This window comes from Heyndrickxia vini (assembly GCF_016772275.1).
Taxonomy (GTDB): Bacteria; Bacillota; Bacilli; order Bacillales; family Bacillaceae_C; genus Heyndrickxia; species Heyndrickxia vini.
Map to the genome: position 1 here is coordinate 3,923,185 of NZ_CP065425.1, position 115,343 is coordinate 4,038,527.

The 115,343-nt window shown below is 37.0% G+C and carries 113 protein-coding genes, 11 tRNA genes, 3 rRNA genes and 3 riboswitches (2 of these 130 only partly in view); of the genes, 16 read left to right on the forward strand and 111 right to left on the reverse strand.

Translation table 11 applies throughout. The features are described 5' to 3' along the window. The 12 genes from I5776_RS19445 to I5776_RS19505 form a co-directional block, all read right to left on the reverse strand. Positions 1 to 599 carry the start of an NCS2 family permease gene (locus tag I5776_RS19445; RefSeq protein WP_202778154.1) on the reverse strand. Its footprint begins 736 nt before the window's first position, so the window shows 599 of its 1,335 coding nt (coding positions 1-599); the start codon lies at positions 597 to 599; the stop codon falls past the left edge of the window. Positions 600 to 714: 115 nt separating this feature from the next. After that, a riboswitch (purine riboswitch) is annotated at positions 715 to 817 on the reverse strand. A gap of 124 nt (positions 818 to 941) precedes the next feature. Beyond that, positions 942 to 2,483, reverse strand: coding sequence for a glutamine-hydrolyzing GMP synthase (guaA, locus tag I5776_RS19450; RefSeq protein ID WP_202778155.1), 1,542 nt, complete (start codon positions 2,481 to 2,483; stop codon positions 942 to 944). Between the two features lie 178 nt (positions 2,484 to 2,661). Beyond that, a riboswitch (purine riboswitch) is annotated at positions 2,662 to 2,763 on the reverse strand. A 29-nt stretch (positions 2,764 to 2,792) separates the two neighbouring features. Then, positions 2,793 to 5,054, reverse strand: coding sequence for a transglutaminase TgpA family protein (locus I5776_RS19455; RefSeq protein ID WP_202778156.1), 2,262 nt, complete (start codon positions 5,052 to 5,054; stop codon positions 2,793 to 2,795). Further along, the gene (locus I5776_RS19460; protein ID WP_202778157.1) at positions 5,051 to 6,244 is read right to left on the reverse strand and encodes a DUF58 domain-containing protein; all 1,194 of its coding nucleotides are present in this window, start codon (positions 6,242 to 6,244) and stop codon (positions 5,051 to 5,053) included. Before I5776_RS19460 ends, I5776_RS19455 begins: the two co-directional genes overlap by 4 nt. Further along, on the reverse strand, positions 6,244 to 7,200 hold the full coding sequence (locus tag I5776_RS19465) for an AAA family ATPase (protein ID WP_202778158.1): 957 nt from the start codon (positions 7,198 to 7,200) through the stop codon (positions 6,244 to 6,246). Before I5776_RS19465 ends, I5776_RS19460 begins: the two co-directional genes overlap by 1 nt. Before the next feature lie 370 nt (positions 7,201 to 7,570). Beyond that, the gene (gene nadE / locus I5776_RS19475; protein ID WP_246484024.1) at positions 7,571 to 8,365 is read right to left on the reverse strand and encodes an NAD(+) synthase; all 795 of its coding nucleotides are present in this window, start codon (positions 8,363 to 8,365) and stop codon (positions 7,571 to 7,573) included. 58 nt (positions 8,366 to 8,423) lie between these two features. After that, the gene (locus I5776_RS19480; RefSeq protein WP_202778161.1) at positions 8,424 to 9,890 is read right to left on the reverse strand and encodes a nicotinate phosphoribosyltransferase; all 1,467 of its coding nucleotides are present in this window, start codon (positions 9,888 to 9,890) and stop codon (positions 8,424 to 8,426) included. 22 nt (positions 9,891 to 9,912) lie between these two features. After that, positions 9,913 to 10,467: a cysteine hydrolase family protein gene (locus tag I5776_RS19485; protein WP_202778162.1), complete on the reverse strand. Its 555-nt coding sequence runs from the start codon at positions 10,465 to 10,467 to the stop codon at positions 9,913 to 9,915. A 129-nt stretch (positions 10,468 to 10,596) separates the two neighbouring features. Beyond that, entirely contained in the window at positions 10,597 to 11,361 is a 765-nt protein-coding gene (locus tag I5776_RS19490; protein WP_425490300.1) for an energy-coupling factor transporter transmembrane component T family protein, read from the reverse strand. Then, positions 11,336 to 13,003, reverse strand: coding sequence for an ABC transporter ATP-binding protein (locus I5776_RS19495; RefSeq protein WP_202778164.1), 1,668 nt, complete (start codon positions 13,001 to 13,003; stop codon positions 11,336 to 11,338). Before I5776_RS19495 ends, I5776_RS19490 begins: the two co-directional genes overlap by 26 nt. Further along, complete coding sequence (locus I5776_RS19500; protein WP_202778165.1) at positions 13,000 to 13,578, reverse strand: ECF transporter S component; 579 nt, start codon at positions 13,576 to 13,578, stop codon at positions 13,000 to 13,002. Before I5776_RS19500 ends, I5776_RS19495 begins: the two co-directional genes overlap by 4 nt. A gap of 14 nt (positions 13,579 to 13,592) precedes the next feature. Continuing rightward, positions 13,593 to 14,186, reverse strand: coding sequence for a YkoF family thiamine/hydroxymethylpyrimidine-binding protein (locus tag I5776_RS19505; protein ID WP_202778166.1), 594 nt, complete (start codon positions 14,184 to 14,186; stop codon positions 13,593 to 13,595). Between the two features lie 95 nt (positions 14,187 to 14,281). Beyond that, a riboswitch (TPP riboswitch) is annotated at positions 14,282 to 14,392 on the reverse strand. A gap of 455 nt (positions 14,393 to 14,847) precedes the next feature. Between I5776_RS19505 and I5776_RS19510 the strand changes: the two genes are divergently transcribed. Further along, a complete protein-coding gene (locus tag I5776_RS19510; RefSeq protein ID WP_202778167.1) occupies positions 14,848 to 16,290 on the forward strand; it encodes an amino acid permease in 1,443 nt (480 codons plus the stop codon). Positions 16,291 to 16,443: 153 nt separating this feature from the next. On the opposite strand, the gene groL is transcribed toward I5776_RS19510, so the two are convergent. After that, positions 16,444 to 18,072, reverse strand: coding sequence for a chaperonin GroEL (groL, locus tag I5776_RS19515; protein ID WP_202778168.1), 1,629 nt, complete (start codon positions 18,070 to 18,072; stop codon positions 16,444 to 16,446). A gap of 59 nt (positions 18,073 to 18,131) precedes the next feature. Then, positions 18,132 to 18,416: a co-chaperone GroES gene (groES, locus tag I5776_RS19520; protein ID WP_202778169.1), complete on the reverse strand. Its 285-nt coding sequence runs from the start codon at positions 18,414 to 18,416 to the stop codon at positions 18,132 to 18,134. 340 nt (positions 18,417 to 18,756) lie between these two features. Between groES and I5776_RS19525 the strand changes: the two genes are divergently transcribed. Together I5776_RS19525 and I5776_RS19530 are read left to right on the forward strand one after the other, a co-directional pair. Continuing rightward, positions 18,757 to 19,488 (forward strand): CPBP family intramembrane glutamic endopeptidase, encoded by a 732-nt coding sequence (locus tag I5776_RS19525; RefSeq protein WP_202778170.1) that lies wholly within the window; start codon positions 18,757 to 18,759, stop codon positions 19,486 to 19,488. Continuing rightward, the gene (locus I5776_RS19530; RefSeq protein WP_202778171.1) at positions 19,485 to 19,679 is read left to right on the forward strand and encodes a YdiK family protein; all 195 of its coding nucleotides are present in this window, start codon (positions 19,485 to 19,487) and stop codon (positions 19,677 to 19,679) included. The genes I5776_RS19525 and I5776_RS19530 overlap by 4 nt, the downstream gene beginning before the upstream one ends. Positions 19,680 to 19,834: 155 nt before the next feature. On the opposite strand, the gene tatC is transcribed toward I5776_RS19530, so the two are convergent. The 4 genes from tatC to moaC all read right to left on the reverse strand — a co-directional run bounded on the left by tatC (position 19,835) and on the right by moaC (position 22,060). Further along, entirely contained in the window at positions 19,835 to 20,590 is a 756-nt protein-coding gene (tatC, locus tag I5776_RS19535; protein WP_202778172.1) for a twin-arginine translocase subunit TatC, read from the reverse strand. Positions 20,591 to 20,608: 18 nt separating this feature from the next. Continuing rightward, entirely contained in the window at positions 20,609 to 20,794 is a 186-nt protein-coding gene (locus I5776_RS19540) for a twin-arginine translocase TatA/TatE family subunit (RefSeq protein WP_107921211.1), read from the reverse strand. Between the two features lie 65 nt (positions 20,795 to 20,859). Further along, positions 20,860 to 21,522 (reverse strand): redox-sensing transcriptional repressor Rex, encoded by a 663-nt coding sequence (locus I5776_RS19545; RefSeq protein ID WP_202778173.1) that lies wholly within the window; start codon positions 21,520 to 21,522, stop codon positions 20,860 to 20,862. A 49-nt stretch (positions 21,523 to 21,571) separates the two neighbouring features. Further along, positions 21,572 to 22,060 carry a cyclic pyranopterin monophosphate synthase MoaC gene (gene moaC / locus I5776_RS19550; RefSeq protein ID WP_202778174.1) on the reverse strand — a complete coding sequence of 163 codons (489 nt, stop codon included), beginning with the start codon at positions 22,058 to 22,060 and terminating at the stop codon, positions 21,572 to 21,574. 123 nt (positions 22,061 to 22,183) lie between these two features. Here moaC and I5776_RS19555 point away from each other — a divergent pair, with 123 nt between their 5' ends. Then, positions 22,184 to 24,112 (forward strand): ABC-F family ATP-binding cassette domain-containing protein, encoded by a 1,929-nt coding sequence (locus I5776_RS19555; RefSeq protein WP_202778175.1) that lies wholly within the window; start codon positions 22,184 to 22,186, stop codon positions 24,110 to 24,112. A gap of 310 nt (positions 24,113 to 24,422) precedes the next feature. Here I5776_RS19555 and tsaD read toward each other — a convergent pair whose 3' ends face one another. The 19 genes from tsaD to I5776_RS19650 all read right to left on the reverse strand — a co-directional run bounded on the left by tsaD (position 24,423) and on the right by I5776_RS19650 (position 34,351). Continuing rightward, the gene (tsaD, locus tag I5776_RS19560) at positions 24,423 to 25,442 is read right to left on the reverse strand and encodes a tRNA (adenosine(37)-N6)-threonylcarbamoyltransferase complex transferase subunit TsaD (protein WP_202778176.1); all 1,020 of its coding nucleotides are present in this window, start codon (positions 25,440 to 25,442) and stop codon (positions 24,423 to 24,425) included. After that, positions 25,442 to 25,885 carry a ribosomal protein S18-alanine N-acetyltransferase gene (rimI, locus tag I5776_RS19565; protein WP_425490393.1) on the reverse strand — a complete coding sequence of 148 codons (444 nt, stop codon included), beginning with the start codon at positions 25,883 to 25,885 and terminating at the stop codon, positions 25,442 to 25,444. Before rimI ends, tsaD begins: the two co-directional genes overlap by 1 nt. Next, positions 25,885 to 26,595, reverse strand: a complete 711-nt coding sequence (gene tsaB / locus I5776_RS19570) for a tRNA (adenosine(37)-N6)-threonylcarbamoyltransferase complex dimerization subunit type 1 TsaB (protein ID WP_202778178.1) — start codon at positions 26,593 to 26,595, stop codon at positions 25,885 to 25,887. The genes rimI and tsaB overlap by 1 nt, the downstream gene beginning before the upstream one ends. Beyond that, on the reverse strand, positions 26,592 to 27,047 hold the full coding sequence (gene tsaE / locus I5776_RS19575) for a tRNA (adenosine(37)-N6)-threonylcarbamoyltransferase complex ATPase subunit type 1 TsaE (RefSeq protein WP_202778179.1): 456 nt from the start codon (positions 27,045 to 27,047) through the stop codon (positions 26,592 to 26,594). Before tsaE ends, tsaB begins: the two co-directional genes overlap by 4 nt. 231 nt (positions 27,048 to 27,278) lie before the next feature. After that, a tRNA-Met gene (locus tag I5776_RS19580) sits at positions 27,279 to 27,352 on the reverse strand. Between the two features lie 162 nt (positions 27,353 to 27,514). Next, a 5S ribosomal RNA gene (gene rrf / locus I5776_RS19585) occupies positions 27,515 to 27,631 on the reverse strand. Positions 27,632 to 27,706: 75 nt separating this feature from the next. Further along, positions 27,707 to 30,658 (reverse strand): 23S ribosomal RNA (locus I5776_RS19590). A 190-nt stretch (positions 30,659 to 30,848) separates the two neighbouring features. Continuing rightward, positions 30,849 to 32,400 (reverse strand): 16S ribosomal RNA (locus I5776_RS19595). The 16S, 23S and 5S rRNA genes sit together here with 11 tRNA genes alongside, the layout of an rRNA operon. 216 nt (positions 32,401 to 32,616) lie before the next feature. Next, positions 32,617 to 32,690 (reverse strand) — tRNA-Gly (locus tag I5776_RS19600). A 16-nt stretch (positions 32,691 to 32,706) separates the two neighbouring features. After that, positions 32,707 to 32,783, reverse strand: a tRNA-Arg gene (locus tag I5776_RS19605). Between the two features lie 31 nt (positions 32,784 to 32,814). Continuing rightward, positions 32,815 to 32,900, reverse strand: a tRNA-Leu gene (locus I5776_RS19610). Between the two features lie 60 nt (positions 32,901 to 32,960). Next, positions 32,961 to 33,045 (reverse strand) — tRNA-Leu (locus I5776_RS19615). Positions 33,046 to 33,106: 61 nt separating this feature from the next. Beyond that, positions 33,107 to 33,182 (reverse strand) — tRNA-Lys (locus I5776_RS19620). Positions 33,183 to 33,356: 174 nt separating this feature from the next. Continuing rightward, positions 33,357 to 33,431: transfer RNA gene (locus tag I5776_RS19625), tRNA-Gln, on the reverse strand. An 18-nt stretch (positions 33,432 to 33,449) separates the two neighbouring features. Beyond that, a tRNA-Asp gene (locus tag I5776_RS19630) sits at positions 33,450 to 33,526 on the reverse strand. 20 nt (positions 33,527 to 33,546) lie between these two features. Beyond that, a tRNA-Glu gene (locus I5776_RS19635) sits at positions 33,547 to 33,618 on the reverse strand. 16 nt (positions 33,619 to 33,634) lie between these two features. Next, positions 33,635 to 33,725, reverse strand: a tRNA-Ser gene (locus I5776_RS19640). A gap of 3 nt (positions 33,726 to 33,728) precedes the next feature. Further along, a tRNA-Asn gene (locus I5776_RS19645) sits at positions 33,729 to 33,803 on the reverse strand. A gap of 95 nt (positions 33,804 to 33,898) precedes the next feature. After that, entirely contained in the window at positions 33,899 to 34,351 is a 453-nt protein-coding gene (locus I5776_RS19650) for a SprT family protein (RefSeq protein WP_202778180.1), read from the reverse strand. An 85-nt stretch (positions 34,352 to 34,436) separates the two neighbouring features. Between I5776_RS19650 and cmpA the strand changes: the two genes are divergently transcribed. Next, positions 34,437 to 34,544 (forward strand): cortex morphogenetic protein CmpA, encoded by a 108-nt coding sequence (gene cmpA, locus I5776_RS19655; protein WP_202778181.1) that lies wholly within the window; start codon positions 34,437 to 34,439, stop codon positions 34,542 to 34,544. A gap of 67 nt (positions 34,545 to 34,611) precedes the next feature. Here the strand turns inward: cmpA and I5776_RS19660 are convergent, their stop codons facing one another. The 14 genes from I5776_RS19660 to acpS all read right to left on the reverse strand — a co-directional run bounded on the left by I5776_RS19660 (position 34,612) and on the right by acpS (position 45,631). Next, on the reverse strand, positions 34,612 to 36,789 hold the full coding sequence (locus tag I5776_RS19660) for a Tex family protein (protein ID WP_202778182.1): 2,178 nt from the start codon (positions 36,787 to 36,789) through the stop codon (positions 34,612 to 34,614). An 87-nt stretch (positions 36,790 to 36,876) separates the two neighbouring features. After that, positions 36,877 to 37,473 carry a PP2C family serine/threonine-protein phosphatase gene (locus tag I5776_RS19665; protein ID WP_202778183.1) on the reverse strand — a complete coding sequence of 199 codons (597 nt, stop codon included), beginning with the start codon at positions 37,471 to 37,473 and terminating at the stop codon, positions 36,877 to 36,879. Beyond that, a complete protein-coding gene (gene sigB / locus I5776_RS19670; protein WP_202778184.1) occupies positions 37,470 to 38,267 on the reverse strand; it encodes an RNA polymerase sigma factor SigB in 798 nt (265 codons plus the stop codon). The genes I5776_RS19665 and sigB overlap by 4 nt, the downstream gene beginning before the upstream one ends. Next, a complete protein-coding gene (gene rsbW, locus I5776_RS19675; protein WP_202778185.1) occupies positions 38,245 to 38,718 on the reverse strand; it encodes an anti-sigma B factor RsbW in 474 nt (157 codons plus the stop codon). The genes sigB and rsbW overlap by 23 nt, the downstream gene beginning before the upstream one ends. After that, positions 38,718 to 39,047 carry an anti-sigma factor antagonist gene (locus tag I5776_RS19680; RefSeq protein WP_202778186.1) on the reverse strand — a complete coding sequence of 110 codons (330 nt, stop codon included), beginning with the start codon at positions 39,045 to 39,047 and terminating at the stop codon, positions 38,718 to 38,720. Before I5776_RS19680 ends, rsbW begins: the two co-directional genes overlap by 1 nt. A 66-nt stretch (positions 39,048 to 39,113) precedes the next feature. Continuing rightward, the gene (locus I5776_RS19685; protein WP_202778187.1) at positions 39,114 to 40,121 is read right to left on the reverse strand and encodes a PP2C family protein-serine/threonine phosphatase; all 1,008 of its coding nucleotides are present in this window, start codon (positions 40,119 to 40,121) and stop codon (positions 39,114 to 39,116) included. 12 nt (positions 40,122 to 40,133) lie between these two features. Further along, positions 40,134 to 40,535: an anti-sigma regulatory factor gene (locus I5776_RS19690; protein ID WP_202778188.1), complete on the reverse strand. Its 402-nt coding sequence runs from the start codon at positions 40,533 to 40,535 to the stop codon at positions 40,134 to 40,136. Positions 40,536 to 40,539: 4 nt separating this feature from the next. Further along, positions 40,540 to 40,896 carry an STAS domain-containing protein gene (locus I5776_RS19695; protein ID WP_202778189.1) on the reverse strand — a complete coding sequence of 119 codons (357 nt, stop codon included), beginning with the start codon at positions 40,894 to 40,896 and terminating at the stop codon, positions 40,540 to 40,542. Then, a complete protein-coding gene (locus I5776_RS19700; RefSeq protein WP_246484025.1) occupies positions 40,893 to 41,666 on the reverse strand; it encodes an STAS domain-containing protein in 774 nt (257 codons plus the stop codon). The genes I5776_RS19695 and I5776_RS19700 overlap by 4 nt, the downstream gene beginning before the upstream one ends. A 269-nt stretch (positions 41,667 to 41,935) precedes the next feature. Next, entirely contained in the window at positions 41,936 to 42,286 is a 351-nt protein-coding gene (ndoA, locus tag I5776_RS19705; protein WP_055741345.1) for a type II toxin-antitoxin system endoribonuclease NdoA, read from the reverse strand. Between the two features lie 4 nt (positions 42,287 to 42,290). Beyond that, entirely contained in the window at positions 42,291 to 42,572 is a 282-nt protein-coding gene (locus I5776_RS19710) for a CopG family ribbon-helix-helix protein (RefSeq protein ID WP_202778191.1), read from the reverse strand. Between the two features lie 173 nt (positions 42,573 to 42,745). Next, positions 42,746 to 43,903 (reverse strand): alanine racemase, encoded by a 1,158-nt coding sequence (gene alr / locus I5776_RS19715; RefSeq protein WP_202778192.1) that lies wholly within the window; start codon positions 43,901 to 43,903, stop codon positions 42,746 to 42,748. Positions 43,904 to 44,046: 143 nt separating this feature from the next. Then, positions 44,047 to 45,069 (reverse strand): LolA family protein, encoded by a 1,023-nt coding sequence (locus I5776_RS19720; RefSeq protein WP_202778193.1) that lies wholly within the window; start codon positions 45,067 to 45,069, stop codon positions 44,047 to 44,049. A 208-nt stretch (positions 45,070 to 45,277) separates the two neighbouring features. After that, positions 45,278 to 45,631, reverse strand: coding sequence for a holo-ACP synthase (acpS, locus tag I5776_RS19725; protein WP_202778194.1), 354 nt, complete (start codon positions 45,629 to 45,631; stop codon positions 45,278 to 45,280). Positions 45,632 to 45,705: 74 nt separating this feature from the next. On the opposite strand from acpS, the gene I5776_RS19730 reads away from it, so the two are divergent. Then, entirely contained in the window at positions 45,706 to 46,308 is a 603-nt protein-coding gene (locus I5776_RS19730) for a rhomboid family intramembrane serine protease (RefSeq protein ID WP_202778195.1), read from the forward strand. 28 nt (positions 46,309 to 46,336) lie between these two features. Here the strand turns inward: I5776_RS19730 and I5776_RS19735 are convergent, their stop codons facing one another. The 6 genes from I5776_RS19735 to I5776_RS19760 form a co-directional block, all read right to left on the reverse strand. Next, positions 46,337 to 47,782 (reverse strand): PH domain-containing protein, encoded by a 1,446-nt coding sequence (locus I5776_RS19735; protein WP_202778196.1) that lies wholly within the window; start codon positions 47,780 to 47,782, stop codon positions 46,337 to 46,339. Further along, positions 47,775 to 48,257: a PH domain-containing protein gene (locus tag I5776_RS19740; protein WP_202778197.1), complete on the reverse strand. Its 483-nt coding sequence runs from the start codon at positions 48,255 to 48,257 to the stop codon at positions 47,775 to 47,777. The genes I5776_RS19735 and I5776_RS19740 overlap by 8 nt, the downstream gene beginning before the upstream one ends. Before the next feature lie 192 nt (positions 48,258 to 48,449). Beyond that, positions 48,450 to 49,934, reverse strand: coding sequence for a degradosome RNA helicase CshA (cshA, locus tag I5776_RS19745; protein WP_202778198.1), 1,485 nt, complete (start codon positions 49,932 to 49,934; stop codon positions 48,450 to 48,452). A gap of 276 nt (positions 49,935 to 50,210) precedes the next feature. Then, positions 50,211 to 51,590, reverse strand: a complete 1,380-nt coding sequence (locus I5776_RS19750; RefSeq protein ID WP_202778199.1) for a UDP-N-acetylmuramoyl-tripeptide--D-alanyl-D-alanine ligase — start codon at positions 51,588 to 51,590, stop codon at positions 50,211 to 50,213. Between the two features lie 81 nt (positions 51,591 to 51,671). Beyond that, complete coding sequence (locus I5776_RS19755; protein ID WP_202778200.1) at positions 51,672 to 52,757, reverse strand: D-alanine--D-alanine ligase; 1,086 nt, start codon at positions 52,755 to 52,757, stop codon at positions 51,672 to 51,674. A 113-nt stretch (positions 52,758 to 52,870) separates the two neighbouring features. Then, positions 52,871 to 53,638: a hypothetical protein gene (locus tag I5776_RS19760; RefSeq protein WP_202778201.1), complete on the reverse strand. Its 768-nt coding sequence runs from the start codon at positions 53,636 to 53,638 to the stop codon at positions 52,871 to 52,873. Between the two features lie 254 nt (positions 53,639 to 53,892). Between I5776_RS19760 and I5776_RS19765 the strand changes: the two genes are divergently transcribed. From I5776_RS19765 to I5776_RS19780, 4 genes are all read left to right on the forward strand, one after another. Beyond that, positions 53,893 to 55,188: a hemolysin family protein gene (locus I5776_RS19765; protein ID WP_202778202.1), complete on the forward strand. Its 1,296-nt coding sequence runs from the start codon at positions 53,893 to 53,895 to the stop codon at positions 55,186 to 55,188. A gap of 168 nt (positions 55,189 to 55,356) precedes the next feature. Further along, positions 55,357 to 56,541, forward strand: a complete 1,185-nt coding sequence (locus I5776_RS19770) for an FtsW/RodA/SpoVE family cell cycle protein (protein ID WP_202778203.1) — start codon at positions 55,357 to 55,359, stop codon at positions 56,539 to 56,541. A gap of 243 nt (positions 56,542 to 56,784) precedes the next feature. Beyond that, positions 56,785 to 57,168 (forward strand): MerR family transcriptional regulator, encoded by a 384-nt coding sequence (locus I5776_RS19775; protein ID WP_246483850.1) that lies wholly within the window; start codon positions 56,785 to 56,787, stop codon positions 57,166 to 57,168. 65 nt (positions 57,169 to 57,233) lie between these two features. Beyond that, the gene (locus tag I5776_RS19780) at positions 57,234 to 58,568 is read left to right on the forward strand and encodes a hemolysin family protein (protein WP_246483851.1); all 1,335 of its coding nucleotides are present in this window, start codon (positions 57,234 to 57,236) and stop codon (positions 58,566 to 58,568) included. Positions 58,569 to 58,621: 53 nt separating this feature from the next. Here the strand turns inward: I5776_RS19780 and I5776_RS19785 are convergent, their stop codons facing one another. From I5776_RS19785 to I5776_RS19820, 8 genes are all read right to left on the reverse strand, one after another. Beyond that, positions 58,622 to 59,395, reverse strand: a complete 774-nt coding sequence (locus I5776_RS19785) for an ABC transporter permease (RefSeq protein ID WP_202778206.1) — start codon at positions 59,393 to 59,395, stop codon at positions 58,622 to 58,624. After that, entirely contained in the window at positions 59,373 to 60,359 is a 987-nt protein-coding gene (locus tag I5776_RS19790; RefSeq protein ID WP_202778207.1) for an ABC transporter ATP-binding protein, read from the reverse strand. Before I5776_RS19790 ends, I5776_RS19785 begins: the two co-directional genes overlap by 23 nt. A 232-nt stretch (positions 60,360 to 60,591) precedes the next feature. Further along, positions 60,592 to 60,741, reverse strand: coding sequence for an Lmo0850 family protein (locus I5776_RS19795; protein ID WP_165797707.1), 150 nt, complete (start codon positions 60,739 to 60,741; stop codon positions 60,592 to 60,594). Between the two features lie 109 nt (positions 60,742 to 60,850). Further along, on the reverse strand, positions 60,851 to 62,371 hold the full coding sequence (locus I5776_RS19800) for an MDR family MFS transporter (RefSeq protein ID WP_202778208.1): 1,521 nt from the start codon (positions 62,369 to 62,371) through the stop codon (positions 60,851 to 60,853). Between the two features lie 16 nt (positions 62,372 to 62,387). Next, on the reverse strand, positions 62,388 to 63,092 hold the full coding sequence (locus tag I5776_RS19805; RefSeq protein WP_202778209.1) for a polymer-forming cytoskeletal protein: 705 nt from the start codon (positions 63,090 to 63,092) through the stop codon (positions 62,388 to 62,390). Positions 63,093 to 63,119: 27 nt separating this feature from the next. Then, the gene (locus tag I5776_RS19810; RefSeq protein ID WP_202778210.1) at positions 63,120 to 63,839 is read right to left on the reverse strand and encodes a bactofilin family protein; all 720 of its coding nucleotides are present in this window, start codon (positions 63,837 to 63,839) and stop codon (positions 63,120 to 63,122) included. Between the two features lie 14 nt (positions 63,840 to 63,853). Then, a complete protein-coding gene (locus tag I5776_RS19815) occupies positions 63,854 to 64,477 on the reverse strand; it encodes a YhbD family protein (protein WP_202778211.1) in 624 nt (207 codons plus the stop codon). 240 nt (positions 64,478 to 64,717) lie between these two features. Beyond that, positions 64,718 to 65,782, reverse strand: coding sequence for an NAD(P)H-dependent flavin oxidoreductase (locus I5776_RS19820; protein WP_202778212.1), 1,065 nt, complete (start codon positions 65,780 to 65,782; stop codon positions 64,718 to 64,720). A gap of 196 nt (positions 65,783 to 65,978) precedes the next feature. Here I5776_RS19820 and I5776_RS19825 point away from each other — a divergent pair, with 196 nt between their 5' ends. From I5776_RS19825 to I5776_RS19845, 5 genes are all read left to right on the forward strand, one after another. Beyond that, positions 65,979 to 66,638, forward strand: coding sequence for a hypothetical protein (locus I5776_RS19825; RefSeq protein WP_202778213.1), 660 nt, complete (start codon positions 65,979 to 65,981; stop codon positions 66,636 to 66,638). A gap of 16 nt (positions 66,639 to 66,654) precedes the next feature. Then, on the forward strand, positions 66,655 to 67,881 hold the full coding sequence (locus tag I5776_RS19830) for an efflux RND transporter periplasmic adaptor subunit (RefSeq protein ID WP_202778214.1): 1,227 nt from the start codon (positions 66,655 to 66,657) through the stop codon (positions 67,879 to 67,881). Positions 67,882 to 67,977: 96 nt separating this feature from the next. Next, a complete protein-coding gene (locus I5776_RS19835) occupies positions 67,978 to 69,591 on the forward strand; it encodes an alkaline phosphatase (RefSeq protein ID WP_202778215.1) in 1,614 nt (537 codons plus the stop codon). A 17-nt stretch (positions 69,592 to 69,608) separates the two neighbouring features. Next, positions 69,609 to 71,174, forward strand: a complete 1,566-nt coding sequence (locus I5776_RS19840) for an SWIM zinc finger family protein (RefSeq protein WP_202778216.1) — start codon at positions 69,609 to 69,611, stop codon at positions 71,172 to 71,174. Beyond that, positions 71,167 to 73,959 carry a DEAD/DEAH box helicase gene (locus I5776_RS19845; RefSeq protein WP_202778217.1) on the forward strand — a complete coding sequence of 931 codons (2,793 nt, stop codon included), beginning with the start codon at positions 71,167 to 71,169 and terminating at the stop codon, positions 73,957 to 73,959. Before I5776_RS19840 ends, I5776_RS19845 begins: the two co-directional genes overlap by 8 nt. 143 nt (positions 73,960 to 74,102) lie before the next feature. Here the strand turns inward: I5776_RS19845 and I5776_RS19850 are convergent, their stop codons facing one another. Then, the gene (locus I5776_RS19850; RefSeq protein ID WP_202778218.1) at positions 74,103 to 74,282 is read right to left on the reverse strand and encodes a hypothetical protein; all 180 of its coding nucleotides are present in this window, start codon (positions 74,280 to 74,282) and stop codon (positions 74,103 to 74,105) included. A gap of 18 nt (positions 74,283 to 74,300) precedes the next feature. Next, entirely contained in the window at positions 74,301 to 74,654 is a 354-nt protein-coding gene (locus tag I5776_RS19855) for a single-stranded DNA-binding protein (protein ID WP_202778219.1), read from the reverse strand. A gap of 259 nt (positions 74,655 to 74,913) precedes the next feature. On the opposite strand from I5776_RS19855, the gene I5776_RS19860 reads away from it, so the two are divergent. Continuing rightward, positions 74,914 to 75,351, forward strand: coding sequence for a YwpF-like family protein (locus tag I5776_RS19860; RefSeq protein ID WP_202778220.1), 438 nt, complete (start codon positions 74,914 to 74,916; stop codon positions 75,349 to 75,351). A gap of 76 nt (positions 75,352 to 75,427) precedes the next feature. On the opposite strand, the gene I5776_RS19865 is transcribed toward I5776_RS19860, so the two are convergent. From I5776_RS19865 to fsa, 44 genes are all read right to left on the reverse strand, one after another. Then, the gene (locus I5776_RS19865; protein ID WP_202778221.1) at positions 75,428 to 75,778 is read right to left on the reverse strand and encodes a hypothetical protein; all 351 of its coding nucleotides are present in this window, start codon (positions 75,776 to 75,778) and stop codon (positions 75,428 to 75,430) included. Between the two features lie 84 nt (positions 75,779 to 75,862). Continuing rightward, entirely contained in the window at positions 75,863 to 76,288 is a 426-nt protein-coding gene (gene fabZ, locus I5776_RS19870; RefSeq protein ID WP_066231207.1) for a 3-hydroxyacyl-ACP dehydratase FabZ, read from the reverse strand. A 50-nt stretch (positions 76,289 to 76,338) separates the two neighbouring features. After that, positions 76,339 to 76,605: a DNA-directed RNA polymerase subunit beta gene (locus I5776_RS19875; protein ID WP_202778222.1), complete on the reverse strand. Its 267-nt coding sequence runs from the start codon at positions 76,603 to 76,605 to the stop codon at positions 76,339 to 76,341. A 14-nt stretch (positions 76,606 to 76,619) separates the two neighbouring features. After that, positions 76,620 to 77,453 (reverse strand): flagellar hook-basal body protein, encoded by an 834-nt coding sequence (locus I5776_RS19880; protein WP_202778223.1) that lies wholly within the window; start codon positions 77,451 to 77,453, stop codon positions 76,620 to 76,622. A 28-nt stretch (positions 77,454 to 77,481) separates the two neighbouring features. Beyond that, positions 77,482 to 78,291, reverse strand: coding sequence for a flagellar hook-basal body protein (locus tag I5776_RS19885; RefSeq protein ID WP_202778224.1), 810 nt, complete (start codon positions 78,289 to 78,291; stop codon positions 77,482 to 77,484). 42 nt (positions 78,292 to 78,333) lie between these two features. Next, positions 78,334 to 79,332, reverse strand: a complete 999-nt coding sequence (gene mreB / locus I5776_RS19890; protein ID WP_202778225.1) for a rod shape-determining protein — start codon at positions 79,330 to 79,332, stop codon at positions 78,334 to 78,336. A gap of 359 nt (positions 79,333 to 79,691) precedes the next feature. Next, positions 79,692 to 79,955 (reverse strand): sporulation transcriptional regulator SpoIIID, encoded by a 264-nt coding sequence (gene spoIIID / locus I5776_RS19895; protein WP_066231193.1) that lies wholly within the window; start codon positions 79,953 to 79,955, stop codon positions 79,692 to 79,694. 411 nt (positions 79,956 to 80,366) lie between these two features. Beyond that, a complete protein-coding gene (gene spoIIQ / locus I5776_RS19900) occupies positions 80,367 to 81,218 on the reverse strand; it encodes a stage II sporulation protein SpoIIQ (RefSeq protein WP_246483853.1) in 852 nt (283 codons plus the stop codon). A 94-nt stretch (positions 81,219 to 81,312) separates the two neighbouring features. Beyond that, positions 81,313 to 82,323 (reverse strand): stage II sporulation protein D, encoded by a 1,011-nt coding sequence (gene spoIID, locus I5776_RS19905; RefSeq protein ID WP_202778226.1) that lies wholly within the window; start codon positions 82,321 to 82,323, stop codon positions 81,313 to 81,315. A gap of 167 nt (positions 82,324 to 82,490) precedes the next feature. Next, positions 82,491 to 83,252, reverse strand: coding sequence for a TPM domain-containing protein (locus I5776_RS19910; RefSeq protein WP_202778227.1), 762 nt, complete (start codon positions 83,250 to 83,252; stop codon positions 82,491 to 82,493). Continuing rightward, a complete protein-coding gene (locus I5776_RS19915; RefSeq protein WP_202778228.1) occupies positions 83,249 to 83,827 on the reverse strand; it encodes a LemA family protein in 579 nt (192 codons plus the stop codon). Before I5776_RS19915 ends, I5776_RS19910 begins: the two co-directional genes overlap by 4 nt. Positions 83,828 to 83,979: 152 nt before the next feature. Further along, positions 83,980 to 85,287 carry a UDP-N-acetylglucosamine 1-carboxyvinyltransferase gene (murA, locus tag I5776_RS19920; RefSeq protein WP_202778229.1) on the reverse strand — a complete coding sequence of 436 codons (1,308 nt, stop codon included), beginning with the start codon at positions 85,285 to 85,287 and terminating at the stop codon, positions 83,980 to 83,982. 32 nt (positions 85,288 to 85,319) lie between these two features. Continuing rightward, on the reverse strand, positions 85,320 to 86,063 hold the full coding sequence (locus tag I5776_RS19925; protein ID WP_202778230.1) for a YwmB family TATA-box binding protein: 744 nt from the start codon (positions 86,061 to 86,063) through the stop codon (positions 85,320 to 85,322). 234 nt (positions 86,064 to 86,297) lie between these two features. After that, the gene (locus I5776_RS19930; RefSeq protein ID WP_202778231.1) at positions 86,298 to 86,531 is read right to left on the reverse strand and encodes a DUF1146 family protein; all 234 of its coding nucleotides are present in this window, start codon (positions 86,529 to 86,531) and stop codon (positions 86,298 to 86,300) included. Positions 86,532 to 86,614: 83 nt separating this feature from the next. Further along, on the reverse strand, positions 86,615 to 87,019 hold the full coding sequence (locus tag I5776_RS19935) for a F0F1 ATP synthase subunit epsilon (protein WP_202778232.1): 405 nt from the start codon (positions 87,017 to 87,019) through the stop codon (positions 86,615 to 86,617). A gap of 23 nt (positions 87,020 to 87,042) precedes the next feature. After that, on the reverse strand, positions 87,043 to 88,464 hold the full coding sequence (atpD, locus tag I5776_RS19940) for a F0F1 ATP synthase subunit beta (protein WP_202778233.1): 1,422 nt from the start codon (positions 88,462 to 88,464) through the stop codon (positions 87,043 to 87,045). A 91-nt stretch (positions 88,465 to 88,555) separates the two neighbouring features. Beyond that, a complete protein-coding gene (locus I5776_RS19945) occupies positions 88,556 to 89,413 on the reverse strand; it encodes a F0F1 ATP synthase subunit gamma (protein WP_202778234.1) in 858 nt (285 codons plus the stop codon). Between the two features lie 99 nt (positions 89,414 to 89,512). Further along, positions 89,513 to 91,021: a F0F1 ATP synthase subunit alpha gene (gene atpA / locus I5776_RS19950; RefSeq protein WP_202778235.1), complete on the reverse strand. Its 1,509-nt coding sequence runs from the start codon at positions 91,019 to 91,021 to the stop codon at positions 89,513 to 89,515. 23 nt (positions 91,022 to 91,044) lie between these two features. Beyond that, a complete protein-coding gene (locus tag I5776_RS19955; RefSeq protein ID WP_202778236.1) occupies positions 91,045 to 91,581 on the reverse strand; it encodes a F0F1 ATP synthase subunit delta in 537 nt (178 codons plus the stop codon). Beyond that, entirely contained in the window at positions 91,578 to 92,108 is a 531-nt protein-coding gene (gene atpF, locus I5776_RS19960; RefSeq protein WP_202778237.1) for a F0F1 ATP synthase subunit B, read from the reverse strand. The genes I5776_RS19955 and atpF overlap by 4 nt, the downstream gene beginning before the upstream one ends. Before the next feature lie 232 nt (positions 92,109 to 92,340). Beyond that, complete coding sequence (atpE, locus tag I5776_RS19965) at positions 92,341 to 92,559, reverse strand: F0F1 ATP synthase subunit C (protein ID WP_058005271.1); 219 nt, start codon at positions 92,557 to 92,559, stop codon at positions 92,341 to 92,343. Between the two features lie 78 nt (positions 92,560 to 92,637). After that, positions 92,638 to 93,351, reverse strand: a complete 714-nt coding sequence (atpB, locus tag I5776_RS19970) for a F0F1 ATP synthase subunit A (RefSeq protein WP_202778238.1) — start codon at positions 93,349 to 93,351, stop codon at positions 92,638 to 92,640. 21 nt (positions 93,352 to 93,372) lie between these two features. Then, positions 93,373 to 93,750 (reverse strand): ATP synthase subunit I, encoded by a 378-nt coding sequence (locus tag I5776_RS19975; protein ID WP_202778239.1) that lies wholly within the window; start codon positions 93,748 to 93,750, stop codon positions 93,373 to 93,375. Positions 93,751 to 94,245: 495 nt separating this feature from the next. Then, positions 94,246 to 96,492 (reverse strand): S8 family serine peptidase, encoded by a 2,247-nt coding sequence (locus I5776_RS19980; protein WP_202778240.1) that lies wholly within the window; start codon positions 96,490 to 96,492, stop codon positions 94,246 to 94,248. Positions 96,493 to 96,588: 96 nt separating this feature from the next. Then, positions 96,589 to 97,737 (reverse strand): non-hydrolyzing UDP-N-acetylglucosamine 2-epimerase, encoded by a 1,149-nt coding sequence (gene wecB, locus I5776_RS19985; protein WP_202778241.1) that lies wholly within the window; start codon positions 97,735 to 97,737, stop codon positions 96,589 to 96,591. A gap of 25 nt (positions 97,738 to 97,762) precedes the next feature. Further along, positions 97,763 to 98,392: a uracil phosphoribosyltransferase gene (upp, locus tag I5776_RS19990; protein WP_202778242.1), complete on the reverse strand. Its 630-nt coding sequence runs from the start codon at positions 98,390 to 98,392 to the stop codon at positions 97,763 to 97,765. A 119-nt stretch (positions 98,393 to 98,511) separates the two neighbouring features. Further along, positions 98,512 to 99,753: a serine hydroxymethyltransferase gene (gene glyA, locus I5776_RS19995; RefSeq protein ID WP_202778243.1), complete on the reverse strand. Its 1,242-nt coding sequence runs from the start codon at positions 99,751 to 99,753 to the stop codon at positions 98,512 to 98,514. A 160-nt stretch (positions 99,754 to 99,913) separates the two neighbouring features. Next, the gene (locus tag I5776_RS20000; RefSeq protein ID WP_202778244.1) at positions 99,914 to 100,492 is read right to left on the reverse strand and encodes a TIGR01440 family protein; all 579 of its coding nucleotides are present in this window, start codon (positions 100,490 to 100,492) and stop codon (positions 99,914 to 99,916) included. Positions 100,493 to 100,527: 35 nt separating this feature from the next. Continuing rightward, complete coding sequence (gene rpiB / locus I5776_RS20005) at positions 100,528 to 100,974, reverse strand: ribose 5-phosphate isomerase B (RefSeq protein ID WP_202778245.1); 447 nt, start codon at positions 100,972 to 100,974, stop codon at positions 100,528 to 100,530. 335 nt (positions 100,975 to 101,309) lie between these two features. Further along, the gene (locus I5776_RS20010) at positions 101,310 to 102,593 is read right to left on the reverse strand and encodes a methyl-accepting chemotaxis protein (protein ID WP_202778246.1); all 1,284 of its coding nucleotides are present in this window, start codon (positions 102,591 to 102,593) and stop codon (positions 101,310 to 101,312) included. Positions 102,594 to 102,620: 27 nt separating this feature from the next. Continuing rightward, positions 102,621 to 103,064, reverse strand: coding sequence for a low molecular weight protein arginine phosphatase (locus tag I5776_RS20015; protein WP_202780874.1), 444 nt, complete (start codon positions 103,062 to 103,064; stop codon positions 102,621 to 102,623). A gap of 156 nt (positions 103,065 to 103,220) precedes the next feature. Next, the gene (locus tag I5776_RS20020) at positions 103,221 to 103,772 is read right to left on the reverse strand and encodes a manganese efflux pump MntP (RefSeq protein ID WP_202780875.1); all 552 of its coding nucleotides are present in this window, start codon (positions 103,770 to 103,772) and stop codon (positions 103,221 to 103,223) included. Between the two features lie 109 nt (positions 103,773 to 103,881). Next, entirely contained in the window at positions 103,882 to 104,928 is a 1,047-nt protein-coding gene (locus I5776_RS20025) for an L-threonylcarbamoyladenylate synthase (RefSeq protein WP_202778247.1), read from the reverse strand. A 221-nt stretch (positions 104,929 to 105,149) separates the two neighbouring features. Further along, positions 105,150 to 105,650 (reverse strand): GNAT family N-acetyltransferase, encoded by a 501-nt coding sequence (locus I5776_RS20030; protein WP_202778248.1) that lies wholly within the window; start codon positions 105,648 to 105,650, stop codon positions 105,150 to 105,152. A 52-nt stretch (positions 105,651 to 105,702) separates the two neighbouring features. Continuing rightward, positions 105,703 to 106,416, reverse strand: a complete 714-nt coding sequence (spoIIR, locus tag I5776_RS20035; protein WP_202778249.1) for a stage II sporulation protein R — start codon at positions 106,414 to 106,416, stop codon at positions 105,703 to 105,705. 370 nt (positions 106,417 to 106,786) lie between these two features. Then, complete coding sequence (gene prmC, locus I5776_RS20040; protein ID WP_202778250.1) at positions 106,787 to 107,656, reverse strand: peptide chain release factor N(5)-glutamine methyltransferase; 870 nt, start codon at positions 107,654 to 107,656, stop codon at positions 106,787 to 106,789. After that, complete coding sequence (gene prfA / locus I5776_RS20045) at positions 107,656 to 108,726, reverse strand: peptide chain release factor 1 (RefSeq protein WP_202778251.1); 1,071 nt, start codon at positions 108,724 to 108,726, stop codon at positions 107,656 to 107,658. The genes prmC and prfA overlap by 1 nt, the downstream gene beginning before the upstream one ends. Before the next feature lie 155 nt (positions 108,727 to 108,881). Continuing rightward, on the reverse strand, positions 108,882 to 109,283 hold the full coding sequence (locus tag I5776_RS20050) for a hypothetical protein (protein WP_202778252.1): 402 nt from the start codon (positions 109,281 to 109,283) through the stop codon (positions 108,882 to 108,884). Positions 109,284 to 109,380: 97 nt separating this feature from the next. Beyond that, positions 109,381 to 109,986 (reverse strand): thymidine kinase, encoded by a 606-nt coding sequence (locus I5776_RS20055; protein WP_202778253.1) that lies wholly within the window; start codon positions 109,984 to 109,986, stop codon positions 109,381 to 109,383. Between the two features lie 99 nt (positions 109,987 to 110,085). Continuing rightward, on the reverse strand, positions 110,086 to 110,292 hold the full coding sequence (rpmE, locus tag I5776_RS20060) for a 50S ribosomal protein L31 (protein WP_066235110.1): 207 nt from the start codon (positions 110,290 to 110,292) through the stop codon (positions 110,086 to 110,088). Between the two features lie 182 nt (positions 110,293 to 110,474). Continuing rightward, positions 110,475 to 111,758 (reverse strand): transcription termination factor Rho, encoded by a 1,284-nt coding sequence (gene rho, locus I5776_RS20065; protein WP_202780876.1) that lies wholly within the window; start codon positions 111,756 to 111,758, stop codon positions 110,475 to 110,477. Between the two features lie 431 nt (positions 111,759 to 112,189). Further along, positions 112,190 to 113,155 (reverse strand): class II fructose-bisphosphatase, encoded by a 966-nt coding sequence (glpX, locus tag I5776_RS20070; RefSeq protein WP_202778254.1) that lies wholly within the window; start codon positions 113,153 to 113,155, stop codon positions 112,190 to 112,192. Between the two features lie 267 nt (positions 113,156 to 113,422). After that, positions 113,423 to 114,709 (reverse strand): UDP-N-acetylglucosamine 1-carboxyvinyltransferase, encoded by a 1,287-nt coding sequence (locus tag I5776_RS20075; protein ID WP_202778255.1) that lies wholly within the window; start codon positions 114,707 to 114,709, stop codon positions 113,423 to 113,425. A 311-nt stretch (positions 114,710 to 115,020) separates the two neighbouring features. After that, positions 115,021 to 115,343, reverse strand: partial view of a fructose-6-phosphate aldolase gene (gene fsa, locus I5776_RS20080; protein WP_202778256.1) — the 3' end only. Its footprint extends 328 nt past the window's final position; only the last 323 of its 651 coding nucleotides appear in the window; its start codon lies off the right edge, out of view; its stop codon occupies positions 115,021 to 115,023.

Below are 115,343 nucleotides of genomic sequence, written 5' to 3' on the forward strand. Positions count from 1 at the left end.
CCTTTCCATCCTCTTGTCATCATGATAATCGTGATAACAATTCCGAAAATAGCTAAAAGCGTATTTCCATTCGTTAAATCCCCAAGTCCAACTAATGTAGCATCATTATCAACAATAATTTCTGCATTACGAAGCCCAATAAAAGTAATGAACAAGCCAATTCCCGCACCCACTGCTAATTTTAATTCAACAGGAATGGCATTAATGATTTTTTCACGAAACCCGAATAAAGTTAAAATGACAAAAATAATTCCTGAAAACAAAACACCAGTCAATGCTTGTTGCCAAGACATACCAAGTGTCAATATGACTGTATAAGCAAAAAACGCATTTAATCCAACGCCTGGTGCAAGTGCGATTGGATATTTCGCTAAAAACGCCATGATTAATGTACCTACAGCAGCTGCAAGTGCTGTTGCCACAAATACAGCTCCAGAATCCATACGCAAAGCATCGGGAAAATCTTTTACAGAAGATAATGACAATGTTAACGGATTTAAGATAAGAATATATGCCATTGATAAAAATGTTGTAATTCCACCAATGATCTCACGTCGATAATTCGTCCCTAGTTCATCAAATTGAAAATATTTTTTCATTGTCTCTCCCCCCATCGATAGATAACGGAAATAAAAAACGCTCCGAACCAATTTGTTCGGAGCGTTGACCTTAAGGTTGTGAAAAAATTATAGGCAGAAAGCGTTGAGATTCCACACCTATATCTTACAACCTCGTAGTCAAGCTATTTACGGCAGCTTGGTAGAAACTTATCAGGCCATATCCCCGAAATTATACGATGTTACTATTTAATTTATATTTATAGTTTAAATAGTTTTAAAGCACTAGTCAACACAAAAACGAATATTTTTAAATATTTCCATCCGAATGTTCGTGTTTTCTCACAACTAGACTTGGAAGGCTAAATAAGGCACTTGTTCTTACTATTCCCACTCAATAGTTGCAGGTGGCTTAGATGTAATATCATACACTACACGATTTATATGGTTAACTTCATTGACGATACGTGTTGAAATTAGTTCTAGCACATCCCATGGAATGCGTGCCCAATCGGATGTCATTCCATCGATTGAAGTAACTGCGCGAATACCAATTGTGTAATCATACGTTCTTGTGTCCCCCATAACTCCTACACTGCGAATGTCAGGAAGCACGGTGAAATATTGCCATACTTCTCGATCAAGACCCGCCTTTTTAATTTCTTCCCGTAAAATATAATCGGATTCACGAACAATTTCTAACTTTTCTTCAGAAATCGCTCCAAGAACACGAATACCTAAACCAGGACCTGGGAATGGTTGTCTCCAGACGATTTCATCAGGAATTCCTAATTCTGTACCAAGTGCGCGTACCTCGTCTTTAAATAATGTATTTAACGGTTCAATCAACGTAAATTGCATATCTTCAGGAAGTCCGCCGACATTATGATGTGACTTGATTGTTTGTGCAGTAGCTGTCCCACTTTCGATAATATCTGTATACAAAGTACCTTGAGCTAAGAAATCAATACCTTCCAGTTTCGTCGCTTCATCATCAAATACATATATAAATTCATTACCGATAATTTTGCGTTTTTTCTCTGGGTCAGAAACTCCTTCGAGCTTGCTCATGAAACGGTCTTTCGCATCGACTTTAATAACATTCATATGGAATCCATCTGCGAAAGTTTTCATAACACCTTCTGCTTCACCTTTACGCAATAAGCCATGATCAACAAAAATACATGTTAATTGATCACCTATTGCTTTATGGATAAGAACGGCCACTACAGAAGAATCAACTCCGCCGCTCAGTGCGCAAAGAACTTTCTTATCTCCTACTGTTTCACGGATTTTTTCTATTTCGATTTCAATAAAGTTTTCCATGGACCAATCCGCCGAACAATCACATACATCAAATACAAAGTTCTTTAATATATCATTTCCGTATTGTGAATGTTGAACTTCCGGATGAAATTGCACAGCATATAGAGAACGACTCTTATTACTCATAGCTGCAATTGGACATGATGGGCTGACTGCATCAACAACAAAATCTTTAGGTGTTTCCGTTACTAAATCCCCGTGGCTCATCCATACAACTTGTTCGTTTGGAAGATCTTTAAATAGTCCAGCAGATGGTTGAACATTGATTTTTGCTTTACCATATTCTCTATGGCTAGCAGGCTCTACTTTTCCACCAAAATGTTTGGTCATTAGCTGCATACCGTAGCAAATGCCAAATACCGGGATTCCTAAATCGAAAATTGCTTCATCACATCGGAAGGAATTTTCATCATATACACTATTAGGCCCACCCGAGAAAATAATGCCTTTTGGGTTCATCTTTTTGATTTCTTCTACTGTGATTGTATGTGGGTGTAGTTCACTATACACACCAAATTCACGGATTCTTCTTGTAATTAATTGATTGTATTGACTACCAAAATCAAGTACAACAATCATTTCTTGTGTTACTTCAGGCATATTTATTCCCCCAATTGAGTTTTTTCTTAGTCATACTTTCCCCTATGATTAAGGAAACTATATCAACAATTCGATTGAAAAAAAAACTAGAACTCCACCTCAAATAAATTAAGAAGGCAGAATTCTAGTTTAAAAGCACTGTTAATTACACCATTATACTAAATAATGATGACAATCAATAGAATCACACTGCCTTCATAGTTAAATCATTCACGGTGATTTAGTAGAGACTTTTGGACCTTATTACCAAAATTATATGAAGCACTATTTTTTTAATTGTCATCATTTTATACCTGATTAAACATACGGTCAACCCGTTGTCTTTTTGATTAAATTTTCCCACAATTCTCGTGTCTGTTCCCAATCAGCAGTGATATTTTCTCCTCGATAAATATTTCTCTCATATTGCTCGGTCAATTGATGCATGGTCTGTGTTCCAAAATAATCATCCACATTTCTTGCGTATTCCCTCAAGGTTTGACCTGTTTCTTTTTGCAACCCAAATCTCTCTAGCTGTTTTAAAAGTGATAAATAAGCTTTTGAGAACGTTTCGGTGTCATTTCTTGCGCGGTATTTCCAAATAAGAATATAAGGTAACCATTTACTACGCTTTATAAAGATCAAACCGGAAATTAGCGAAGTTATGATAATACTGAAAACAATGAACAACCAATGGTCATGTAAAAACTGGGTTGTTTTTTTCCACAAATTCGCGAATGAAAACCCGTCTGAGCTTGCTTTTTCACTATCTGAATCTAGCTCTTTCTGTGGTTTCTTTGTAACTTTTTCTTCCTCTTTTGGTGTAGTAGATGCAGCCTGTGACTTAGTAGTCAGATCGTTATTAAATACGGAATTATTAATAAAGCCCATCGTTGGCTCAAAAGGCACCCAGCCAACTTTCGGAAAAAAGACTTCGACCCATGAATGTGCATTATTATTCGTTACTTTATATATATTTCGTGAAACACCTTCCGACCCCTGATAGTCACCTGATGAGTATCCCTTTACCCATCTTGATGGTATTCCAATAGATCGAAGCATTGTAACCATAGAAGTAGAGAAATTATCGCAGTATCCTCGTAATGTTTCAAATAGAAATTGATCTACATAATCTTGATTCTCTTTTGGAATGCCCACTTTTTTCTGATCATATTTATATTTGCCGGATTGTAAATATCCTTCAATTGCTTTTGTTTTATCGTACCAATTCTTTTTATCTTTTGTTAATTTTATCGCAAGATCCGTTATTCGTTTTGGAAACTTTTCTGGTAACTGAATATAACGTGGATCAAATTGAACATTCTCGCCAGTTACTTGACTCATTTTTTTTATGCTATATCTTTGTAGTTGATAAATAATATTGTATTCTCTTACAAAGAATGGTTCATTATATTGAATGGCCGTGATTTTCTCAGTTGTATCATTTACCAAAAATGCATCATCATTATCCGATTTTTCGCTGCTGGATGGTCGTTCGAATAGTATATTTGTAAAGCCATACGTATGAACAAAATTCGGGCTTCGTTGTTCCATTGTAATATAGGCCGATTTAAATTTCTTTTCGTCTTCTGCCGTACTATTTTTAATAGAAAGAGAGTCAATTCCCTCATTTAGAGAGATTGGAAGCTTATCATATTGTTGATAGGATGACGTTGTATCCGGTTTAGATGTTTTCCATCCTTTCCCTGTGTATAAGTCTTTTGTTTCCATCCTCCAATATTGACGCGATTCTGTTACAACATTAAAAACAACCGTATCATCACCTTCAAATGGTCCTCCCAACTCAGAATCATCCTCACGATAGCCGACTTTTTTAACTCCCGATCCGATTCCTTCTTTGTTTCCATTATTGTCCGCTCCTGCATAGGATTTTAAATAAGGAACGGGATCTGGCCATATCGGAGAGGCTTTAGGTGCAATAAGAGCGATGAATATACTGCCAATAATCATTACTGATAAAGGGATCATCCATTTTGTCATTAACTTACGGGTAGACTGTACATTCTCTCTTTCGACAAAACGTTGAAAAAATAACATACCTAATAGAACAAATCCAAAAACAACCGTTCTTACAATCGCAAACTCACTATTATATGGAGTAAATGTATCAAGGACCGTTATGTAAACAATGGTCATTACAAAAAATAGAAACACATTTCTCCTTACGATCACCCAATATCTTAACAGATACATAATTAACCATAATAAAATAAAAAACAGCAGGGTCCTAAACTCATTAGTGAGTTCTCCCCAATTTCTGGCGAATAAAAGACCGATATTTTTCACGATATCAGCTAACAAAATACTTACCCACTCAATCCCAAAAATCGGTTTGTCAAAGAAAATATGGTGTAACGAAAAGGATATAAAAATGATTTTTAGAACGATCACTGGGAAGAATGGAGCGTTAAATAAATACAAAATAAATGAAAGGATTATAAATATAATAAACAAAGATGTATTTCCCGTATTTGCAACTTCCTTTAAAGGATAGATCCATTCCAGTAAAAGAAAAAAACTAAAAAGATATAGAATAAATGAAAGGCTCTTATTGTTTTCCTTTAATTTCATCTTTGTTTCACCCCTGTTAAAGCCGAACGGAAGTCCTTTTCATGCAGAAAGTTTACAAACACTCCGTAACGTGCAGCGATAGAACTTAATTGGTACTCGTCATCAAGAAATGGTTCAATATCATTTTTTACTACAAAAATAATCACGGTTCCAGTTCTCTGCACATGCTTCTTTACCATTTCAACTAACGCCTGTGTTAAGTTAGAAGTGATAATTAATAAAGACGCTGATCGTTGATAGAATGCTGATTCCCCATCCAAAATAGCAGAAATATGAACATTACTATCCGCCTTGACTTTGGCTAAATGATGGAATAGTTGCTGTCTATACTCCTCCCCTCCCCTGATTGGGAAAATGGTGCGCTCCTGTCCAATAGAGTAAAATCCTATTTGACCACCATGATGAATAATCGTGCGAATGATTGATGCGGAAAATTTCACACATTCCTCAAACGATGAAGAGGGAGAACGATCTAAAATGATGGATACATCATTCGATTGGCGTTCTTCAAATTCTTTTGTTTTCATCTCATTCATTCTTGCAGTCGCCTTCCAATCAATCCATGTGAAACGATCTCCCGGTTCATAATTTCGTATTCCTGCAACCATTGTTGTATCATTTTGAATTTTAATTTGGGACGCTGTAGCTCCTTGCTCGTATCGACTTTCTAAAGAGCGATAAATCATATCTACATAGGATGGATAAACAAGAATGATTTTTTCCGATGAATAATCTTTTTCCTTCTCAAATAACCCAATAGGATCACCAATTTTAATCAATATTTTATCGAAATGGTGTTCACCTCTCGGTAAGTTTGGCATGCTATACTCAAGTTGAATATGCTTTTTGAAACCAGGGAATATAATGTGTTTCCCGTTCTCTTTAGAAAGACTTGAAGTATTTTTGATGATAAGAAAAAAGAGCGGGAATGAATATTTTCTATCTATTTTAATGATTATATTAAGATTCTCTCCATCCAAATAGGTATCTTTGTTAAACGTTCTTTCTATAACTAAATCACTTAAAGGATAAAAAGCAATGCATAGAGCATACAGAGCGAATGGTACAAAGCTAAAAAATAAAAACCAGCTAACAAATCCACCTTGAAACATGGCATATGAAAAAGTTAATAAAAGAAAAATAATGAGAAGAATTAACTTTCCCCATGTTTTTATTTTTGTTTTCATCATTATCTCACTGCCCTTTGAACGGGAACCTGTACAAATTTAATAACTTCCTTTACGATATCTTCCGCTGTTTTACCGCCATATTTGACTTCGGATTTTATAATAATTCGATGCGAAAATACGAATGGAGCCAAATATTGAACGTCATCAGGGATAATAAAATCCCTTCCATGTAATAACGCATATGCTTGTGATGCTTTCATTAATGCAATTGATCCACGAGGACTTACACCTAGGTAAACATTCGTATGATTTCTCGTGTAATGCGCTAATTCTACAATATATTGTTTGAGTGTTTGATCAACATACACTTCTTTCACCTGATCTTGTAGCTCTACCAATTCGGAAAGGGTAATTACCGAATCTAAACGATCGATTGGAGCTTGTTTTTGCGTTCGATTTAGTATTTCTATTTCTTCATTTATATTTGGATATCCCATTTTCATCTTTAACAGAAACCTGTCTAGTTGAGCCTCCGGAAGAGGGTATGTACCTTCATATTCAATCGGGTTTTGTGTTGCCATAACGAAAAAAGGTCGGTCCAATTGTCTGGTATTTCCGTCTACTGTAACACTACTTTCCTCCATTCCCTCAAGTAATGCGGATTGTGTTTTCGGAGATGTACGATTTATTTCATCAGCTAGGATAATATTCCCCATAATTGGTCCCGGTCTATATTGGAATTCTAGTTCTTTCGGATTATATATCGATACTCCAATTACATCGGATGGTAATAAGTCTGGTGTAAATTGGATTCTCTTAAATTTGGCATTAACCGATTTTGCCAATGCTCTTACCATCATCGTTTTCCCGACTCCTGGTACATCTTCTAATAAAACATGTCCCTCAGCTAACAGTGCAACAAGGCTTAGTTCCGCTATATCTGATTTGCCGATCATTACTTTTTCGATATTATTTAAAACTTGCTTTAATTGTGGATGAAAAATGGTGTCTTTCATTCGAATCCCCCTAGTATCTCTATTAAAGTAGTCTGGAAAATTTTAAAATTTCTTATTATTTTTAGCATACTATGAATTGGGACGAAGAAAAAGGGTTGAAAGAAAAAATTCCTAGATTTTTTCCTTTTTTTATAAGATTGTTTTTGAGAATAAACAATGTCCGTTCCTTTCCGCTGCAGGTACTCGCTTTCCGCGGGGCTGGCGATGAGCCTCCTCGTCGCTTCGCTTCCTGCGGGGTCTCATCTGTCCAGCTGATCCCGCAGGAGTCTCGCACCTTCCGCTCCAATCCACTCTGTGCTCTTAACACTGTTAAAAAAACATTTTTTTAAAAGAGCCTATTATAATAAAAAGAGCCCCCTTAGGACTCTTTTTACTTCCAGAAATCATCAAAGATGGTGATTGGCATGTGTCGTTTATGTTCGGATTTTTGATAGAGTTTTTCAATGGTTTGTTGGGCTTGCTCTGAAACTTTTTTTCCTTCTAAGTAATCATCAATTTCGTCATAGGTGACGCCTAGTGCACTTTCATCTGACAATTGTGGTCGTTCATCTTCAAGGTCAGCTGTTGGTGTTTTTAAGTATAAATGCTCTGGGCATCCTAATTCTTTGAGCAGCATTCTACCTTGTCGCTTATTTAAACGAAAGATAGGTACGAGGTCCGCTCCACCGTCTCCATATTTTGTATAAAATCCTGTAAGATTTTCAGCTGAATGATCGGTACCAAGAACAACACAATTCTCCATAGCAGCAATACTATACTGCGCCTTCATCCGCTCTCTTGCCTTTTCATTTCCTTTTGCAAAGTCTGATAATGTAATACCTGCTTCTTTCAATGAAGCTTCACTTGCATCGACAGCAGCTTTTATGTTTACTGTTAATGCGTGGGTTGGATCGATAAATGCAATGGCATCATCCACATCCGCTGCATCCTTTTGGACACCATACGGAAGGCGGACAGCAATAAATTTATACTCATTATTGCCAGTTTCTTCTCTCATTTCGTTGATAGCTAATTGTGCAAGTTTCCCTGTTAAAGTAGAATCTTGCCCTCCTGATATTCCCAGGACAAATCCTTTAAAAAAGGGATACTTCGCTAAATAACTTTTAAGGAAATCTACACTCTTTCGGATTTCCTCACGGGCATCTATCGTAGGACTCACTTTCATATTTTCAACAATTCTTCTTTGTAGTCCATCCACTTTCGCATTACCTCCATCTCCGTTTTTATTTTTTCATATGAGCAATCTTTTCTCGAACGTCTTCAATATTTTTAATTTTGTTATCCCAACACTTTTGGCTAAGATCAACCGGATATTCATGTGGATTAAGTGAGCGTTTATATTCCTCCCAGAGTAATCCTAAGCTTTCTTTCGTATATCCTTGGATTTCTTTTAAATCCGGTAATCGATAGACTAATTCTCCATTTACGAAAATATCATGTTGTAAATCTTTCGCTTCAAAATCGGTCACGGTTTTACTTATATAAGTGTGCACAGGATGGAACATTTTTAACTTTTCTTGGGATTGTGGATCCTCATCCTGCATGGCAATATAGTCACCTTCTGATTTATACGTCTTTGTATTAATAATTCGATAAACCTTTTTTAATCCGGGTGTCGTTACTTTTTGCGCATTTGAAGATATTTTAATAGTATCTTGCATTACTCCATTTTCGTCTTCAATTGAAACCATTTTATAAACCGCTCCTAATGCTGGCTGCTCAAAAGCAGTGATTAACTTTGTCCCTACTCCCCACATATCAATTTTTGCACCTTGGGACTTCATATGGAGTATCGTATACTCGTCTAAATCGCTTGATGCAACAATCTTCGCATTTGGGAATCCTGCTTGATCTAACATTTTTCGTGCGGCTTTTGATAAGAACGCCATGTCTCCACTATCTAATCGAATGCCAATAAAATTAATTTTATTTCCTAATTCTTTTGCAACTTGTATTGCTGCCGGGACACCGGATTTCAACGTATCATATGTATCCACAAGGAATACACAATCCCGATGGCTTTCTGCATATTTATGAAAGGCGGTATAATCATCACGATATGCTTGTACCATCGCATGGGCATGGGTACCGGACACAGGGATTCCAAATCGTTTACCTGCTCGAACATTACTTGTTGAATCAAACCCGCCGATGAAGGCAGCTCTTGTTCCCCACACCGCAGCATCCATTTCGTGTGCTCTACGTGTACCAAATTCCATTAATATTTGGTCACCGACTACATTTTTAATTCTCGCTGCTTTGGTCGCAATCAATGTTTGGTAATTCACAATATTAAGCAAGGCCGTTTCAATTATTTGCGCTTGAGCTAAAGGTGCTTCGACATGAATTAATGGTTCATTATCAAAAACAATTTCTCCTTCTTTCATCGACCGAACGGTTCCTGTAAAACGCATTTCGCTTAAATATTGTAAAAATTCTTCATCATAGTTCAACTCTTCACGTAAATATTGAATATCAGTCTCGGAAAAATGAAAGTCACGTAAGTATTCAACAATTCGTTCTAAACCGGCATATACTGCATACCCATTATCAAAAGGAAGCTTCCTGAAAAAAACTTCAAACACCGCTTTTCGTTCATGAATTCCGTCATCCCAATATGTTTTTGCCATATTGATTTGATAAAGATCGGTATGAAGTGCAAACCCATCGTCCTTATATTGCTTTACCATTTAACCCCACTCCTTATTTACCCTAAAAGAGTACCTTCGCACCCAATGTATTTTTAAAATGTTCTAATGCCCATTGATGGCCTGTTTCATTAAAGCTCGCTACAGCGTTCCCATGAACAACTATTTTGTATCCTTTATTATAAGCATCTACAGCTGTATGCAATACACATATATCCGTACAAACTCCACAAAGATGTATTTCTTCAATTCCACGCTCTCTTAACTTTATATCCAAATCCGTTCCTGCAAACGCGCTATAACGTGTTTTATCCATATAATGTACATTTTCGTCATTTTTATGTTGTTCATACAAACTCTGCAAAGCTCCGAATAATTGACGTCCTGGCGTTCCTACTATATTATGCGGTGGAAATAATTTTGCCTCTGGATGGAGTGTGTCTTCTTCTTGATGACAATCGATCGCAAAAACAACATAATCACCCGATAGAATAAAATCGCTAGTTAGCTGTATAATCGTATTTTCAATTTCCTGACCAGGTTTCCCACATGTTAACTTACCAGCATCTGCAATAAAATCATATGTATAGTCGATATTAATTAATGCTTTTTTAGTCATCACAAAACTCCCCCTCTTGGCAATCTCGACACTATTGTACTATAAATTCTTAAAATAAGTGAAAATAAAAACACCCATTTAATTATTGTGATCATTTTTACACAGTAATTAATGGATGTTTTTTTTAGTTTACAGGAAAAATAATGCTTCAGAAACGTATTTAGAAATGATGAATAGACCTACCATGACAAAGAAAAATAACACGTCTTTTCCGTTTATTTTCAACTCGTGATAGAATGTACGATCCCTGCTTCCCGTAAATCCCTTAGATTCCATTGCAATGGCTGTTCTCTCAGCCTTGCGAATCGCACTTGCTAAAAGAGGTATGGTGTATTTTTTTAAAAGCTGGATTCTCCCTTTTATCCCTTTCTCCCTATGAACACCTCGAATTCGATGCGCATTTCTAATGATCGTAAACTCCTCCTTTAATAAAGGTAAAAATCGGTAGCCTGCCAAAATTCCGTAGGCAAGCTTAGGTGGAAGTTTACACTGTTGAATCAGACTTAACATAAATTTAGTAGTGTCTGTTGTTAAAATAAACAGTAAAGATAACGCAGCGAAACAAAGGACCCTTAAACCAAGTGATAATCCTGTTCTAAGTCCGTAATCGGTAATTTCAATAGGACCGACATTGACATAAGTTACAAAACTAGTATTACTTGGTGGATGAGAAAAAACCGTTGTTGTCCACACATAACCAAAGGCAATGATAAAAAAAGGAATAAATCGTATACACCATTTTTTAATTCCTACTTCACCAAAAATGAATGTGATTAAAACCGTAAAAAACAAGTAAAGCAATGGAGTTAACGGGTCAAATACAAAAGCTAAAAGCACAACAGAAACCAAAACGGCAATTGCTTTTATACTAGGATTTAATAACTGAAGCCGCAATAGGTTCACCTCTTCTTCCATATGTATGCCAAATTGAATAGAGTAATGGAATGTCAAGGTTTGCTCTCTGCACAATCTCACTATTTTCTATAAATAGTTCATGCGGTGTTCCCTGAAACATTACTTTACCTTCGACAAGAACGATAACTTGATGAGCAAATTTCGCCACTAATTCCATATCGTGCGTCACCATTAACGCCGACATTCCCAAATTAACTCGAGACTGAATCATTTTCATCATCTCATTCGTCGCTTTTTCATCCTGTCCAAAGGTAGGCTCATCTAAAATAAGGAATTCTCTTTCATCAACTAGCATCGTTGCAACACTTAATCTCCGCTTTTGCCCTTGACTTAATGTGAAGGGATTATGATCCTTTAACCCAAGTAAACGAAAATCTGAAAGAATATTAGAAACGATTAAGTCTATTTCTTCTATATTTTTCATTCTTGGTCCAAATGCGATTTCTTCGAAAACTGTATCCGCAATAAATTGATGCTCTGGGTTTTGAAAAACGTAACCTATTGAATTTAGCTTTACCTTTTCATCTAAATCCTTAAACGCTTTGTTCTTATAGTAAATCTCTCCTTGTTTTTCCTTAAGAAGTCCCGCCAACAACAAGGTTAATGTAGATTTACCTGCACCATTTGGTCCTACTATCGCTGTCCACTCACCCTTATTTAATGATAAATGAATATGGTTTGAAATTTTCTTCTCTCCCCGGGAAAAAGATACGTTTTCCATTCGGATTAACGGCGATGATGAGATATCATTCATTGCCTGTAATGGAAAAAAACCATTTATCTCATCTAACTCTTCCATTAATTCATCCACTGTTATGGGATAAAAGTTTTCTTTCACCTGTTGACCGAATACTGTCACCTTCGGAAGACATATGCCAAAGTCTTTCATATCATCAAAATGAAGAACCAATCCTTTTTTCAATGAACCATCATACAACAGTTGCCCCGATTGTGTAAAAACAAGGGTACGGTCAATAAAAGGAACCCAATAATCAAGTTTATGCTCAATAACGATAAGGGAAAAATCTAATTCTCTTTGCAGTCTATCAATCGTTACGACAAATTCTTTTGTCGCCATTGGATCTAGCAAGGCAGTGGGTTCATCAAGAATCATCAATTCCGGTTCCATCGCCATCACACATGCAAGTGCCAGCTTTTGCTTCATTCCGCCTGATAAAGTAGAAATATAAGCTTTTTTATACTCTTCTAAACCAACTAATGAAAGCGACCATTCTATTTTTTGTTTCATTTCTTCTTTAGGTATTTTTATATTTTCTAAGCCAAATGCGATTTCATCCTCTACAGTGAGCATACAAAATTGGGAATCCGGATCTTGAAATACTACGCCAATTCGGCTGCTTAATTGCCCCGGTTCATAAGATTGAATCTCTTTCCCTACATATTTAATACTTCCCGTTCTGTCCCCTTCAATTGAATTTGGAATCAGCCCGTTTAAACAAAGTGCTAACGAACTTTTCCCGGAGCCACTTGGTCCTAATAATAGAAGTTTTTCACCTTTATTTATGGAAAAGGAGATATTGTTTATAATCGATTGCTCCTCATAAGATACTGAAAGATTCCTAACTTCTAATAAGGGTTCCCGTATCTCCATTTCAATCATGCCACTTTTCTCTTTTTTATCTCTTTGCCTAATGGCATTCCATTAAGCACTCCTGTTTGTGCCAATCCTTCACTTATATATTTACCTAATAATCCTGCAAGGAGCGCACCAGAAACCATTCGTATCGCCAGCATGGATAAAACATATGATGTGGATAGCGTTGCGAATCCCGAGATAAAATATCCCCATGCAAAACTAAATAGAGCCGAGCCAACTCCAGCAAGCATTAACACCCATGTTGAATAACGCTTCCAGCCAGTTGCGGCAAACACTACCTCAGCACCTAAACCTTGGATCATTCCAGAGATTAATAGTCTTGGACCAACCGCATTTCCTATTAAGATTTCCACAAATGCTGCAATCGTTTCCGACAAAATAGCTGCACCCGGCTTGCGAATAATATTGGCAACAATGATAGAAACGATGAACCATATCCCAAATATCGGTTCATACCCGATCGGTCCAACTAACCCAAAAAAAATATTCCCTACTTGGGTAAATAATAAATATACGATGGCAAAGACAATCCCTAACACTGACATCACAACAATTTCACGCAGACTCCATTTAGACATCATTTTTCCCTCCCCTATTTCTTCTTAGTCGAAGGACTATTCGCCGAAATATTCACTGTCATTGTTACATGCTTAACTTTTTCCTGTGAGTAATGAAAGGCCCGCTCAAGTGTTGTAAACACATCGTGCGCATCCCCGTCCAATCTGCTGGCATAGTGAATTCCAGCAGTAAATGTGTTTTGTTGTTTGGCAATTTCCACAACATCTGCAATGATTTGCATATAGTTTTCATTATTCATTGGATATAACGCAAACTGTGTAGGTGCTTCAATATGAATATTTTTTACTCTGTCTTCATTCATCCGAACATCGTCCTCAGACATATACACATCTCCATCTGAATCTCCCGGGCATCCTATTGAAAATGTTCCATTCAATACAACATGTTTTTTAGTATTTGCCGCAATTAAATAGATCGTTTTTGCTACGTCAAAAACATGATCCATTTTTCCGCGAATCACTGTACTAATATCATCTGTTTTTACCCATACTTTAGAGGTGTCAACTTGTTGAAGCGTAGATAAAATTATATCTACAAAATTATCCGCCATCGGATAAAGGGAAAAACGAAAACCTACAATTCTACTTGTTCCACATACTTCTGTCATAACCATTCTCCTCTCTTTTTTGGAGAATAAAAAAACTGCATCTCTAGGAAGATGCAGTAGTATACGAAAAGATGCAAATCAATGAATGATCTTACACCAATACTACTACACTTCCCCACGCTAGTATTATCTAGATCGGGTAATAAGGGATCGGAACGCACTTCCACGTTCACATCTCAGCTTTTTCAGCACCCCTAGTGTAGATAGGTCATATGCAGTTTTATTATTCGCCCTAATCATACATGAGAGATAATCGTATGTAAAGATACTTTGTAATCATTTATTCAATAACTATTCTAAAAAAATATTGTACATGCAATTTAATTCATCCACATGGTAAAATATACAGCTTTCTATTTTCAATCTTTTCGGTTTATGATATCTTTATATAGTTATTAATATAACTTTTTATTTATAAATATCCATTGGTTTTATTCGATGTTGATTTCCGCTGCAGGTGCTCGCTTTCCGCGGGCGGTTCGGGAGCCTCCTCGACGCTTATCGCGCTGCGGGGTCTCCCGTATACCGTTTTTCCCGCAGGAGTCTCGCACCTTCCGCTCCAATCAACAAGGCGCCATAATTAACATTGAACTTTAACAAAGCCATTTGTTTAAATATGGTTAATTTAAGGGTATGAATGGAATACGGAGGGTTTATATAGATGGAAAATCAAAATGGTGGCTTACAACGGAGTTTAAAAGCACGGCATTTAACGATGATTTCATTAGGTGGTTCAATTGGAACCGGGCTATTTCTTGGAAGTGGATCTGCTATTTATCAAGCAGGACCTGGCGGCGCATTGCTTGCCTATTTGATAATTGGTGTCATGGTGTATTTTATTATGACGAGCCTTGGTGAACTTGCTTCTTTCATGCCAACAAGTGGGGCATTTAGCACCTATGCTACCCGCTTTATCGATCCCGCACTTGGATTTGCATTAGGGTGGAACTATTGGTACAGCTGGGCAATCACACTTGCGGCGGAACTTTCCGCATCAACATTAGTCATGAAATTTTGGTTCCCAGATAGCCCATCTTGGTTATGGAGTGGCCTTTTTATCCTGATTATTTTCGGATTGAATATTCTTTCTGTTAAAGGATACGGAGAAGGCGAATATTGGTTCTCTTTCATTAAAGTAGCTACCATCATTATTTTCATTATTGTAGGTATTTTAATGATATTAGGTATAATGAAAGGTGACGCCATTGGCTTTAAAAACTTCACAATTGGTGACGCACCCTTTCATGGTGGTTTACTTGCAGTTATCGGAGTGTTTCTTACCGCAGGATTTTCTTTTCAAGGAACAGAAATTGTCGGTGTAGCTGCAGGCGAAAGTGAAAATCCGAGAGAAAATGTACCAAAAGCCATCAAAAGTGTATTTTGGAGAATTCTTTTATTTTATGTACTTGCAATTCTAGTTATAGGCTTAATTATTCCTTATACAACTGAAAGCCTACAAAGTGAAGACATCATGGTCAGTCCATTTACGTTAGTGTTCAAAAAGGCTGGGCTCGCATTCGCCGCATCGTTAATGAATGCAGTCATCTTAACGGCAGTATTGTCTGCCGGAAACTCAAGTCTTTATGCATCTACAAGAATTTTATTTGCTATGGCAAAAGAAGGACAAGCTCCTAAGTTTTTTGGAAAGTTAAATAAGCGTGGAGTTCCAGTCGCCGCACTTATTGCAACAACTTTGGTGGGGATGCTCGCATTTTTGGCATCCGCTTTCGGCGATGGGGCGATTTATATGTGGCTGTTAAATGCAGCAGGAATAACGGGATTTATCTTTTGGCTCGGTATTGCTGCCAGTCATTATCGATTTAGGAAGGCTTATATCGCTCAAGGACATTCACTTGAAAAGCTTCCTTACCGAGCAAAACTTTATCCGTTTGGCCCGATTCTCGCATTTGTCGTTGGATTAGTTGTCATATTAGCTCAAGACTATCAAGCCTTTCTCGGAGATAAAATAAATTGGATGGACCTGATCGCCGCTTATCTCGGTATCCCATTATTTATCATCATGTGGCTAGGATATAAATTTATTAAGAAAACAAAAGTGGTTCCATTGAAGGAATGTAAGATTGATATAGATGAGTTTAATTAATGATAAAAATGTATAGTAAGCAGCAGATGCTTTACTATACATTTTTTATTGATATTGTAAAACATGAAACAATTAAAAAAACGTAGGTAATCCACAAAAAAAAATCCTCTAAGATAAAATCTTAGAGGATTTTTTTACTATTGGGCAGATGAATTACATCATGCCGCCCATGCCCATGCCGCCCATATCAGGCATTGCAGGACCTGCATTTTCTTCAGGTTTATCTGCTACAACTGCTTCAGTTGTTAGTAACATAGCCGCTACAGAAGCTGCATTTTGAAGTGCATAACGAGTAACTTTAGTTGGATCAACAATGCCCGCTTCGAACATGTTTACCCATTCACCGTTAGCTGCATTGAAGCCAATACCTACTTGTTCTTTTTTCAAACGATCCACAATTACAGATCCTTCAAGACCAGCATTGTGAGCAATTTGGCGTACTGGTTCTTCCAATGCACGTAGAACGATGTTGATACCTGTTGCAACATCACCTTCAGCGTCAACAGAAGAAACTTTATTGTATACATTTACAAGTGCCGTACCACCACCGGATACGATACCTTCTTCAACAGCCGCACGAGTAGAGTTAAGTGCATCTTCAATACGAAGTTTGCGTTCTTTTAACTCAGTTTCAGTTGCGGCACCAACTTTGATTACTGCTACTCCGCCCGCAAGCTTAGCTAGGCGCTCTTGTAATTTTTCACGGTCAAATTCAGAAGTCGTTTCTTCTAATTGAACACGAATTTGATTTACGCGAGCTGAAATGCTTGCAGAATCGCCTGAACCTTCAACGATTGTTGTGTTTTCTTTTGTAACAACAACTTTAGCAGCGCGTCCAAGAGAATCAATTGTAGCTGTCTTAAGATCAAGTCCTAAATCTTCAGTGATAACTTGACCACCTGTTAGAACAGCGATATCTTCTAACATTGCTTTACGACGGTCACCGAATCCAGGTGCTTTAACAGCAACTGCATTAAATGTTCCACGAAGTTTGTTTACGATAAGTGTTGCTTGTGCTTCACCTTCAACATCCTCAGCAATGATAAGAAGCGGTTTGCCTTGTTGTACCACTTGTTCAAGAACTGGTAAAACTTCTTGAATATTTGTAATCTTTTTATCTGTGATTAAAATATATGGATTTTCAAGAACTGCTTCTAATTTATCTGTATCTGTAACCATGTATGGTGAAACATAGCCACGATCAAATTGCATACCTTCTACAACATCTAATTCAGTTGTGAAGCCTTTTGATTCTTCGATTGTGATAACACCATCGTTTCCAACACGTTCCATTGCTTCAGCAATCAATTGGCCCACTTCTTCATCAGCAGCAGAGATTGCAGCAACTTGTGCAATCGACTCTTTACCTTCGATTGGTTTAGAAATCGCATTAAGTTCTTCAACAGCTGTTTGAACAGCTTTTTCAATTCCTTTACGGATACCCACAGGGTTTGCACCAGCTGTTACGTTTTTCAAGCCTTCACGAATCATGGCTTGAGCAAGTACAGTTGCAGTCGTTGTACCGTCACCAGCAACATCATTTGTTTTGCTTGCAACTTCTGATACAAGTTTAGCACCCATGTTTTCGAATGCATCTTCAAGTTCGATTTCTTTAGCAATCGTTACACCATCATTAGTAATAAGTGGAGAACCAAACTTTTTCTCAAGAACCACGTTACGTCCTTTAGGTCCAAGTGTTACTTTTACAGCATCTGCTAATTTATCAACTCCGCGAAGCATAGCACGGCGTGCATCTTCACTGAATTTAATTTCTTTTGCCATTTGAAATTACCTCCTCGATCTTCTTTAATGATGTATTTATTTTCGAAAATGGTAAATAACTATTGTACAATAGCTAGAATGTCTGAATCACGAAGAATTAAATATTCGTTACCTTGGTATTTCACTTCTGTACCAGCATATTTAGAGAAGATGATGCGATCGCCTTCAGATACTTCAAGAGCAACGCGCTCACCGCTATCTAAAACACGTCCAGTACCTACAGCTACTACCTTACCTTCTTGCGGTTTTTCCTTTGCAGAATCAGGAAGAACGATACCGCTTGCAGTTTTTTCCTCTGTTTCTACTAGTTCAATTACGACGCGATCTCCAAGTGGTTTTAACAAGTGAAACAACCTCCTCAATAATTTTATGTAAATTTTTAATTATTAGCACTCGTTACTCTTGAGTGCTAACACAATTATTATAATAAATAATTCAATTCCATTTTGCAAGTCTCACAGTTAACTTTTTTGAAAAAACTCTTCTATTAGTTTGGAAACCCTTCAAATAGAACTTTGCGCAATATTCAAGTTTATGTCCTAATATAATTTCTATTCATAATTGGAGGAGATTTCCACATATAATAGTTTGAAGGTTAAAAAAGTGCTGCACTTCTTAATATTTGAACCTCTATTTATTCAATAGTAGAATGAGATTATGAGCTAATAGGAAAGGAAAAATATTGTGAAAAAAGAATATGCATATATTTTAATTACGTATATTGCCATGCAATTATCTGGCTATGTCGGTTATCCCATTGTTTATCTTATTGGCGTGAAAGGATTTCATACTTCAGAAAGTTATATGAAAATGATGACGCCTGTTTATTGGATCGTAATCAGCTTTATTTCCGCTTTGATTATTGTTTTGCTGATTTTACGAAAATCTGAACGTAAATATCAATTAGAGAGAAGTACACCGCTTTCTGCCGGAAAATCAATCTCATGGGCAGTCGGAGGGATTTTTCTAGCATTTATTGCTCAAACACTTGCATCTATCATTGAACAAATGATTGGCATTAAACCTGGATCGGAAAACACTCAGCGTATCGTAAACCTAATCGAAACTTTTCCGATTGTTGTTGTTGTAAGTTCAATAATTGGCCCAATTTTGGAGGAAATTGTCTTTAGGAAAATTATTTTTGGAACACTTAATAAATATTTATCTTTTTTTTCTTCGGCACTTATTAGTTCCGTCATTTTTGGTCTTGCACATATGGAGTTTGTGCACTTATTACTTTATTCTGCTATGGGATTCACTTTTGCCTTTTTGTATAAAAAAACAAATCGAATTTTAGTCCCAATAAGCGCACACGTAATAATGAATACAATAGTCGTTATTGCTCAGCTATTGAACCGCGAAGAAATTCAAAAAATAATTGAGAAACAAAGCTTTATTGGAGGACTTTTCTCATGAGACCACTACAATCAGGAGTGATCTATTGCCTTCTTGGCACCCTGTTTACTTATTTTGCCGTAAAACAAGTTAATCTTCATGGATGGTCTTTTTTTGCTTACATGCTTATCTTTTTAGCAACGATTGATTATGGATCAGGATTTCGATTAATCACATTGCATTTTCGGTTAAAAAACCATCAAAAAAAATAAAAACCTTCCAGCTGGAAGGTTTTTATTCATGCTGTCCAGCTCCAGCGCCTAGCCCATCGAGGTCAAATAACCTTCGGCAATAAAAGTCAAAGAGCAGACTTTTTTTGCCAAAGGTTATTTGCTTGTCGGGGCTGAACAAGGCGCCTCCGCTTTTCTTATTCATTATCATTTTGCAGTGCATATTGTAATTCCGCTGCTTTCGCTTTTCGATAACCAACTTTCGAAACCAATATACTAATTTCGTATAGAACCATTAGCGGTACACCGACAACAATTTGTGACATTACATCTGGTGGTGTGATAAAGGCAGCAAGAACAAGAAGAAAGAAATAGGCATACTTTCTAATTTTCGCTAAAAACATTGGTGTGATAATCCCTAATCTCGTTAAAAACATGATAACGATTGGTAATTCAAACAGAATCCCAAACGGGAGGGTAATCTGAAACAAAAACGAAAAATATTCATTAATACCAATGACCGGATTAATATCCATTTGTGTTGATAGCTTCATCATGAACCGTAAGATTAACGGAAACAATATAAAATAAGCGAATGCTAGTCCAGCTAAAAAGAGAATAAGTGCGATTGGAATATAACTCAATGTAACTTTCCGCTCTTTTTCATATAAACCGGGACTAATAAATGCCCAAAGTTGATAAAGAATGACTGGCAAAATAATCACTACGGCCAAATACAGAGTAACTTCCATAAAAACTTTAAAAGGGTCTGTCAGCCGAAACGCATTCATTGTCATTTCTTGTGCAAAATCAGAATGTTGGAGATATCGAATAATTGGTTGTGAAAGAAAAAAACTTACAATTACAGCCAAGATAAAGAAAACGACTATCACAAACAGTCGCTTTCTTAACTCGGATAAATGTTCAAAAATCGTCATGTCTTTTTGACTCATATGAATTCATCCTAACATTTACTTAACGTTGTCTTTATCTGTTTTTGGCTTATCGTCTTCTTCATCCGCCAAGCCCTTAGTTGCATTTTTAAATTCTTTTAATGTATCCCCGGCAGCTCTGCCCAATTGGGGTAATTTCTTTGGTCCGAAAACTAGTAAGGCAACAATCACAATGAGAATAATACTTCCAATTCCTGGTCCCATCTGTGCCCACCTCCTCATATGTACATGATAATACAAATTAAACGTTTAATCCATTATCTTATTAATTAGTCTTGTGAAATTTCCGTGTCATTTGGATAGTGCTTTAGAAAATAAACTAATGATTGCAACTCTACTGCTAAATCAATATGATGAACACGTATAGATGACGGTACATTTAGTCTAGCCGGTGTAAAATTTAATATACCTTTTACGTTTGTTTTCGTTGTCACCTGATCAGTAACCCGTTGTGCAACTTCCGCTGGTATAGTAAGAATAATAACACTGATATCTTCACTAATTAACCTTGTTTCAAGCTCTTCCAAACTATAAATAGATACATCTCCAATTTTTTTACCTACCTTATTTGGATCTATATCAAATGCGATTTCTATTTTTGTATTATTATTTTTCATAAAATTATAATTTAGAAATGCTGTTCCTAAATTTCCCACACCAATCAGAGCTACTTTCGTTAATTCATCTTGGTCTAAAGTTTTTCGAAAAAAAGTTAAAAGATAATTAACATTGTACCCGTATCCCTTTTTTCCTAATGCCCCGAAGTATGAAAAATCCCTGCGAATCGTGGCGGAATCGACTTTCACAGCTTCGCTTAACTCTGCCGAAGATACACGTTGCTTGCCAGAGTTATGTAAATTCCTCAAAAATCGATAATATAATGGTAATCGTTTTGCTGTGGCTTGAGGTATTTTAATTATTTCTTCATTCATACGATAGGTCCCCCATATAAATCTAACTAAAAAAGCGTTTGCCTAAAAACTATCCCCTCAGATAATCAGTGCTTGAAACACCGCCTGTTTTTTCTATCAAAAACGTTGGTCCAATAACCATACCTTTGTCAATGGCTTTGCACATATCATACACAGTTAAAGCGGTTACAGATGCAGCAGTTAATGCTTCCATCTCAACACCAGTGTTTCCCTTTGTTTTTACACTTGAAATGATCTTTAATATATAAACATTTTCGTCTTTTTGTTCCCAACTAAATTCAATATTTACCCCATTAATTAAAATAGGATGACACATCGGAATGAGATCCCAGGCTTTTTTTGCAGCCATTACACCTGCAACCTGTGCAACTGCAAGAACATCGCCTTTTTTTATTTTATTATTATGGATTAATTGATAAATTTCATTACTTAATTCAACACTCGATTGCGCAATCGCCGTGCGGACAGTATCTGGTTTTGTACTCACATCAACCATTTTCGCTCTTCCCTGCTCATTAAAATGAGTAAGCTTTGACATCGAAAACACCTCTCAACTTATCATACACTATTTTTCTTTCCTTGTCCTTTTTAGAAGTGGTGAATCATTGCTCAAACCCTCATGAATACGGTACACTACCAATATAGATGAGGTGAAATAAATATGATTTTATTACAAGTTCAACAACTAACAAAACATTTTGGTGCTGAACTTATTTTATCAAATATTAAATTAGAAATTCAGACGAGAGATCGTATTGCATTAGTTGGAAGAAATGGTGCAGGAAAGTCTACATTATTAAAAATTATTTCTGGCCAAATGTCATTAGATTCCGGGGATATTGTCAAACCAAAGGATGTTTCTATCGGGTATCTAGCACAAAATACTGGCCTGAAATCTAGTTTATCCATATGGGATGAAATGTTAACTGTATTCCAAGAATTGCGGCAAATGGAGATTGAAATAAGAAATGTAGAACAAAAAATAGCAGATCCATATTACTATGATAACCCCGATCTCTATTCCAAAATATTGACAGAATATGATCAATTACAGATTCGCTTTAAAGATTTAGGTGGTTATCAATATGAATCAGATATCCGTTCAGTCCTTCATGGCCTGCGATTTAATGATTTTGATTATGGAACAATGATTGAAACATTAAGCGGCGGCCAGAAAACGCGCTTAGCATTAGCTAAATTACTTTTAACTAAACCAGATATTTTAATTTTGGACGAACCAACAAACCATTTAGATATTGATACTCTTTCTTGGCTGGAACAATATTTACAAAGCTATAATGGTGCCATTCTCATCGTCTCACATGACCGATATTTCTTAGACAAAGTAGTTAATCAAGTTTATGAATTATCGAGACACGCTATTCAGAAATATTATGGGAATTACAGCCAATATTTGACTCAGAAGGCAGAACAATACGAACGTGATTTCAAACAATACGAGAAACAACAAGAGGAAGTTGCCAAACTACAAGATTTCATCCAACGCAATTTAGCAAGAGCATCCACAACAAAACGAGCGCAAAGTCGAAGAAAACAGCTTGAAAAAATGACAATAATGGACAGGCCATTAGGTGACGAAAAATCGGCTACTTTCACATTTCAAATTGAGAAGCAAAGTGGTAATGAAGTCTTAAATCTTGTGGATGGTTCAATTGGGTATAATCATCGTATTATCGCAAAAAATATCTTTTTATCAATTAAAAAAGGTGACAGTATTGCACTTGTAGGACCAAATGGAGTAGGTAAATCAACCCTACTAAAAACAATTATTAAAAAGTTGGAACTTCATAATGGAAACATACATTACGGTTCAAACGTGATGATTGGATATTATGATCAAGAACAAGCTAATCTCTCATCGAACAAAACAGTTTTAAATGAACTATGGGATGATTATCCTTTAAAAGATGAAAAAGAAATACGAACAGTATTAGGAAACTTTTTATTTTCAGGGGACGATGTTCTTAAAATTGTCTCAAGTTTAAGTGGTGGAGAAAAAGCAAGACTTGCTTTATCCAAGCTTTTACTGCAAAAAGCAAATTTTCTTATTTTAGATGAACCGACAAACCATTTGGACCTCGATAGTAAAGAGGTATTGGAAAATGCCTTAATCGATTACCCCGGCACGATACTATTTGTCTCCCATGATCGCTACTTTATTAACAGGCTGGCAACAAAGGTGATCGAGCTTGGGAAAGATGGAACAAAGGAATTTCTTGGAGATTACGACTACTATGTTGAAAAGCAACAAGAATTGCTGGAATTAAAAAAACTGGAACATTCAAAACTTGAAACTACAACGGATACACAGAATCCTGCTAAACAATCCTATCAACAAGACAAAGAGGCAAAAAAATTGGAACGGCAGCGTAAACGTCGTATTGAGGAAATCGAAGGACTCATTGACAGTTTAGAGAGCAAATTAGACGACAATGAGGAATTATTATGTAAGCCTGAAATCTATCAAGACCATGAAAAAGTCCTTGAATTAAATAAAGAAATTAGTAGTTATAAACAACAGCTTGAAAAATTGATGGAAGAATGGACAGAGCTTGCATCAGATGAGTAGAGCATAAATATGAATACGTTAGGACAAAAATACCAGATTCTCTGGTATTTTTTTAGTCCACAAAAGTATCCACATTATTTTTTCAGCACATATAGTATAAAAGTATTATTATTTGTGCATTTCTAGCCTTATCAACAGACTTATGCACATTATCCACAGAAATCATAATTTTTCAACAATATTTTATACACACCAACATAGTTTTATTAACATTTTATCCACAAGCTGTGCACAACAACAGTTGTTCGTATTTTTTATTCACATGTGGATAGTTTTATGGAAAAAAAAGAAGCATGTCACCCACATGCTTCTAAAAATGCTCTATATCTAAACTGGGATTCGCGTTTAAAGAATATTCACTTCGCTTCCCTTTTTCAAACAAAATACTTCCGGCCGCTGCAATCATCGCCGCATTGTCAGTACATAAATGTAATGGCGGAATAAGTAACTCTATCCCATCAATCTCTGCAAATTCCTTTTCAAGTCTGTCTCTAAGCCCTTTATTAGCCGCAACTCCGCCTGATAATAATACTTGTTTTACATGAAACTCTTTAGCAGCCTTTATCGTCTTAGTTACTAATACATCAATGACGCTCTCTTGAAAACTTGCAGCCATATTTTTCGGATCAATTGACATACCTTTTTGTTCTGCGTTATGCAATGTGTTAATAACGGCCGACTTTAACCCGCTAAAACTAAAATCAAAGGAATCCTCTTCTAACCACGCCCGTGGTAAATCAATCGTTGGTATGCCCTCATGTGCAAGTCGATCAATATGTGGACCTCCTGGATAAGGGAGATTAAGTGTTCTTGCCACCTTATCATATGCTTCTCCAGCTGCATCATCTCTTGTTTCGCCGATTACCTCGAATTCCCCGTGCTCTTTCATCAAAACTAATTCCGTATGTCCTCCAGAGACAACCAATGATAATAACGGAAATGCCATTTCCTTCATTAATCGATTAGCATATATATGTCCGGCTATATGATGCACACCTACTAAAGGAATATTTCTCGCAAAGGAAATTGCCTTTGCTGCATTCACTCCTACTAATAAAGCTCCTACTAAACCGGGACCTTCCGTCACCGCAATGGCATCAATATCTTCAAACGTGACCTCAGCCTTAATTAGGGCCTCTTCGATAACGACTGTAATCTGTTCCACATGATGTCTAGATGCTAACTCAGGTACAACTCCCCCAAATCTTTTATGGCTATCGATTTGTGAAGCAACGATATTAGAGAGTATTTCCGTCCCATTTTTAATAATAGCTGCCGCTGTTTCATCACAGCTTGTTTCAATTCCTAAAACAATTAAATCCTTCTTCATTATAAATTCACCCACATAACTAAGGCATCCTCTTGGTTGTCAGTGTAGTAACTTTTCCTGATTCCACCCTCAAAGAAACCTAATTTCTTATATAACGATTGAGCAATTACATTGCTTACTCGGACTTCTAAAGTCATTGATTTTGCACCTTGTTGAATTGAATAATCCATGATACTGCTTAATAATAACTCACCTAGTTTTTGTCCACGATATTCAGGTAATATAGCAATATTTGTTATATGTGCCTCATCCACTACAAGCCATACCCCACAATAACCGATAATTTTTTCTTGATCTACTATGACAAAATACCTTGCAAAATGGTTTTTTACAAATTCATTATAAAATGCCTCCCGAGACCAAGGTAATGAAAATGATTGTACTTCAACATCCATAATTCCATCCAAATCGGCTATGTTTGCTTCTCTTAATTGATAATTCATCATCCTTCTTTACTTCCATTAGCCTTTTGAGATTCTAACCATTTTGCTTCAGCTTCAACTAAACGAATATAATTAGGCACAAATGTATGAATATCTTCACCAGATAAATCTTTTCCTAAAAATGCAAGTTCACTAGGTCGTGGATTAATTTCTGATGGACTAGCAAAAATTGCTTTATCACCTAGTGTATTAATGATTGTATCTTTATGTAAATCAATATCATTACCTACAAAAATAACAGATTCATCAAGTAGCTTTAACTTTTCTACCCATTCAACCGTTAAAATATTGCAATCGTTTAACTCCGTTATTAATCTTTCATCTTCAAAACGATATAATCCTGTATAAATCTGTCCCCTTCTTGCATCGAAAAAAGGGCAAATAAACCCGTGAAAATGCCTCCCAACTCCAGCCATTATAGCCAAACTAGATATTCCCACTAGTGGAATGTTTAAACTCCAAGCCATTGTTTTTGCTATACTTACGCCAATTCGGACCCCAGTATAGGAGCCTGGGCCCTTAGCTACAACAATTTTTTCAAGATCCATTGGGGAGAGGTCACAATCCTTCATCAATTGCTGAATTGCAGGCATAACCCGAATACTATGGTTTTTCTTTAAATTAGTAATATATTCACCGATTACCTTGTCATTATCTAATAATGCAATTCCTAATGCATAATTAGATGTATCTATTGCAAGCACTTTCATGAAAATAACTCCTCACACAATAATTCGTAGCGTTTTCCTACTGGTTTTAATTCGAATCTCCGTTCTACATCACCTAATCGATAAAGCGAAATCGATAAGTATTCGTTTGGTAACTGATCCTCAATTATATGGGCCCACTCAACAATCGTTACACCAGTGCCTTCAAAATATTCATCAAAACCTAAATCCTCATTGGAATCTTGTAAACGGTAAACATCCATATGATATAATGGTAAATTTCCTTGATATTCTTTAATAATTGTAAAGGTGGGACTGCTTACATTTCGTCGAATTCCTAATCCTAATGCAATCCCTTTAGTAAATGTTGTTTTCCCTGCTCCCAAATCGCCTTCTAATAATAAGACATCTTTTGCTTTTAACTTTCCTGCTAACTTTTGAGCAAAAGAAGAAGTGTCATCCGGCCCTTTAGAAAGCCACTCATATACTTTCATAATAATCTCCTCTGACAATACTTATGTAAATGTTATTTACTTATAGTCTGTTAATAATTATCTAAAAAACAGCTTATTTTAAAAAGCTTATATAAAAAATCCTTAGGATAATTCAGTCCTAAGGCAAAACTTGTCTATTGGTAGTTTACATCATTTCCACTAAATGAGCAAAATAACTATTACTTTAAATGAAAAAAAACGAAACTAAGTTTCGTTTTTCATTGGCACTTATTGCGGAGGCAGGATTTGAACCTGCGACCTTCGGGTTATGAGCCCGACGAGCTACCAGACTGCTCCACCCCGCGACGATAATAATTTAGTATATATTATGCACTAAGTGCATCATTTGACTGTCCCGATTTCAGCAAGCTGATTCAAGATGCTGCTCAATCGGTACAACTCGCAGCTTTTTCAATGAAGCAATGCTCGTTGCTCCACCCCGCGACGATAATATATATTTATATACAGCCTGGCAACGTCCTACTCTTGCAGGGGGAGAGCCCCCAACTACCATCGGCGCTGAGAAGCTTAACTTCCGTGTTCGGGATGGGAACGGGTGTGACCTTCTCGCCATAATTACCAGACTATATACAATTAAGGGATTGTTCCCTCAAAACTAGATAGATGAGAAATACTTCGTAATAACTTTGAATCTATTATTGGTTAAGTCTTCGACCGATTAGTATTCGTCAGCTCCATGTGTCGCCACACTTCCACCTCGAACCTATCAACCTGATCATCTTTCAGGGGTCTTATTTAGATAAACTAAGGGAAATCTCATCTTGAGGGGGGCTTCATGCTTAGATGCTTTCAGCACTTATCCCTTCCGCACATAGCTACCCAGCGATGCCTTTGGCAAGACAACTGGTACACCAGCGGTGCGTCCATCCCGGTCCTCTCGTACTAAGGACAGCTCCTCTCAAATTTCCTACGCCCACGACGGATAGGGACCGAACTGTCTCACGACGTTCTGAACCCAGCTCGCGTACCGCTTTAATGGGCGAACAGCCCAACCCTTGGGACCGACTACAGCCCCAGGATGCGATGAGCCGACATCGAGGTGCCAAACCTCCCCGTCGATGTGGACTCTTGGGGGAGATAAGCCTGTTATCCCCGGGGTAGCTTTTATCCGTTGAGCGATGGCCCTTCCATGCGGAACCACCGGATCACTAAGCCCGACTTTCGTCCCTGCTCGACTTGTAGGTCTCGCAGTCAAGCTCCCTTGTGCCTTTACACTCTGCGAATGATTTCCAACCATTCTGAGGGAACCTTTGGGCGCCTCCGTTACCTTTTAGGAGGCGACCGCCCCAGTCAAACTGCCCGCCTGACACTGTCTCCCACCCCGATCAGGGGTGCGGGTTAGAATTTCAATACAGCCAGGGTAGTATCCCACCGACGCCTCCACCGAAGCTGGCGCTCCGGCTTCAAAGGCTCCTACCTATCCTGTACAAGCTGTACCAAAATTCAATATCAGGCTGCAGTAAAGCTCCACGGGGTCTTTCCGTCCTGTCGCGGGTAACCTGCATCTTCACAGGTACTATAATTTCACCGAGTCTCTCGTTGAGACAGTGCCCAGATCGTTGCGCCTTTCGTGCGGGTCAGAACTTACCTGACAAGGAATTTCGCTACCTTAGGACCGTTATAGTTAGGTACCGCCGTTTACTGGGGCTTCAATTCAAAGCTTCGCTTGCGCTAACCTCTCCTCTTAACCTTCCAGCACCGGGCAGGCGTCAGCCCCTATACTTCGCCTTGCGGCTTCGCAGAGACCTGTGTTTTTGCTAAACAGTCGCCTGGTATATTCACTGCGGCTCTCTCGGGCTTGCACCCTAACAGAGCACCCCTTCTCCCGAAGTTACGGGGTCATTTTGCCGAGTTCCTTAACGAGAGTTCTCTCGCTCACCTTAGGATTCTCTCCTCGCCTACCTGTGTCGGTTTGCGGTACGGGCACCTTTCACCTCACTAGAGGATTTTCTAGGCAGTGTGGAATCAGGAACTTCGGTACTATATTTCCCTCGCCATCACAGCTCAAGGTACATGGTGACGGGATTTGCCTCGTCACCCCTCTAACTGCTTGGACGCGCTATTCCAGCAGCGCGCTTACCCTATCCTCCTGCGTCCCCCATCGTTCAAACGGTGAAGAGGTGGTACAGGAATATCAACCTGTTGTCCATCGCCTACGCCTTTCGGCCTCGGCTTAGGTCCCGACTAACCCTGAGCGGACGAGCCTTCCTCAGGAAACCTTAGGCATTCGGTGGAAGGGATTCTCACCCTTCTTTCGCTACTCATACCGGCATTCTCACTTCTAAGCGCTCCACCAGTCCTTACGGTCTAGCTTCTCAGCCCTTAGAACGCTCTCCTACCACGGACACCAGACGGTGTCCATCCACAGCTTCGGTGATACGTTTAGCCCCGGTACATTTTCGGCGCAGAGTCACTCGACCAGTGAGCTATTACGCACTCTTTAAATGGTGGCTGCTTCTAAGCCAACATCCTGGTTGTCTAAGCAACTCCACATCCTTTTCCACTTAACGTATACTTTGGGACCTTAGCTGGTGGTCTGGGCTGTTTCCCTTTTGACTACGGATCTTATCACTCGCAGTCTGACTCCTAAGGATAAGTCATTGGCATTCGGAGTTTGTCTGAATTCGGTAACCCGATGAGGGCCCCTAGTCCAAACAGTGCTCTACCTCCAAGACTCTTACCTTAAGGCTAGCCCTAAAGCTATTTCGGAGAGAACCAGCTATCTCCAAGTTCGATTGGAATTTCTCCGCTACCCACACCTCATCCCCGCACTTTTCAACGTGCGTGGGTTCGGGCCTCCAGTAAGTGTTACCTTACCTTCACCCTGGACATGGGTAGATCACCTGGTTTCGGGTCTACGACCTCAAACTCATTCGCCCTATTAAGACTCGCTTTCGCTGCGGCTCCGCCTCTTCAGCTTAACCTCGCTTGAAATCGTAACTCGCCGGTTCATTCTACAAAGGCACGCTATCACCCGGCGTCTTTCCGAAGGAAATACGCACAGGGCTCTAACTACTTGTAGGCACACGGTTTCAGGTTCTCTTTCACTCCCCTCCCGGGGTGCTTTTCACCTTTCCCTCACGGTACTGGTTCACTATCGGTCACTAGGGAGTATTTAGCCTTGGGAGATGGTCCTCCCTGCTTCCGACGGGATTTCACGTGTCCCGCCGTACTCAGGATCCACTCTGGAGGAACGAAGTTTCAACTACAGGGTTGTTACCTTCTTTGACGGTACTTTTCCAGACCTCTTCATTTACTCCGTTCCTTTGTAACTCCGTATAGAGTGTCCTACAACCCCAAGAGGCAAGCCTCTTGGTTTGGGCTTCTTCCGTTTCGCTCGCCGCTACTCAGGAAATCGCGTTTGCTTTCTCTTCCTCCGGGTACTTAGATGTTTCAGTTCCCCGGGTCTGCCTTCCATACTCTATGTATTCAAGTAAGGATACTACCCCATTACGGGCAGTGGGTTCCCCCATTCGGAAATCTCCGGATCAAAGCTTGCTTACAGCTCCCCGAAGCATATCGGTGTTAGTCCCGTCCTTCATCGGCTCCTAGTGCCAAGGCATTCACCGTGCGCCCTTACTAACTTAACCTAAAAAGGTTGTTTATAACTTACTTAATGGATTCATCCATAAAGTGGCGATTCTCGGTTATTACTTGGTTATATCTCATTTTATCTAGTTTTCAAGGAACAATTAGTTTGAAAGGAATTAACCTCTCAAAACTGAACAAAACGAAAGCGTCTTTTTTGTAACCACGTCAGTGGTCTTCCATATTCCTTAGAAAGGAGGTGATCCAGCCGCACCTTCCGATACGGCTACCTTGTTACGACTTCACCCCAATCATCTGTCCCACCTTCGGCGGCTGGCTCCAAAAGGTTACCTCACCGACTTCGGGTGTTACAAACTCTCGTGGTGTGACGGGCGGTGTGTACAAAGCCGGGAACGTATTCACCGCGGCATGCTGATCCGCGATTACTAGCGATTCCGGCTTCATGTAGGCGAGTTGCAGCCTACAATCCGAACTGAGAATGGTTTTATGGGATTGGCGTAACCTCGCGGTCTAGCAACCCTTTGTACCATCCATTGTAGCACGTGTGTAGCCCAGGTCATAAGGGGCATGATGATTTGACGTCATCCCCACCTTCCTCCGGTTTGTCACCGGCAGTCACCTTAGAGTGCCCAACTAAATGCTGGCAACTAAGGTCAAGGGTTGCGCTCGTTGCGGGACTTAACCCAACATCTCACGACACGAGCTGACGACAACCATGCACCACCTGTCACTCTTGTCCCCGAAGGGAAATCCCTATCTCTAGGGAGGGCAAGAGGATGTCAAGACCTGGTAAGGTTCTTCGCGTTGCTTCGAATTAAACCACATGCTCCACCGCTTGTGCGTACCCCGTCAATTCCTTTGAGTTTCAGCCTTGCGGTACTGTACTCCCCAGGCGGAGTGCTTAATGCGTTAGCTGCAGCACTAAAGGGCGGAAACCCTCTAACACTTAGCACTCATCGTTTACGGCGTGGACTACCAGGGTATCTAATCCTGTTCGCTCCCCACGCTTTCGCGCCTCAGCGTCAGTTACAGACCAAAGAGCCGCCTTCGCCACTGGTGTTCCTCCACATCTCTACGCATTTCACCGCTACACGTGGAATTCCGCTCTTCTCTTCTGCACTCAAGTCTCCCAGTTTCAATGACCCTCCACGGTTGAGCCGTGGGCTTTCACATCAGACTTAAGAAACCGCCTGCGCGCGCTTTACGCCCAATAATTCCGGACAACGCTTGCCACCTACGTATTACCGCGGCTGCTGGCACGTAGTTAGCCGTGGCTTTCTGGTTAGGTACCGTCAAGGTACCGCCCTATTCGAACGATACTTGTTCTTCCCTAACAACAGAGTTTTACGATCCGAAAACCTTCATCACTCACGCGGCGTTGCTCCGTCAGACTTTCGTCCATTGCGGAAGATTCCCTACTGCTGCCTCCCGTAGGAGTCTGGGCCGTGTCTCAGTCCCAGTGTGGCCGATCACCCTCTCAAGTCGGCTACGCATCGTCGCCTTGGTGAGCCGTTACCTCACCAACTAGCTAATGCGCCGCGGGTCCATCTGTAAGTGATAGCCAAAGCCATCTTTCAATTCTCCTTCATGCGAAGGAAAAAGTTATCCGGTATTAGCCCCGGTTTCCCGGAGTTATCCCAGTCTTACAGGCAGGTTACCCACGTGTTACTCACCCGTCCGCCGCTAATCTTCAGGGAGCAAGCTCCCATCAGATTCGCTCGACTTGCATGTATTAGGCACGCCGCCAGCGTTCGTCCTGAGCCAGGATCAAACTCTCCAAAAAGATGTTTGATATAGCTCTAGTTTAAAAATAAATTAATTGACGTTTCGTTTTGTTCAGTTTTCAAAGATCAATCATTACTTCTTTTTTTAGAAACAACTTTCTTACTATATCATTTCTAGTGTTTGTTGTCAACAACTTTTTTGAGAATGTTTTTTCTCTTCCAGAAGCGACTTTTAAATCTTATCATCTTTATAAAATGATGTCAATACTTTTTTTTGGAGCGGGTGATGGGAATCGAACCCACGACAACAGCTTGGAAGGCTGTAGTTTTACCACTAAACTACACCCGCATATTATATTTTTGGATGGCGCGCCCGATAGGAGTCGAACCCATAACCTTCTGATCCGTAGTCAGACACTCTATCCAATTGAGCTACGGGCGCATTTGTAATTTGTAAGGACTCTGAAAAACTTTGGTGCGGCCGAGAGGACTTGAACCTCCACGGTGTTGCCACCACTAGGCCCTCAACCTAGCGCGTCTGCCATTCCGCCACGACCGCATCTTAAAAAGTGACATATAGTATAATAACAAACTGCTAGATAAAAGTCAATAGTTATTTTGGTGCGGGTGAAGGGAGTCGAACCCCCACGCCTTGCGGCGCCAGATCCTAAGTCTGGTGCGTCTGCCAATTCCGCCACACCCGCATTGTATAATACAGTAGAATTAAGTATATTTGCCTCAATACACACAAATCAACTTGTAGAATGGTGAGCCATGAAGGACTCGAACCTTCGACCCTCTGATTAAAAGTCAGATGCTCTACCGACTGAGCTAATGGCTCTAAAAAGATATTAATGTAATGTCTTATTCAATTTGAGCTTAGTTAAGCATCTACGACGTCCCAATCTCAGAAAGATTATTCAAGTAGCAGCTCGATTGGTACGCTGAAGTTCACCTTCGCAGTTTATTCATTCGTGCTCTACCGACTGAGCTAATGGCTCAAAAAATAAAAAAATGGCTGGGCTAGCTGGATTCGAACCAACGAGTGACGGAGTCAAAGTCCGTTGCCTTACCACTTGGCTATAGCCCAATATCATTTTTTTCGAAATGGCGGTCCGGACGGGACTCGAACCCGCGACCTCCTGCGTGACAGGCAGGCATTCTAACCAGCTGAACTACCGGACCAAAACAATTATTTAAAACAATGACCCGTACGGGATTCGAACCCGTGTTACCGCCGTGAAAGGGCGGTGTCTTAACCGCTTGACCAACGGGCCATAAAAATTAATTTCCTGGCGGAGAAGGAGGGATTTGAACCCTCGCGCCGCTTACGCGACCTACACCCTTAGCAGGGGCGCCTCTTCAGCCACTTGAGTACTTCCCCTTATGGCTCCGCAGGTAGGATTCGAACCTACGACCGATCGGTTAACAGCCGATAGCTCTACCACTGAGCTACTGCGGAATAACATTTCATCTTGTCGACTCTTAAAATTATAATTACGATTAGACATTAAGTCAACCCATTTTAAAAACTTTTTTCAAAAACTTATAATCCACTTATTTCAGCTCCAATATCCCCCTACACTTTCCGCAAACAAAACGTTTAACATCCACTTTCCTTCTACGGGTATAATTTGTCTTACAACCTTTGCAGACATAGTTATATATCACTTTGGACTTTTTTCTATGTATGTTTTGTAATGGCGAACAGAATCTTGGAGCATGGACTTCGTTAAGTAAGTTTTTAAAATCATTGTCACGATGTTGATATCCTTTTCCTTCTATATGAAGGTGATAATGACATAACTCATGCTTGATTATACCAATCAATTCCTTTTCGCCAAATTCATCGTAATATTTATAGTTTATCTCGATATTATGGTTTTTTAGTAAATATCTCCCACCTGTTGTACGAAGTCTTGAATTAAATAAAGCAACATGTTTAAAAGGTTTTCCAAAGAACCTTAATGATATGCGTTCAACTAATTCTTGAAGCTCTTGATCATTCATCTTTTGCTCCCCTTTTTTCCATTTAACATGAACATGACAAACTATTATAGCATATTGTAGATAATACTAAAGGAGGCCATCGCCTATGCCAACTTGGTTTCAAAATCAAATGCGAAAAGCTTTTTCGGAAAAAAATCGATACCAAATAAAGCTTCTCAATCAATGTTGGTTTTTTTATCAACAAAAATTCTAATCTCATTCTATAATAATTCATCTGAACAAAAAATGGCGTGTATGTATACACGCCACCCTTTACTATTTCACTGTCCTTGAAGCATGGTTAATGACAATCTTCCCTTTTGAATATCCACATTCTCCACCCAAACAGTAACAACATCACCTAGCGAAACGACATCTAATGGATGTTTCACAAATTTATTACTAAGTTTAGAAATATGAACAAGTCCATCCTCTTTTACTCCGACATCGATAAATGCTCCAAAATCAACTACGTTTCTTACGGTTCCTTGCATTTCCATTCCTACTTTTAAATCTTCTAACTTTAATATTTCCTTTTTCAGCAGTGGTTTTGGTAATTCATCACGAAGATCGCGCCCCGGACGATTTAATGCATCTATAATATCCTTCAACGTTAACTCACCAATGTTTAATTGCTCCGATAAGTCACTTAAGGAATAAGAACTAATCGCTTCATTTAATTTTTCCGTTCCGATATCGCTAGGTGAACAATTTATTTTTTTCAGCAAAGTTTTGACCGCCTGATAATTCTCAGGATGTATTGGTGTTTTATCTAGTGGATCATCTCCATCAATAATTCTCAAAAAACCAATACTTTGCTCATATGTTTTTGATCCTAAACGCGGTATCCCTTTTAATTCTTTTCTATTGTTAATTTTCCCAGTTTCATTTCTAAACTTCACAATATTATTCGCAACTGATTTACTTAGCCCAGAAACATATTGCAATAAAGAAGAAGAGGCAGTATTCACATTTACTCCTACTTGGTTTACAGCCGTTTCCACTACAAATGTAAGTGATTCATTTAATTTCTTTTGGGTAACATCATGTTGATATTGACCTACTCCAACAGATTTCGGATCAATTTTCACTAACTCCGCTAATGGATCTTGTAATCTCCTAGCAATTGATACTGCACTTCTTTCTTCTACTTGAAGGTCTGGGAACTCTTCACGCGCTAAATCGGATGCAGAATATACACTTGCACCAGCTTCATTGACAATAATATACGAAATATCATCATCTATTTCTTTTAAAAGTTCAGCGACAAATTGTTCTGTTTCCTGAGAAGCGGTACCATTTCCTATTGCTATTACTTCTACCTTAAATTCTTTTATTATATCGATAACTTTCTTTTTCGCTTCCTCTGGCTTTGCCTTCGGTGGATGAGGATAGATGACACCGATAGATAGAACTTTACCAGTTTCGTTGACTACCGCTAGCTTGCAGCCTGTTCGATATGCCGGGTCAACACCAAGTACCATTTTTCCTTTTAGCGGGGGTTGCAACAAGAGATTTCTTAAATTTTCAGAGAAAATATGGATTGATTGATCTTCTGCCTTTTCTGTTAATTCATTTCGAATATCCCGCTCGATAGAAGGTTGAATTAGTCGTTTATAGCCGTCTTCTATCGCTTCTTTTACATAAGGCGTTACACTTGAATGCTCATTCTTAATCACTTTACGGAAAAGTTGATTAATTATTTTTTCGATATCCGGTTGAATGGAAACTCTCAGGACATCTTCTTTTTCTCCTCTGTTTAATGCAAGTACTCGATGAGGGACAATTTTTCGGACAGGCTCTTCATACTTGTAATACATTTCAAACACTTTTTTATCATCTTTTTCTTCTTTTTTTAATGTTGATGTAACAATCCCTGTTTTAAATGTTTCTTTCCGAATCCAATCACGTGTAGTTGCATCATCGGAAATCCACTCAGCTATAATATCTTTTGCTCCCGTAAGTGCATCCTCAATTGTATGTATTTCTTTCTCCTCGGAGACATAATGTGCTGCTTCTTTATTAATATCTTTATCTAATGGATAGGTCATCATCCATGTTGCCAACGGCTCCAGCCCTTTTTCCTTAGCAATTGTTGCTTTTGTTCTTCTTTTTTGTTTATAAGGTCGATAGAGATCTTCCACCATTTGCAGCTTATCGGCATTTATAATATTTTTTCTTAACTCATCTGTTAGCTTTCCTTGTTCCTCAATTAAACGAATAACTTCTTCTTTCCGTTGTTCTAAATTTTGAATATAATTCCATCGATCCATAATTGTACGGATCTGAACTTCATCTAATGCCCCTGTCATTTCCTTTCTATAACGGGCAATAAACGGAACAGTATTTCCTTCTTCAAGTAATGCAATAACATTTGAAATCTGCTTTCCCGAAAAATGAAGCTCTTTTGATAAACGTTGTTGCAATTGGGTCCTATTTTTTTCAACCGCTTGTTCCACTATCAAACACCTACTTCTCTAAAATTCACTAACATTTCCGCTAAACATATTTTATCATTTCTTTATGCAAAGGAAAAAGCTTGCTAATTAGTGCAAGCTTCCGATAATAAAAGTAGAATCATCATCTTTTGAGAACTGTTTATTTTTTATTTCATTTGCAATTATTTCAACCGATTGGCAACTTTTTATTAATGTTTTTGTATTATTCACCGTTAAACCATCTGTATGAAATAGAAATTTCGAATTTGGTTCATAGAAGAAACGTTGTGTGCGAATGTTTTGTGGACGTCCCGATAAAAAACCTCGTATTGGTAACGGATATATCGTTTTTCCATTTGGTGTATACAAATAAAAGCGAATATTTCCTACACAACTATACTCGAACTCGCGAGTAATAAAATTCACCTTTAAAACAGCGACCGCTGCACCACGTTTTTGCGCGAGCACTTCATTGCAGCGTTTCATTAATGTTTCAACATCATCAGTTTCATTCTCTTTAACTACTTCTACCACTGCTGATGATGCTTCATAAGCATAACGGCCACTGCCCAATCCATCCGCTAGAACGCATAGAAAGTATTCCTCTGTAGCGGTAAAATAGTAACTATCCCCACAAAAAGGTTTTCCTTCTTTAGCTGATTGGTAAGCATAAATTTCTACCAATTCTTGCTGCAAATGTTTCATACCGATGAACTCTTCCTATCTCGTGATTCTTCATTAATTGCATCACGTAATTTCTTAATTGCTTTTCTCTGTATACGGGAAACATGCATTTGAGAAATACCTAGTTTGTCCCCCGTCTCCTTTTGACTCAAATTGTCTAGATAAGTCAATTGAATAATTTTTCGCTCTCGTTCATTTAAAACATGCAGTACCTTATCAAGAACCATCCGTTGATTTACTTTTTCAAAACCTGTATCTTCCTTGCCCACTATATCTAAAAGAGTAACAGTACTTCCATCAGAATCAGATTCGATGGAGTGGTCTACAGAAAGGGCATGATAACTTTTCCCCATTTCCATCGCTTCAAGAATCTCCTCTTCGGAAACATCTAACTTTGCCGCGATTTCATCAATTCGGGGGGACCGTTGTAATAAGACAGTTAGTTCTTCTGAAGTTGTTTTTATTTTCGGGCCAAGTTCCTTAATACGACGTGGAACATGGACACTCCAAGTTTTATCACGTAAAAATCGTTTGATTTCTCCAATTATAGTTGGAATCGCAAAAGCCTCAAAGCTTTTCCCATAAGTGGCATCATAACGTCTTATCGCACCAAGTAATCCTAGTACGCCTACCTGAAAAATATCCTCCTGATAGGTTTTGCCTTTTGAATATTTCCAAGATATGGACTCCACTAAATTTTTGTAATGTGCAACGAGGGCATCCTGTGCGTCCATATCTCCGTTTTCTTGAAATATCTTTATTAAGTCATTAATTTTTTCTTTTCCATATTGATTAGGTTGAGACAATTTGGGCATCAGTCTCCACCTGCTCTCCTTCAAGGTATTTGGTCATTAAGACCGTTACCCCTTCCTTATAATGAAACCTAACTTCATCCATAAGACTTTCAATTAGGTAAAGCCCCAGGCCTCCTTCACGCATAAACTCGACTTTCTCATTTTCATCATATGGACCCGTTTCTAACTTTGTCCTTTCAATATCAAAACTTCCACCTTGATCAGCTACCATTACATCTAAGCGGTCAGGAAAAACGCTGAAACCGACAAATATTTCCCCGACTGCCTCTTCTTTATATGCATGTTGTATTGCATTTGTAATAGCTTCGCTTGTTGCTATTTTTAAATCTTCTATCATTTCGTATCCAAAACCCATACGACTTGCAATTCCAGAAAGGGTTAATCTTATAACCCCTATGTATTCCGGCTTTGCGGGAATCTTCATCTCGATGTAATCGAATGCCTCAACCATTATACTCCACCCTCTACCTCGGTATAAATTTCCATAATATTAGTTAAACCTGTAATATCGAATAATCTTTTTAATCTTTCAGATAAACCACTTAGATATAGTTTTCCGTTATTTGCGCGGATGCTTTTGAATAGACCTACAAAAACACCTAAACCTGTACTATCCATATAAGAAACATCCGATAAATCAATCGACATCCATATTTCTGTTTTTTCACCATAAGGCACAAGGGATTCCCTTAACTTTGGCGCAGTATAAGCATCGATTTCTCCATTAATTTTAACTAGAACATGATTTTCACTTTCTTGAATATCAATTGATATATTCATAACGTTCACCTCATTAAACGTTTATTCTTTCTCTTCTTTACCCGTATAAAATAATGCTAAACCTATTTAATTAATTCTTTTTAAAATAATTAAAGTAAAATCATCTCGAAGCTGAAAAGCTTGAAGTCTTTCCAACTCTTTATACACATTAATTACAATTTCTTGTGCAGATAAATGGAGATTTTTCGCAATTAAACGGGTCAACGTGTTTCGTTCTATAAATCCTTCATTTGTTCGACACTCGGTAACACCGTCCGAAAGCAAAATAATGAGATCATCTTTTTGAATGAATTTTTCATATTGGTGATAATTCGTTTTCTTTTCTATTCCAAGCAGTAATCCTTTTGCATATAAGTCTGTGAACTCTCGTTTGTTAGAATCATAATAAAATCCCGGCTCATGTCCCGCGGATGAATAGTACAAACGATGATTCACCGGATTATACAATCCATAAAACATCGTAATAAACATATTCGGGTCCACATTTTGTTCAACAACTCTATTTAAGCTTTCTAGAATAATGTGGGGCTCACCATTCCCTTGTAAACTATCCATCGCATACTTAATCATAGACATACATAATGCAGCAGGAATTCCTTTTCCTATAACATCTGCAATAGCAACACCGATGCATCCGTTTTCATCCTTTACAAAGTGAAAATAATCCCCACTCATATGTTTAGCAGGGACACTAATCGCCCCTATATCCAAAAAGTCTGTTTTTGGAACTTTTGTCCCTAATAACGTTTTTTGCATACTAGCAGCAACTTCTATTTCCGTTTTCAACTCTTGTTGTTGAAATCTTAAACTTTGATGTTCTCTGTAAGCTAATCCATATCCCATCATTAATTCAAGAAGAACATCAAAGGACTTAAGAAGACTACTGGATTGATTCGGTTCAACTTCGAGCATAACCGTACGGTGCCAATTAATAATTTCCTCCGGAGATATACGATGTTCGATCGATTTCCGGCTAAGCTTTTGGGCTTGGTACAAAACTTGTTCATCTTGATTGTCTAAATAACTTCTTATAATCTCTTTATATTTTTGTTCAAGTACTGTTTTAGAGTCCATAATTACTCCTTTCTAGCGGAGCCATTTGATCGCTATAATCGTCGTACCCTTGCTTGGTGTTGAATCTATATCAAATTCGTCCATAAGGCGTTTGACCCCTGGCAAACCAGCACCTAAGCCACCTGACGTGGAGAAACCATCCTCCATTACTTTTCGGATATCCTTAATTCCAGGTCCATCATCTTTCGCAATGATTTTCAACCCGATTTTTCCATCTTTAATATCTTTTTCAATGCAAATTTGTCCTTGACCGGCATAAAGAAATATATTTCTTGCCAATTCACTAATAGCTGTTGTAATTCTTGCTTGGTCAACTATTCCAAAGTGCAACTCTTTAGCCACGTTACGTCCCAATTGACGAACCGCAACGATGTCCCACTCATTTAATATCTTTACGCAGGATTGGAACTCCATAAAGTTAATCCCCCAGTTCCTGTTGTAATTTCTCTAAACCATTATCTAGGTCTATTGCAGTTAGGACATCCTCTAGCCTAATCCCCAGTTCAATCAAGGTTATTGCGACGGCTGGCTGAATCCCAGTAATGACAACTTTAGCCCCCATAAGTTTTGACATACTTATGACATCTCCAAGAACCTTCGCGATAAAAGAGTCGATAAAATCGATGGATGTAATATCTATTACTACACCACGTGCACTTGTTGCATGAATTTTATGTAATAGATCCTCCTGAAACTCTAATGCCGTTTGATCATCCAGTTCCCATTGAATGGATATTAGCAAACAATCTTTTAGTTTTAAAATCGGTATCCTCACAGTGCACCCTCCCACTTCACAATTTTTCGATTTGTTATTTCCAATGCTTTCTCTATGCCTTTTCTTAATGTACTCGTTGTTATGATTTGTGACAAATTAATTCCTAGGTTTACGATTGTTTGTGCAATTTCAGGGCGGATTCCTACTAACATACATTTGGCGCCTACTAAACGAACTGCATCTGCTGCTTGAATAATATGATGAGCAACCATCGTATCGACTACGGGAACACCGGTAATATCGATTAACACGACTTCAGCACGATGTTTCACCACCCCGTTTAATAGGTTTTCCATAATCTGTTTCGCTCTTTCGGTATCGATTGTCCCAACAAGAGGCATAACCGATATTTTTTCAAATACAGGAATTAATGGTGCTGATAATTCTTGGAGAGCAATTTTTTGTAAAGAAACGGTCCTTTCCCAAGTACTGTTATATGCTTTAATGATTTCATTATTTATAGGAGTCATCCAATTTTCAAAAATGGTAAAATACTCGAGTTTCTTCTCCGAAGAAAACAATTTAGTTTCATTTACCTTTTCAAAAATTACTTTATTTAATGTAGATATACCAGAAGTAACAAAAGTTAAAGGCCAACCAAGTTGAACAAGCCTTTCTGCAAAATCAGTAAGTTTCTCGTTATAGTTTTCACTTGAATCCGTTAATCTCGATAATATGACATTAACAAATTCACTGCTTGTATTAACAAACACCTGATCGGAAACAACATTTATAAAACGCTCGTCCTCGTCACTTTTCATTCGTTTCATCCACTCATCTAGAATCTCATCTTTATGAGTAGGGATATATTCTACTAAAAAATTGTACACTACGACCTCTCCTATCTAAAAATCTATTTCTAATTATTCCCTCTTTTATCTTTTAACTATATTTATGTTATCAAAAAATAAATAACTAAAATATTTTTCTCCTCAAAACTCCCGAAAAATAGGACATTTTTCCCACCGCCTCCATCCTTTATACCTATAAAAAAAAGAAACCCCCATATCTTGAGTGTTTCTTGTTTGATTCGTACATATTAAAATTCTATAAGTCCTAAACTAATTTGTAATGCATCGTCCACTTTTTCCATCATTTCTTCGTCTAAATGTGTGATTTTGTCTGTTAAGCGTTGTTTATCAATTGTGCGAATTTGTTCAAGCAAAATAACAGAATCGCGTTCAAAGCCATAACGCTTTGCATCAATTTCAACATGTGTAGGAAGTTTTGCCTTTTGGATTTGCGCTGTAATAGCAGCAACAATTACAGTGGGACTAAACCGATTCCCAATGTCGTTTTGGATGACTAAAACAGGACGGACTCCGCCTTGTTCGGAACCGACAACAGGGGAAAGGTCAGCAAAATACACGTCACCACGCTTAACAATCAAAGGACTAACCCCCGCTTACTAAGCGTTCTACTGTATGTTCTGCTTCGTATTCTGCTTGAATCGCCTCAGATGCAATCGCTAAATTAATTTTAGCCATTTCCATGTAGCCACGTCTCATTGATTCACGAATTTGTCTTTTTTTACGCTCACGCAGATACATTTTTGTAGCGCGATAAATAAATTCATTACGATTCATATTCTCTTGTTCTGCAAATCCATCAAGTTCTATTAACAATTGTTGCGGTAACCGAATTAATATTTCTGTTGTTGCGCTGGATTCAGACACAAACTACACCTCCACCAATCACTACACACCGATTCTTAAATACCAATTTAATAATACCACCAAATTTACTATATGCAAATATATTTTAAGCATTCCTAAGTATTATCGCCAAAAAAATCTATTAAATATGCAATTGGTTAAAATAATTTTCTGCACTTATATTATAAAAGCACTCATAATAAACGATTATCCACTTCAATAATCTCCCCATGTTGAATGTACACTCTAGGAATTCTTGTTGAAATTAAACATGGTATTTCATAATTGATGGATTCAAGTTTTTTTGCTATCTCATCGATAGTGATGGATTCATTTCCTTGTTTACCAATTAATGTTGCTTTTGTTCCAATAGGTACTTCTCGTTTAAGTTTTATCATACATTGATCCATACAAACGCGGCCTACAATTGGCACTCTTTCTCCTTCTACCAGCACCTCTTGGCCTTGTAATTTACGGATCCATCCGTCAGCATACCCTATTTGGAGTGTTCCTATCCACTCCTCTTGCTCTGATTTATAGACAGAACCGTAGCTAATTCCTTCACCCGGTTGAACCTTTTTCACATTTGAAATTCTCGTATGGAGTGAAAACACCTCATTCAATGGAAACGGAAGAACGCTTTTCATTTCTTCGGATGGGGATAGCCCATACATACCAATCCCATATCTTACCGCGTTAAAATCCGATTGATCAAAACGTAAGGTTGTAGCACTATTGGCGCAATGGACCAATGGAGGCTTTTTATTTAATGCTGCTACCATTTCTTTAAATTTAAAAAGCTGTTGTTTATAGTATTGTTGATCAAGTTCATCCGCGGTAGCAAAATGAGTAAATACCCCCTCAAATTGAAAGCAATCTGAGTGATGAAGAAATGATTCAATCTCTAATAAATCACTTATTTCCCTTACACCTATTCTTCCCATCCCAGTATCACATTTTACATGGACAAGAAGCTTCTGTTCTTTCTTCAAGTGCATTTCTGCTTGTTCTAGCCACTCTTTTTGGAAAACGGTTAATGAAATCTTGTATTGGGCTGCTATATGTGCATCTGTCGGCCTACTTGCTCCTAAAACAAGAATAGGTGACATGATTCCTTTTTTTCTTAGTGAAATAGCTTCATCCAGAAAAGCAACTGCTAATCCGTAGGCACCTGCTTGTAGTGCAGCCCTACCAATTTGCACATCTCCATGTCCATAAGCGTTTGCTTTCACTACCGCAAAAACCTTTATTTCACTAGGTAAGTGTTTTTCAACTTGTTCTACATTCTTTGTCAATTGGTCCAAATCGATTTCGACCCACGTATCACGAAAAAAAGGTGTTATTTCATTCATTCCATCCACTTCCCTAATTATCCTATATGATTATTTTCATAATTATTTAAACATATAATAGACAAAAAAGAAAACAGGTTCTTTATAGATGAACCTGTCTACATAATATTGTTTACTATTCTTTTATGTTATATTTCATCCATTTATTTCACAGGTTCTGATTGTACCGATTGAGCCACTTCTATTAATTCCTTTTCTGTTAGCTCCTTTGATGCAATCATATAATCAACACCATCTTGGGTCCAAGAAATGGAGTTTTTTGTTAATGTTCCGATAGCAAATCCTAAATCTACCATATCAGCGTCGTCTACTGATGTAGGAATCATCGTTGCAGTTTGCACGATTTCCGCCTTTTCTTGTATCATCGTAAACGACTTTTCGCCAGTATAAGTTAATACTACTCGTTTCCCATTTTCCGTATTAATTTCTTTTTCATCTAATAGAGTTGTATCACCAATTTTCGCAGTAGGATATTTCACCGTTAACTCTGTTCCTTCTGGTTTTGCACTGGCAGGTATTTCATCTAATATAGAGCTCGTTAAATTTTTATCAGTATCAAATGCATTGTTATCGAATTTCGCATTAAAATCCACTTTTGTAAATTGTACAGAAACTAATGTTTTACGATCCGTATCCATAACCTTCACACTTTTTGGAGACAAGTTTCTTTTGTTAAAAACAATTTCCTGATAAGGTAACATTTTGTTGTTTTGGTAACGAGTCTTTGTTTCAAATACGTATTGATCTTTAGTTGATTTAAACGTTGCATCTTTATCCATTAGAATATCTTTTACAAGTGATTCAAATAAGTATGCTTGGCTACTATTTTGCGGCCACTCACTTTGGAATTTATAACTTTTATTAAGAGCGGGTGTTAAAACATACACCCCTTCTTTATTTCTTAAAATCATTTGACTTTGCTCTTTTACATCATTTTTCAAAAGTACTCGATAAAAGTTTGGCTTATTATGCCAAATTTCAATATCATAAGTTTGTGGTTCATTTCCTACTTGCAACGTCATTTTCGCTTTTGCCTTATACCCTTTTAAGTCTTCCATCTTTTCTTTTAAATTTCCTACTACATCTTCTTGCGACTTGGATCCACAAGCTGATAGTACGACCATTACTGCAAGAGCCATTACAAGCATCCAAACCTTTCTTTTCATCCCTTCAACCCCTTCATAGTGTAATATTCGTTGGTGAAGAGAAAGGCCCGCATAAATCAATTACCAAAAGTCTCCAAACGACTTTCATCATCTTTTGTGCTGAACAGCCGATGAACTAATAGCAATGTTCAAATAAGCCTTGTCTCTCCTATCGCACTATGAATATATGAGACAACCTTTGGGAATATGCGAAAAGGAGCAGTAATTTTTAAATTGTCTCGATGACAACTTGAGCGGCCGCAAATTGCTTACTGTGTGTGATGGAAAGATGAACTCCCTTTTCATGTGGCTTCCGAAAGTAAGGCTTTCCATTGTTATCTACCATAATCTCCATATCTTGCAAAGAAAGTTCTTTCCCAATGCCCGTTCCCATCGCTTTTGAAAATGCTTCTTTAGCTGCAAATCTTCCTGCTAAGTATTCAGACTTTCTTGATTCTTTTAGTTTTAAATATAGTTTCAATTCATTTTCTGTTAAAATTTTTTCTGGAAAACGCTGTTGGCGGTTTCTTAATTGATGTATTCTGTCAATTTCAATAATATCTATCCCTATCCCTTGAATCATTTTAGTCAATCCCTTCTATCACTTTAAATTGCTGCATATGATGTACAAGACTTTTTGCGAGAGGAGTAAACTCTATGTTTATTCGTAACGAAGGTTTCTTTCAATATATAAAAAGTTACCCAATCATAAGCATGATTATTTTATTACAGGTATTGTTGTTCATAATGAATTTTATCCCATTTGTCCCCCACAAATACATTTTTCAATGCTTATCTGGAGTAAATCTATATATTGCAGATGGACAATATTGGCGACTCATTACCCCCATTTTCGTACATGCAAGTTTTACACATTTACTATTTAATTCATTTTCCCTCCTCATTTTTGGACCATTTTTAGAAAGATTAGTAGGAAAAATGATGTTCTGCGCATTATATCTTATTTGTGGAGTACTTGGGAATATCGCTACATTTTTTTTACTACCACTTACTTATAGCCATGTAGGTGCCAGTGGAGCAATTTTTGGTTTATTTGGCATCTATTTAGCGATGTTCGTTTTAAAAAAACATGTGTTGACCATGTCTATTAAACAAGTAATAATACCCATTGTTGTCATTGCCCTCATTATGACTTTCCTTGAACCAAATGTGAATATTATCTCGCATATTTTTGGAATATTGTCCGGCTATTTGATTGGAATAATATATTTTACTACCAGAAAAAAGGGCATCTATTAAAACTGTTTAAGATGCCCTTTGTATTTTTTTATTGACGATACCACTGATAAATCTTTTCCACATCTAATAAATCTAAGTGAAAGACCTTTGAAGTTTTTCCAGATCCAGATGACTTAACCGTGGAAAAGATGGACGCTAACTGCAATTTCCTTTGAAACCAGCTTTGTTTCACCATCATACTTTGGATACGATTTTTCTTCATAAATATGGTATGTTTTAATAATCCTCTAAACCGAAGAGATAGCTGCTCCTGTTCAATGCTCCATCCTGCTGAGCGAAATCGCAAATGGCCGTAGACTGCGAAGAAACCAAGTAATATTATACTAATTAATCCAAAGGGCCAGAAAGCGATGGCTAAACCTGCCGACACAGGGAAAACTTTAAGTATTTCGCGAATCATATATCGATTTTTCGCTCGTCCCGGAGCTTTGTGGAAAGAAGTATTAAAATTATAGCCTGTTAAAGTTCCATCTAAAATACTTGGAATCTTACTCTTTTTTACTATCGGAATAAGTACAACATTCATACTTTCTTTATCTGCCACCGAACCACCAGCACTCTCAATATAGACTGATGCATAGCCCCATAATTGTCTTAACGGGTTTTCTGTAATCCGTACCGCTTGAATTCGATGGAGAGGAATGGTTGTTTGACGTCTTTCTAATAACCCTCTAGTAATAATTAAATTGCCGTCATTTTGTTTCGTTGTGAATCCATTATATTTAATCAACGTAACAAGAATTGATCCAATCCATGCAGCTAGTAAAAGCAGCACTATTAAAAATATTATAAGAAATACGCCACTTTCAACGAGATGACTTAGCTCTTTAAATATCTTTTCATAAGGTATCATTTCATTAAATTGTGAGAAAAAGGCTAACAAGGCAGAAACAATCACACCCGCGCCACCGGAAGTAGATGCCATAATAAACATTTCTTTTTTAGAAATTTGATAAATAATTGTATCTGACTGTTCAAAGTCAATCGGGGCATCATTTGTTTCAATCTTTGGCGATGACTTTTTCGCCTCCGATATAATCCGTTGAATTTCATCCGCTTCACTTTTTTTAATAGCTGTTAATTCGGCCTCCGCCTCCGTCATATTGCTGCCAGCTGTTTCAATTTTCACTTTAACCAAACCAAATGGACGATGCAGAATTCCTTCGGACAGATCCAAACTTTGAATTCTTTCGAAAGGTATATAGCGTTTTTTCTTTACGAGTAGACCATATTCTATTCGCAGTTCTCCCTCTTCCAAACGATAGGTAAATCGACGCCATTTAACAATCCCTGTAATTAATACAATCAAGATCATCAACACCATAAAGAACATAGATGAGTATTCCCAAATAGATTCTTTATGATCTCCCCTACCGATGAAAAAGAAGATGATAATTGGGGCAATCAATTGTTTCAATTCTTTAAGGAAGTTTGAAATTGCGGTAATTGGATGTAATCTTTTATAGTTAGACATCATCTTCGTCCACCCTTGCCAACGCAGAAATTGAATGGCGCAAACGATCAGCCTCAATCATATCAATAGCCGGGATATGATGAACAGTCGCAGCTGTGGAAATCGTTATTGTGGCAAGATCGTAGTTTCTCAAAAGCGGCCCTTGAACAGTATCAACATGTTGGACACGAATCATCGGAACGAGTGTCCGTTTAATTATAAATACGCCATGCTGCAATTCTATTTCTTGTTCCCTAACTTCATATTTCCATCTTTTCCACCTTAGTTTCGGAATGATAAATATAAAAAGAACAGAATAAAATAAAGCGATAATAAGGGCAATACTAGTAAACCAGGTACTCCAATTAAATAAAGATACAAGAAACATTGCCGCCGCACAGGCCATCCAAACAAGAATTGAATGCAATATGCCGGTAATTTTCCATACCTTTAAAGCAAGTTTAGATATCCTTTTCTGAGGTTCTCTTATTTCCATACCCTACCTCCATCTAATTAACTATGCATATATACGGTGAAACTAGCACTTTTGTTTCATTTTATATTGAATAAAAAAAGCAACCGGACATCGCTCCGATTGCTTTTCGTTTGCAAGCTCTATGTTCATAATAGCCGGCGTATTGATCGCTTACTCTTTTTTGGCCCTATTACATCTATTTATTATCGCGTTTTATGATCTGTTATGATCTCTTTTGTAATCTTTATTATTATCTCTGTTGAAGTCTCTTCTACCTGATCTTCTTGGCTTACGGTTGCCATTTCCGCCGTTACCACCCTTATTTCCATAAGATGGCTTTCCGCGTCTTGAAGAAGACCTTTGCCCATCCCTCTTCGATGGAAGAGGACGTTCCTCAGTAATATGCACAGGTGTTTTATCAGGCTCTTTCGTCATTAATTTAAGAGCTGCCGCAACAATTTGTGTTGCTTCATTTTCTTCCAATAATTCTTTGGCAATCGAAATATACTCTGAAAGACCATTTTCTTTCACTGTCTCTACAAGTTTCTCCATTGAAACTCTAATTTGACCTTCAAATGCCTCATCCCAACTTGGCGGACGCATAGGCATCATTCTCTTTTTGGTTGTTTGTTCGACTGTTTTTAAATAACCCATTTCTCGAGGGGTAACAAATGTAATCGCCATTCCTTCTTTACCCGCACGGCCTGTTCGACCAATACGATGAACATAACTTTCAGGGTCTTGAGGTATGTCATAGTTATAAACGTGTGTTACACCTGAAATATCTAAACCACGTGCAGCAACATCTGTCGCAACTAAAACATCTACTTTTCCTTCTTTGAACTTTCTCAAAACAGATAAGCGTTTCGCTTGACTTAAGTCGCCATGAATTCCTTCTGCCGTATAACCTCTAAGATTTAAGGCATTTGCCAACTCATCAACACGTCGTTTCGTGCGACCAAAAACGATAGCAAGTTCTGGTGATTGAACATCTATTAAACGAGAAAGAACATCAAACTTTTCTCTTTCTTGTACTTTCACATAGTATTGTTCAATTAAAGGAACTGTCATTTCTTTTGCTTTTACACGTACCAATTCTGGATCTTTCATGAATCGCTCAGCAATTCTACGAATCGGGTCTGGCATTGTTGCTGAGAAAAGTAATGTTTGGCGTTCTTCCGGAACACTAGATAAAATAGATTCAATATCATCAATGAATCCCATATTTAACATTTCATCGGCTTCATCAAGAACTAATGTGGAAACTTGATCAAGCTTTAAAGTACGACGTTTAATATGATCTAGAATACGCCCCGGTGTTCCAACAATAATTTGCGGACCTTTTTTCAACGCTTTAATTTGACGTTGAATATCTTGCCCACCATAAACTGCTAAAACACGTGATCTTGCATCGTATCCAATTTTATATAACTCTTCAGATACTTGAATAGCTAATTCACGTGTTGGAGCAATAATAATTCCTTGAATATTAGGGTTTTTCGTATCAATTTTTTCAATTAGCGGAATCCCAAAGGCAGCTGTTTTACCAGTTCCTGTTTGCGCCTGACCAATAATATCTTTTCCTTGGGTACTTAGTGGGATTGTTTTCGCTTGAATTGGTGATGCTTCTTCAAAGCCCATTCGTTTTAGTGATTTTAAAATTGCGGGGCTTAAATCTAACTCTGAAAAATTCGTCAATGCTTCTCATTCTCCTTTATTACTTAACAGGGCCAAGAAAACCTATATGGTTTGTTTCCCCGATACTATACAAAAAAAATTCACTCATTTGTAAAATAAAGAGTTACGGCAAAAAGTGTAAACGATGTATGGGTATCGTACCATTAATAAGCAGGGATTTCAACGCGTAAGAAATCCCAAATTATCTACTTTTTCTATGGAAACGATATACCTTCTCATTTATTATTCCCTTTTTACAAAATAAAATATAAGGGCCCTGAAAAAATTTAAATTCTTTTAATTATCTATCAAAGATTTAACAACTTCTTCTAACTTCATTCCTCTTGAACCTTTTACAAGAATCCATTCATTTCCTTTAATAACAGATTTTAATGAATGGATGAGATCTTGTTTGTCCGAAAAGTTAAATACTCTTTCTGGCGTAAATTTTTCTAATGCACTTTCAGCAATATGTTTTCCCAAATCACCATAAGTAAAAACATAATGAATTTTATCTTGGTTTATTGTACTTCCTACTTCTTTATGGAATTGTATTTCATTTTCTCCAAGCTCAAGCATATCGCCGAGAACAACAATTTTCCTTGCATCTTGATCAAGATTTTCTAACATATGAATAGCAGCCTTCATGGAGGTTGGGCTCGCATTATAGGCATCATTTATAACTTTCGTTCCATTTATGCCAGAATGTAATTCCATTCGCATTGACGAGAGCTTTAATGATTTTAGCCCAGACTCAATTTCCTCCATCGACAAGTCTAATTCAAGTGCAGCGATTATCCCCGCTAATGCATTTAAAACATTATACTCTCCTAGAACCGGAAGAAAGAAGTTCTTATCCGGTGCAATATTGATGGAAAATTTACTTCCATTATCTTCTTTCTCAATATAGGTCGGGAATACATCATTTGACTTAGCCTTCCCAAACGTTTTTACCCTGAAATTTTTATATAATTGTTCTCGGTCTTTTAATAATGGTTCATCACCAATATAAATAAATAAACCATCTTTTGATAGACCTTTGGTAATTTCTAATTTAGCTTCGGCTATTCCTTCCCTTGAACCAAGATCCTGAAGATGCGCTTCACCAATATTTGTTATAATCGCTATATCGGGTTTAGCCATTTTCGTCAAAAATTCTATTTCTCCTCTAGCACTCATTCCCATTTCTAGGACAGCAACATCGGTTTCCTCATTTAAAGAAAGGATTGTGATTGGAAGACCTAAATGATTATTGAAATTTCCCTCTGTTTTTTGCACTGCATACTTTTCACTTAAAACAGCGGTAATGATGTCCTTTGTCGTTGTCTTCCCGTTACTGCCTGTAACGCCAACAACTTTGATAGTAAGTTCTGAGCGATAGTTTCTCGCTAATTCTTGCAAAGCAGTTTCTGTATTTTCTACTACGATGATTGGTAAATGTGAAGGAGGATTAGGAACATCCTTTTGCCAGAATGCTCCAGATGCTCCGTTCTTTATCGCATCTTCGACATATTTATGTCCATCGACATTTTGACCTTTAAATGGGATAAAGAGATTCCCTGGTTGTAATTTGCGAGTATCAATACATACGCCATTAATCATCGTATCAGCAAATTGGGAAACATCATTTTCGGCCTTAATCATTTTAGTTATCTGTGAGATCGTTCTTTGAATCATTATTCGTTTCCTCCAGGCTTTTAAATGAATAATAAGGGTGTCTCGACCTGATTTGTGAGATACCCTTAAAGATGCTTCAAATTAAAATGTATGTTTAATGTTTTGTTTATCCTTATGTCGCTCTTGTGCCAATTCGACTAATCGCTCAATTAGTGCAGGGTATTCTACTCCACTATGCTTCCATAAAAGTGGGAACATACTAAATGGCGTAAAACCGGGCATTGTATTCACTTCATTGATTAATACCTTGCCTTCGTTCGTTACAAAGAAGTCGGCGCGAACAAGGCCTGAACAGTCTAATGCTTTAAAAGCTTGAATAGCTGTATTTGATAACTGGTGGTAAATGTCTGATGAGATTTCAGCAGGAATAATTAAAGCTGTTTCTCCATCCTCGTATTTTGCCTTATAATCATAAAAGTCCTTTTTAGGTACAATTTCCCCAGCTACAGAACATTCAGGATCGTCATTACCGAGCACACCAATTTCGATTTCACGAGCGGTAATCCCTTCCTCAATAATCACTTTTCGATCAAATTGGAAAGCTTCTATAAAAGCTGTTTCTAGTTCATTACGATTCGTACATTTACTTATCCCAACACTTGATCCAAGATTTGCAGGTTTGACAAAACAAGGATATCCAAGTTCTTTTTCAACTTTTTCGTATGCAGCTTCACGATTGCTTTCCCAATTACTGCGGATAAACCAGACATACTTAACTTGTTCAAGACCTGCCTGTGCAAATAAGTTTTTCATTATCACTTTATCCATGCCAGCTGCAGATGCTAAAACCCCATTGCCTACATAAGGTAAATTTAATAATTCAAGCATCCCTTGCACAGTCCCATCTTCACCATTTGGACCATGTAAAAGTGGAAAAATTACATCGTAACCATTGCCCGCCTCAGACTCAGAAGGGGTACTCACGAATGAAGTCGAAAGCGCATTAGGAGCAATCATTTCACCAGTAGAGAACTCCAATGCTTTAACACTTTCGATTGGACCTGTAATTGCTTCCCCTTTTATCCACATACCTTCTGTATTAATATAAATCGGATCGATTTCGAATTTTTCGTGATCAAGTGCCTGTATAACTGCTTTTGCCGTTTGCAAGGATACTTGATGTTCCGCAGATTTTCCGCCGTAAAGTAAGCATAATTTCGTTTTCATGTTCTTCCTCCATCATAATAGCTACAAATAGTTTAGCATTATTTCGTTGAATTAGGTCATTTGCCTAAATTATCTTATGTAAAAAGCTCTATTTCTGTGCTTCACAGGTCATTTTATTTCACAAATGCCTTCCATTCTTTAGATTTTCGATCAAAAACAATTTTTCCATCTAATTGATGCCGATCACGTTCTTTAAATTCCTCGTACATTTCGTCCATGTCATAGTAATCGCCAATTACCCAAATCGGTATTTCAACGGCGTTTCTAGTATGGGTGGCCTCTTCAATTGCGAAAAGCATTCCCTCTTTCATATCTTCAATAAATGGATAAAGAATCTCGATTGGAATTGAAGGAATATCCTTCTTCCTTTTAAATCCTAGAAGTGTTTTCTCTGCTTTTTCATTTAATCGGTTGGATATGGTTGTACCTAAAGTGGTATAGAAGTCATCAAAGAGACGATAGTAGGTTTTGTTAAGCCAGCCATCATCCTGGGATAAATAGGCAAATCGATTATTCAACTTTCGATAAAAGGGCAGACGTAAATGTGATTTTATATGGCCTAAATACAATAATTCCGCAATCTCCTGACCATCCAGACGATTTAGTGTATCCTCATCTTCAAAATCAATCCAGCAAAAATCTCCATAATGATAAATGTCGTCTTTTGCCATTTTCTGGATCAATTCTGGATCAACATAATCGAGTAATGTATGAAGATTAAAATTCGCATCTTCAAATTGATGCCGTAGCAATAGAAGATTAGGTAAATCAGGAAAAGCCTGATAAAAATCACTAAAATCAATGCCGTGTGATAAGACATAATGATCCACGACATTTGTATGAACGTAGATAACTCCCCGATTCGCAACACGATTTTTCAATAGAGTTCCCTCCGAATAAATGTCTCTTAATGGGATATGTAAAAAAACAGCTTCATTTTGAAAGGGCTGTTTTACAAAGTTCTTTCGTTACTTTTATTTTACCAAATTTTTATGATAAATCCTTATAATATTTTTTACATTATTGTATCATCGATTGTTTTGCAACCTTTCTTATTTAGATTTATTCTGTATGATTTTCGGGTACATTAACAATAAGAGGAGGTGCAAGTTTTACTTTTTAGTAAAACAGTCCTATGCCAATAGTCAACTTTATAATTATTGTTATTCTTATTGCCATCACAGCTTTCTTCGTCGCATCAGAATTCGCTATTGTTCGTGTTCGAAATTCTAGAATTGATCAATTAATCGCAGAAGGGAACCAGTCCGCCATTACGGCAAAAAAAGTAATTTCCAATCTTGATAGTTATTTATCAGCAATTCAATTGGGCATCACCGTTACTTCCCTGATTTTAGGATGGTTAGGTGAACCGACCGTTCAAGTATTTTTAAACCCAATTCTTAATAAGATTAGCTTTCCACCATCCATAACTAGCGTGATTTCGTTTATTATTTCTTTTGCACTTATTACTTTTTTCAATGTTGTATTAGGTGAACTTGCCCCCAAATCATTCGCAATCCAAAAAACAGAAGCGATTACCTTATTTGTTGCCAAACCATTAGTTTGGTTCAATCGCATTATGTTTCCATTTATTTGGGTGTTAAATAACTCATCACGCCTTGTAACCAAACTTGCTGGTTTGAAACCTGCCTCAGAAAGTGAAATTGCACCTACCGAGGAAGAGCTACGAATCATTTTATCAGAAAGTCTAAAAAGCGGTGAAATTAATCAATCCGAATATAAATACGTAAATAATATTTTTGAATTTGATAATCGAATCGCAAAGGAAATCATGGTGCCGCGCACAGAAATGGTGACATTGGAAAAGGAAGCAACTATTGATGAGATTTTGGAAACTGCAAAGGTTGAAAAGTTCACCAGATACCCCATTACGAACGGTGATAAAGATAGTATTATCGGAATTGTAAATATAAAAGAAGTCTTAACCGATTGTATTTTTGATGAGTGTCTCGAAGAAAACCCGATTGAAAAATATATTAAACCTGTTCCAAGAGTTATTGAAACAGTTCCAATCAAAGGGCTTTTATCTAAAATTCAAAAGGATCGTACACATATGGTTATTTTACTTGATGAGTATGGAGGAACTGCCGGATTAGTAACTGTTGAAGATATCCTTGAAGAAATCGTCGGAGAAATTCGTGATGAATTCGATTCAGATGAAATTCCACTTATTAGAAAAATTAATGAGTCTCACTATATTTTAGATGCAAAGGTACTAATTGAAGAAGTGAACGATTTATTGGGAACACATATTTTTGATGAAGAGATTGACACCCTTGGCGGCTGGCTTCTTACGAAGAAATATGATTTAAAGAAAGGTGATATTGTCCAATTGGAGAATGTTGAGTTTATTGTATCAGATATGGAACAATCACATGTCCAATATGTAGAAGTGAAAAAAATTCATTAGTAGTCTAAAAGGTTTTCAAAGGATTGCTGCTTTTAAAAAGCACAGAGTGGATTGGAGCGGAAAGCAAGTGCCTGCAGCGGAAAGGAACGGACATAAAAAAAAGAAACCTTTTCTAAAGTAAGACGTCTATAACTATTGATGTGTTACATAGAAATTAGGTGAAAATAGTTGAAAAGGCAACAAAAAGTAACGGATAAAATTGATTGGACTTTAGTACTTATCTTGTTCTTATTTTTAATTATTAGTTGCATCTCCATCTCAAGTGCACAAACATCTGCGCAATATAAAGGAAATTTTGTTCTTCAACAAGGAATATGGTATGTTATTGGCTTTATAATTATCGGGATGGCGCTTGTATTAGACCCTAGCCAGTATCGAAAACTTTCCTTTTATTTTTACGGATTTGGAGTGCTCTTATTAGCGGGATTACTCGTTGCACCGCATTGTATCGATACAGGCTGCTTAGTTCCTAAAAGAAATGGCGCTACGAGTTGGTACGTTTTGCCGGGTTTAGGCCAAATTCAGCCATCTGAGTTCATGAAAACATTCCTAATTCTCGCGGTAAGTAATATAATTGCCTCCCATAATGAAAAAGTGACCGTAAAAACAACGAAAACCGATCTGATTCTATTGGTAAAAGTCGGTTTAATTACCGCTTTGCCACTCGGTTTAATTATGCTTCAACCCGATCTAGGTACAGGTTTAGTTTTTATTGCTATCGTTGCCGGTTTAGTTCTTATTTCGGGAATTACTTGGAAAATCATCGTCCCTTTATATTCCTCCATAATAGGAATTGGCGGAACCATATTATATTTTGTTATATGGGCACCTGACATCCTTGTCAAATATCTACCTATTAAAGCATATCAATTCGATCGTATTTATGCTTGGCTCTACCCCGAAAACTACCCTGAAGAAAGCTGGCATCTCTTGCTCTCAATTAGCGCCATCGGTTCAGGTGAAATATCAGGTAAAGGCTTTTTTAACAAAGAAGTTTATTTACCTGAACGACATACAGATTTTATTTTTAGTGTAATTGGAGAAGAATACGGATTTATTGGTGCGAGTATTGTCATTTGTTTATACTTTTTCTTAATTTACCATTTGACGAAAACAGCCATTTTTACAAAAAGCCCATTTAACTCTTATGTTTGCGCTGGCATTATTTGTATGATAACTTTTCATGTGTTTCAGAACATTGGAATGACAATCCAGGTACTTCCAATTACAGGAATACCACTTCCATTTATCAGTTATGGCGGGAGCTCATTAATGGGAAATATGTTAGCCTTAGGTTTAATATTTAGCATCCGATTTTACCATAAGGAATACATGTTTTCTTCGGAAAATTAATGAATCGATTCTCATGAGAAATTCGAATGTCTATTATTAAATATAGAGCATAGTGTACAATATAACTCCATAAATTATGTTAAAGAACGATGAAACGCGTGGTGCACCCTGTTATACAGCGGAGAAATACCTTATTAAAAGTATCACGTTTGACTGTACGGTTTATTTTTTTTATAATATGTTTAACATTTTATTAAGGGGTGATCGGATGGGGCTGTGTACCGTATTGGTGAATTAGCATCTTTGGCGAATGTTTCAAAAAGAACGATAGATTACTATACTAGTATTGGCTTATTGAAAGCGAGTCGCTCAAAGTCTAATTATCGAATATATGAAACAGACGCAATAGATGACTTGAAATTTATTGAAGACTGTAAAAAGCTGTCCCTGCCTCTTGATACAATTCGTGAAAAATTAGAAATCAAAAAAAGTACTACATTAGATGAAAAGTTACTTTTACAGCGGGTTGATTTTGTCCATCATCAATTAAAACAATTAAATAATGAGCTATCTGATTTAATTTTTGCGATTGAAAAACTAAATCAAGAAGAAAAGGAAGCATTTTACCAAAAGTTAATTTCAGAAAGTACTTGTTTAGTAAACTCTTTAAATTTAATAACAAAATAGGAGGTGACTCCTATCTCGTATTGTTACGGGATAGGTAAACTTATTTGGACGACATATTTAGGCTTGTGCTTATTTTTGTAATCATAGCACTTTCCGCATTTTTTGTTTCATCGGAATTTGCAATAGTAAAGGTAAGAAGTACGCGAATTGATCAACTAATCGAAGAAGGGAATAAAAACGCTCTTGCAACAAAAAAGATACTTTCTAATCTAGATGAATATTTATCTACAGTACAATTAGGAATTACAATACTTTCCCTTGTTTTAGGTTGGATAGGTGAAAAAACTGTTTCTGAGTTGCTTATGCCGGTATTTTCATTTGTGAATATAACTGGTCCATCTGTGCACGTTATCTCAACCATTCTTGCCTTTGTACTCATTACATTTGTTCACGTAGTTGTAGGTGAATTAGCACCGAAAACAGTGGCGATACAAAAGGCTGAAATGATTAGTTTATTAACATCTCGACCGCTTATCTTTATTCATCGCATATTATACCCATTTGTATGGCTTTTAAACAGTTCTTCCCGACTTGTGACAAGGCTATTTGGTCTTAAAGTAGTCAATGAGAATGAATTAGCACATACAGAAGAGGAATTGCGGATTATTGTTTCCGAGAGCTACAAGAGCGGTGAAATTAACCAATCTGAGTTTAAATATGTAAATAAAATATTTGAATTCGATAATCGAATTGCAAAGGAAATTATGGTACCACGAACAGAAATTACATCGCTTTCAAAAGAAGATTCTTTTGAAGAATTGTTACAAACCATTCGTGAGGAACGATTTACTCGCTATCCGGTCATCGACGGTGATAAAGACCACATTATCGGAATGGTAAATGCAAAAGAATTATTAACAGATTTACTTAATGATTCTAACCGATCCAATCCAACACTCAATTCATATATCCGCCCCATTATTCGAGTCATAGATACGATACCGATTCAGGAGTTGCTTGTAATGATGCAAAAGGAACGGATTCATATGGCTGTATTGATTGACGAGTATGGCGGAACTTCCGGTCTTGTGACAGTAGAAGATATTGTTGAAGAAATTGTTGGTGAAATCCGTGATGAATTCGACATGGATGAGGTACCGCTTATTCGAAAAGTAAAAGAAAATCATTATATAATTGATTCGAAAGTTTTAGTTTCTGAAGTGAACGATCTCCTTGGCACAAGTATCAATGATGAGGATATCGATACAATTGGTGGCTGGGTCTTAACCGAAAATTATGAAGCTAAACAGGGAGATATCATCGAATTTGAAAACTTTGATTTCACTATTAAGGAAATGGAAGACCTTCATGTAAAATATGTTGAAGTGAGAAAAAAACAAACGCAAGATGTCACGCTAAAAAAGCAGCTCCCAATCACTAATTCAGAAGCTGCACTATAATTAGAAAAAGCACAAGCACTGCATAGCAGTGCTTGTTTTATATTTCTTTATTATTAGTGTTGTCCTAGTACACCTTTTATCATCGCTGTTTTTTCGCAGCGTTTAAATACAACAATACCAAGAATAAGATATACTACAGCGTTAGCAACTAGTGATGTATAGTCGCCGATTGAAAAATTCATTAAACTTGAGTGGTGAATCATAATTCCTCTAGCCATATCCACCCCTTTTACTACAGGCAAAATCGTTAAATAAGGCATAGTTGAAAGCGGAGCAAAGGTCAGTCCCATTAATATAAACTGAAAAATCTGCAGGAAGGAACCAATCTGTTTAAAAATAATCGCTAATCCCGCAATCATGAAGCTTACACCGACCATACTTATCAATGTAAATATCAAAATTGGAAGAATAGACAGAACATCTACATTTAGCCAGGTATTTGTTGTTACCATCGATAAGTATAATAGAATGACAATCATGATAAGTTGAAGAATAGTTGAAGAGATGATTCGAGCAAGTAGAATTTTCCATGCCCCCATTGGTGACATATACATTTGCTCTAGTGTACCCAGTTGGGCTTCATTCATAATACTCCATCCAATCCCTTGCATCACCATCATAGCCAAGAACCAAAACAAATAATTCACAATTGTATTTTGTACATTAACCTCAACAGTGGATGGGTCGCCGACAATTTGAATGCCAAAAAACAGAAATAAAAAAATGGCGTAAAACGTGATAAGTTCACTAATTGTGTTCGGTAAGTACCTTTTTAAATAAATATATTCTCTTCGGAAGTTTGCCCTAAACAGATACAGCCACTTCATGCACCATTTCCCCCTTAACTATTTTCATAAAGACTTGCTCAAAGTCAATAATGGAACGATCTACTTTTTCAATGACTATATTTTCTTCCTTAAACAGTTCAATAACTTTATAAAAGTCATCACTGTGTTGAATTGTTACTGTCACAATCGATTGTCCGGAATTATTTGTTTCTGAATGTACAATAAAATGCTCCCCTATTTCTTCAAGGAATTGATGGGACACTATAGTTCCCAGTGTAAAGGTGTATGCCTTTGTATCAAAAAGTGAAAGCAAGTTGCTCACACTATCATCCGTAACAATTCTTCCTTCGTTTATAATTACGACCCGCTCACATATTTCTTGAACGACAGGCATATCATGCGAGCTTAACAAAATGGTTTTATTATATTCTTTCGCCACTTCTTTTAGTAAGTTTCTAATTTCATAGCTTATTTCCACATCTAGTCCTAATGTCGGTTCATCAAGGAAAATAATCTCTGTATCAGCAAGGATTGCAATTGCAATTGAGAGTTTTTGTTGCATTCCCCTTGATAACGAATTCACTAATTCATTTGCCTTTTGTGTCAAATTTAGCCGTTCGAGAAGCTCATCGACTTTATCTGATATTTCCTTTTTCGACAATCCTCGATTTCCTGAGAAATATTCCATGTTTTCTCGCACCGTCATTCGCCAATAAAGATTCCTATTTCCTTCTAATACTGCGGAAATATGTCGAAGTGCTTTTAGCCTATGTTTCACCATATCGATTCCATTAATCGTCACCGTTCCTTCATTTGGTAACAAAAGACCGCACATCATTATTTTAATCGTCGTTGTTTTTCCTGCTCCATTTGGCCCAAGCAAACCGATAACTTCCCCTTTTTTTACTTGTAGTGAAATCCCCTTTACTGCTTCAATTACTTCATTTGATTTTCTCTTTTTATAACTCTTTTTTAAATGTTGAATGTCAATGACAAATTCCATACGTACACCCCTAATCGCAATTTTCTGTATTTATTATACAATATTCTCACCCATTGTTTTCCACCTTAAGACTGATTTTATATTGGTCTACGAATCGTCTTAAATGGCATCATAAGAAATTGGCAAAAAAAATAAGCCCGATAAATGAACGGACTTATTTTATAATATGAATTGTGATTCAGCGTCAGTGCCTAGACCCTCAAGGTATGAACAAGGCGCCTACGCTTTTCTATTAGTGATGTAGTTTCGGATATTTTGGGATGTTTTTTACGTCTTCTAATACTTTGAAGATTTCTAGTCGGGATTTTGTTTTTGATAGTTTTACCCCAATTTCCGCAAAGTTAGTAATTACCTTCTTCAGTTTATCATGATCTCTTTTCAAGGAAGATCACCTCTTCGAATTTAACATCTTTTATTATTTTACCCTAAACTAGTAATGATGTATATTGATTTCAAAAAATTTTAACACTTTGTTCACTTTTCTAGACTAATTAGGATGAAGATTCCATTCTAGTTTCTTTCTTTACCACCATTTTCTCTTTACTCATTACAAAGATAAATAAAAATGCTAATCCTGCTGGAACCAACCCCCACATAAATGTATGAGCAATGGATGAGGATAAAGCAGTTGTGATTTTTTCTAAAATTTCTGTTGGAATATGTGTACGTGCCTGCTCATTTAGAAGTGCATTCGGATCGATGGCTGCTCCTTTTGGCATTTGGCCCAACCCAGAAAATATATTATCCATTTTATTGGCAAATATATTTTTTTGAATCATTCCAAAGATTGTGATTCCTATCGTCATTCCTAAAGAACGAATAAAATTACTTGTTGATGTTGCCGAGCCCCGTTGCTCCATCCCAAAGTTATGGATTGCTGCCATTTGAAGTACTGAAAAGGAGAAACCTACACCAAGGCCGGTAATAATCATATAAATAGTAAGCACGAATCGTTTTGTTTCAGGAGTGATTGTTGTAAGTAAAAACATCCCAACTATAGTGATTACTCCTGAAATAAACATGATGCTACGATAACTTAGTTTCGTTGTCAAAAATCCACCTAATTGTGCAGTTATAACCGACCCTAGCATCATTGGTAGTAAGATTAATCCGGAGTTTGTTGCACTACCTCCGTATACCCCTTGAATAAACATCGGAATAAATAGTGTAGCAGTCATGAATGCTGCTCCATAAAATAGTGCTACTAGTGTACTACCCGCAAATAGACGCTGTTTAAACATTGGAAATGAAATAATAGGCTCCGAAACTCTTTTTTCAACCAAAATGAAGATAATTGACAAAACAACAAAACTAGCAAATAGACTGATGATTGTCGTTGAATCCCAAGCATACTTCTTCCCGCCCAATTCTAAAGCAAACATAAGGCAAACGACTGCACCAACTAGTGTGATAGCACCCCACCAATCAATTTTCTGTTTCACATGCTGTTTTGATTCATGATAGAACAATGTAACAAATACAAGTGCAAGAATGCCTAATGGTAGATTAATTAAAAACACCCAATGCCAACTGATATAATCAGTAATATAAGCACCGATAAGCGGGCCGAAAATACTTGATAATCCAAAAACAGCTCCAAACAATCCACCCATTTTCCCCCGATTTTCCGGTGGAAAAATATCAAAAACAATGGTAAATGCGATTGGAACTAATGCTCCTCCTCCAATCCCTTGAATGGCACGATAAATACTAAGTTGAGTTATGTTTCCCGCTGTTGCACAAAGGATAGAACCAATCATAAACAAAATTAATCCCATCATAAAAAATCTCTTTCTGCCAAACATATCTGATAATTTACCAAATATCGGCATACCAGCCATTTCAGCTACCATATAGGCGGATACCACCCAAACAAAGCTTTCTAGCCCGCCTAAATCTCCCACAATCGTGCCCATCGCAGTAACAACAATGGTATTATCCATCGATGCCATTAGTATTCCTAACAATAGACCTGCTACCACAAATCCTATTTTACTTTTATTATCAACCATAGATTCCTCTCCTCTACTATATTTTTTTATTTTCTTTTACAGTCGATGTCTTATGTTGCTTGAAGTTTTCTTTATATTCAACTATCCCAATTTCACATCCAGGTCCAATTTCTATTTTATTTCCGCGAACAACTTTCGCATTCGTATATTCTAAATATATGATATCTCCCTCAATCATTTCTGTTGTCATTTTCCCAAATTGTTTGCTTAAACCAAGAAATGAAGGTTTTTTACGGATTGTAATTGATTCTCCACCAATTTCTGTTACTCTGCTTTCCCCATATTTCATGCCAATGTTAATATTCCCCGCATTTAATAGTCCGCCAATTTGAAACCCACCATCTAATTGAAAGATTTCTACTTCACAATTCTCCTTAACAGATAGACCTCCTTTGACCTCTACTTTTTCTCCATAAAGATTCCCGTCTATTTCTCCATTTCCACGAATTAAAATATGATGACCTGATATATCACCATTAATGTCCATCGTTCCATTTATTTTTACTATATTTGATTTCAAATTTTCCTTTATATCGACGGTTCCATAAATAATAAATGATTCAGCTTTGACGTTCCCTAATAATTCGCTATTTCCATGCGTTTTGAATTCTTGGCAATCTATATCACTGGTTACCGTTCCATCTCCTTTTATTTTTACCTTTGCATAGTGACCACCCGAATAGCTTCCTGAACCAAATATATTTAGATTCCTTCGCTCCATTCTTCTTCCTCCTATCCTCAAGTTGTACTATAACTTAATGCATTTCTTCACATTTGAACCTTTATCTATAGAAGATTCTTCATAGTATTCAACTAAATCTATTTCACAATTGTTGCCAATCGTAACATTGTTTCCCCGAACAATTTTTGCACGGACCCCCTCCAGATAGATATCATCGCCTTCAATAGTGTCGGTTATTAGTCGGGTAGGAAACAATGAACGGAATAACTTTATTAATCCATATGGTTTTTGCCGAATTCTTATGGACTGACCGCCAATCTCCTTTACTTTACATTCACCGTAAAGGGCTATATCAATTTCTTCAGCGTTTAAAAGACCACCAATTGTAAACAATCCTTCTGTAACAAATTCCTCCGTCTCGCAGTCACCACCGATAATTGCCTTTCCGTTTATTTTAATTTTATCCCCTTTCACTGTACCTCCAAGTGAGCAATGTCCGGAAATTCTAAGTGATTCATGTGAAATGTTTCCGCCTAATGAAGCATGACCATCAACCGTAATATCCCTTGCAACAATATTGCCATTGATTTTCCCTTTACCGTTTATTCGTACGGTCTCGGCCGTCACATTGCCATTTAATGTTCCTAATCCATTGCAGTCATACACCTTACATTCAACATCTCCATCAATTGTACCTTTACCATTTAATACAACATCTTCAAATCGACCACCATTCGATCTTCCAAAACCATTAATCACTAAATCGTTTTTCCTACCCAACCCCATGATCAATTCCTCCATTACGTCCATTTTGATTTTAATTCTTCCAAACAACTAGCTAATGAAAGGCGAACGATAATTTTTGTTCCCTTTTCAAAGAAAAGTTCATCATTATTCGACGCAAGAAAACAGGTTGACATTCCTAATTTTCGAATAAAAATTAACTCCGCTGTTTTGGATTCTACTTTCCGATAATGCTCCAGAAGTACATCGAGAACCATTCTTCCTTCATCCAGATTAATGTTCCCCGACTGAAGCATCTTTTCAAGAATGTAAATCGTTAGTGTTTGTTCAAAAGAAAATTCATCTAACTGACCGATATTCTCAATAAAAAAGTCCATAACAGGCTTAGATGAGATTCTTCTTTTTAAAATTTCTTCATAACTAAGACTTACATTTGTTAAATCTGGAGAAAATACATCAGCTAATTCGTCTAAAGATAAGTTTTCCTTCATTAATTGAATTTTTTCAATTCTTTCTAATATCTTTACTTTAGGGAAAAATGTCTCTTGCCCTGTAAAAGTTGATTTCCGAATAAACCATTCTTCCGGTATTAAATTTTTTCTTTTCCATCGATACAATTGCCCATAGGAGATTCCTGTCAGGTCTAACAAGTCCTTTTTGGATATCAAATCTTGACTCATCACATAACGCTCCTTTCATGAAATCAATGTAACATAACACTGTTACGTTACGCAAATGTTTTTTACAACGACTAAAAATGTCTTTTTTGGTTGATATAATATGAACCTCATACAAAGGTTGTTTTTGGGAATGAACTGTTCCTTTCCGTGGGAATCTTTTAGGGCATAAACAAAAAACAGCATGGCACAAACGCCACACTGTTTCGCTCTTCACATTATTCTCTTAACATTGTTTTACACCTATATGGTTCCCTTGATTCGATTATATCCTTCCACCAGTCCTTGGACTAACTCGCTAACTGTTATATTTTTGCTTAATCTAGGGCTCTGTCCAGACCATAATGACATGAAGTTAGGATTGTTTTGTTCCCCCGCAGCTTTGCGAATATCCTTTGTTAAAGAATTTTGAATAGGATAACTCGGAATATCCCCTTCATACACACTCATCTCTTCAATAAAACGATTATTGATACCCCTGGCATTTTTACCTGAAAAAGAAGCTGTTATTACCATTTCCTCTTCAGATGCTTCGAGGATTGCAGCTTTATGCAAGCTGTGTGCACCACTTTCTTTGCAAGTTAAAAAAGCCGTTCCCATTTGCACCCCTTGTGCACCTAAACTGCGGGCTGCCATTATTCCCCTTTCATCCATTATTCCCCCTGCGGCTATGACTGGGATATTTACTTGGTCAACGACTTGAGGAATGAGAGATATTAATCCGATCATACTACTCTCTGGTTTTTCAAGAAATGTACCACGGTGTCCACCCGCTTCGCTGCCTTGTACGACGATTGCGTCCATTCCCGCTTTCTCCCCAAATTGTGCCTCCTTTACTGTTGTTGCCGTTCCCATTAAAAAGATTTTTGCTTCTTTCAGCTGTTTCACAATTGGTTCCGGAGGTAATCCAAATGTAAAAGTACAGATAGGAACACACTCTTCTATGATGATATTTATTTGCTCTTCAAATACATTTTTATTACCTATTGTTTGCCCCGCAATTGGAAGATTTAATTCTTCACGATACTTTTGTAAATGCTTATTCATTTTTAAGATTTCCACTTCATTCGCTACATTTTCTTCCGGCACAAACAAATTAACCCCAAACGTATGAGATGTAAGTGACTTAACCTCACGTATGATTTCCCTCGTTTGTTCTGCATTTAAGTAACCTGCTCCGATCATACCAATTCCGCCAGCATTTGAAACAGCTGCAACTAGTTCTGGTGTTGTAATTCCACCAGCCATAGGTGCTTGTATAATGGGATAGTCTATATGTAAAGTTTTGGTCAAGATATTGTGAAACATTGTAATTCTCCCCCTTTCGTTACTTCTAATTATTGTACCAATCCCAGTATTTAAATTAAACTAATTGTTAATTTTTGACTAAAATATATCTTTCGAGCTAATTCAACATATAATACTTATTTTTTTGAAAGGTTGTAATATTTATGTAAAATAAGATAGAATAATGGTAGATATTTTACCTGACGGGGGTTTATGCATGGTCTACCAATCTCGTATTTTTCACTTATTTAAACCGAAGACTACTTTCTTTCAATTAGGTAAAGCAGAAGTCATTTATGGACTAAAAATGAGACTGTTTTTAATGATATTATTTAGTGCAGTAATTTTTGCATTGGAAGGTTTAATGGGGATTGGATCTACCTCCATTTCGAGAACTCTTACTATTGATCCAAAAGGAGTATTCGAATGGCACAAGGCTCTCTTCGTCATGGGAAAAATACTTTCAGGTATTATTTATTCCATTGGCATATTGTACATCGCTCCGCTTGCATTCAGTGTATTTGCAGATGTATCCTATCGTAAACTAGTAGTAATACAGGTATTTGTATTATTTATCCTCTTAATTGAACACATTACCTATTTTCCCCTTGTTTTATGGCTTGACTTGGACTGGTATTCTTCTCCGCTTTCTTTCGGAGTAATTGGTCAATACATTACAACCACTCCATTTCTAATTGCATTATTAGGTAGTCTATCTATCTTTAAGATTTGGGGAATTTATATTCAATATAAAGGTTTATGCTCCCTTTCAGAAAAAAAACGTGTACCTTTGCTTATATTAGTGATCGTCGTCAACCTTATATTCTGGGGTATCATATCATTACTTACCGATATCGATTTTTATCGTTTATTTTAATGTGGGGTGAATCGTTATGAAGAAATGGACTTTTTTATTAATAGCCTTTGCCCTACTATTTATAGCGGTAAATGTGTATTTAATAGAAAAAAAGAATAATAAAATCGCACGTTTACATTACGTTTCGAAATGGGAAACCGTAAAACAAAATCATTTAATTGAATCATTTACCAGCGATGGAGTTGTCATACCATCTGAAACACAATATTTCTATGTTGATAAAGAGGCAGGTTTTAACCAGTTTTTAGTCAAAGAAGGAGATACAGTTGAGACGGGCACTCCTTTATTTGATTATTCCTCTTCAAATATTGAGAAACAAAAAAGGGTACTGGATACGGAAATTGATCGAATCGAACAGGAAATTGAAAGTATTGATACTCATCTGCAAAATCTGTCCTCTTTATTGTCCGATGCAGAAAAGGATGAAGCAGCACAAGTAAAGACAAATAAAAAGGGTGAGAAGTCAACTTCCATTCCAAAGACCATCTCTTATTCCATTAAAATTGAGATCAACCAAAAGGAGCTAGAAAAAGAAAAACTTGAACAACAGCTTAAGCAATATGAAGAGCAAAAAAACAACTATGACAGTGAAGCCAAAAATCTAACAATTGTCAGCAACACTTCCGGGATCGTCAAAAACATTTCATACAATTTAAAAAATCCTGTTCTTACAATTGTCTCTACATCGCCCGTTATTCAAGGAGCATTAACAGAGGAGCAACTATCCCGAGTGGCAAGTGGTATGAAAACAATCTCCACTTCCAAACTATTTAAAGGGAAAATTACCGGTGTTATTGAGAAGATTTCCACTTCACCTGAAAACAAACCAAAAGTTGAAGAAAAATCACTATACCCTTATGAAATTTCTTTAGATGATTTCGAACAAAAACTACATGAAGGCTACCATGTAAACACCCAAGTGATTACAAAAGAAATAAGTAATGCAACAGTTATTAATAAAGGCAGTATGTTCACACAGAATAAGAAACATTATATTTGGGTTCTAAATAAAGGTATAATAGAAAAGAAACCAATCACTCTTGGCTTTCAAATAAATGATAAGCAACAGATTAATAGCGGAGCACGGGTCGGGGATTTTTATATTAATAAACCGGAATCCATTAGGCAATCAGGTCGATTCATCACCCCTCTTAACATAGAGGATATTAACAAAAAGTCAATCAAACAAGTAAAGTGGAAATCCACACTAAAATATGTGACAATTGGAATCTTGCAGAAATAGGAGATAAAAGTGCCGTCTAAGGCACTTTTTTTCATACGAAGAATATTTTTTCGCCAATCTCAAAACCTAAAGTATTAACAGGTTGAGGTGAATTTTATGATGAAAAAAGTCTTTATTGCCATGTTATTTCTATTTCCAACGTCACTATCCTCCATCCACGCAGATAATCAAAAGCCAAAAAATGTTATCTTTATGGTTATGGATGGAACAAATTCCGATGTTGTAACCCTTGCAAGGTGGTATAAAGGAAGTCCACTTTCGCTAGACGACATTTTAGTAGGAGGTGTCCAAACATATTCATTACGATCTGGAATCACCGATTCAGCAGCAGCTGCGACTGCAATGGCTGTAGGAAAAAAGACTAATGAAGATATGATTGGAATGATTCCCTTTTTGGACAAAAACAATGGATTTGTAGCAAGACCAACCGTCAATATACTAGAAGCAGCTAAAATCATGGGCCTGTCCACTGGACTTATTTCTACTTCCCCTATTCAACATGCAACACCCGCTGCTTTCTCTGCACATTCTACATCTCGAAATGATTATGATGATATTGCTGAACAACAAGTTCATCAAGGAATCAACGTTGTATTAGGAGGCGGAAAAATAGCCCTCCTTCCAAAAAATCCGGATCAAAATCAACTTCCCCAACAACCAATGGGGATCGGTTCAGCATTGCCACAATATCGAAAAGACGGTGAAAACCTAATTCAGACAATTAAAAAGAAGGGCTATCACTATATCGAAACAAAGGAACAATTAAAAAATATATCAGGCACAAAAGTATGGGGCAGCTTCGCAAAGGAAGATATTGCTTATGAAATTGATCGTGAACAACTAGCACCTAAGCAGCCTTCCCTAGCAGAGATGACGAAAAGTGCAATAGAACTCTTGTCAAAGCAAAAGAAAGGTTTCTTTTTATTTGTGGAAGGCAGCAAAATTGATTGGGCCGCACATAAAAATGACCCCATTGGAATGATAAGTGAGGTACTATCTTTTGATGAAGCTGTTAAGGAAGCCCTAAGTTTTGCCAAAAACGATAAAAATACATTACTAATCGCTGTAACGGATCACGGGAACAGTGGTCTCACAATGGGAAATGGCGATACAAGACAATCGTATTATAAAACACCTGTGCAAAATTTCATAAACCCGCTAAAAAAGGCAAAATACTCACTAGCTGGCGCAATGTCTCAATTGAATACTGATCACACCAATATTAAACAGGTAGCTAAATCATATGGGTTAGATCCGTTATCCCAGCAAGAATTTACTCGCTTAAAAAAGGCAAAAGATTTGGAAGAAGAAATGGTCAGTCAATTAGCTAAACGCGCACATTTAGGATTTACTACAAGAGGACATACCGGTGAAGATGTTTTCTTGTATGCATACGGGCCGAGTAAACCAGTTGGGCTCATCAATAATACAGAAATCCCGAAAATCATAGCTAAGTTTTTAAAGATTCCTTCCTTTAATAGACTGAATCATTCCCTTTTTATTAATGCAAACGAGTATTACAAAAACAAGGGATATGAAACGAAAATTGATCTGACAGCGAAGGAAAATCCCATTTTCATTGCAAAAAAGGGCGAAACAACGATTACCTATCCCGCAAATAAAAACATTAAAGTTTTTAATGAAAATGTTGTAGAATTAAAAGGGATTACGATATTTAACGGAAGTAACTTTTGGATTAGTCTTGATTAGGGAGGTTCGATAATCACATGAGCAAAGAGATAAAACAGTATGGAGAACAGCTACAAGTATTATTAGACCCTGCTAGTGATATCCACCAAAAGCTTGTCCAAAAAGGATTATTACTATATCGACAACAACTTGTTTACAATAAAAAAATATCACCGACAGAAATTGTGGGCAAAGTGCAGGATGTAACCCCTGTCCAAGTAACTTTGAAATTAGAAAATCCCGCATCCAGTCATTGTACCTGCCCCAAAGAAGGGATATGCCGCCATCAACTAGCACTTTTCTTTTCTGCTTATAGTGAAGATGGAAGTGTTTTTGAATGGATCCAAGATTGGAAAAGAGAAGAATCTGCGACAAATATTTTAGATCAGATAAAAAGAGGCAGTGATCTATTAAAAGAAAAGACGCCTGTTACCCTGGATAGAGTAGAGGCGTGGTTGGCACGATTTCAATCTGCCTATCGAGGGATTGATCCTAGGAATGAATTTGTCCTTGAAGTGACCTGTAAGAATAAATACCGCGGTTTGATCGAGTACGCTCCTGTTGAAAGAGAGTGGAAACCACTCTATCAACTGTTTGCTGCATATGAATCGATGAAAATAGTGAATCAGTTATGCTCTCAATACCATATTCGGACGTTTAAAAGATTTTTCGAATTCATGCTTGATGAAGCTGACGAAGCTTTAAAAATATTAACAGTATCTGCTGCACCATTTGCATTTGATCCATACTTAAGCTATTTACGGGAAGACAGTATTTTTTTATTAAAAGAGTCATCTTATTATGAATATGAATTAGTAGAGTTGTATCAGTTGCTTTGGACTTTTTTATTTAAACAATCAATCTGGCGTAAATTAGAATACAATCGATTATCCGATTTAGTAAAAACAGATAATGGAAATCGCATAAAAATCGGGTTCATTCATCTCGCCATTTTGTCCGGATATGATGAAGTAGCGATCGATGAAATTCAACATTATGGGGAAGAAATTACTTCTTTCTCATCCTTTTGGCTAAAATACTTAAATGAACAAAAGCTATACAATCGCCTTTATTTATACTTAAACACGATTGCCGCTTTCGTACCATCCTATTTAGAACACGCTAGTGAATATGACCGTTACGCATTCATTCGATCATTTTTTCAGTATATTAATGAGGGAATGCTAGCAGAGCAAAATCCACTTTTATTAGAAAAAATATATATTCAAACATTGCCGCATACATATTATCAGTATAGTGACTATTTATTTACAAAAGGGAAATTTAAAGAGTGGGTGGAACTGCAACAATATAAAGGAATTGAGCTAGAGTTTATCGATCGTGCACGACTTGAAACAATAGGAAAAGGCCAACCTCACTTACTTATGCCGATTTACCATGAAGCCATCGAAAATATGATTGCTGAACGAAATCGGGATTCTTATAAAAAGGCAGTAAGATATTTAAAAAAGCTCCGAATCCTCTATAAAAAACAAAAAACGTCCGATATATGGGAACGCTTTTTTGAAAGCTTGTTACTCAAAACGAAACGCTTGCGTGCGTTTCACGAAGAATGTAAAAGGGGCAAATTGATTCATGCTTAAAACTAGGTTGCTACATGTAGTAATAGAAAAATGTGAAGATGGAAAGTTTTTTATCCATGCTACTGATGAAAACGGAATTCATGTGAGTCCCACAGATTGGAAGCGCCAATTATTTATCTGGCACAAAGAAAGCTTTTTTGGTACATCTCTGTCGCTCGAACAACATCATTCAATCGAAGGAGTGAAAGTGACTAGTTGGGAGCTCCTCACCCTATTAGCCACGGAGAGTTTCAGTTCCATAATCCAGTGGGAGTGGGATGAACTCGGGCAAATGCTCTTATCCACCGCTTTTACAATGCATGAAGCTATTATCAAAGGAAGTTTCTCCCCTGTTTTTACACAAGATAAGCAAATGATTCAATGGCCACTTCCTTCACTCGTTATTGATGATTTCCATGATTCATTCTGGGAACAAACATTCAATGATAGGACTGTTCAATCGATCATCGGAAATTGGTTTCAGTCAGCCGTAGACCACTATTTTCAAACAAAACCTGAAATAAGTGATAAGATTAATCACCTATTGACCTCCGGACTATCTGCAGAAGAGTTAACTTTGTATTTTGATGAGGTAAGCTTTCAAAAATGGCTAGGGATAGAAAATGATCGTCCATTTGAGATTGGGCTTCGGCTTTCCGAACCAGAGGAAGACCACGATAGTTGGAAACTAGAGACTGTATTGCGTGACCGTGGCTTGCCAGACCGTTTATATTCAATGAAGGATTCCCCTGCTAGATGGAAACCATTTATCGCTGAGGTTTCGGAGGAATATCATCGTTGGTTAAAGCTTTTTCCTTGGTTAAAAGGTGTTAACGGCTTGACTGAAGAATTAGATGAAGACCAAGCATGGCTTTTTTTAACTGAAGCAAGTGAAAAATTACACGTATTGGGAGTTGAGATATTATTGCCTTCATGGTGGATGGCAATGAAAGATGCCCAAATAGCAGTGAAAGCGAAAATGAAACAAACGAACACTAGTCACTCTCCGTCCTTTGTTGGTTTAAATGCTATGATTGATTTTGACTGGCGATTATCAGTTAATGGTTCGGAGCTTTCAGAAGATGACTTTCAGCAGTTAATCGAGAGCCAAAGAAAATTAATTAAATTAAATGGCCAATGGGTTCGCTTTGATCCAAAAATGATCAAACAGATTCAAGATTTAATGAAGCGAGCAAAAAAAGAAGGGTTAACAGTACGAGACATTTTTGAACAAGAATTAATCATCGATGATGTAGAAGTAGATGAAGATTTTAATCCAAAAGCGTTTGCCAAAATTCAAATCGAATTAAATCGGTCTATAAAAAAATTAATTCAACAGCTTACGGATTTAACGAATATTCCACAACTTCCCGTACCTAATGAGTTTCAAGGGCATTTACGTCCCTACCAAGTACAAGGATATAGTTGGTTAGCCTTTTTAAGGAAATTTCATTTTGGGGCCATTCTAGCTGATGATATGGGGTTAGGGAAAACCATTCAGCTTATAGCGTATTTATTACATGTAAAAAAATTTAGTAAGTCGAATGCTCCTTCCCTAATCATTTGTCCAACCTCTGTGCTCGGCAATTGGCAAAAGGAGTTCGTACGCTTTGCACCAAATTTAAACGTCATTCTTCATTATGGACCAAATCGTCCGAAAGGGGATTATTTTGGTGAATCTTTAAAAGATGCTGATGTCATTCTCACCACGTATGGCTTATCCCATTTAGATTTTGACGAGTTATCTGGTGTTGACTGGAGCACGGTAGCAATTGACGAAGCACAAAATATTAAAAATTCCGGAACAAAGCAATCTCGTGCAATTAGAAAACTAAATGGGGAGCACAAAATTGCCCTGACAGGGACACCGATGGAAAACCGTTTATCAGAATTGTGGTCAATATTTGATTTCACGAATCATGGCTTTCTTGGTACTTTTTCGCAATTTCAAAAGAAGTATATTCTCCCGATTGAAAAGGATGGCTTAGAAGGAAAGATACGGGAACTGCAATCACTTATTCGGCCATTTTTATTAAGAAGAACAAAGCAAGATCCCGAAGTTGAACTAAATTTACCGGATAAGATAGAAGAAAAAGAATATTGCCCATTAACAACCGAACAAGCTTCTCTTTACGAGCAGCTCATCCGTGATACATTTGATCAAATTGAAACATTATCAAGCTTTGAGCGTAAAGGTCTTATTTTAAAAATGCTCAATCATTTAAAACAACTTTGTAATCATCCCGCTTTATATTTGAAAGAGGAAAGACCAAATAATGTAGTAAAACGGTCCCATAAAATTGAAAAGCTCATTGAACTGCTAACGTCAGTACTCGACGCAAACGAGGGATGTTTAATTTTTACTCAGTATATAGGAATGGGGAAAATTATTCAGGAAACATTGAATTCCCATTTTAATTTAGATGTACCATTTTTAAATGGTAGCATGCCTAAAGCCAAACGTGATGAATATGTGCAATCCTTTCAAAATGGAGAGTTCCCTATTTTTCTAATCTCTCTAAAAGCCGGGGGAACTGGGTTGAATTTAACAGCTGCAAATCATGTCATTCATTTTGATCGCTGGTGGAACCCTGCTGTTGAAAATCAAGCGACTGACCGTGTCTATCGAATTGGTCAAAGCCGTTTTGTTCATGTTCATAAATTCATTACAACCGGTACATTAGAAGAGAAAATTGATGCAATGCTCGAAAAGAAACAAGCATTAAATGATGAAATTATCCAAAGCGATAATTGGATCACTGAGCTTTCGAATATTGAGCTACAAGATTTATTAGCACTATCCTAATTTTGAATAATACTAATTTTATATGCAAAAAAATGACCAGCACGAATGTGTCTGGTCTCAATTTTTTTGGGGACTATGAGGAAACGAAACTGTTACTTATCTCTGATGAGGATTGTTAGGAGTAAATAGATGAATGGTCGTTCCTATGAAACATTTTTTCTTGATAATGTGTGGTCATTCTGATGATTGTTCAGTAGTTGATTTTCTAAATGAGTGGTTTGTATGGAGAGATTAAACACCCTCTGATTGGCTCTTCCTAAAATGAGAATTAGGTCTTCAACTAAGCTCTCTAATTTTTCTATTCTTTGTTTTAAGTCTTCCATTATCTAATCCCTTCTTTATTAAGTTGTTATATGGAGCTCCCTATCTTCCGAAGGTTTTCCACCTAAAAATTTTACCGAATCGGCAACTACCTCAGTCACATACACCTTCTTCCCATCCTGATTTTCATAATTTCTCGTTTGAATCTTTCCAACAACGCCTAGAATGGACCCTTTCGTACAATATTTCGCTGTATTTTCGGCGGCCTTATTCCATAGTGTACATAAGACAAAATCAGCATCATATTCACCGGCACTATTCTTATATTGCCTATTAAGTGCAAGTGTAACATTCATTACCGCTTTCCCTTCCAGCGTATAACGAAGCTCAGGTTTTTTTGTTAACCTGCCAACTAAGGTCACTTGATTTAACAAAAATATATCCTCCTTTCGTTTTCTGTTATTATCATAGCCTGATTTTCATATATGGTAAAATTGGGGAAATGGCGTTTTTTGTTCACTGAATTATTGAAAATACAAATTTGTGCAAGATTTATTCTTTATTTTAGTATGAGTTTCCTATTTAAAAAACGTTTTTAGGCATTTTTAATTTTTATTTTCATATGAGAGATGTATTTTCTTCATTCAAAGATAGTGTGATATAATTTGTTTTAAATATGGAGGAGGAGTTTAAATGAAAACCTTCAAAATTGTTTCTTTACAAATCGTTGATGATGGAAATATGATGAATATCCCTTTAGAAGATGGCTTAATCATTAATAAAGAAGACGGGAAAGCAACTTGGCTAATAGAGGCATACACGGATAGTAAATTTTATGATTATTTTCGCATAATACAGCAAAAAAACGAAGATGTTGATGTCCAAGTAATTATCACTCATGAGGGCAATGACCCTGCCCCATTTAGCACACATATTCGAGGGATAAAAAAATTCGAAAAAAATATAAGCGTATTACTTGAAGGACATCTAAATGTGAAACGAAGTAAATATGCCGAGTTATTACTAACTGAATTAGTCAATGAAGGTTATAGCGGGGATGAATTAGTGCAGGAATTTTCAAACCGCTTAAAGAAAAAGACGCGCTTTGCCGTTCCAAAAAGTAAGATATAACAGGAACAAAACTGCAATATTTAGACAAGCACCCTCTCCCTCAAAAGAAATGAAAAAGGTGCTCGTAATGGATCGTTTATTTATTTTTATCCTTGTCTTTATTGGGATTGGTGTTCATATTTAAGTCTGTATCTTCTTTATCAATTTTATTGTCTGTGTCATTTGTATTATCGTCGTGTAAATCAGTTTTATTATTATTTAGATCGCTATTATCTAAATTGTTATTTTTCACGTCTGGAGTATTATTATCATTTACGTCATTTTTGTCCACATCATTTACTCCGTTATTATCGTTAGGTGGCGGTGGCTTTTGGTCATTGTTTGCACAGCCAAATAGTAGCATGGTTGCAAGAAGTGAACCTCCTACTATTTTCAATAGTTTACCCATATTATTAATCACCTTTTTCATATTGTTTTTCGGGACCATAATTTCGGTCTGACATTAATATTCCCTCACAATACAAATGAATACAAAAAAAGAGATTTGTTTTCACAAATCTCTTTCAAAAAGTTACTTACCTAGCGCAAACATCATTTCTGTTTCGCAAACTAATTCACCATTCACTGTTGCTACACCTTTTCCTTTACCAATCGGCCCTTTAAAACGAATCATTTCCACTTCAAGTCTTAATTGGTCACCAGGCTTTACTTGACGCTTAAAGCGACAGTTATCAATTCCAGTAAAAAAGGCAAGTCGCCCTCTATTTTCTTCCTTTTTTAGCATGGCTACTGCACCGACTTGTGCAAGAGCTTCAACGATTAGTACACCCGGCATAACTGGATATTCAGGAAAATGTCCATTAAAAAAGTCTTCATTACCAGTTACATTTTTTACTCCAACAGCACTTTTGCCTTCTTCTACTTCTAAAATTTGATCGATAAGTAAAAAAGGATAGCGATGTGGAATAATCTCTTTAATTTGTTGAATATCTAACATTGAAAAAAACCTCCAAACTAAATTAAAAAAGAAAGGGTGTCCACCCTTTCCTATTTTTTGTTCACTAAATCAATTATATGGGTCCAGGTAGATTTTTTCAATGCGTCCATCGGTTTTCCATCTCCAATTACTCCATAACCAATAATAACACCAAGTATCAAACTTATGAACAAAGTAAAGACAACGATTATCACCCTTAACCAAATTGGGAATAGTCGAACACGTACCTTCTTATTTTCTTTTGGTGATTTCTTTACTTTTTCTTTTTTAAATTGTTCACGTGTCTTTGGATTGTGTTGGATTTCCTTTTCCGTCATTGAATTAACCCCTTTTAACGAATACCATTAATTAGACCCATCATTTGATCTGACATCGTAATAGCTTTCGATTGAAATTGATATGAGCGTTGAACATTAATCAAGTCTGTCATTTCTTTTCCTGTATCGACATTAGATGCCTCAAGTGAACCTTGTTTCATTGATATTTGATTTCTTAATTGACCCGTCATCTCGGTTAAAACATCATTGATGTTTGTATTCGTAGTTTCGGGAATACCTAGGAGATTTTCTCCCTTTTGTTCAAGAAACTGAGGTTTTTTTACCGACACCATGCCTAAATTAGCTGTTTGTTGTTCGCCATTTGTTAATTTAACAGTAATCTTTCCGTTATCCGAAATGGCATAGTCCTTTGCATTTTTGTTAAAAATAATCATCTGATTATTTTCATCTAGTACTGGATAACCACTATTGTTGACCAGGACCACTTCATTCGTACCCATCGGTGAGAATGAAAAGTTTCCATCACGTGTATAACAAATTTCATTTTTTCCATTATTATTTGTCAACACTTTAAAGAATTGCTTTTCATTCATTAAAGCTACATCTAACGGTCTGCCCGTTTCTTTAAGATTTCCCTGGGTCAATACAAGCTGGGATTGTGCCATTTTTGCACCTGTCCCTAAACGTATTTCTGTAGGCGTTAGTCTACCTATTTCGTCGTTTTTATTCGGCTGATTATTAAAGGATTGCGCTAAAAGGTCTGTAAAAGTAACTTCCCTTTTTTTAAACCCATTTGTATCTGCATTGGCCATATTATTACTAATAATATCAAGTTGTTTTTGCAGTTGATTCATTGTATTAGATGCGATTATCATTGATCTATTCACAATTCGATTCCCTCACATTAATTTTCTCTTAACCATTTACACGACCAATTTCATTTACTGCTCGTTCCATGCTTTTATCGTATGCCTGAAGAACCTTTTGATTTGCCTCAAATGAACGATACGTTGAAAGCATGTCAGTCATTGTTTGTGAGATATCCACATTCGATCGTTCAAGAAATCCTTGCTGAAGACGATATTGGTTATTGGCTGCATTTGGAAGGCCGCGGTTATTTTCTGTACGATATAAACCGTCCCCTTCTTTTAATAAGTCCTCGGGATTATTTGTATACACGATACCTAATCGAGCTCTTGTCCCATCAGCAGTTATTGTTCCGTTATTGTCAACCTCAAATTGATCGCTGTTTAATTGAATCCTATTTTGCTGATTATCCAAAACATAAAGACCATTTGCAGTAGTAAGATATCCATTGGGATCGATGGTAAAATTACCATTGCGGGTATATTTCGTTTCTCCATTTTGATCCTGAACGGTAAAAAAAGCACTGCTTTTGTTTCCATTTAAATCAATAATAGCTAAATCTGTCTTTAAACCCGTTTCTTGCATATCGCCTTGTAAAAATTTCGGGATAGCTTCCTGCAAATATACACCTGTATTGAGGGATCCTATATTTTGAAACCTAGAATAAGAAATACTATTTTCAACTGGGATAGATTTCTTGTCAAGTCGTTGTAACAACATTTCAGGAAATGCTCTTATTGTTGATTGATCACTTTTAAATCCCGGTGTATTAGAATTTGCCATATTGTTTGTCAACAAGTCCGTTTTTCGCTGTTGAGTAATCATTCCTGATGCTGCTGTATAAAAGCCTCTTAACATTATCTACACCCGCCAATATTATATTTGAAGTCGTAATGACTATTAAAATCTTCTGCTTGCAATTTTATCCATATTCTCAAGCATAATTCCCGTACCAATAGCAACCGAGTCCATTGGCTCCTCAGCCACTAATACAGGGACTTTTAACTCTTCCGCTAGTAATTGATCTATTCCGTGTAAAAGAGCGCCACCGCCTGTTAAAATCACTCCACGGTCAATGATATCAGCAGATAACTCTGGAGGAGTTTTCTCTAACACATTTTTAGCCGCTTGCACGATTACAGAAACCGATTCTCTCAGCGCTGATTCAACTTCTTTTGAGTTTACAGAAATAGTTCGTGGGAGACCTGTAACCATATCACGACCGCGAATTTCCATTTCCTCATTTCTAGAACCAGGGAATACTGTACCTATATTAATTTTAATATTTTCTGCCGTACGTTCTCCAATTAGTAGCTTGTATTCCTTTTTAATGTATTGAAGGATTTCGGTATCAAATTTATCTCCAGCCATTTTAATTGATGCGGAAGTAACAATATCACCCATAGAAAGAACAGCAACATCCGTTGTTCCACCACCAATGTCGACTACCATATTCCCACTTGGCTGAAAAATATCCATTCCAGCTCCAATCGCGGCAACCTTTGGCTCTTCTTCTAAGTAAACCTTTTTTCCACCGCTTTTTTCAGCTGCTTCCCTAATAGCTTTTTGTTCCACACTTGTAATGTTAGTAGGACAGCAAATTAAGATCCGCGGCTTTGATAAGAATCCCTTTACATTTAATTTATTGATAAAATGTCTAAGCATCGTTTCAGTCACATCAAAGTCAGCAATAACCCCATCTTTCAAAGGTCGAATTGCCACTATGTTTCCCGGAGTTCGTCCAACCATGCGACGAGCTTCTTCACCAACCGCCAATACTTTATTCACATTTTTATCAATAGCAACGACAGATGGCTCGTTTAGAACGATCCCCTGTCCTTTTACATGTATTAATACATTCGCTGTTCCTAAGTCGATTCCAATATCCTTTGCAAACATTTAATTTATACTCCTTCCATCTTAAATCGTGCATTTAAAGGGTTATCTATGTAAAGTTTTTTGTCCAAATGTTTTTATTTCCCTAATTTAATATTCTAGCATATTTTTGTCGATTTTAGGAATGAATTGTCACAAAATATTTTTAAAAATATGGAAAAAATATATGAAACTTTTCTTATAGACAGAAAAGCGGAAGCGCCTTGCTCAGCCCCGACAAGCAAATAACCTTCGACAAATGAAGTTTGCCTTTTAACTTCAATGGTCGAAGGTTATTTGACCTCGAGGGGCTAGGTGCTGCAGCTGGACATCATTTTTAAAAAGTTAAAGAAGCAATCTTATTTAGATTGCTCCACATTCCCCTAATTACTTTGAAATTCTTCTTTTTTATATTTTTGTTTAGTTGCTTCACCACCACGAAGATGGCGTATTGATTTATGATAATCTAATATTTCCTTTACTTCATTGGCAAGTTCCGGATTTATTTCTGGTAATCGTTCTGTAAGGTCTTTGTGGACAGTACTTTTGGACACGCCAAACTCCTTCGCTATTACGCGAACTGTTTTTCTCGTCTCCACGATATACTTTCCAATCTTGATAGTTCTCTCTTTGATGTAATCGTGCACACCACTCGCCCTCCCCAAATTGGATGTGAGAAGTGTGAAATGAGACTCGTTTATTATCGACTGAAAATATTGTATTCCTCATATGATACTTAAACCTCTTCTCTCATATGTGGCAGAAAGTGGTTCAAACACCTTCTATGGGTACTGAGACTAATCAAATATATAACTAAATCTATAGGATCTATGTTTAACGATTCCTCACCTCAAACACTCTCTTTGTTTTTGTCAAGTTTGTAACATTTTATTAGCTTGGGTTAAAATATATGCACAAAAACCATAATAAGGACAAGGTTTATTGCTAAAATTTCAGATAAATAAAAATGCATTCATTCACACGACAAAATCTTTAAGATATTACTTCAAAAACAAATGAAAAAGGACAGAATCTATTAAATTCTGCCCTTTTTATCATTATCCTTGTGTATCTTCTTGATCAGTGCCTTTTGAGTTGTCTTCTTTATTATCCTGTTGTTTTGATTCATCACTTGTATCATTTGATGTATCATTTGATTTTTCGTTATTTTGATCAACTGTTTGTTCTTTTATAACTTCTTTAATCGAAGATGCTGGTTTATCAAAATAAGAAACAGGATTCACAGCTATATTGTCTTTTCTAATTTCAAAGTGAAGATGTGTTTTAGCTTTTTCGCTTAATTGACTCGTACTTGCAGTAGCAATAACTTGTCCTTGCTTTACCTTATCTCCAACACTTACTTTATAATCTTTAATGGATTGATATTGTGTAACGACACCATCTTCATGTTGGATTTCAATAACGTTTCCAAGTACAGAATCATCTTCCACTTTTGAAACAGTACCACTTAATGCGGCAACAACCTCAAAGTCTTTTGCATCCTTCATCGTAATATCAATTCCACGATTAGGTTGATACGTTGTACCATAAACAATCATTGCAGCCTCTTGCTTGTCTTCAGAAGCTTTTTCGTCATAGAATTCTTTGTCAATTTGGGCCTGTTCAGTATTTTTGACTGGCCATTTAAAGTTTTCTACAGACTTGCCTACTTCAACCGCAGGATTTTTGTAGCCATTTTTGCCTTGTTTATCCCCTTGCATACCAAATTCATTTTTTGCTGTTTGATTACCTGATGATTGGTACCAAAAGATTGCTGAAATAATTAATGCAGCACTTGCTAGATAAATAGCAGGATAAACCCAACGTTTTTTAAAGAAGCTTTTTTTACCCTTTTTTTGAGAAGTTAGTTTCTTTTCTTCCTCTCTCATTTTCATCACCTCAGCAACCATTTTGAACACAAATGCGAAAATATATACATTTTTATGAAAATTTTTTAATAAATAAAAAAATAGCCTGTAAAATACAAGCTATTTGGGCTTTACATTATTTTTTTGCTGTTACTTTATCTAGAAATTGCTTTGATTCGGCGATCTTTATCCCTTTGTAATAATGCTGTACAATTTCCTTATAATTTTTTCCACTTCGAGCCATACCGTTTGCTCCATATTGGCTCATCCCTACCCCATGACCAAAACCTCTTGTTGTCACGATAATAGTATTTCCTTTTCTGACTAAATTAAAGTCGGAGGAACGAAGACCTAATTTTTCACGTACTTCTCTGCCAGTAAATTTTTTTCCTCCGATTATTATCGTCCCAATTCTTTTACCTTCGGTTAATGTAGGGTTCGTACTCACTTCTTGACCGTCTTTTAAGGTCACCCCTAGTTTCTCCTCAACAACGTTAACCGCTAATTCTAGTTTGTCTTGATATCCGGGCGTTTTTTTATCCCATGGGCTCTCCACACTTTTTAAATATGGAATTGCGTTTGCCCAGTAATCCTCTGAATTCTCTGTATATCCATTGCTCGTTGAAAAAAATGAGGCAAAGATTGGCTTTCCATCGTAAGTTAGTATTTTTCCTTCGGTTGCTTTTACTGCTTTTGTGATTTTATTCATATTTTTTTGGTACTTTTTACCCCAATTTTTTTTCAATTCCTTTTTATTTTGAAATACCTGATCATTTACCGTATCCGTTACATTTGCACCTTTAGGAACACCTTTATTCCCACTTAATAAATGTCTAACAATATATGTTCGTGCTGCCAATGCCTGTGCCTTGAGTGCTTCCTCTTCAAAGGTTGCAGGCATTTCTGAAGCAACTACTCCTACTACATACTCTTCAAGTGGTACTTGTTCAACCTTTTGACTAGTATTTCTGAAAACAGCAATATCAATAGATGATTGTAATGTACTTGTATTCTTTTCTTTCATATTTTCATCAAGCTTTCCACTTGCCTTATCTTTTGAAAAAGGCAATACAAGGAGCGATGGAATGGCGAATGATACGGCGAGAATTAGGATACTAACAAGGACGATTGGCTTAATATGTTTCATGCTTGATGCCTCCATATTTGTGATTTATTATTTTCCTCCTTTCATACATATGGGATGGGACAAGCTTTTATGACTAGAAAAGCGCAAGGCGCCTTGTCGGGGTTATGCGCTTGGACATAAGAAAAAGGCAGAAATGAATTTGCAATTAACAAATTCATTTCTGCCTTTTACCAATTTCGACTCGCTCCACCGCCACCAGAAGAGCCTCCACCGCCACCACGATTTCCGCCGTTCCCTCCTCCGCCATTTCTCATAATAGAGGAAAGGAGATTGATCAACACATATGTTAATGCACCACCAAAAAATTTCATATCAATAATAATTAATATGATGATTCCAATGGCTATTAATAGCACTTTCCAAGTAGAAAAAGAGGTTTCTTGTTCGTAAGGTTGTGCCTTTGCAACATCCTCTATGTTATATTCATTTGCCACTTCATTTAAAAGCTGTTTATACGTATTCACAATAGCTGCATCGGCTTTATTATCTTTTAAATATGGAAGCGCATATCGATCAAGAATTCTGCCTACCTTACCATCAGGTAGTGCACCCTCTAGCCCGTATCCAACCTCTATCCGGATCTTCCTTTCACTTTTCTTATCACCCATAACTACGAGTAACAACACTCCGTTGTTTAATTCTTTGTTACCTAGTTTAAACTTTCTAAAAGCAGTATTTGCATAGGATTCGATATCTTGGCCGTTAAGGGTTGGAACGGTTAATACGGCAACTTGAGCTTTTGTTTGATCATCTATCTGTCTTCCGAGATGAATTAACTCTGATTTTTCATCTTGCGTTAAAACATTTGCGGTATCTTGTACATAAATATCTCCGGTTGGATTAGGTATTTCCGCACTGGCGATTCTTCCTAACAAACTTATTGCTAATACAGCAACAATACATATGCTAAGAAGCGTCTTTTTGATCATTGACCATTCCCCTCAAAATCAACTTTAGGAGCTTCCTCAGCCCCATTCTGAGCTTTAAAGTATTGCTTTTGGTCAAACCCAAACATACCTGCCATCATCGCTCCTGGGAATCGTTTGACCTTTTTATTGTACACGGCAACTTCATCATTATAATCCTTTCGAGCAACAGCTATTCGGTTTTCAGTTCCAGCAAGCTCATCCATTAGTTGCTGAAAGTTTTGGTTTGCTTTTAAATCAGGATATTTTTCAACTACTACAAGAAGCCGGCTTAATGCGCCTGAAAGGTTATCATTGGCTGCTGCTTGGTCTTCAGGTGTTTTAGCTCCTGCGAGCTTAGCACGAGCATCAGAGACATCTTTAATAACTTCCTTTTCATGTGAGGCATAACCTTTTACTGTGTTTACTAGGTTAGGGATTAAATCAACTCTTCTTTGGAGTTGTGTGTCAATATTTGAATACTTTTGATTAACATTCTCTTCTGCAGAAACAAAACCATTATAGCTAGAAATAGCTGCTATAACACAAATGGCTATAACAACGACGATACCAATTAAGATCATACTTCCCTTTTTCATCTTCTCACTCCTTTTATATGTATACCGATTTAGGATAAAAAAAGTTTCTATCATTTAAAGCATTAATCAAATGTCCGTTGATTATAACACTGAACTTTAACAAAGCCTAAAAAATAAAAAACCCAAACATAAATTTGGGTTTTTTCCTGTGATTAAAGTTGCTCAGAAATAAATTCTTTTCGCTCTGTGGTAACTTCGACCTCATCATTGACTCTTTCAATATCTGCGCCTAATGATGCTAATTTTTGATGAAAATTTAGATAACCTCTATCTAAATGTTTTAATTCAGTTACTCTTGTATAACCCTCTGCTCTTAATCCAGCAATAATTAAGGCAGCTGCTGCACGAAGATCCGTTGCAGATACTTCTGCTCCTTGAAGCTGACAAGGTCCATTAATAATAACAGATCGACCTTCAATTTTTATATCCGAATTCATTCGACGGAATTCTTCAACATGCATAAATCTATTTTCAAAAACCGTTTCTGTTATCATACCTGTACCTTCTGCGACAACTAATAAAGACATCATTTGTGATTGCATATCAGTCGGGAACCCAGGGTGTGGCATAGTTTTAATATCAACTGCTTTAAGTTTTTCAGGACCAATTACACGAAGGCCTTGTTCTTCTTCAATGATTGTTACGCCCATTTCTTCAAGCTTAGCAATCAGCGATGTTAAATGTTCAGGAACAGCTCCTTTTACCAGTACATTGCCACCAGTAATAGCAGCGGCAATCATAAATGAACCTGCTTCTATTCTGTCTGGAATGATTGTGTGGTCGGCTGCGTATAGACGTTCTACACCTTCAATACGAATTGTACCTGTTCCTGCACCTTTTACAGATGCTCCCATTTTATTTAAGTAATTAGCTAAATCTACGATTTCTGGTTCCTTCGCACAGTTTTCAATTGTTGATGTTCCTTCTGCCAAAGTTGCAGCCATCATAATATTTTGCGTTGCGCCAACACTTGGGAAATCTAAATAGATCTTTGCGCCTTTTAAGCGGCCCTCTGTTTCGGCTTCGATAAAGCCATTCCCGACTTTTACTTTTGCTCCCATTGCTTCAAAGCCTTTTAAATGTAAGTCGATTGGTCTTGAGCCTATCGCACAACCACCAGGTAATGCAACACGTGCTTTTCCCATTCTTGCTAAAAGTGGTCCCATAACAAGGACAGAAGCACGCATTTTTCTTACATATTCAAATGGAGCTTCAATTAATAACTCTCTTGATGCATCTACAGATATTTTATTTTCTTGAAACGTTACATCAGCATTTAAATATCGTAACACTTCACCAATTGTATATACATCGGAGAGTGATGGTACATCACGAATAATACTTCTTCCTTCACTAGCTAACAATGATGCAGCGATAACAGGCAGTACAGCATTTTTTGCACCTTCAACTTGAACCGTACCGTTTAGCCGTTTTCCGCCGCGGACGATGATTTTTTCCAAAAGTATTCCCCTCCGCGTCCATTTTCTCTATATTAATATTCAATCGTTATGATAGGTGTGCCAATTACAAAGCTCGTATTGGCGCCCATTCCAGTTTTTCGTAAGCCAATTTGCAAATTCATTCGATTATCTTTTGTTGGGATTGATTGCATAATCTTTGGTGAATATGCAGAAATAGAAATAAAATCTTTTTCTTTTAATGCCTCTTTTTCATCCGCATGTAAGCTTGTCAATATTTGACTTACTTCAGACAATAAAACCTTATCCATTTTATCACTGAATTCGCCTTTGATACAAGAGAAAATCACTGGTTTCTTACTGTAAAGAGCATCCAATTTCACACCTATTGATTTATTCACATTGAGTGCAATTTGGCTATTCCAATGAGTACCTTTTACCTCATATATTAAATACGAAGTATATTGGTTATTTGTAGGGGTCGACAAAAGTTTTATTGATTCGACAATATTTTTTTTTCTTGAGAAACCTTCAGCTTGCCACTGCCCTTTTTCTTCCCTCACATCCCACTCCAAGTGAGGAAATTGCTCTTTTAATAAGTCCACCTGATTTAACCAATCACTTTTTGAAGAAACATTTATTGATTCTCTTGTATATAGAGACCATTCAGCAATTTTTCCATGTTGATGTTCTATTCCATTGATTAAAGTATCTAAATCAGTAGTAAAATTTGCTAATACCGTTCTATTCCCAATAGTTGCACATAACAAACTAAAAAAAATGGTTATCGTTAACAGATATAATATGTTTTTTTTCATTTGGATTCCCCTCTCCTTAGTTAAAGTCTTTACCAGTACGGAAGACTACATACTTAGGAAAAGTCGTCATCTTTTGACAATCGAAATGAAAATATAAAAATTTATCTGCCCTTTTATTTAGACGTTTTAAACTGAAGAAAGTAACAAATTTCACATATAAAATAAATCATAATCAATATCTATTCAATTTGATACAGGAAAGATAGACCAATTATTACGAAATGATGACATTTTTTAAAATAAAAGAGGAATCTGTTTTGACCATAGCAGGTAATCTAAGAAGAAGTTACTTATTGCGGATCCAATTGCGATGGTAATAAAAACATAAAGTAATCTTGCTTGTATAACACGATTAGGTTTTAATAATTTTTCAAAGTTTAAAGCTCCAAGTGCCCAAAATGTTAAAACGATAAAAAACAAATGAGAGATTATGCTGAGCAAAGCTTGTTGACCAAATTCGGGAACCATTTGTATTTCTCCTTTCAAAAAATGTAATACATGATTTAAAAACACCTTCTGATGAATAGATCAGAAGGTGTTATAAGCATATTTTAGAAACGGTGTTCGAAAACATTAATACGATTTACTGCTCGTCTTAATGCTAACTCTGCACGCACTCGATCTACTTCAGCTTGGTTTGATTGAATTCGACCTTCCGCACGAGACTTCGCTTCTTTTGCACGCTCTATGTCAATGCTTTCTGCCTTTTCAGCTGATTGAGCTAAAATGGTTACTTGCTCTGGACGTACTTCAAGAAAACCACCGCTTACTGCTACAAGCTCAGTGTTATTGCCGTTTTTTAGTCGTACAGCACCAATTTGTAGTGGTGCTACCATTGGAATATGTCCCGGCAAAATACCCAACTCACCACTTTGGGCTTTTGTACTTACCATTTCAACATTTGAATCATACACTGGGCCGTCTGGAGTGACAATACTGACTTTTAATGTCTTCATTTTGCGATCCTCCTGGTCCCTTATTATACCTCTACGCCCATCTCTTTAGCTTGTTTGATAACATCTTCGATTGAACCAACAAGACGGAATGCATCTTCTGGAAGATGGTCATATTTTCCTTCTAATACCTCTTTAAATCCTTTTACAGTTTCTTTTACAGGTACATATGAACCTTTTTGTCCTGTAAATTGCTCTGCAACGTGGAAGTTTTGAGATAAGAAGAATTGAATACGACGAGCACGGGCCACGATTAACTTATCGTCGTCACTAAGTTCATCCATTCCTAAGATAGCAATAATATCCTGTAATTCACGATAGCGTTGCAATGTTTGTTGTACTTGACGTGCAACATTGTAGTGCTCTTCACCAACAATTTCAGGAGAAAGTGCACGAGATGTTGATGCAAGAGGATCCACTGCAGGGTAAATACCCATTTCTGAAAGTTTACGCTCTAAGTTTGTTGTTGCATCTAAGTGGGCAAACGTCGTTGCTGGAGCCGGATCTGTATAGTCATCGGCAGGAACGTAGATTGCTTGGATAGATGTAACAGAACCTACATTTGTAGATGTAATACGTTCTTGTAATTGACCCATTTCAGTAGCAAGTGTTGGTTGGTAACCAACGGCAGATGGCATACGACCTAAAAGGGCGGATACTTCAGAACCTGCTTGTGTGAAACGGAAAATATTATCGATGAATAGAAGCACGTCTTGACCTTGAACATCACGGAAATATTCAGCCATTGTTAAGCCCGTTAATGCAACACGCATACGTGCACCAGGTGGTTCATTCATTTGACCAAAAACCATCGCTGTTTTCTTAATAACTCCTGAATCAGTCATTTCCCAATATAGGTCATTTCCTTCACGTGTACGTTCACCTACACCGGCAAATACAGAAATACCGCCATGTTCTTGGGCAATATTATTAATAAGTTCTTGAATCAATACTGTTTTACCTACTCCGGCACCACCGAATAGACCAATCTTACCACCTTTAATGTATGGAGCAAGTAAGTCTACTACTTTAATTCCTGTTTCAAGAATCTCAACTTCAGTTGAGAGTTGATCAAATGATGGTGCAGATCTGTGAATTGGGTCACGACGTACATCTGCAGGAATTTCATCATTTAAGTCGATTGTATTTCCTAATACGTTAAAGACACGACCTAGTGTTACGTCACCTACAGGAACAGAAATAGGTGCACCACTATCAATTACTTCCATACCACGTTGAACCCCATCAGTAGAGTCCATCGCAATTGTACGAACGGAATCATCACCTAAGTGAAGTGCAACTTCTAAAGTTAAATCAATATCAACTTCAGTCGCAGTTTGAGCTTTATATTGAATTTTTAACGAATTATAAATATCTGGAAGTTGACCGTTTTCAAACTTGACGTCAACAACCGGACCCATTACTTGAAGAACGCGTCCAGTGTTCATCATTTTCCCTCCTATCTTGCATTAAAGAAAGACTTAGGTAATCTTAATTTTCCCCTAAGCTCCTTGTATTCTATTGGTTTAACAAAACAATCTATTCGAGTGCTGCAGCTCCACCAACAATTTCAGTAATCTCCTGAGTAATTGCGGCTTGGCGTGCACGGTTATAAGAAAGTGTTAACGAATCGATCAGTTCTTTCGCGTTATCTGTTGCATTTTTCATCGCAGTCATTCTGGCTGCATGCTCACTTGCTTTACCATCTAATAACGCTCCATAAATAAGACTTTCAGCGTATTGAGGAAGCAATGTTTCTAAAATATCCTCTGCAGAAGGTTCAAATTCATAAGAAATAAGCTTATTTGATGAAGTAATATCTGTTAGCGGCAACAGTTTTTTCTCCGTTACTTCTTGACTGATTGCATTTACAAAATGGTTGTAGTACATGTAAAGTTCATCATACGTACCATCAGCAAACATACTTACTGTTTTATTCGTGATTTTCACAATATCCGCAAATGAAGGATGATCGGGAAGTCCAATAACATCTAATACGACATTCATATTACGATTTCTAAAATAATCTGTGCCGACGCGTCCAATCGCAACAATGACATATTCATCTTCTGAACGATGTCTTTCACGAATTTTATTATGAACTAATTTTAACACGCTGCTATTATATGCTCCTGCTAATCCACGGTCAGATGTAATGACTAAATAACAAGTTTTTTTAACAGGGCGTGTTTCAAGCATTGGATGACTAGCATCTTTACTTCCTAATGCGATGCTTGCAACAACCTCTTGAATCTTTTCCATATATGGAACGAAAGATTTTGCATTCATTTCTGCTCTATTTAACGCAGATGCAGAAACCATTTGCATCGCTTTTGTAATTTGACTTGTTTTTTTCGTCGAATTAATACGAGATTTTAAATCACGTAAGGATGCCACTATTTCTCACCACCCTTGTTTTTAAGTAGGCCGCACCCTTTAGGACAATTTCCAAAAGGGACCCGGGGCCTTCGTTATTACTTTTATTTGCAAAAAACATTATTCTGATTTAGAGAATGTTTTCTTAAATTCATTGATAGCTGAAGCCATATCCTCGTCAGCTGGAAGTCCACCAGTTGTACGAATTTGACCAAGAAGTTCAGCACGATTTGCATCTAACCAAGTGTAGAATTCTAATTCAAAACGAACAATATCCTGAACTGGGATATCATCTAAGAACCCTTTTGTTAAAGCATAAAGAATCATTACTTGCTTCTCAACTTTAATTGGTTTGTTCAAATCTTGCTTTAATACTTCGACTGTACGTTGTCCACGAGCTAATTTTGCTTGTGTTGTTTGATCAAGATCAGATCCGAATTGAGCAAATGATTCAAGCTCACGGAAAGAAGCAAGGTCAAGACGCAATGTACCAGATACCTTTTTCATTGCTTTAATTTGGGCTGATCCACCTACACGGGATACAGAAAGACCTGCATTGATCGCTGGTCGTACACCTGAGAAGAATAGGTCTGATTGTAAGAAAATCTGACCGTCTGTAATAGAAATTACGTTTGTTGGAATATAAGCAGAAATATCTCCCGCTTGCGTTTCAACGAATGGTAGAGCAGTGATCGAACCGCCGCCTAAATCATCGTTTAGCTTAGCAGCACGCTCCAATAAACGAGAATGTAAGTAGAATACATCCCCTGGATATGCTTCACGACCTGGAGGACGACGTAATAACAAGGAAAGCTCACGATATGCAGCAGCTTGTTTTGATAGATCATCATAGATGATTAAAACATGCTTACCATTGTACATAAATTCCTCTGCCATTGTTACACCTGTATAAGGTGCAAGGTATAATAATGGTGATGGTTGTGCTGCAGAAGCCGTAACAACGATTGTGTAATCTAATGCACCATGTTTACGAAGAGTTTCTACAGTACTTCTAACAGTTGATTCTTTTTGTCCGATTGCTACATAAATACAAATCATATCTTGGTCTTGCTGATTAATAATAGCATCGATTGCTACAGTTGTTTTACCAGTTTGACGGTCACCAATGATTAATTCACGTTGACCACGACCAATTGGTACAAGTGCATCGATTGCTTTAATCCCTGTTTGTAGTGGTTCATGTACAGATTTACGAGCCATTACACCAGGTGCTTTCTTTTCAATTGGGCGAGTTTTTGAAGTGTTGATAGGTCCTAAACCATCAACAGGCTGTCCTAGTGAATTGACTACACGTCCAATTAGCTCCTCACCTACAGGAACTTCCATGATTCTACCAGTACGGCGAACTTCATCGCCTTCACGAATATCAGTATATGGTCCTAGAATAATGATACCTACATTGTTTTCTTCTAAGTTCTGAGCAAGACCCATTACTCCGTTCGAAAACTCTACAAGTTCACCAGACATTGCATTGTCGAGACCATGAGCACGAGCAATACCGTCACCGATTGAAATAACAGTACCAACATCGCTAACCTTCATTTCAGACTGATAATTTTCAATTTGCTTTTTTATCAGCGCGCTGATTTCTTCAGCTTTAATGCTCATGAATTTCACCCCTCATGTTAAATTTAACTAATTAAATTGCGTTCTAGACGGTCTAGTTTGCCTCGTAGGCTACCGTCGAATATTTTATTTCCAATTCGAACCTTCACTCCACCGAGAAGATCCGTATCGATAACATTTTCAATATTTAATGAAACCCTGCCAACTTTTTTTGCAAAAACAGATGATATTGCTGCGCTTTCACTAGCATTTAACGCTCTAGTAGAATACACGATTGCTTCTGCTATTCCGCTATTCATGTTAGCAAGTTCGATAAATTCATCTGCAACACTTGTTATTTCATTCACACGATGGCGTTCAGTTAATACCATGAGTGTATTTATAACTACATTTGAAGCTGAATGAAAAATCTCTTTAATCATTTCAATTTTCTTTTCAGAAGAGAACTTTGGAGACGTTAAGAGATTAATTAATTCAGGATTATCTTTAATAGCTTTTTTTATGGCACGAAGTTCGTCTTGAACTTGTTCCAAAAGATTTTGTTCTTTGGCTAGCTCAAAAAGCGCGGTAGCATAGCGTTTTGCAACTGCATTGTTACTCATCGTTTTTCTCCTGCCTCTTGAATATAGTCATTAATTAGCTTCTCTTGATCAGCTACAGTTAATTCTTTTTCAATTACTTTAGAAGCAATTAGAACAGATAAAGACGCCACTTGTTCACGTAAAGCAGCAACTGCCAATTCTTTTTGTTGTTCGATTTCTACTTTTGCACTTTCTTTTAGACGATTCGCTTCAGTACGTGCTGTAGTAATGATTTCTTCACGTTGTAGATCGCCTTGTTTTTTCGCATTTTCAATTAACCCTTGTGCTTCTACACGTGCTTCTTTTAATAGTGCACGTTGTTCTTCTAATAGATTGCTTGCTTCAGCACGGCTTTTTTCCGCTGCTTCAATTTCGTTTGCAACATATTCTTCACGTTGCTTCATGATTCCCATTAGCGGGCCCCACGCAAACTTTTTAAGTAATGCCAACAATATAATAAACATGAGCAACTGGAAAATAATATCACCAGTGTTCAAAAATTTATGTCCACCTTCAGCTACTCCAAGTATAAAACTACTTGTTAACACGCTCTATTCACTCCCTTCAAGAGTCAATACCTGCCTCATGTATGAAATACAGCAGGTCTTAAATGAAAGTATCTTTTCTATCTATTTAATGGTATTTCACTTGTTACCCTTAAGCGAAATACATAGCCTTTTCCTACTATCTAGCTCCAGCGCGACGGCGCTTTTGCTTTTCGTAACATAAAGCAATGGCGAAGGTTCTATCAGATGATCTTCGCCATTTTGAATGCTAATACTATTTATTAACAACCATGAACGCGATTACCGCTGCGATAATCGGTAGGGCCTCTACTAACGCAACCCCGATAAACATAGTTGTTTGAAGCATACCACGTGCTTCTGGTTGACGAGCAATCCCCTCAACTGTACGAGATACAATAAGACCGTTACCAATACCTGCACCTAGTGCACCTAAACCGATAGCAATTGCTGCTGCGATTACACCCAAACTCATTATAAAGTTCCTCCTTTAAATGTATAAAAAAATTTTTTTATAAAAATAGTCTTTGTCCTATTTGGACGAAAAATTATATTAATGGTCATGACTCACTTTGTGTGCCATATAAACCATTGTTAACATAGTGAAAATAAATGCTTGAATTGATCCAACAAATACTGAGAATCCTTGCCATGCAAGTGTTGGAATGATTGCTCCAATCCAGCCACCAACACCAGATGCTGCAAGACTACCTGCTAAAAGCGATAGTAGAATTTCACCAGCATAGATGTTTCCGTAAAGACGGAGACCTAATGTTAATGTGTTTGAAAACTCCTCAATAATTTTGAATGGAACCATGAATGCAAATGGCTCTTTAAAGCCTTTTAAATATCCACCAAACCCTTTTTGTCTAACTCCATAGAAATGTGTTAATCCAACAATCATTACCGCTAGAGTTAATGAGACGGTAGGGTCAGCTGTTGGTGATTTCCACCACAAGTCTCCATTTATTACTACTGAAAATGGAAGACCTAACATATTGGAAACAAAGATGTACATAATAATTGTTATGCCCAGTACGTGAAAGGCACCACCTGTTTTCCAATCCATGTTACTCTTAATAATCCCTTTAACAAAGTCCATAACCCACTCAAAGAAGTTCTGCATACCTGTAGGTTTCATCGCTAATCTTCTAGTAGATACTAACGCAATAATAAAAACAATCAGTGAAGCAACAGTAATCATTAAAACGTTCGCCAGGTTAAAGGTAAGCCCCATAAATTCCCATAACGGCGCTCCGTGTTCCAATCAAATTCACCTCTCTTCCTGCTATTTATGTGTTTGTATAATATGATGAATAATAAAATCTATCATAATGACAACATAAGATGTCACTAATCCCAAAATAACACATAAGAAATTAAAATACTCAGGATACTTAGTAGCAATCATAACTGCTAGAACCGCGGCTACCATTCTTGTGACAGTACCAAAGGACCGAAAGCTTTTCCCAGTTTCCATAGCTTCGCCAAAGCGTTTCGTTCTTCTCACCATGAGCCAATGATTATATAAGCTAATTGTAGTACCAAGAATCAAACCTAAAAAGACAGATTGATATTGGGTAAATCCCCAACCTAAAACATAAAGGGATAAAAGATACAGCATATACTTGCGGTGCCTATTAAACATTAGTTGGAGTTCCGGCATGTCTTTTTTGATCTCTCCCGAAAAGAAATGTCGGACTGTATGAAGCAAGACTATTATTTACAAGTAATAGTCAAGGAGTAGTCCGATGAAAAAATTAGTGGTTCAGTATTAAAATGAGGATCTACTCAACTACAGCCAAGGATTTTCTATAACACTGGTTAAGATTTATGACTAACTACATTTTTGCGTACCTAGCATATTTCAATTCTCATAGATTGACCCTTGCATAAGATGAATGGACAAGAGGTTTTTCGATGTGAAAACACACTTGAAAACCCTATCATTCAACACCCTCTGTTAGCATACAATAGGGTATTATCAATGTCAATTGGTTTCTGTGAAAAACCGCACTATCTCAACCATTCACATATAAATTGTCACAAAATCATCAAATTTTATAAATAGTTTGTTTTTCGAAAATTTTATAAATTTTATAGTAAACTATTTATTATTTCTGTTTATTATTTTATAGGTTTTATTTAAAGCAAACCACAATTATTTTTTTCCATTATCATTTTGCAATAATTTTAGCGATTGTTCTTGGGTGTCCTCTTTTCCATTAGTCCGTGCAAAAGCGACCGCTACTACTTTGTTCATATATTCAGGCATAGTGAATGAGATTTGGTTTTCTTTTAAACCAGGCCCTACTTTCTTCTTTTCTTCCAAAAATCCTATAAATTTTAATGTGTCTTCTTCAAATAATGCGATACCAAATTCCTCTGCTCCCATAGGTAAATAAACTTCATAACGGAAAGTATTCGCAGAATCGCCAGGTACAATTGAAAAGCCCATCAACCTCGGAAAGGTCGGCTCCTTTTTGATAAATAAATAAGGAATTTCAATACTTTTGTCCTTTTCAATTAACGAAAGATAGCCTTCAATCATTTCATCACTTGAATGGAAACCTCTCTTAATAAAGGCGGTTATTGGCAGGGTTCTTTTCTCTCCAGGTTTTAACGAAAATGGTAGCGGAAGTTTCCAATCTATATTTTCATCATACTTTAAGATTTTAAAATGATAATATTTCTTCTGTTTACTTACATTGGTTATTGTAAGACGCTTTCGATTTTCATCGAACTGATTTGTAAGTTTTCCAAACGAGAGACTGCCTGGTGAAATTAATGTTTCGGTATGTATCGCTTGGTCAATATTAATTCTTCCCGCGCCTTGTTCATAAACTTTATACCGATTTCCTTTCTCATCATGAAGAACTGTTGCCGTGTTCATAATTGAAGATTTAATTTCATTCGGTCCCCACTCTGGATGAGCTTGTTTTATTAAAGCTGCTGCTCCCGCAATGTAAGGTGCAGACATACTTGTTCCTTGTAATTCAATATAACCTTTATTAGGAATTGTACTTTTAATTGCAACACCAGGGGCTGTAATATCAGGTTTAATTGACCAATTTACCGTTACGGGACCTCTTGAGCTAAAATCGGCTAGAAGATCTTTTTCCACTTTGTAAATGGTTGATGCCAGAATAGGGACTTTTTTGGGGATTAAACTTTTCCCATCAAGCATGGATATCGAAACTGCAGGAATCTTTGTTTCACTATTTATTTTCCCTACGAACGATCCTTTCGTATTATTAAAAATAATTACCCCAACCGCACCTGCATCTTCTGCATTTTTTACCTTTTTTGTAAACTCTATCTCTCCGCGTTTTATAAGTGCAATTTTTCCGGCAACATTTATCATATCTTTCTTTTTTCCGATTCCGACATATTCAACTGGATATGTATGGTTTAAGTTCCACTTTTCACTTCCTACAAATGGAAGTAGTTTGATTGGCTTGTCTAACTGAACTGCTGACAAATAAGGGACTTTCAACACAGGGGTAGACGCCCCTACCGAAATTGCTTTTAAAGATGTTCCCGGTGTTCCTACTGTCCAGAGATTTGGACCCGAATTACCATTAGAGGTAATTGCCACAACTCCTTTTTCTACAGCCTTATTTAAAGCTATGCTAATCGGTAAATCTGGACCATTAACATCAGAACCTAAGGAAAGATTAATGATATCAATTTTACTTTTAACTGTTCTTTCTATTGCAGCCAATATTTGCTCTGTAGTCCCACTGCCACCCGCCCCTAATGCACGATACGCGTAAATCTTTACATCAGGCGCAACACCTTTCATTCTTCCGTTTGCACCAATTATTCCAGCAACATGTGTCCCATGAATAGTTGGTTCTCCTTCGTGGATCTGTGTCTCCAGTGGATTATTATCCCCATCAACTAGATCGTAGCCACCACTATAATTGGACTTTAAATCCGGATGGGTGTAGTCAATCCCAGTGTCAATGACCCCTACTTTAATTCCCTTTCCCGTCAGACGGTTGCCTTTAGAATCATAATAATTTTGTGCCCTCTCTGCCCCGATTAAAGATAATGCAGACGGATATAGCTTTTCAACACTGTAGGATTGGTTATCATAGGTAGCTGAAATTTTGCGATACATTTGTGATAACTGGAGTAAGTCCTTTCTTGAACCGCCAACAGAAAACCCATTGAATGTTTCGGTAAAAAGGGCCCTAAGTTTGAGTGTAGGATACTTCTTTAGATAATTCTCTATTTCTACCTTGTTGGGAGTTCCCTTTGTTGAAAAAATCATAACTACTTTTTCGAAAGGGGAAGGTGATGGAAGTGATGGAAGTGATGGAATATTCCAAGCATTAGCTGAAATACCTGGCGGGAAAATCAAAAATAACACGAGTCCAATAAGTAATTGCTGCCGTTTCACTTGAGGAAACCCTCCTTATTTTTTTATTAGCTTCTCACGAATAGGTAGGGTTATGCGGCAAAAGGCAAAAAAACAAGACGGATTACTCCGCCTTGTTTAAAGTGGTTTAAATGGCTTCGGTTTTTCATTTATATTTTTAAAATGGTATTGAATAGCTTGTACAATGCGCTTACACGCCTGACCATCACCATACGGATTTGTTGCCTTTGCCATTTTATCGTAGGATTCTTTATTTGTTAATAATTCTGTACCAAGTTGATAAATCGTTTCCTCATCAACCCCTGCTAACTTAAGAGTACCCGCTTCGATTCCTTCTGGACGTTCAGTTGTATCGCGAAGCACAAGAACAGGAACACCAAGTGATGGTGCTTCTTCTTGCACACCTCCAGAATCAGTCAAAATGAGATGGGCATGACTGGCAAAGTTATGAAAATCAATGACGTCTAAAGGTTCTATAAGATGAATACGCGGATTCCCCCCTAGAACTTCATTGGCAATTTCACGAACAGCAGGATTTAAGTGAACAGGATAAACAACTTGAACATTTGGATGTTTATCAACCAATCTTAAGACTGCACGAAACATATTTCTCATTGGCTCCCCAAGATTTTCTCTGCGATGTGCAGTAAGCAGTATTAGTTTATCATCTCCGAGATCCGCCAGAATCTTATGTTCATACTCACTCTTAACAGTCGTTTTCAAGGCATCTATTGCCGTATTTCCGGTAATAAAGATACTTTCCTTATTTTTATTCTCAGCTAATAAATTGTTAGAAGCTTTCTCAGTTGGAGCAAAATGAAGATCAGCTAATATCCCTGTCAATTGGCGATTCATTTCTTCCGGATATGGCGAGTATTTGTTCCATGTTCGTAATCCAGCTTCCACATGACCGACAACAATTTTATTATAATATGCCGCTAAACTGGCGACAAAAGTTGTCGTCGTATCACCATGTACAAGGACAATATCTGGCTTAGCCTCTTTCATTACATGGTCAAGACCTTCTAAACCTCTAGTTGTAATGTCTATTAATGATTGGCGATCTTTCATCATATTTAAATCATAATGTGGTTGGATATGAAAAATATCTAGAACTTGGTCTAACATTTGTCGATGCTGAGCAGTAACCGTTACAATTGGCTCAATACTTTCCGGATACTTTTGCAATTCAAGAACTAACGGGGCCATTTTAATCGCTTCTGGCCTCGTTCCAAAAATAGTCATTACCTTTATCGGCCTTTTCATGTTCTCTCTCCCTCGAAATGCCTGCTTATTTTGTTCCGAATAAACGATCTCCCGCATCACCAAGACCAGGAACAATATATCCCTTTTCATTTAACTTTTCATCTAATCCAGCAATATATATATCAATATCCGGATGCTCTTCTTTCAGCGCCTCCACACCTTCCGGAGCAGCAATAAGGCACATAAATTTAATATTTTTAGCGCCGCGCTTTTTCAATGAATTAATCGCTTCAACAGCTGATCCACCTGTCGCTAACATCGGATCAACAACAATAAAGTCTCTCTCTTCAACATCATTCGGAAGTTTGGCGTAATATTCAACAGGTTTTAACGTTTTTGGATCTCGATATAGACCAATATGTCCTACTTTTGCTGCAGGAATTAGCTTCAACACACCATCGACCATACCAATTCCGGCACGAAGGATAGGAACGATTCCTATTTTTTTCCCTGATAAGATTTTAGATTTTGAAACACTGACAGGTGTTTCGATTTCAATTTCTTCTAAAGGCATATCGCGTGTAATTTCATACACCATAAGAGTAGCCACTTCATCAACTAATTCACGGAATTCTTTAGTACCAGTGTGTTTATCTCGTATGTACGTTAATTTATGTTGAATAAGCGGATGGTTCATTACATGAACATTTCCCATTTTTTTCGCTCCTTTTATATAAATATTTATTAAAACTACAAAAATCACCTATCTCATTCTACACGAAAAGGGAGTTCATTCTCAAGGTTAGACCTATTTGAATAAACTCCCTTTTTTATTTATTTTTCTGGGTATAATGGAAATCCATTAGTAAGTGCCGACACACGTGTCCGAGCTTCTTCTAATGTTTCTTCATTTTCGTGATTTTTCAATGTATTTCCAATAATTGATGCAATTTCGTCCATTTCTTCAAGTCCAAAGCCACGAGAAGTAACAGCAGCTGTACCAATCCGAATGCCGCTAGTTACAAATGGGCTTTCAGGATCAAATGGGATCGTATTTTTATTCACCGTGATACCGATATCATCAAGAACTTTTTCAGCAACTTTTCCAGTTAGACTTAATGAACGGAGATCGACCAATAATAAGTGATTATCCGTACCATTAGACACTAAACTTAGACCCTCTCTTTTTAAGGATTCACCTAGACGTTTGGCATTGTCGATGACCTTTTGGGAATATTCTTTAAAGCTGTCATCCAGTGCTTCCCCAAATGCGACTGCTTTAGCAGCAATTACATGCATTAATGGGCCGCCTTGGATTCCAGGAAAAATTGATTTATCAATTTTCTTCGCAAATTCTTCTTTACATAAGATCATTCCACCGCGTGGTCCACGTAAAGTTTTATGCGTAGTTGTTGTAACAAAATCAGCATATGGCACTGGGCTTGGATGTAATCCAGAGGCTACCAATCCAGCGATATGAGCCATATCTACCATCAAGTACGCTCCAACTTCATCTGCTATTTCACGAAATTTTTTGAAATCTATTACCCTTGGGTAGGCACTAGCACCTGCCACAATGAGCTTTGGTTTATGTTGACGAGCTTTATTTAATACATCTTCATAATCTATTGTGTGGCTATGTTCATCTACACCATATTCCACAAAGTTATACTGTACACCACTAAAGTTAACTGGACTACCATGCGTTAAATGGCCACCATGGGAAAGATTCATACCTAAAACGGTATCACCTGGCTCAAGAACCGTAAAATAAACAGCCATATTTGCCTGGGCACCTGAATGAGGTTGAACATTGGCGTGTTCTGCACCAAATATTTGCTTTGCACGTTCACGAGCAAGATTCTCAACTACATCAACATATTCACAGCCGCCATAGTACCTGCGACCAGGATATCCTTCTGCATATTTATTTGTTAAAACAGACCCTTGTGCTTCCATTACAGCTTCACTTACAAAGTTCTCAGAAGCAATCAATTCAATTTTCGTCTGTTGGCGTTTCAGTTCATCTTGAATCGCTTGATATACTTCTTTATCTTGTCCAACTATCTTACTCATTTATGTCCCCTCCTGCGTCAACAATTAGTCAAATACCTTCTTATTTTAACATAGTTTTCTTACAGGCAAGTCTAATACTTAACTTTTTTCTGATAATTAATTTCCTGTTTTCCGTTTGATGCTAATCCCAAGTATACGCACAAAAAAAGAATCCCGTTAATTAACAGGATTCTTTATTTTCATTTATTTGATTTTCATAAACAGCTCTAGCTCCGCCAATTAATTTTGGTCGAGTTTTTGCTAATGTAACATTTGCAGAACCCAGTGTGTGATTTTTTACTCTAATTGGAACGGCAACATGTTTTAAATGCATTCCAATAAATGTATTACCAATATCAATTCCTGCATCCGCTTTTATAAATTCTATAACAACTGGATCTTGAAGATGGCGATAAGCGTAAGTTGCCATGGCGCCACCGGCTTTTCTTACTGGTATGACGGAAACTTCCTCCCAATCACGCAAATTCATTAGTTTTCTTTCTATTACTAAACTTCTATTTAAATGTTCACAACATTGAAAGGCTAAATAAATCTCGTTCTTACGTGCAAAGGCCGTCAGTTCCTCAAATATAACGGTAGCGACTTCTTCACTTCCTGCTGTCCCAATTTTTTCACCAATTACTTCAGACGTAGAGCATCCAATCACTAAAATCTGCCCTTTTTTAAACGTTACTTGAGAAGAAAAATCATTTACTATTTCTTTCAACTGTTTTTTCCATAGTAATAGATCTGCAGTCAATCTTATCACCTAACTTATAGTATATAGAACGATTTTTACAAATTTTGATCCTCATAATTTGTTAATTTTTCAATTCGACGGGCATGTCTCCCACCTTCGAATTCAGTTGTTAACCATACTTTTGCAATTTCTAGCGCAAGTCCCGGACCAATGACTCTTTCACCCATCGCTAATATATTTGTGTCATTATGCTGACGCGTTGCTTTTGCACTAAATACATCATGGACTAGGGCACAACGAATTCCTTTTACCTTATTAGCGGCAATACTCATTCCAATTCCCGTACCACAAATAAGGATTCCGCGATCAAATTCACCATTTGCCACTTTTTGTGCAACAGGGAGAGCATAATCAGGGTAATCAACAGAACTTTCACAATCACAGCCAAAATCTTGATATTCGACTCCCATTTCTTCTAATAAGACTCGAATTTCTTCACGAATATGTACTCCACCATGATCAGATGCTAATGCTACTTTCATTCTTATACCCCCGTTTTCTTATTATTTCTTATTTTAACTATCTTTATTTTTACACAGAGTTAAAAATTTATAAAGCAAAGGATATAAAAAAGCGCGGGGCGCCTTGCTCATCGACGTAAAAGACTTACGGGACTTTGACTGAGATAAAGGAAACGCGGATGATGTAAGGCGAATCGATGTTGACTTATCGTAGGGAAAAGTCCTGAAGTTTTCTAGTCGAAAGGCGCTGGAGCTAGACAAAGCAGATATTTATTAGGAACATTAATCCTATAAAATTTATACTTTCTCATAAAAAAGCCAGGATAACTCACCGGCTTTTTCGAATAATTTATCTATTATAAATGAAATTGAGAAATTGTAGCTTTTAGCTTATCAGCATCACCTTTTAACTGACTAACTAATTTCTCTACATTTTCCATTACATCCGCTTGCTCATTTGTTGCATCTGTTACTTCTTCGGCACCTGCGGATGTTTCCTCAGCAATCGCTGCGACTTCTTGAGATTGTCTAGAAGCTAATTCTACACTTTCCATCTGTTTATCCACAAGTGTTGAGATACTCTTTACTTTATCGGCAACGACATGGATTGTATTCGTCATCGTTTCAATTACTGCATTAGTTTTTTCACCTTTTGACGCTTCATAGTTTGCTGTTGATACTTGATCAGTAATTTGCTTAACGACACTATCTACACCATGTTGAATGTTTTGAATTAATCCAGAAATGCCTTGTACTGCTTTTGCACTTTCATCCGCTAACTTCCGTACTTCTTCCGCTACAACCGCAAACCCTTTACCATGCTCACCCGCACGTGCCGCTTCAATGGAAGCATTCAGGGCTAGTAAGTTCGTTTGCGCTGCGATATCACCAACTAGTAATATTATCTGCTCCACTTTCTTAGCATTTTCTTCCAAATCAAGGACAACTTGTAATGATTCTTGATTTTCCTTCGCCAATTTATCAATACCTTGAATCAGCGAATTAACTACTTCTTTACTTTCTTGCAATTCCTTTACCATCTCTACAGAAACTTGCTCCGATGATTTTGCATTTTCTTGTACTTTATAAGCAATTTGAATAATATCTTCAACAGATTCAGCAGTTGATTGAATTGCTATTGCTGAGCTTTCCGCACCGGCGGATATTTCACTTATTGTATGTGCGATACTTTCCGCTTGCTCAGTGGCTCTAGTCGTTTTTTCGGAAATTAAGATCACATTCCCATTTGTTTGTTGGAAATTTTCTTCTATACTATGTACCATCACACGCAAATTCGCTAGCATTTGATTAAACGCCATACCGAGTGAGCGGATTTCATCATCTGATTTTGGCAGTTTTACATCTATTTGAATGTTTCCCTTACTTGCACTAATCGCAGCATGCTCTAAACGCTGTAACGGCTTAGTGATCACTCCTGCAACGAAAAATGCTAATAAACCCGTCCAAAAAATACCTAATAGAAGTGTTATACTATTAAACAACGATTCATCTACCTTAGCTGCGTATTTCGAATGAACAATACTAATAAAAAAGAAACTCGTTGAATAAGTAACTAAAGCTAATAATGTAACAAACAGCACTAACTTTTTACGCAGACCAAACTTATACCGCTTTTTCATGTCTAGACTCTCCCCCAAGTTGTTGATCTATTTTAATTTTTTTATTGCTTTTTCTATTAGATCAGATAATTCAAGAAATGTTGTTCGGTACATTTCTACACTTCCTCCAAATGGATCTGAAACGTCGATATTTCCGTCTTTTCCATTAACAAACTCTTTTAATGTGCATGTTTTATCGATAGCAACCGGAAAGGACTCAACGATTGAAGATTTGTGACCCTCTGTCATCGTTAATATCATTGTTGCCCAATGAATATCTTCTTGTGTCAACAATTTCGATGTATGAGAATGTTCAATATCGTTTTCTTCAAGAACAATCATTGTTTGCTGCGAAGCATTTTGGCCATCAACTGCATATATCCCAGCGGATTTTACGGATATGTTTTGTAGATTTTTATTTCTTAATATAGCCTCTGCCATCGGACTGCGGCATGTATTTCCGGTACAGACGAATAATAGATTCAATGAAATCATTCCCTTCGAAAATTAACGATTCTAATTATTCTACCATTATTATAGTCGAAAAGACCCTATTTCAATAGTGGACTTTATTAAAATTAGTGAAAATTTAAAGACAAGCAATCGTAGAATGATTGCTTGTCTTTAAACTTCTCTTTTCTTTAATTTTTAAAGGGCTACTAGTAATTTTATTCCAAATCCTAATAATACGCACCCTCCTAGAGCTTCACTATATGCTCCAATATATCCTTGAAACTTTCTTCCTATAATTAAGCCTGCCCAAGTCAATACTGTTGCTGCAATTCCAAAGCAAAGAAGTACAGCTGCTGTGCGAGCCCCAAAAATCCCGAGTGAGAGCCCCACAGAAAAGCTATCTAAACTAGAGCTTAAGGCAAAAAATAGTAATCCCCAACCATATGGTTTAATGATGGTTTTCTCTTCCTTTTTAAGAGTGGATAAAATCATTTGTATGCCTAGAATAATTAGGAGGACTCCACCAATATACTGAGCAATTGTTCCAAATGCGTCAGATATAAAATGTCCCGTTAATATCCCTAACAATGGCATGACAACATGAAACATTCCGATTGTTAAACCGATATAAAAAATTTGCCTGTATCGGAGCTTAATCATCCCCATACCAAGTCCAATTGAAAAAGCATCCATTCCTAAGGCAAATGCCATTAACATTAATGTAATTAATTCTGCGATGATTGCCATCATTCGTTTTCCTCCTTCGGACGTGCCTACTGACAACATATGCATGTCCAAAGAGGAATAGAATTTTATTTTATAAGATTTTGGGTCAAGCAAGAAGATTTAGTTCATCTTACTGACGTACCCAACGATGACCCGCAGCTTTTTCCAATCGGTTCATGATGGCAAGGCCGATTCCTTCTACTGAAAAGGTTTCTGAAAATATTAAATCGACGTCTTGATTATTAAATGCACGCAAAGTGTCATAAAGATTGTGGGCTACCGTACTTAAATCATTCCTGCTTCCACAAGCAATAACACAATCGGCTCGATAATTATTTTTTGTTTCTTCAGTCGCTATTACCCCTACTTTTAATCCTTCCTTTTGTTTCTTGTTCACCAATTCCTGGATATAAGTAAAAGTCCCTTCGACTAAATACACTGGTGCATCTGGTGCATAGTGAGTATATTTCATACCGGGAGATTTCGGACAATCATTTGTATCACTATTTAAAGCCGGGTCCACTAGCACTTCACCAATTGCCATTTCGATTTGTTCTTTTGATACACCTCCCGGACGAAGAATCATCGGGATATCCCCTGTACAATCAATCACAGTTGATTCTACTCCAACACCGGTATATCCACCGTCCACAATTCCGGCAATTCGTCCATTTAAATCGTCTAGAACATGCCATGCAGTTGTCGGACTTGGTTTTCCGGAACGATTGGCACTCGGTGCTGCAATAGGAAGGTTAGTTAATCGAATTAATTCATGCGCTAATGGATGATCCGGCATCCTTATCCCCACTGTATCCATTCCAGCTGTTACTTTCTCTGAAAGGATACCCGGTCTACAATTAAATATAATTGTTAATGGCCCTGGCCAAAATCGTTGCATAAGTATTTGAGCTTGTTCAGATATATTTGTCACAAGTTCTTCTAATTGATTCTTTTCAGCAATATGGACAATTAGAGGGTTATCACTTGGTCTTCCCTTTGCCTCATATATTTTCATAACAGCTAAATCCGATTTTGCATTTGCACCTAGCCCATAAACCGTTTCTGTCGGAAAGGCAACCACTTCATTTTGCCTTAATAGCTCCGATGCTTCCTCTAGTTGTGGATTACCCAAAAAATTATCCACATGTTTATCCACACTCCACTGAATGGTCTTCATAGCTTCCACCTTTTTCTTTTTTGTTGAAATTCAACTGTTAAAGTAGGTTTTTGTCGAATAAAGACTTATATTGCCACTCTTCAACCTATTATCAATGAACATCAACATTTTTTCTCTTTTGAAAGTATATTAAAAAGTAGTAGTAAACACAAGTATATCCACAATATGTGGATAATTCCAAATAAACAGTGGATAACTTTTGGGGAAAATGTGAATATCTTTTACATTACTTTTTCCATAAATATTGCTTGTTGATGGCTTAATAAATGCTTCCCATATAGCGAATGTTCAAATTCCTTTGGAAGATGAGTCTTTTCTATCCTTTCAAAACCAGCCATCCGAAATAACGGGAGTGATTTTTCTTTATTTGTCGTTAAATATAATGTGGATAATTTTTTATTTGACGCTAAATTATACACATGTTGAAAGATTGTGAATAAGTCTTCTTCTTTTATACTCGGATGGATGACCATCGAGCGGAGAATACCTATGTTGTCGAGGGGTTCTATTCCTAATGTGGCTATTAACCCACCATCTATATCCTCAATGACTACAAAGTATTCGATTATCCTTTCTACTCCTTCCGTACTTATCCCCACTTTGGTAAGAAAGCTTTTCACCTTTTCAACATCCTTATGTGTTCCAACACGAATAACTTGCATACACCCATCCCCTACCATTTTATTTTTAATAGATTCTATTAAACTTTCTACTATATCCATATGATAGAAGCATAAAAATAGAACAAAAAAAAGAAGCCAATATTGACTTCTTTTAAAAGATTTTATGGAAAAGCTCAACAATAAAAAATTTTACTTTTACTTCTTCATCTTCTTCTTTTACATAGACTGGCTTCTTAATTTCCTTTTTGGCTTCATTCTTGCGTTCAGGTGCTAATTTTTCTTTTGTCATCGATTTGCTTTCCTTTTTCTCTTTCACCTGTTCCGTTTCTTTTTCCTTCTTTTCATCGAACCCTGGGCTAACTGCCACACCGTTTGAGAAATCCATGAAGCAAAGCGGTGGATAGAGAACACACCACCAATTAGCTCCATCTCCTTTACCTAGTGTAATCAGCACGGCCTCATATTCACCGGCGGGATATAAAAATTGTCCATAGAGCTTAGTCGGGAATTGAACTTGACCGAACTCTACTTTTACCGATTGTCTACTATTTTCTTCTTTAATCACTTTCAGCGCAATCTTTTTGATATCGGGTAAATGGGATTTAATCACTTTTCTAGCATCATCAATTGAATCTAGACTCTCCACCCATTTCGTAATCTCTTTATTGACCTCATCTCGTATTTTCCTTTTTAATGCTTGGTCTTCTTGAGTATCACTGTTCGCAAGAATCCGAAGGCGAACCGCCTCCTTTGGAATAACAATCGCTTCCTCAGCGGCAATTTCCTGTTTCGGTATATATAAACTTAAGATCGTTCCAATCGATAAGATAATAATATAGACTATTGGATAATATTTTTTATTCATTTCCTCTCCCCATCCCTTCACTAACACAGTTTGGACAAGAAAGAGAAATCTTAAACTAGTAAACTTAAATAAATTGAAAAACAAGAATTAAAAGGGGAATTTTTCTTAATTGAGTAACCAGTAAAATAAGAGGAGACTTTCCGGTTAAATGCAAAATGGAGCTGGTTTTCGAGGTATATAGGGGGAGATTTTCCGGCTATGCAAAACAAAATCTCCCCTTTTTAAACTTTTCGAGACGTTAAGCGGAATCTCTCCGTCAATTTCAGCCTTTTTTAATAAAAAACATAAATTAAGCGGAATTTTTCCGTCTATTAATCGGATCGAGGTGCACGCATGACCTGATCCTTAGTCACTAAACGCTTGGTCTACTTTAGCCTATTTCACAAAAAACCATTCGGTCCTTCCCATTGATATCCTGAACAATTTCAACATGACTTCCTGGGAATGTACTATTTAATAATTCCGCTACTTGTTCACCTTGTCCCATGCCAATTTCGAAGCCGATTATTGCTCTGCTATTCATTATTTGTGGAATCTGTTCCATTAATCTTCGATAATAGTCAAGGCCGTCTTCTCCACCAAATAATGCTTGGTGCGGTTCGTGATCCTTCACGACCTCTGAAAGTATCTCGATATCACGATTAGGAATATAAGGTGGATTGGATAGAATAATATCTACTTTTTCCTGGCTTGAAATGAGTGGCAGAAGCAAATCACCGTGTAAAAAATTAATCTCCGCCTCTAAATTCCTGGCATTTTTTTCTGCAATTGATAGTGCCTCATTCGATATATCAACAGCTGAAACCGATAGCTCAGGACATTCTAGTTTCATCGTAATGGCGATAATCCCACTACCAGTTCCAATATCAACGAGCTTTAATCCTTCTAAATTAGAAGAGTATGCCCGTTTTATCCGATTAATCGCCCCTAAAACTAGTTCCTCGGTTTCTGGCCTCGGAATTAGTACATTAGAATTTACAATAAAATCTCTTCCAAAAAACTCTTCAAAACCGATTATGTGCTGAATGGGAATACCGTCAATATGAGCGAAAACCGCCTGTTGAAAAGTCTCTTGGATTTGTTCCGGAAGAACCTCATGCATATTCGCCAACAATTGCGAACGCGTCATACCTAGAAAATGTCGAAGCAACAATTCACCGGCATTTACATCTCGGTTATTTTTTTGTAAAAAAGAAGAAGCCCAGTTAAGAGCTTCAAAAATCTTTTGGGTTTGATCCATTAATCATTCACACTTTCCAATTTATGAGATTGATCCTCTAAAATTAACGCATCAATAATTTCATCTATTTTTCCTTGAAGAATTTGGTCAAGCTTTTGAATCGTTAAACCGATACGATGATCAGTCACACGGTTTTGCGGAAAATTGTAAGTACGAATACGTTCGGAACGATCTCCTGTTCCAACCGCAGATTTACGATTGGCATCATACTCCGCTTGTGCTTCTTGTTGGAACTTATCATATACACGTGCGCGTAAAACCTTCATCGCTTTTTCTTTATTCTTAATTTGTGATTTTTCATCTTGGCATGATACAACCGTTCCTGTTGGAATATGTGTCAAACGCACAGCTGACATCGTTGTATTAACACTTTGACCACCCGGTCCGCTTGATGCAAAAGTATCAACGCGGATATCTTTTTCATGAATCTCGACTTCTACTTCTTCTGCCTCCGGAAGAACCGCAACTGTTGCCGTAGAGGTGTGGATACGTCCACCTGATTCCGTTTCCGGAACACGTTGAACGCGATGGGCACCGTTTTCAAATTTTAATTTTGAAAAGGCACCTTTTCCGTTAATTATAAAGATAATTTCTTTATACCCGCCAACTCCAGTCGTACTTGCCTCGATAACTTCAGTTTTCCAGCCTTGTGCTTCCGCAAAACGGCTGTACATACGGTATAAATCCCCTGCAAATAGTGCTGCTTCATCCCCACCTGCAGCACCACGGATCTCCATAATAACGTTTTTATCATCATTCGGATCTTTTGGTATAAGAAGGACCTTTAATCGTTCTTCATAGTTTTCAATTTGTTCTTCTAATTCGCTGATTTCTTCCTTTACCATTTCTTTCATTTCAGCATCTAACTTTTCTTCAAGCATTGCTTTTGCATCTTTAAATTGTTGTTGCACCTCTTTATATTCACGATACACGACAACAGTTTCTTGAATATCTGATTGTTCTTTTGAATAATCTCTTAATTTTTTTGTATCATTAATAATTTCGGGATCGCTTAAAAGCTCATTCAACTTATCATAGCGATCTTCCACAGCTTGCAATCGATCGAACATTGCATCTCACCTCTATAGTAAAAGCTTAAGTAATCTATCGCTCTCGCTTTCCATTTTATCCATAACAGTACTATTATAGTATACAGAGTACTCTAGAGTAAAGAACCCATTCATTTAAAAATGCCAGATCCATTTAGGTTCTGGCAGCTTCTTTTTTACTTTTCCTCAATTTTCACATTAATGTCGTATCTTGGCAATGCTTGAATGAGTTTTTTATGAATCTTGGCTTCCTCTTTCATACGTTCTTTTGCCGTTAGGCGATTACCTGTATGTGCAGTTACCCACATATTATTTCCATTCACCCAAACGGTAGGATCATAATAATTTTTATAGCGTTTCACTACATACTTCGCCTTATCTACATCAGTGCCAACCGTAATTGCCGGGTCTTTTTGTCTTAAGTCAATCATATTAGGATTCTGATCCGTTGGATTACTCGATATCTTCCTCATCTTATCATTTCCATCATTGGTAGTAGCATTATCATTCAATTGATTCGAGCCACAACCTGTTAGTAAACCTATAAGAAATAGAAAACCAATTGTTTTTTTCAACATGAAAAGCACCTCCATAGAATTATGTTTTCCAATGGAGGAAATGGTTATGTATTTTAGAAAACAAAAAGTCCCTATCATCATCGATAGGAACTATTTATTAGCAATTAGCACTTTCTGATACACTCACACCTGCCGGGACTTCATGATGGTGGCGGCAGCGTGCTTCATACGCTTCAGATGCACCTACTAAAATAATCGGATCATCAGCACATGCTGGATTACCATTAATTAAGCGTTGTGTTCGACTTGCTGGGGAACCGCAAACCGTACAAACAGCTTGTAATTTCGTTACTGTTTCTGCAATCGCCATTAATTTTGGCATCGGTCCGAACGGAAACCCACGGAAATCTTGATCTAGTCCAGCTAAAATAACTCGATATCCACTGTTTGCCAATGTTTGTACAACATTCACAATTTCTTCATCAAAAAATTGCGCTTCATCAATTGCAATGACATCTATATCTGCATGTACTATTTCAAAGATATCACTAGCTTTTTCAATCGGAAGGGCTATGACAGAGGTACCATTATGTGAGACGACCGATTCCTTGCTGTATCGATCATCCAATTTCGGTTTAAAAACGGCAATTTCCAGTTTAGCAAATTGTGCCCGTCGCACACGTCTAATCAATTCTTCTGATTTTCCCGAAAACATACTGCCGCAAATAACCTCAATCCAGCCAGAATGGTTCATAACATACATCTTACTCGTTCCTCTCCGATTTCAAATTGTAACCATTATTATAGAAATAAAAAACAGGCAAGCTTTCTTGCCTGTTTTTTATTATTTTTTCTTAGAAGTTTATTTTTCTTTAAGACCGTATTTTTTATTGAAACGATCAACACGTCCATCAGCAGATGCGAATTTTTGACGGCCAGTGTAGAATGGATGACATTCAGAACATACCTCTACGCGAATTTCTTCTTTTACTGAACCTGTTTCAAATTCGTTACCACATGCGCATTTAACCATTGCTTTTTTGTATCCTGGATGAATACCTGCTTTCATTCTTTTCATCTCCTTTGCCCTGAGTCATTACGAAACAGAGTTATATATTTCTATATGGTTTCCTTAGGAAAGTTCAAACAATTTTCCTACACCATTAGAATTTTTTTTACAAACACATGGATATATTATAACAAGCTATATTTTGAAATGCAACAACACAATGCTTCCATTTATTCACTTTCTTACACTGTTCGTCTGTTTGTTGTGTTGCCTTTCATTTCGGCTGTTAGTACTTCGAAGAATTCTTCATTTGTTTTTGTTTTCTTTAATTTCCTTAAAAATCTTTCCACAAAATCTGGTGTATCTGTCATTGATTTACGGATTGCCCAAAGTTTATCTAAATGATCTTTTGGAATTAAAAGTTCTTCCTTACGTGTTCCAGAACGGCGAATATCTATCGCTGGGAAGATACGTTTTTCAGACAATGAACGATCTAGATGCAATTCCATATTTCCTGTTCCTTTAAATTCTTCATAAATTACATCGTCCATACGCGAACCTGTTTCAACGAGTGCAGTTGCTAAAATCGTTAAACTTCCACCCTCTTCAATATTACGCGCTGCCCCAAAGAAACGTTTTGGTCGATGGAATGCTGCAGGATCGATACCACCCGATAGAGTTCGTCCACTTGGTGGAATGACTAAATTGTACGCACGGGCTAAACGGGTAATACTATCCATTAGAATGACAACATCACGTTTATGCTCAACAAGACGCATGGCTCTTTCTAATACAAGTTCAGCTACTTTTATATGATTTTCAGGAACTTCATCGAAAGTTGAGCTTACTACTTCCGCATTCACTGATCGCTCAATATCCGTTACCTCTTCAGGTCGTTCATCGATTAATAAAACGATAAGCTCAGCCTCTGGGTTATTGGTTGTTATAGAGTTTGCAATTTCCTTTAAAAGCATTGTTTTTCCAGCTTTCGGAGGCGCAACAATCAAACCACGTTGCCCAAATCCAACAGGGGCAATTAAATCCATAATACGAGTAGAAAGCTTATTAGGAGCTGTTTCTAATTTGATCTGTCTATCTGGATATAACGGAGTTAATGCTGGGAAATGTACTCTTTCTTTAGCCGATTCGGGATTTTCGCCATTAACAGCTTCTACATGAAGCAATCCATAGTAACGTTCATTTTCTTTTGGCGGTCTTACTTTCCCAGATACTTTATCACCGTTTCGTAAATCAAAACGACGAATTTGAGAAGCGGAAATATAAATATCCTCTGAACTTGGGGAATAATTAATTGGTCTTAAGAAGCCAAAGCCTTCTGACTGGATAATTTCAAGAACACCTTCCATAAAGAAATAGCCTTCTTGTTCAGCCCGAGCTTTTAATATCGCAAAAATTAATTCCTTTTTTGTTAATTTACTATAATAAGAAACTTTATACTCACGCGCTAATGTATATAGTTCCTTTAATGTCATATTGTCAAGACTTGAAATTGATAAACTCTCCATATCTACACCACACTTTAATTTTTTCAAAATCTAAACTTTTATCATTATTTCAATTCATCTTAGGGGATAATCCTGTTTTATCATGATAACGACTAAGAAGTATTCACCTAAAAGAGATGAAGGAATGGTTGAATAAGAAGGTTCTATTCGTATGAAATAAACCTGTAAGAAAATATTGAAGATTCAGAAGCTATAGAAGTAATCTACAAATATAAATGCAAAAACAATATCTATTTTAACCATATTTACAAAAAAGAATCAATACTAAGGAAGGAAATAAATTTGTACAAGTGACAAAACCTGTACAAATTTATTTTATTTTGAAGGAATTCTTTTCTTTTTGAAATTACTATTGGATCAATATTAATACAAACTATTGATTTTTCGCTCCAATCAACTAGCGATTAAATTAATACTGAACTTTAGCCTACTTATTTAATAACAAGATTTGGTTTCTTTTTTAAGCTGTGTTGACCTTCAATAAATCGAACAGTCCCAGATTTTGCTCGCATGACTACTGAATGTGTAGATCCATAGGAGCCTTTAAATTGTACTCCTTTGAGGAGTTCACCATCCGTTACTCCGGTTGCTGAAAATATTGCATCATCACCACGAACAAGATCTTCCATTAGTAATACTTTATGAATATTGTCTAAACCCATTTTTACGCAACGCTCTGCTTCTGTTTCATTTTGCGGAAGGAGACGGCCTTGTAATTCTCCACCTAAACATTTAAGAGCAACTGCGGCAATAACTCCTTCTGGTGCCCCACCTGAACCAAAAAGAATATCGACACCTGTATGATCAAAGGCCGTATTGATTGCACCAGCTACATCTCCATCATTGATTAGCTTAATTCTAGCTCCAGCTTCTCGAAGTTGTGCAATTATATGTTCGTGTCTCGGTCTATTTAAAACAGTGGCAACAACATCTTCAATATCCTTGTTTTTCGCTCTTGCAACAGCCTTTAAATTATCCAAAACTGATGCATTTATATCTATTTGTCCAACTGCTTCTGGTCCAACTGCAATTTTATCCATATACATATCGGGAGCATGAAGTAGGTTACCATGGTCAGCAACTGCCAAAACAGAAAGCGCATTCCATCCTCCGGAGGCAACGATATTTGTTCCTTCTAGCGGGTCAACTGCAACATCAACTCTTGGCCCATATCCGGTTCCTAATTTTTCACCGATATATAGCATTGGAGCTTCATCCATTTCTCCTTCACCAATGACAACTGTACCTTTCATAGGTATAGTATCGAAAACATCTCGCATTGCAGATGTAGCTGCTTCGTCGGCTTCATCTTTTTTTCCTCTTCCCATAAGACGGGCTGATGCCAATGCAGCCGCCTCGGTAACACGAACTAACTCCATAGATAAGCTTCGTTCCATCACTCTTCCCCCTATATTATCAACAAAAACGGATTAGTATAACACATTTCAGTTATATTGTAGCACAATATTCTTTAATTGTGTGTACTATTTTGGAATATAGAGGGATAACAATGATCGATAGGCAAACACCTTTCACTTTTCCTTTTGGCAATTTGAATGCGACAGTTGATTTCCGCTATAGGTGTTCGCTTTTTCGCGGGCGGTTCGGGAGCCTCCTTGTCGCTCCGCTACAATAAACAATGTATTTTTACAAAGCCTTCCTTGTTATAGGCTTTTTTGTTGTTCCATTTCTTCTTCCGTCATCTTTTCGCGCCAAATAGTTGCTCCTAATCCTTCTAATTTCTCCACGAGATTACTATATCCACGATCAATATGCTCTAAACCCGTTACTTCTGTCATTCCTTCTGCCATTAAACCGGCGATAACTAATGCAGCTCCCGCTCGCAGGTCACTAGCCTTAACCTTCGCTCCTTGAAGAGTTACGGGACCGTTTATGATAGCAGATCTACCTTCGACCTTAATATTAGCATTCATCCGTCTTAATTCATCAATATGTTTAAATCGAGCTGAATAGATAGTATCCGTAACAACTGATGATCCTTCTGCTTTCGTAAGAAGTGAGGTAAATGGCTGTTGTAAATCAGTTGGGAAGCCAGGATATACTAATGTTTTAACATCCACTGCTTTTAACACTTCGCCTTTTCCAATAAAAATGTGTTCATCACCAACTTCGATTGGAACACCCATTTCCCTTAGTTTTGCTGTTAATGATTCTAAATGATGGGGAATGACATTATCAATCAGTACCCCTTCACCGGCAGCTGCTCCTAATAGCATAAATGTACCTGCCTCAATACGATCAGGTATAATTGTATGTCTGCAACCATTGAGCGTTTCGACACCTTCAATCCGAATGACATCTGTTCCAGCACCTTTAATTTTTGCTCCCATATTGGTTAAAAGAGTCGCTACATCAATAATTTCAGGCTCTTTTGCAGCATTTTCAATAACTGTTTTTCCTTTTGCTCTAACTGCAGCAAGCATAATATTGATTGTTGCTCCAACACTTACTACATCTAAATAAATTCGTGCCCCCCGTAACTCATCAGCACGTAAATAGATAGCACCTTGCTCATTAGTTACCTTTGCTCCTAATGCCTCAAAACCTTTAATATGTTGATCAATCGGTCTTGGTCCTAGATGGCAGCCTCCTGGTAGGCCAATAACAGCTTTATTAAAACGTCCAAGCATTGCTCCCATTAAGTAATAGGAAGCACGCAACTTTTTCACCTTTCCATTAGGAAGCGGCATTGAAACCATTTTCGTTGGATCTACTACCATATCATCACCATCAAAAGTGACTGTACCGCCTATTTCTTCGAGTAAAACTTTTAAAGTAGCTACATCTGAAATATCCGGTAATCCTTCAATTGTTACAGGGGATTCAGCTAAGATAGTAGCAGGAATCAAAGCAACAGCACTATTTTTTGCACCACTTACTTTAATTGTTCCTTTTAACGGGTATCCCCCTGCAATCTTCAGTTTTTCCATTTTTGACTCCCTTCCACAACCAACGGAAATTGGTTATTTAAAACAAACTTACATTTGGTTCATTAATGACCTGTATAAATGAACGATTTCACCATTCACTTATACAGGTCAACCTTTCAGCAATGCTGAAAGGCATAAGGGAATTTCTTCTCGTGAATGAACCAAAATTAACTAATATTCAAAAAATTAGACCTGCAATTAGAATAATAAATTCCTTCTTAACTCTCATACTAACAATATCATAAATGACAAGTATAGATTATCCTTATTAGCTTTGCCAAATATTACTGTTTATAGTAGAGGTGTTGATTTTATTCATTTTTCTGACTTGAATTCCAATCTTGTAAAAACTGTTCAATTCCTTTATCTGTTAAAGGATGCTTAAATAATTGATTGATTACCTTTAAAGGTACAGTTGCAATATGTGCCCCAGCTAAAGCAGCATCTGTTACATGTTGCGGATGACGAATCGAAGCAGCAATAATTTCTGTTTCAATTTGATGAATGGAAAAGATATCTGCAATTGTTGAAACGAGCTCAACTCCATTATGACCAATATCCTCCAACCTTCCTAAGAAAGGGGATACATAAGTCGCACCCGCTCTTGCGGCCATTAATGCTTGATTCGCGTTAA

Excerpts from the sequence above, each read along its gene's own strand:
- cmpA (WP_202778181.1), top strand. The coding sequence starts at position 34,437 with ATGCCAACTTGGTTTCAAAATCAAATGCGAAAAGCTTTTTCGGAAAAA.
- I5776_RS19485 (WP_202778162.1), bottom strand. The coding sequence starts at position 10,467 with ATGACTAAAAAAGCATTAATTAATATCGACTATACATATGATTTTATT.
- I5776_RS19500 (WP_202778165.1), bottom strand. The coding sequence starts at position 13,578 with ATGTCTAAATGGAGTCTGCGTGAAATTGTTGTGATGTCAGTGTTAGGG.
- I5776_RS19925 (WP_202778230.1), bottom strand. The coding sequence starts at position 86,063 with ATGAAAAAAAACATATTATATCTGTTAACGATAACCATTTTTTTTAGT.
- I5776_RS19465 (WP_202778158.1), bottom strand. The coding sequence starts at position 7,200 with ATGAAAGACACCATTTTTCATCCACAATTAAAGCAAGTTTTAAATAAT.
- I5776_RS19755 (WP_202778200.1), bottom strand. The coding sequence starts at position 52,757 with ATGAAAACGAAATTATGCTTACTTTACGGCGGAAAATCTGCGGAACAT.
- rho (WP_202780876.1), bottom strand. The coding sequence starts at position 111,758 with ATGGAGAGTTTATCAATTTCAAGTCTTGACAATATGACATTAAAGGAA.
- rpmE (WP_066235110.1), bottom strand. The coding sequence starts at position 110,292 with ATGAAAGCAGGTATTCATCCAGGATACAAAAAAGCAATGGTTAAATGC.
- rpiB (WP_202778245.1), bottom strand. The coding sequence starts at position 100,974 with ATGAAAGTAGCATTAGCATCTGATCATGGTGGAGTACATATTCGTGAA.
- I5776_RS19825 (WP_202778213.1), top strand. The coding sequence starts at position 65,979 with ATGGTCTACCAATCTCGTATTTTTCACTTATTTAAACCGAAGACTACT.
- moaC (WP_202778174.1), bottom strand. The coding sequence starts at position 22,060 with ATGTCAAAGCTTACTCATTTTAATGAGCAGGGAAGAGCGAAAATGGTT.
- I5776_RS19685 (WP_202778187.1), bottom strand. The coding sequence starts at position 40,121 with ATGGACTCTAAAACAGTACTTGAACAAAAATATAAAGAGATTATAAGA.
- rimI (WP_425490393.1), bottom strand. The coding sequence starts at position 25,885 with ATGAATTATCAATTAAGAGAAGCAAACATAGCCGATTTGGATGGAATT.
- I5776_RS19815 (WP_202778211.1), bottom strand. The coding sequence starts at position 64,477 with ATGAGTCAAGATTTGATATCCAAAAAGGACTTGTTAGACCTGACAGGA.
- I5776_RS19975 (WP_202778239.1), bottom strand. The coding sequence starts at position 93,750 with ATGCCGGAACTCCAACTAATGTTTAATAGGCACCGCAAGTATATGCTG.
- I5776_RS19555 (WP_202778175.1), top strand. The coding sequence starts at position 22,184 with ATGATTTTATTACAAGTTCAACAACTAACAAAACATTTTGGTGCTGAA.
- I5776_RS19835 (WP_202778215.1), top strand. The coding sequence starts at position 67,978 with ATGATGAAAAAAGTCTTTATTGCCATGTTATTTCTATTTCCAACGTCA.
- I5776_RS19930 (WP_202778231.1), bottom strand. The coding sequence starts at position 86,531 with ATGGTTCCCGAATTTGGTCAACAAGCTTTGCTCAGCATAATCTCTCAT.
- tatC (WP_202778172.1), bottom strand. The coding sequence starts at position 20,590 with ATGAGTCAAAAAGACATGACGATTTTTGAACATTTATCCGAGTTAAGA.
- I5776_RS20010 (WP_202778246.1), bottom strand. The coding sequence starts at position 102,593 with ATGAAAAAGCGGTATAAGTTTGGTCTGCGTAAAAAGTTAGTGCTGTTT.
- I5776_RS19495 (WP_202778164.1), bottom strand. The coding sequence starts at position 13,003 with ATGATTGAAATGGAGATACGGGAACCCTTATTAGAAGTTAGGAATCTT.
- tsaB (WP_202778178.1), bottom strand. The coding sequence starts at position 26,595 with ATGAAAGTGCTTGCAATAGATACATCTAATTATGCATTAGGAATTGCA.
- I5776_RS20055 (WP_202778253.1), bottom strand. The coding sequence starts at position 109,986 with ATGTATGTTATGAACCATTCTGGCTGGATTGAGGTTATTTGCGGCAGT.
- I5776_RS19845 (WP_202778217.1), top strand. The coding sequence starts at position 71,167 with ATGCTTAAAACTAGGTTGCTACATGTAGTAATAGAAAAATGTGAAGAT.
- atpD (WP_202778233.1), bottom strand. The coding sequence starts at position 88,464 with ATGAACACTGGACGCGTTCTTCAAGTAATGGGTCCGGTTGTTGACGTC.
- sigB (WP_202778184.1), bottom strand. The coding sequence starts at position 38,267 with ATGCCCAAATTGTCTCAACCTAATCAATATGGAAAAGAAAAAATTAAT.
- spoIIR (WP_202778249.1), bottom strand. The coding sequence starts at position 106,416 with ATGAATAAAAAATATTATCCAATAGTCTATATTATTATCTTATCGATT.
- guaA (WP_202778155.1), bottom strand. The coding sequence starts at position 2,483 with ATGCCTGAAGTAACACAAGAAATGATTGTTGTACTTGATTTTGGTAGT.
- I5776_RS19510 (WP_202778167.1), top strand. The coding sequence starts at position 14,848 with ATGGAAAATCAAAATGGTGGCTTACAACGGAGTTTAAAAGCACGGCAT.
- I5776_RS19915 (WP_202778228.1), bottom strand. The coding sequence starts at position 83,827 with ATGAAAAAGGGAAGTATGATCTTAATTGGTATCGTCGTTGTTATAGCC.
- I5776_RS19700 (WP_246484025.1), bottom strand. The coding sequence starts at position 41,666 with ATGAAACGAATGAAAAGTGACGAGGACGAGCGTTTTATAAATGTTGTT.
- I5776_RS19540 (WP_107921211.1), bottom strand. The coding sequence starts at position 20,794 with ATGGGACCAGGAATTGGAAGTATTATTCTCATTGTGATTGTTGCCTTA.
- I5776_RS19750 (WP_202778199.1), bottom strand. The coding sequence starts at position 51,590 with ATGATTCAAAGAACGATCTCACAGATAACTAAAATGATTAAGGCCGAA.
- I5776_RS20075 (WP_202778255.1), bottom strand. The coding sequence starts at position 114,709 with ATGGAAAAACTGAAGATTGCAGGGGGATACCCGTTAAAAGGAACAATT.
- I5776_RS20050 (WP_202778252.1), bottom strand. The coding sequence starts at position 109,283 with ATGTTGAAAAAAACAATTGGTTTTCTATTTCTTATAGGTTTACTAACA.
- I5776_RS19790 (WP_202778207.1), bottom strand. The coding sequence starts at position 60,359 with ATGGAATTTGTCATTGACATTCAACATTTAAAAAAGAGTTATAAAAAG.
- I5776_RS19830 (WP_202778214.1), top strand. The coding sequence starts at position 66,655 with ATGAAGAAATGGACTTTTTTATTAATAGCCTTTGCCCTACTATTTATA.
- I5776_RS20020 (WP_202780875.1), bottom strand. The coding sequence starts at position 103,772 with ATGGCAATCATCGCAGAATTAATTACATTAATGTTAATGGCATTTGCC.
- prfA (WP_202778251.1), bottom strand. The coding sequence starts at position 108,726 with ATGTTCGATCGATTGCAAGCTGTGGAAGATCGCTATGATAAGTTGAAT.
- groL (WP_202778168.1), bottom strand. The coding sequence starts at position 18,072 with ATGGCAAAAGAAATTAAATTCAGTGAAGATGCACGCCGTGCTATGCTT.
- acpS (WP_202778194.1), bottom strand. The coding sequence starts at position 45,631 with ATGATTCAAGGGATAGGGATAGATATTATTGAAATTGACAGAATACAT.
- I5776_RS19735 (WP_202778196.1), bottom strand. The coding sequence starts at position 47,782 with ATGTCTAACTATAAAAGATTACATCCAATTACCGCAATTTCAAACTTC.
- I5776_RS19505 (WP_202778166.1), bottom strand. The coding sequence starts at position 14,186 with ATGACAGAAGTATGTGGAACAAGTAGAATTGTAGGTTTTCGTTTTTCC.
- I5776_RS19680 (WP_202778186.1), bottom strand. The coding sequence starts at position 39,047 with ATGAATATATCAATTGATATTCAAGAAAGTGAAAATCATGTTCTAGTT.
- I5776_RS19785 (WP_202778206.1), bottom strand. The coding sequence starts at position 59,395 with ATGAAGTGGCTGTATCTGTTTAGGGCAAACTTCCGAAGAGAATATATT.
- I5776_RS19690 (WP_202778188.1), bottom strand. The coding sequence starts at position 40,535 with ATGGAGTTCCAATCCTGCGTAAAGATATTAAATGAGTGGGACATCGTT.
- tsaD (WP_202778176.1), bottom strand. The coding sequence starts at position 25,442 with ATGAAGAAGGATTTAATTGTTTTAGGAATTGAAACAAGCTGTGATGAA.
- nadE (WP_246484024.1), bottom strand. The coding sequence starts at position 8,365 with ATGAAAGTGAGTCCTACGATAGATGCCCGTGAGGAAATCCGAAAGAGT.
- glyA (WP_202778243.1), bottom strand. The coding sequence starts at position 99,753 with ATGAGTAAGATAGTTGGACAAGATAAAGAAGTATATCAAGCGATTCAA.
- rsbW (WP_202778185.1), bottom strand. The coding sequence starts at position 38,718 with ATGGTTGAGGCATTCGATTACATCGAGATGAAGATTCCCGCAAAGCCG.
- I5776_RS19650 (WP_202778180.1), bottom strand. The coding sequence starts at position 34,351 with ATGAATGATCAAGAGCTTCAAGAATTAGTTGAACGCATATCATTAAGG.
- I5776_RS19860 (WP_202778220.1), top strand. The coding sequence starts at position 74,914 with ATGAAAACCTTCAAAATTGTTTCTTTACAAATCGTTGATGATGGAAAT.
- I5776_RS19460 (WP_202778157.1), bottom strand. The coding sequence starts at position 6,244 with ATGATGAAAACAAAAATAAAAACATGGGGAAAGTTAATTCTTCTCATT.
- glpX (WP_202778254.1), bottom strand. The coding sequence starts at position 113,155 with ATGGAACGAAGCTTATCTATGGAGTTAGTTCGTGTTACCGAGGCGGCT.
- I5776_RS19820 (WP_202778212.1), bottom strand. The coding sequence starts at position 65,782 with ATGTTTCACAATATCTTGACCAAAACTTTACATATAGACTATCCCATT.
- spoIID (WP_202778226.1), bottom strand. The coding sequence starts at position 82,323 with ATGAAACATATTAAGCCAATCGTCCTTGTTAGTATCCTAATTCTCGCC.
- I5776_RS19665 (WP_202778183.1), bottom strand. The coding sequence starts at position 37,473 with ATGAAACATTTGCAGCAAGAATTGGTAGAAATTTATGCTTACCAATCA.
- I5776_RS19530 (WP_202778171.1), top strand. The coding sequence starts at position 19,485 with ATGAGACCACTACAATCAGGAGTGATCTATTGCCTTCTTGGCACCCTG.
- I5776_RS19800 (WP_202778208.1), bottom strand. The coding sequence starts at position 62,371 with ATGGTTGATAATAAAAGTAAAATAGGATTTGTGGTAGCAGGTCTATTG.
- I5776_RS19810 (WP_202778210.1), bottom strand. The coding sequence starts at position 63,839 with ATGGGGTTGGGTAGGAAAAACGATTTAGTGATTAATGGTTTTGGAAGA.
- wecB (WP_202778241.1), bottom strand. The coding sequence starts at position 97,737 with ATGAAAAGGCCGATAAAGGTAATGACTATTTTTGGAACGAGGCCAGAA.
- atpA (WP_202778235.1), bottom strand. The coding sequence starts at position 91,021 with ATGAGCATTAAAGCTGAAGAAATCAGCGCGCTGATAAAAAAGCAAATT.
- I5776_RS19545 (WP_202778173.1), bottom strand. The coding sequence starts at position 21,522 with ATGAATGAAGAAATAATTAAAATACCTCAAGCCACAGCAAAACGATTA.
- I5776_RS19840 (WP_202778216.1), top strand. The coding sequence starts at position 69,609 with ATGAGCAAAGAGATAAAACAGTATGGAGAACAGCTACAAGTATTATTA.
- I5776_RS19850 (WP_202778218.1), bottom strand. The coding sequence starts at position 74,282 with ATGGAAGACTTAAAACAAAGAATAGAAAAATTAGAGAGCTTAGTTGAA.
- I5776_RS19805 (WP_202778209.1), bottom strand. The coding sequence starts at position 63,092 with ATGGAGCGAAGGAATCTAAATATATTTGGTTCAGGAAGCTATTCGGGT.
- I5776_RS19875 (WP_202778222.1), bottom strand. The coding sequence starts at position 76,605 with ATGACGGAAAAGGAAATCCAACACAATCCAAAGACACGTGAACAATTT.
- I5776_RS19730 (WP_202778195.1), top strand. The coding sequence starts at position 45,706 with ATGTTTATTCGTAACGAAGGTTTCTTTCAATATATAAAAAGTTACCCA.
- spoIIQ (WP_246483853.1), bottom strand. The coding sequence starts at position 81,218 with ATGGTTGCTGAGGTGATGAAAATGAGAGAGGAAGAAAAGAAACTAACT.
- I5776_RS19865 (WP_202778221.1), bottom strand. The coding sequence starts at position 75,778 with ATGGTCCCGAAAAACAATATGAAAAAGGTGATTAATAATATGGGTAAA.
- upp (WP_202778242.1), bottom strand. The coding sequence starts at position 98,392 with ATGGGAAATGTTCATGTAATGAACCATCCGCTTATTCAACATAAATTA.
- mreB (WP_202778225.1), bottom strand. The coding sequence starts at position 79,332 with ATGTTTGCAAAGGATATTGGAATCGACTTAGGAACAGCGAATGTATTA.
- alr (WP_202778192.1), bottom strand. The coding sequence starts at position 43,903 with ATGAATGAAATAACACCTTTTTTTCGTGATACGTGGGTCGAAATCGAT.
- I5776_RS19740 (WP_202778197.1), bottom strand. The coding sequence starts at position 48,257 with ATGGAAATAAGAGAACCTCAGAAAAGGATATCTAAACTTGCTTTAAAG.
- prmC (WP_202778250.1), bottom strand. The coding sequence starts at position 107,656 with ATGGATCAAACCCAAAAGATTTTTGAAGCTCTTAACTGGGCTTCTTCT.
- I5776_RS19480 (WP_202778161.1), bottom strand. The coding sequence starts at position 9,890 with ATGGTAAAGCAATATAAGGACGATGGGTTTGCACTTCATACCGATCTT.
- I5776_RS19910 (WP_202778227.1), bottom strand. The coding sequence starts at position 83,252 with ATGATCAAAAAGACGCTTCTTAGCATATGTATTGTTGCTGTATTAGCA.
- I5776_RS19935 (WP_202778232.1), bottom strand. The coding sequence starts at position 87,019 with ATGAAGACATTAAAAGTCAGTATTGTCACTCCAGACGGCCCAGTGTAT.
- I5776_RS20030 (WP_202778248.1), bottom strand. The coding sequence starts at position 105,650 with ATGGATATAGTAGAAAGTTTAATAGAATCTATTAAAAATAAAATGGTA.
- atpE (WP_058005271.1), bottom strand. The coding sequence starts at position 92,559 with ATGAGTTTGGGTGTAATCGCAGCAGCAATTGCTATCGGTTTAGGTGCA.
- fabZ (WP_066231207.1), bottom strand. The coding sequence starts at position 76,288 with ATGTTAGATATTCAACAAATTAAAGAGATTATTCCACATCGCTATCCT.
- I5776_RS19455 (WP_202778156.1), bottom strand. The coding sequence starts at position 5,054 with ATGAAATTAAAGGAAAACAATAAGAGCCTTTCATTTATTCTATATCTT.
- I5776_RS19885 (WP_202778224.1), bottom strand. The coding sequence starts at position 78,291 with ATGTTAAGAGGCTTTTATACAGCAGCATCAGGAATGATTACTCAACAG.
- I5776_RS19765 (WP_202778202.1), top strand. The coding sequence starts at position 53,893 with ATGCCAATAGTCAACTTTATAATTATTGTTATTCTTATTGCCATCACA.
- I5776_RS19955 (WP_202778236.1), bottom strand. The coding sequence starts at position 91,581 with ATGAGTAACAATGCAGTTGCAAAACGCTATGCTACCGCGCTTTTTGAG.
- tsaE (WP_202778179.1), bottom strand. The coding sequence starts at position 27,047 with ATGAAAGTATATGAGTGGCTTTCTAAAGGGCCGGATGACACTTCTTCT.
- I5776_RS19720 (WP_202778193.1), bottom strand. The coding sequence starts at position 45,069 with ATGAAAAGAAAGGTTTGGATGCTTGTAATGGCTCTTGCAGTAATGGTC.
- I5776_RS20025 (WP_202778247.1), bottom strand. The coding sequence starts at position 104,928 with ATGAAGACCATTCAGTGGAGTGTGGATAAACATGTGGATAATTTTTTG.